100 protein-coding genes and 1 pseudogene are annotated in these 113,816 nt (G+C 67.9%); 67 read left to right on the plus strand and 34 right to left on the minus strand.

The features are described from left to right. Positions 1-73: 73 nt before the first annotated feature. Together SSKA14_RS11815 and SSKA14_RS11820 are read right to left on the minus strand one after the other, a co-directional pair. On the minus strand, positions 74-1,594 hold the full coding sequence (locus tag SSKA14_RS11815; RefSeq protein ID WP_008265903.1) for a thioredoxin family protein: 1,521 nt from the start codon (positions 1,592-1,594) through the stop codon (positions 74-76). A 129-nt stretch (positions 1,595-1,723) separates the two neighbouring features. Beyond that, positions 1,724-2,173 (minus strand): GNAT family N-acetyltransferase, encoded by a 450-nt coding sequence (locus SSKA14_RS11820; RefSeq protein WP_008266650.1) that lies wholly within the window; start codon positions 2,171-2,173, stop codon positions 1,724-1,726. Between the two features lie 66 nt (positions 2,174-2,239). On the opposite strand from SSKA14_RS11820, the gene SSKA14_RS11825 reads away from it, so the two are divergent. The 10 genes and pseudogenes from SSKA14_RS11825 (at position 2,240) to SSKA14_RS11870 (ending at position 13,938) form a co-directional block, all read left to right on the plus strand. Further along, positions 2,240-3,175 (plus strand): TIGR03571 family LLM class oxidoreductase, encoded by a 936-nt coding sequence (locus SSKA14_RS11825; RefSeq protein ID WP_008267134.1) that lies wholly within the window; start codon positions 2,240-2,242, stop codon positions 3,173-3,175. Positions 3,176-3,322: 147 nt separating this feature from the next. Further along, positions 3,323-3,634 (plus strand): DUF3817 domain-containing protein, encoded by a 312-nt coding sequence (locus SSKA14_RS11830; protein ID WP_008267549.1) that lies wholly within the window; start codon positions 3,323-3,325, stop codon positions 3,632-3,634. Positions 3,635-3,787: 153 nt separating this feature from the next. Next, positions 3,788-4,983: pseudogene (locus SSKA14_RS11835) on the plus strand (MFS transporter). Beyond that, on the plus strand, positions 4,980-6,173 hold the full coding sequence (locus SSKA14_RS11840; protein WP_008268615.1) for an isochorismate synthase: 1,194 nt from the start codon (positions 4,980-4,982) through the stop codon (positions 6,171-6,173). The pseudogene SSKA14_RS11835 and the gene SSKA14_RS11840 overlap by 4 nt, the downstream one beginning before the upstream one ends. Further along, complete coding sequence (locus tag SSKA14_RS11845; RefSeq protein WP_008268476.1) at positions 6,170-7,822, plus strand: AMP-binding protein; 1,653 nt, start codon at positions 6,170-6,172, stop codon at positions 7,820-7,822. The genes SSKA14_RS11840 and SSKA14_RS11845 overlap by 4 nt, the downstream gene beginning before the upstream one ends. Then, positions 7,822-8,454, plus strand: coding sequence for an isochorismatase family protein (locus tag SSKA14_RS11850; protein WP_040007567.1), 633 nt, complete (start codon positions 7,822-7,824; stop codon positions 8,452-8,454). The genes SSKA14_RS11845 and SSKA14_RS11850 overlap by 1 nt, the downstream gene beginning before the upstream one ends. Further along, on the plus strand, positions 8,454-8,711 hold the full coding sequence (locus SSKA14_RS11855) for a phosphopantetheine-binding protein (protein WP_008266045.1): 258 nt from the start codon (positions 8,454-8,456) through the stop codon (positions 8,709-8,711). The genes SSKA14_RS11850 and SSKA14_RS11855 overlap by 1 nt, the downstream gene beginning before the upstream one ends. Then, positions 8,708-12,598 (plus strand): enterobactin synthase subunit F, encoded by a 3,891-nt coding sequence (locus tag SSKA14_RS11860; RefSeq protein WP_008267102.1) that lies wholly within the window; start codon positions 8,708-8,710, stop codon positions 12,596-12,598. Before SSKA14_RS11855 ends, SSKA14_RS11860 begins: the two co-directional genes overlap by 4 nt. After that, positions 12,589-13,347, plus strand: a complete 759-nt coding sequence (locus tag SSKA14_RS11865) for a 2,3-dihydro-2,3-dihydroxybenzoate dehydrogenase (protein ID WP_008266556.1) — start codon at positions 12,589-12,591, stop codon at positions 13,345-13,347. Before SSKA14_RS11860 ends, SSKA14_RS11865 begins: the two co-directional genes overlap by 10 nt. Before the next feature lie 144 nt (positions 13,348-13,491). Beyond that, complete coding sequence (locus tag SSKA14_RS11870) at positions 13,492-13,938, plus strand: transposase (protein WP_040007570.1); 447 nt, start codon at positions 13,492-13,494, stop codon at positions 13,936-13,938. A 73-nt stretch (positions 13,939-14,011) separates the two neighbouring features. On the opposite strand, the gene SSKA14_RS11875 is transcribed toward SSKA14_RS11870, so the two are convergent. The 6 genes from SSKA14_RS11875 to SSKA14_RS11900 all read right to left on the minus strand — a co-directional run bounded on the left by SSKA14_RS11875 (position 14,012) and on the right by SSKA14_RS11900 (position 22,001). Then, on the minus strand, positions 14,012-15,472 hold the full coding sequence (locus tag SSKA14_RS11875) for an esterase-like activity of phytase family protein (protein ID WP_008267643.1): 1,461 nt from the start codon (positions 15,470-15,472) through the stop codon (positions 14,012-14,014). A gap of 21 nt (positions 15,473-15,493) precedes the next feature. Then, complete coding sequence (locus SSKA14_RS11880) at positions 15,494-17,812, minus strand: TonB-dependent receptor (protein ID WP_008266346.1); 2,319 nt, start codon at positions 17,810-17,812, stop codon at positions 15,494-15,496. Between the two features lie 267 nt (positions 17,813-18,079). After that, the gene (locus tag SSKA14_RS11885; RefSeq protein ID WP_040007572.1) at positions 18,080-18,448 is read right to left on the minus strand and encodes a DUF2894 domain-containing protein; all 369 of its coding nucleotides are present in this window, start codon (positions 18,446-18,448) and stop codon (positions 18,080-18,082) included. Next, entirely contained in the window at positions 18,438-19,076 is a 639-nt protein-coding gene (locus tag SSKA14_RS11890) for an OmpA family protein (RefSeq protein ID WP_008268482.1), read from the minus strand. The genes SSKA14_RS11885 and SSKA14_RS11890 overlap by 11 nt, the downstream gene beginning before the upstream one ends. Next, positions 19,073-21,337, minus strand: coding sequence for a DUF802 domain-containing protein (locus tag SSKA14_RS11895; RefSeq protein WP_008264840.1), 2,265 nt, complete (start codon positions 21,335-21,337; stop codon positions 19,073-19,075). The genes SSKA14_RS11890 and SSKA14_RS11895 overlap by 4 nt, the downstream gene beginning before the upstream one ends. Positions 21,338-21,347: 10 nt before the next feature. Then, complete coding sequence (locus tag SSKA14_RS11900; protein WP_008268786.1) at positions 21,348-22,001, minus strand: DUF3348 family protein; 654 nt, start codon at positions 21,999-22,001, stop codon at positions 21,348-21,350. A 144-nt stretch (positions 22,002-22,145) separates the two neighbouring features. Here SSKA14_RS11900 and SSKA14_RS11905 point away from each other — a divergent pair, with 144 nt between their 5' ends. Next, a complete protein-coding gene (locus SSKA14_RS11905; protein WP_008267545.1) occupies positions 22,146-23,069 on the plus strand; it encodes a M14 family metallocarboxypeptidase in 924 nt (307 codons plus the stop codon). A gap of 47 nt (positions 23,070-23,116) precedes the next feature. On the opposite strand, the gene SSKA14_RS11910 is transcribed toward SSKA14_RS11905, so the two are convergent. The 3 genes from SSKA14_RS11910 to SSKA14_RS11920 all read right to left on the minus strand — a co-directional run bounded on the left by SSKA14_RS11910 (position 23,117) and on the right by SSKA14_RS11920 (position 25,133). Then, positions 23,117-23,509 (minus strand): diacylglycerol kinase, encoded by a 393-nt coding sequence (locus SSKA14_RS11910; RefSeq protein WP_008265627.1) that lies wholly within the window; start codon positions 23,507-23,509, stop codon positions 23,117-23,119. Between the two features lie 155 nt (positions 23,510-23,664). Further along, positions 23,665-24,192 carry a nuclear transport factor 2 family protein gene (locus tag SSKA14_RS11915; RefSeq protein WP_040007574.1) on the minus strand — a complete coding sequence of 176 codons (528 nt, stop codon included), beginning with the start codon at positions 24,190-24,192 and terminating at the stop codon, positions 23,665-23,667. 62 nt (positions 24,193-24,254) lie between these two features. Next, positions 24,255-25,133 carry a DUF2971 domain-containing protein gene (locus SSKA14_RS11920; protein ID WP_040007577.1) on the minus strand — a complete coding sequence of 293 codons (879 nt, stop codon included), beginning with the start codon at positions 25,131-25,133 and terminating at the stop codon, positions 24,255-24,257. 271 nt (positions 25,134-25,404) lie between these two features. Between SSKA14_RS11920 and SSKA14_RS11925 the strand changes: the two genes are divergently transcribed. Continuing rightward, complete coding sequence (locus tag SSKA14_RS11925; protein WP_008264732.1) at positions 25,405-25,734, plus strand: hypothetical protein; 330 nt, start codon at positions 25,405-25,407, stop codon at positions 25,732-25,734. Here SSKA14_RS11925 and SSKA14_RS11930 read toward each other — a convergent pair. Further along, positions 25,728-26,132: a hypothetical protein gene (locus tag SSKA14_RS11930; protein WP_040007579.1), complete on the minus strand. Its 405-nt coding sequence runs from the start codon at positions 26,130-26,132 to the stop codon at positions 25,728-25,730. The two genes, SSKA14_RS11925 and SSKA14_RS11930, sit on opposite strands and share 7 nt — an antisense overlap. A 194-nt stretch (positions 26,133-26,326) precedes the next feature. Here SSKA14_RS11930 and moaA point away from each other — a divergent pair, with 194 nt between their 5' ends. From moaA to SSKA14_RS12025, 19 genes are all read left to right on the plus strand, one after another. Next, entirely contained in the window at positions 26,327-27,307 is a 981-nt protein-coding gene (moaA, locus tag SSKA14_RS11935) for a GTP 3',8-cyclase MoaA (protein ID WP_008265266.1), read from the plus strand. Between the two features lie 8 nt (positions 27,308-27,315). Next, positions 27,316-28,311 carry a bifunctional molybdenum cofactor biosynthesis protein MoaC/MoaB gene (gene moaCB, locus SSKA14_RS11940; RefSeq protein ID WP_040007581.1) on the plus strand — a complete coding sequence of 332 codons (996 nt, stop codon included), beginning with the start codon at positions 27,316-27,318 and terminating at the stop codon, positions 28,309-28,311. Next, positions 28,311-29,561, plus strand: a complete 1,251-nt coding sequence (gene glp, locus SSKA14_RS11945; RefSeq protein ID WP_008266253.1) for a gephyrin-like molybdotransferase Glp — start codon at positions 28,311-28,313, stop codon at positions 29,559-29,561. The genes moaCB and glp overlap by 1 nt, the downstream gene beginning before the upstream one ends. A 2-nt stretch (positions 29,562-29,563) precedes the next feature. Further along, positions 29,564-29,824 (plus strand): MoaD/ThiS family protein, encoded by a 261-nt coding sequence (locus SSKA14_RS11950; protein WP_017354494.1) that lies wholly within the window; start codon positions 29,564-29,566, stop codon positions 29,822-29,824. Between the two features lie 3 nt (positions 29,825-29,827). Continuing rightward, positions 29,828-30,316 carry a molybdenum cofactor biosynthesis protein MoaE gene (locus SSKA14_RS11955; protein WP_008265152.1) on the plus strand — a complete coding sequence of 163 codons (489 nt, stop codon included), beginning with the start codon at positions 29,828-29,830 and terminating at the stop codon, positions 30,314-30,316. 84 nt (positions 30,317-30,400) lie between these two features. Continuing rightward, positions 30,401-30,949 carry a molybdenum cofactor guanylyltransferase gene (locus SSKA14_RS11960; RefSeq protein ID WP_040007585.1) on the plus strand — a complete coding sequence of 183 codons (549 nt, stop codon included), beginning with the start codon at positions 30,401-30,403 and terminating at the stop codon, positions 30,947-30,949. Then, complete coding sequence (locus tag SSKA14_RS11965; protein WP_040007587.1) at positions 30,946-31,311, plus strand: hypothetical protein; 366 nt, start codon at positions 30,946-30,948, stop codon at positions 31,309-31,311. The genes SSKA14_RS11960 and SSKA14_RS11965 overlap by 4 nt, the downstream gene beginning before the upstream one ends. A gap of 145 nt (positions 31,312-31,456) precedes the next feature. Beyond that, positions 31,457-32,875 carry a NarK family nitrate/nitrite MFS transporter gene (locus SSKA14_RS11970; protein ID WP_008267010.1) on the plus strand — a complete coding sequence of 473 codons (1,419 nt, stop codon included), beginning with the start codon at positions 31,457-31,459 and terminating at the stop codon, positions 32,873-32,875. Positions 32,876-32,946: 71 nt separating this feature from the next. Beyond that, on the plus strand, positions 32,947-36,690 hold the full coding sequence (locus SSKA14_RS11975; RefSeq protein WP_008266756.1) for a nitrate reductase subunit alpha: 3,744 nt from the start codon (positions 32,947-32,949) through the stop codon (positions 36,688-36,690). Beyond that, complete coding sequence (gene narH, locus SSKA14_RS11980) at positions 36,690-38,234, plus strand: nitrate reductase subunit beta (RefSeq protein WP_008268109.1); 1,545 nt, start codon at positions 36,690-36,692, stop codon at positions 38,232-38,234. The genes SSKA14_RS11975 and narH overlap by 1 nt, the downstream gene beginning before the upstream one ends. Continuing rightward, a complete protein-coding gene (narJ, locus tag SSKA14_RS11985) occupies positions 38,234-38,914 on the plus strand; it encodes a nitrate reductase molybdenum cofactor assembly chaperone (protein ID WP_040007589.1) in 681 nt (226 codons plus the stop codon). Before narH ends, narJ begins: the two co-directional genes overlap by 1 nt. Further along, the gene (narI, locus tag SSKA14_RS11990; protein WP_008264651.1) at positions 38,911-39,618 is read left to right on the plus strand and encodes a respiratory nitrate reductase subunit gamma; all 708 of its coding nucleotides are present in this window, start codon (positions 38,911-38,913) and stop codon (positions 39,616-39,618) included. The genes narJ and narI overlap by 4 nt, the downstream gene beginning before the upstream one ends. A 3-nt stretch (positions 39,619-39,621) precedes the next feature. Beyond that, entirely contained in the window at positions 39,622-40,521 is a 900-nt protein-coding gene (locus SSKA14_RS11995) for a peptidylprolyl isomerase (protein ID WP_008266210.1), read from the plus strand. 23 nt (positions 40,522-40,544) lie between these two features. After that, on the plus strand, positions 40,545-41,876 hold the full coding sequence (locus SSKA14_RS12000; RefSeq protein WP_008268613.1) for a nitrate/nitrite transporter: 1,332 nt from the start codon (positions 40,545-40,547) through the stop codon (positions 41,874-41,876). A 139-nt stretch (positions 41,877-42,015) separates the two neighbouring features. Then, positions 42,016-43,230, plus strand: a complete 1,215-nt coding sequence (locus SSKA14_RS12005; RefSeq protein WP_008268558.1) for a coproporphyrinogen III oxidase — start codon at positions 42,016-42,018, stop codon at positions 43,228-43,230. An 11-nt stretch (positions 43,231-43,241) separates the two neighbouring features. After that, entirely contained in the window at positions 43,242-44,018 is a 777-nt protein-coding gene (locus tag SSKA14_RS12010; protein WP_008265167.1) for a helix-turn-helix domain-containing protein, read from the plus strand. 19 nt (positions 44,019-44,037) lie between these two features. Continuing rightward, complete coding sequence (gene modA, locus SSKA14_RS12015; RefSeq protein ID WP_040007591.1) at positions 44,038-44,781, plus strand: molybdate ABC transporter substrate-binding protein; 744 nt, start codon at positions 44,038-44,040, stop codon at positions 44,779-44,781. 3 nt (positions 44,782-44,784) lie between these two features. Beyond that, positions 44,785-45,468, plus strand: coding sequence for a molybdate ABC transporter permease subunit (modB, locus tag SSKA14_RS12020; RefSeq protein ID WP_008267264.1), 684 nt, complete (start codon positions 44,785-44,787; stop codon positions 45,466-45,468). Continuing rightward, the gene (locus SSKA14_RS12025) at positions 45,458-46,126 is read left to right on the plus strand and encodes an ATP-binding cassette domain-containing protein (protein WP_008265513.1); all 669 of its coding nucleotides are present in this window, start codon (positions 45,458-45,460) and stop codon (positions 46,124-46,126) included. Before modB ends, SSKA14_RS12025 begins: the two co-directional genes overlap by 11 nt. Positions 46,127-46,416: 290 nt before the next feature. Here SSKA14_RS12025 and SSKA14_RS12030 read toward each other — a convergent pair whose 3' ends face one another. From SSKA14_RS12030 to SSKA14_RS12055, 6 genes are read right to left on the minus strand one after another with little or no spacing between them, the layout of a single operon-like run. Continuing rightward, on the minus strand, positions 46,417-47,217 hold the full coding sequence (locus SSKA14_RS12030; protein ID WP_008265002.1) for a class I SAM-dependent methyltransferase: 801 nt from the start codon (positions 47,215-47,217) through the stop codon (positions 46,417-46,419). Next, a complete protein-coding gene (locus SSKA14_RS12035) occupies positions 47,214-47,990 on the minus strand; it encodes an ABC transporter ATP-binding protein (RefSeq protein ID WP_008265057.1) in 777 nt (258 codons plus the stop codon). The genes SSKA14_RS12030 and SSKA14_RS12035 overlap by 4 nt, the downstream gene beginning before the upstream one ends. After that, a complete protein-coding gene (locus tag SSKA14_RS12040; protein WP_008265206.1) occupies positions 47,987-49,000 on the minus strand; it encodes an iron ABC transporter permease in 1,014 nt (337 codons plus the stop codon). Before SSKA14_RS12040 ends, SSKA14_RS12035 begins: the two co-directional genes overlap by 4 nt. A gap of 2 nt (positions 49,001-49,002) precedes the next feature. Further along, on the minus strand, positions 49,003-50,040 hold the full coding sequence (locus tag SSKA14_RS12045) for an ABC transporter substrate-binding protein (protein ID WP_008265493.1): 1,038 nt from the start codon (positions 50,038-50,040) through the stop codon (positions 49,003-49,005). Then, positions 50,037-50,579, minus strand: coding sequence for a DUF2478 domain-containing protein (locus SSKA14_RS12050; RefSeq protein WP_040007593.1), 543 nt, complete (start codon positions 50,577-50,579; stop codon positions 50,037-50,039). Before SSKA14_RS12050 ends, SSKA14_RS12045 begins: the two co-directional genes overlap by 4 nt. A gap of 2 nt (positions 50,580-50,581) precedes the next feature. Further along, a complete protein-coding gene (locus SSKA14_RS12055; protein ID WP_008267205.1) occupies positions 50,582-52,567 on the minus strand; it encodes a TonB-dependent receptor in 1,986 nt (661 codons plus the stop codon). Positions 52,568-52,750: 183 nt separating this feature from the next. Between SSKA14_RS12055 and SSKA14_RS12060 the strand changes: the two genes are divergently transcribed. Then, positions 52,751-53,554, plus strand: coding sequence for a TOBE domain-containing protein (locus tag SSKA14_RS12060; protein WP_008267841.1), 804 nt, complete (start codon positions 52,751-52,753; stop codon positions 53,552-53,554). Between the two features lie 200 nt (positions 53,555-53,754). On the opposite strand, the gene SSKA14_RS12065 is transcribed toward SSKA14_RS12060, so the two are convergent. The 4 genes from SSKA14_RS12065 to SSKA14_RS12080 all read right to left on the minus strand — a co-directional run bounded on the left by SSKA14_RS12065 (position 53,755) and on the right by SSKA14_RS12080 (position 56,937). After that, the gene (locus tag SSKA14_RS12065; RefSeq protein ID WP_008268211.1) at positions 53,755-55,284 is read right to left on the minus strand and encodes a sulfite reductase flavoprotein subunit alpha; all 1,530 of its coding nucleotides are present in this window, start codon (positions 55,282-55,284) and stop codon (positions 53,755-53,757) included. Next, positions 55,281-55,709, minus strand: coding sequence for a PAS sensor domain-containing protein (locus SSKA14_RS12070; RefSeq protein ID WP_032128130.1), 429 nt, complete (start codon positions 55,707-55,709; stop codon positions 55,281-55,283). The genes SSKA14_RS12065 and SSKA14_RS12070 overlap by 4 nt, the downstream gene beginning before the upstream one ends. A 182-nt stretch (positions 55,710-55,891) precedes the next feature. Continuing rightward, a complete protein-coding gene (locus tag SSKA14_RS12075; protein ID WP_005409898.1) occupies positions 55,892-56,206 on the minus strand; it encodes an AzlD family protein in 315 nt (104 codons plus the stop codon). Beyond that, complete coding sequence (locus SSKA14_RS12080; RefSeq protein ID WP_008268082.1) at positions 56,203-56,937, minus strand: AzlC family ABC transporter permease; 735 nt, start codon at positions 56,935-56,937, stop codon at positions 56,203-56,205. Before SSKA14_RS12080 ends, SSKA14_RS12075 begins: the two co-directional genes overlap by 4 nt. A gap of 126 nt (positions 56,938-57,063) precedes the next feature. On the opposite strand from SSKA14_RS12080, the gene SSKA14_RS12085 reads away from it, so the two are divergent. The 15 genes from SSKA14_RS12085 (at position 57,064) to SSKA14_RS12155 (ending at position 83,805) form a co-directional block, all read left to right on the plus strand. Continuing rightward, a complete protein-coding gene (locus tag SSKA14_RS12085) occupies positions 57,064-57,528 on the plus strand; it encodes an Lrp/AsnC family transcriptional regulator (RefSeq protein WP_008265929.1) in 465 nt (154 codons plus the stop codon). Positions 57,529-58,115: 587 nt separating this feature from the next. Then, entirely contained in the window at positions 58,116-58,796 is a 681-nt protein-coding gene (locus SSKA14_RS12090) for an STN domain-containing protein (protein ID WP_040007597.1), read from the plus strand. A 16-nt stretch (positions 58,797-58,812) separates the two neighbouring features. Further along, on the plus strand, positions 58,813-59,343 hold the full coding sequence (locus SSKA14_RS12095; protein WP_006449274.1) for a sigma-70 family RNA polymerase sigma factor: 531 nt from the start codon (positions 58,813-58,815) through the stop codon (positions 59,341-59,343). Positions 59,344-59,412: 69 nt separating this feature from the next. Further along, complete coding sequence (locus SSKA14_RS12100; protein ID WP_008265779.1) at positions 59,413-60,393, plus strand: DUF4880 domain-containing protein; 981 nt, start codon at positions 59,413-59,415, stop codon at positions 60,391-60,393. Between the two features lie 58 nt (positions 60,394-60,451). Further along, entirely contained in the window at positions 60,452-61,003 is a 552-nt protein-coding gene (locus SSKA14_RS12105; protein ID WP_008265451.1) for a hypothetical protein, read from the plus strand. 119 nt (positions 61,004-61,122) lie between these two features. After that, positions 61,123-61,707: a hypothetical protein gene (locus tag SSKA14_RS12110; RefSeq protein ID WP_040009610.1), complete on the plus strand. Its 585-nt coding sequence runs from the start codon at positions 61,123-61,125 to the stop codon at positions 61,705-61,707. Between the two features lie 57 nt (positions 61,708-61,764). Then, positions 61,765-62,202, plus strand: a complete 438-nt coding sequence (gspG, locus tag SSKA14_RS12115) for a type II secretion system major pseudopilin GspG (RefSeq protein WP_008268276.1) — start codon at positions 61,765-61,767, stop codon at positions 62,200-62,202. 9 nt (positions 62,203-62,211) lie between these two features. Then, positions 62,212-63,117 (plus strand): type II secretion system minor pseudopilin GspK, encoded by a 906-nt coding sequence (gene gspK / locus SSKA14_RS12120; protein WP_008265620.1) that lies wholly within the window; start codon positions 62,212-62,214, stop codon positions 63,115-63,117. Further along, positions 63,114-64,277, plus strand: coding sequence for a type II secretion system protein GspL (gspL, locus tag SSKA14_RS12125; RefSeq protein ID WP_008267924.1), 1,164 nt, complete (start codon positions 63,114-63,116; stop codon positions 64,275-64,277). The genes gspK and gspL overlap by 4 nt, the downstream gene beginning before the upstream one ends. Further along, positions 64,274-64,801, plus strand: coding sequence for a type II secretion system protein GspM (gspM, locus tag SSKA14_RS12130; protein WP_008264897.1), 528 nt, complete (start codon positions 64,274-64,276; stop codon positions 64,799-64,801). The genes gspL and gspM overlap by 4 nt, the downstream gene beginning before the upstream one ends. Then, positions 64,798-67,185 (plus strand): type II secretion system secretin GspD, encoded by a 2,388-nt coding sequence (gspD, locus tag SSKA14_RS12135; protein WP_040007602.1) that lies wholly within the window; start codon positions 64,798-64,800, stop codon positions 67,183-67,185. The genes gspM and gspD overlap by 4 nt, the downstream gene beginning before the upstream one ends. Next, entirely contained in the window at positions 67,182-68,615 is a 1,434-nt protein-coding gene (gene gspE, locus SSKA14_RS12140) for a type II secretion system ATPase GspE (RefSeq protein ID WP_008267653.1), read from the plus strand. The genes gspD and gspE overlap by 4 nt, the downstream gene beginning before the upstream one ends. Positions 68,616-68,622: 7 nt before the next feature. Beyond that, positions 68,623-69,822 carry a type II secretion system inner membrane protein GspF gene (gene gspF / locus SSKA14_RS12145; protein WP_008267769.1) on the plus strand — a complete coding sequence of 400 codons (1,200 nt, stop codon included), beginning with the start codon at positions 68,623-68,625 and terminating at the stop codon, positions 69,820-69,822. Between the two features lie 217 nt (positions 69,823-70,039). Beyond that, positions 70,040-71,176, plus strand: coding sequence for a substrate-binding domain-containing protein (locus SSKA14_RS12150; RefSeq protein WP_008265280.1), 1,137 nt, complete (start codon positions 70,040-70,042; stop codon positions 71,174-71,176). A gap of 233 nt (positions 71,177-71,409) precedes the next feature. Continuing rightward, a complete protein-coding gene (locus tag SSKA14_RS12155; RefSeq protein ID WP_008268345.1) occupies positions 71,410-83,805 on the plus strand; it encodes a filamentous haemagglutinin family protein in 12,396 nt (4,131 codons plus the stop codon). A 219-nt stretch (positions 83,806-84,024) separates the two neighbouring features. Here the strand turns inward: SSKA14_RS12155 and SSKA14_RS12160 are convergent, their stop codons facing one another. From SSKA14_RS12160 to gspH, 3 genes are read right to left on the minus strand one after another with little or no spacing between them, the layout of a single operon-like run. Further along, positions 84,025-84,639 carry a prepilin-type N-terminal cleavage/methylation domain-containing protein gene (locus SSKA14_RS12160; RefSeq protein ID WP_008267878.1) on the minus strand — a complete coding sequence of 205 codons (615 nt, stop codon included), beginning with the start codon at positions 84,637-84,639 and terminating at the stop codon, positions 84,025-84,027. Then, the gene (gspI, locus tag SSKA14_RS12165; RefSeq protein ID WP_040007604.1) at positions 84,636-84,998 is read right to left on the minus strand and encodes a type II secretion system minor pseudopilin GspI; all 363 of its coding nucleotides are present in this window, start codon (positions 84,996-84,998) and stop codon (positions 84,636-84,638) included. The genes SSKA14_RS12160 and gspI overlap by 4 nt, the downstream gene beginning before the upstream one ends. Beyond that, a complete protein-coding gene (gspH, locus tag SSKA14_RS12170; RefSeq protein ID WP_008265554.1) occupies positions 84,995-85,441 on the minus strand; it encodes a type II secretion system minor pseudopilin GspH in 447 nt (148 codons plus the stop codon). The genes gspI and gspH overlap by 4 nt, the downstream gene beginning before the upstream one ends. Positions 85,442-85,544: 103 nt before the next feature. Here gspH and SSKA14_RS12175 point away from each other — a divergent pair, with 103 nt between their 5' ends. Continuing rightward, positions 85,545-86,018, plus strand: coding sequence for a general secretion pathway protein (locus SSKA14_RS12175; RefSeq protein ID WP_198283630.1), 474 nt, complete (start codon positions 85,545-85,547; stop codon positions 86,016-86,018). A 34-nt stretch (positions 86,019-86,052) separates the two neighbouring features. Here the strand turns inward: SSKA14_RS12175 and SSKA14_RS12180 are convergent, their stop codons facing one another. Next, complete coding sequence (locus SSKA14_RS12180) at positions 86,053-86,388, minus strand: hypothetical protein (RefSeq protein ID WP_008268519.1); 336 nt, start codon at positions 86,386-86,388, stop codon at positions 86,053-86,055. 201 nt (positions 86,389-86,589) lie between these two features. Between SSKA14_RS12180 and SSKA14_RS12185 the strand changes: the two genes are divergently transcribed. The 6 genes from SSKA14_RS12185 to SSKA14_RS12210 all read left to right on the plus strand — a co-directional run bounded on the left by SSKA14_RS12185 (position 86,590) and on the right by SSKA14_RS12210 (position 93,368). Beyond that, a complete protein-coding gene (locus SSKA14_RS12185; protein ID WP_040007606.1) occupies positions 86,590-88,203 on the plus strand; it encodes a ShlB/FhaC/HecB family hemolysin secretion/activation protein in 1,614 nt (537 codons plus the stop codon). Between the two features lie 38 nt (positions 88,204-88,241). Beyond that, positions 88,242-90,026: a MotA/TolQ/ExbB proton channel family protein gene (locus SSKA14_RS12190; RefSeq protein WP_008268190.1), complete on the plus strand. Its 1,785-nt coding sequence runs from the start codon at positions 88,242-88,244 to the stop codon at positions 90,024-90,026. A gap of 10 nt (positions 90,027-90,036) precedes the next feature. Beyond that, entirely contained in the window at positions 90,037-90,450 is a 414-nt protein-coding gene (locus tag SSKA14_RS12195) for a biopolymer transporter ExbD (RefSeq protein WP_005409874.1), read from the plus strand. Between the two features lie 39 nt (positions 90,451-90,489). Further along, on the plus strand, positions 90,490-91,152 hold the full coding sequence (locus tag SSKA14_RS12200; protein WP_008264999.1) for a cell envelope integrity protein TolA: 663 nt from the start codon (positions 90,490-90,492) through the stop codon (positions 91,150-91,152). A gap of 42 nt (positions 91,153-91,194) precedes the next feature. Then, on the plus strand, positions 91,195-92,940 hold the full coding sequence (locus SSKA14_RS12205) for a putative porin (RefSeq protein ID WP_040007611.1): 1,746 nt from the start codon (positions 91,195-91,197) through the stop codon (positions 92,938-92,940). 98 nt (positions 92,941-93,038) lie between these two features. After that, entirely contained in the window at positions 93,039-93,368 is a 330-nt protein-coding gene (locus tag SSKA14_RS12210; RefSeq protein ID WP_008264586.1) for a hypothetical protein, read from the plus strand. A 63-nt stretch (positions 93,369-93,431) separates the two neighbouring features. On the opposite strand, the gene SSKA14_RS12215 is transcribed toward SSKA14_RS12210, so the two are convergent. The 3 genes from SSKA14_RS12215 to SSKA14_RS12225 all read right to left on the minus strand — a co-directional run bounded on the left by SSKA14_RS12215 (position 93,432) and on the right by SSKA14_RS12225 (position 95,516). Continuing rightward, on the minus strand, positions 93,432-93,830 hold the full coding sequence (locus SSKA14_RS12215) for an OsmC family protein (protein ID WP_008268560.1): 399 nt from the start codon (positions 93,828-93,830) through the stop codon (positions 93,432-93,434). A 61-nt stretch (positions 93,831-93,891) separates the two neighbouring features. Beyond that, positions 93,892-94,572 carry a hydrolase gene (locus tag SSKA14_RS12220; RefSeq protein ID WP_008266816.1) on the minus strand — a complete coding sequence of 227 codons (681 nt, stop codon included), beginning with the start codon at positions 94,570-94,572 and terminating at the stop codon, positions 93,892-93,894. Positions 94,573-94,649: 77 nt separating this feature from the next. Next, positions 94,650-95,516 carry a pirin family protein gene (locus SSKA14_RS12225; protein ID WP_008268562.1) on the minus strand — a complete coding sequence of 289 codons (867 nt, stop codon included), beginning with the start codon at positions 95,514-95,516 and terminating at the stop codon, positions 94,650-94,652. A 150-nt stretch (positions 95,517-95,666) separates the two neighbouring features. Between SSKA14_RS12225 and SSKA14_RS12230 the strand changes: the two genes are divergently transcribed. The 10 genes from SSKA14_RS12230 to SSKA14_RS12275 all read left to right on the plus strand — a co-directional run bounded on the left by SSKA14_RS12230 (position 95,667) and on the right by SSKA14_RS12275 (position 107,101). Continuing rightward, the gene (locus SSKA14_RS12230) at positions 95,667-96,593 is read left to right on the plus strand and encodes a LysR family transcriptional regulator (protein ID WP_008266129.1); all 927 of its coding nucleotides are present in this window, start codon (positions 95,667-95,669) and stop codon (positions 96,591-96,593) included. Positions 96,594-96,731: 138 nt separating this feature from the next. Continuing rightward, positions 96,732-97,235, plus strand: a complete 504-nt coding sequence (locus tag SSKA14_RS12235; protein WP_008266486.1) for an RNA polymerase sigma factor — start codon at positions 96,732-96,734, stop codon at positions 97,233-97,235. 82 nt (positions 97,236-97,317) lie between these two features. Further along, positions 97,318-98,274 carry a FecR domain-containing protein gene (locus tag SSKA14_RS12240; protein WP_040007614.1) on the plus strand — a complete coding sequence of 319 codons (957 nt, stop codon included), beginning with the start codon at positions 97,318-97,320 and terminating at the stop codon, positions 98,272-98,274. A gap of 182 nt (positions 98,275-98,456) precedes the next feature. Next, entirely contained in the window at positions 98,457-101,579 is a 3,123-nt protein-coding gene (locus SSKA14_RS12245) for a TonB-dependent receptor (RefSeq protein WP_008266464.1), read from the plus strand. A gap of 54 nt (positions 101,580-101,633) precedes the next feature. Next, positions 101,634-102,398: a Slam-dependent surface lipoprotein gene (locus SSKA14_RS12250; protein ID WP_005416749.1), complete on the plus strand. Its 765-nt coding sequence runs from the start codon at positions 101,634-101,636 to the stop codon at positions 102,396-102,398. A 90-nt stretch (positions 102,399-102,488) separates the two neighbouring features. After that, positions 102,489-103,943 (plus strand): porin family protein, encoded by a 1,455-nt coding sequence (locus tag SSKA14_RS12255; protein ID WP_008266966.1) that lies wholly within the window; start codon positions 102,489-102,491, stop codon positions 103,941-103,943. A gap of 117 nt (positions 103,944-104,060) precedes the next feature. Beyond that, positions 104,061-104,465 (plus strand): response regulator, encoded by a 405-nt coding sequence (locus SSKA14_RS12260; RefSeq protein WP_040007618.1) that lies wholly within the window; start codon positions 104,061-104,063, stop codon positions 104,463-104,465. A gap of 9 nt (positions 104,466-104,474) precedes the next feature. Beyond that, positions 104,475-106,061, plus strand: a complete 1,587-nt coding sequence (locus tag SSKA14_RS12265; protein WP_008265419.1) for a PAS domain-containing protein — start codon at positions 104,475-104,477, stop codon at positions 106,059-106,061. Between the two features lie 71 nt (positions 106,062-106,132). Next, positions 106,133-106,474, plus strand: coding sequence for a type II toxin-antitoxin system prevent-host-death family antitoxin (locus SSKA14_RS12270; protein ID WP_008267874.1), 342 nt, complete (start codon positions 106,133-106,135; stop codon positions 106,472-106,474). Between the two features lie 3 nt (positions 106,475-106,477). Next, on the plus strand, positions 106,478-107,101 hold the full coding sequence (locus tag SSKA14_RS12275; RefSeq protein ID WP_008264590.1) for an AAA family ATPase: 624 nt from the start codon (positions 106,478-106,480) through the stop codon (positions 107,099-107,101). Positions 107,102-107,141: 40 nt separating this feature from the next. Here SSKA14_RS12275 and proP read toward each other — a convergent pair whose 3' ends face one another. Next, positions 107,142-108,629, minus strand: a complete 1,488-nt coding sequence (gene proP / locus SSKA14_RS12280; protein ID WP_008266462.1) for a glycine betaine/L-proline transporter ProP — start codon at positions 108,627-108,629, stop codon at positions 107,142-107,144. Between the two features lie 195 nt (positions 108,630-108,824). Then, positions 108,825-108,953: a hypothetical protein gene (locus SSKA14_RS24265; RefSeq protein ID WP_008265219.1), complete on the minus strand. Its 129-nt coding sequence runs from the start codon at positions 108,951-108,953 to the stop codon at positions 108,825-108,827. Positions 108,954-109,135: 182 nt separating this feature from the next. Between SSKA14_RS24265 and SSKA14_RS12285 the strand changes: the two genes are divergently transcribed. Both SSKA14_RS12285 and SSKA14_RS12290 read left to right on the plus strand, forming a co-directional pair. Then, positions 109,136-109,552, plus strand: a complete 417-nt coding sequence (locus SSKA14_RS12285; RefSeq protein ID WP_008267365.1) for a host attachment family protein — start codon at positions 109,136-109,138, stop codon at positions 109,550-109,552. A 5-nt stretch (positions 109,553-109,557) separates the two neighbouring features. Beyond that, complete coding sequence (locus SSKA14_RS12290; protein WP_008268354.1) at positions 109,558-109,881, plus strand: thioredoxin family protein; 324 nt, start codon at positions 109,558-109,560, stop codon at positions 109,879-109,881. An 18-nt stretch (positions 109,882-109,899) separates the two neighbouring features. On the opposite strand, the gene SSKA14_RS12295 is transcribed toward SSKA14_RS12290, so the two are convergent. The 3 genes from SSKA14_RS12295 to SSKA14_RS12305 all read right to left on the minus strand — a co-directional run bounded on the left by SSKA14_RS12295 (position 109,900) and on the right by SSKA14_RS12305 (position 113,119). Then, on the minus strand, positions 109,900-110,496 hold the full coding sequence (locus tag SSKA14_RS12295) for an NUDIX hydrolase (protein WP_008264844.1): 597 nt from the start codon (positions 110,494-110,496) through the stop codon (positions 109,900-109,902). Between the two features lie 75 nt (positions 110,497-110,571). Beyond that, the gene (locus tag SSKA14_RS12300; RefSeq protein WP_008267939.1) at positions 110,572-110,817 is read right to left on the minus strand and encodes a hypothetical protein; all 246 of its coding nucleotides are present in this window, start codon (positions 110,815-110,817) and stop codon (positions 110,572-110,574) included. Between the two features lie 415 nt (positions 110,818-111,232). After that, on the minus strand, positions 111,233-113,119 hold the full coding sequence (locus tag SSKA14_RS12305) for an autotransporter outer membrane beta-barrel domain-containing protein (RefSeq protein ID WP_157635938.1): 1,887 nt from the start codon (positions 113,117-113,119) through the stop codon (positions 111,233-111,235). 225 nt (positions 113,120-113,344) lie between these two features. Here SSKA14_RS12305 and SSKA14_RS23815 point away from each other — a divergent pair, with 225 nt between their 5' ends. Continuing rightward, on the plus strand, positions 113,345-113,629 hold the full coding sequence (locus SSKA14_RS23815; protein WP_157635939.1) for a hypothetical protein: 285 nt from the start codon (positions 113,345-113,347) through the stop codon (positions 113,627-113,629). Positions 113,630-113,816 lie beyond the last annotated feature (187 nt).

Genomic DNA, 113,816 nt, shown 5'->3' on the forward strand with positions numbered 1-113,816 from the left:
AGTCCTCCCCCCGCCACAACCGATATCAACAGAAGCGCCGGAAGGCGAGCCAGCCGCCAGCGGTTTCATCAACTCAGCTCAGCCAGTCCCTGCAAGCGCTGTCGACCTGCTCGCCACACGCCTGCTGCATCCGCTGCTGCAACCGCGCCAGCGTCTCTGCGCCCTGGTGCTTGCCACTCCACGCCTTCAGCTGCCCGGCCAGGCGCTCGAAACGCTGGCGCGTGCGCTGGTGGTAGCCGGACGGCTGTGCGTCCAGTTCGGCGATCAGCGAGGTGGTGGCCTGCTCGATGCGCGGTGCATCGTCCGGCGCCAGCTTCAGCAACCCTTCTACGTACAGCACGCCCCATTGCACGCGGGTGGCCGGGCCCTGCGCACCGTCGTAGGCACGCTTCAGCCACTCCAGCGCACCGGCGGTGTCGCCGCGCTGCTCGGCCAGTTCGGCCAGCTCGGGCATGTAGTAGTACGGTTGCTCGCTGCGCTTCAGTTCCGCCAGCAACAGCGCTTCCGCAGCTGCGTCGTCACCCACCTCGCGCAGGGCGTACACCGCGCTGCTGATCGTCGCCTGGCGCGCATGGGCATCGGTGGCGGCAGCATCGGCCGCAGCCACGCGTTGCTTGACCCGCGCCACCAGCGCCGCCGGCAGCGCGCCCTTCGGTTGCTGCTGGCGGGCCAGCGACACCTCTGTCAGGGCCCGCGACAGCGCGTCGTCGGCGCGGTCGCCGCGTTCTGCGTCGGCGCGCTCCAGCGCGACCAGCAGCTGCTGGCCCAGCGTATTGCGGGTGGCCGGGCCGGCACTGGCCTGCTTGACCAGCGTGGCGCCGGCATAGCCCAGCAGTTCGCGGTTGCGGCGTACCTCGGCCGGTTGTGCCAGTACCGCCTGCAGCAGCTCACGTACTTCGGTGGGCGAGGCGCTCGGTTTCTCTGCGGTGGCCAGCGCCAGCAGCGCGAAACGACGCTGCAGGGCGGTCTCCGGCGCTGCCTTGGACAGCTGCCGAAGCACGTCCTCGCTCCTGCGTTCGCCGGCCAGGCGGTTGGCATCCACTTCCCAGCCGTAGTCGCCCAGCACCTGCCAGTCCTCGGCGGCCAGTCTGTCCGGCGTCGCCAGCGCGGTGGCCAGTGTGGCAGCGACCGCGCTGCGGCGGCCGGCTGCCACGGTCAGTGCGCGGGTCAGTTCGGCCGCGTCGTTGCCACCGGCCACGCGGGTGATTTCGTTGCGCTGCGGGTCGAGCACGATCAGGGTCGGGTAGCCGCGCACGCCGAAGCGCTCGCCCCACGCCTGTGCCCCTTCCTCGTCGCCATCCAGGTAGACCGGCACGAACTTGCCGGTCAGCGCGATGAAGGCCGGGTCCTTGAACAGGCCGGCCTTGAGCTGGTTGCAGGGCGGGCACCAGACCGCGCCCCAGTACAGCAGCACCGGCTTGCCGCTGTCGGCGGCCTCGGCGAACGCATCGTCGACGTCGCCCTGGCGCCAGGCGATGGCTGTGGCCGGTGCAGAGGCTTCGGCGGAGTTGGCGGTGGGCACCGGGGCTGGCGTGCAGGCGCTCAGCGCCGAAGCCAGCAGCAACACGGAAAGCGCGACGCGCATCGGCAGCATCTCGAAGGGCAGGGTGACAGGCCATTGTAGGAACGGCCGGGGAACGTGCTGATTCAGTTTGCTTATGACGGGCGCGCTGCAGGGCATGACGCCCGTCGGGCATTGCCGGTCAATGCCAGGAGGATGCCTTCAGGCCGCTGCCCGCACCATCTTCTGATACACCAACCCATTGAACTCGCCAACCTCGCCATCCAGCACGAAGCCATAGCGCAGGTAGGTCGGCACTGCATTGAGCGAGGCGCGGACGGTCAGCATCGGCCCGCGCACCTGCGGCAGCACCGCTTCGAACAAGGCATGGCCGATGCCCTGGCCCTGGCAGGTGGGATCGACGAACAGCATCGCCAGGTGCCGGCCCTCCTTCAGTTCGACCATGCCGACCACGCGCGCATCCTGCTCGGCCACTAGGATGTGGTTGTCACCCTGCAGGCGTGCGCCGAACGCATCGGCGGCCGCGACGCTACCGAAGGTGGCGATGCCGGTTGCGCTGAGCGTCGGCGCTACTGCCTCGTTGAACGCGGCCAGGCACACGCCACTGATCGCAGGCAGGTCATCGACATGGGCGGGGCGGATCTTCGGCATGCAGCGTTCTTCCAGTGGTGTGTGGCGCGTCATCGTCGCCGGGTAGCTGCACGCTAAGCTGGCGGCATGAGTGAATTCAATCCCGCCTACGCTTCGTTGTTTCCGCAACAAGGGCTGAGCCTGGGCCTGATGACGCCCGTTGCGGCGCATGGGCTGGCCGATCCACGCGAGGCGCGGCGCATCGCGCGGCTGGCCGACGATCTGGGCTTCGCCGCGCTGTGGACCCGCGACGTGCCGCTGATGGTGCCGCAAGGGCCGGATGCCACGGCCAGCGCATTGGACGACCCGTTTCTATGGCTGGGCATGCTGGCTGCCGCGACCGAGCGCATCGCGGTCGGCAGTGCGGCCATCGTGCTGCCGCTGCGGCAACCGTTGCAGGTGGCGAAGTCGGCATTGAGCCTGGATCGGATCAGCGATGGACGCTTCGTGCTGGGGCTGGGTTCGGGCGATCGGCCTGAAGAATTCGCCGCGTTCGGCGAAGATCTGGAGGGCAGGGCGGCGACGTTCCGTGAGCGTTGGTCGCTGCTGCGCGCGGCACTGTCACCTGATGCCGATCAGCGGACCGCGGTGCTGCGGGCGACCGGCGGCTTCGATGTGCTGCGGGCGCCGGCCACGCGCATTCCGATGCTGGTGGTGGGTACGGCGCGGCAGAGCCTGCAGTGGATCGCGCGCGAGGCCGAAGGCTGGGCCACCTATCACCGCGAGGAGGCTGCACAGGAAGGACGCATCGGCTTGTGGCAGCAAGCGCTCGTGCAGGGCGGCGGGGCAGGCAAACCGTTCGTGCAGTCGATGCTGCTGGACCTGCAGGCAGACCCGCAGGCACCGCCCGAGCCGCTGCCGCTGGGCCTGAAGGTCGGCCGCGACGGTCTGCGCGACTATCTGCTGCGCGTGCATGCGCAGGGCGTGGCGCACGTGATGTTCAACCTGGTCGACAACGGGCGGCCGCCGGATGAAGTGCTGCGCGAGATCGGCGAGCAGGTTCTGCCGCACATGCTCCGGTAGGTATCCACCTTGGTGGACAGGTTTTTTGCCACCACGCCCATCAGGCATGGACCAGCGCTATCCAGCGGTGTCAGGTTTGCGTGCATCTGCGTATCATTCGCATTTGATATTCCAATGCCGGAGCCGCGCGTGACCCAACATTCCCCCATGCACCCGACCGGACGCGTGTTCGCAGTGGTCGCCTTCATCGAGGCCGTGACCTGGGCCGGCCTGCTCATCGGCATGTGGATGAAGTACGGCCCGATGGCCAACGTGGCGCTGGTGAAACTGTTTGGCCCGCTGCATGGCGTGGCGTTCCTGGTCTACGTGGCGGTCACCCTGTTCGCGGCCGTGCGCCTGCGCTGGCCATGGTGGGCCAGTGCGCTGGCGCTGCTGGCGGCCATCCCGCCGCTGGTGACGTTGCCACTGGAATGGTGGTTCAAGCGGCGTGGTCTGCTGGGTCTGCGCGCAACGCGCTGAATCCACTGTTGCATGCCCGTTCAAGAGAATGGGTATCAAATGCAAATACGAGCCGTTATCATTTGAGGATGGCGTCCGGTCCTGAACAGGGCAGATGCCGGGCGGGGCGCACAGGCGTACCCGGCGATCCTTTCTTGTAACGGCTGGTGTTCCATGCACGCACGTCCCGTCGTCCCCGGCTTGCCGGCGCTGGTCCTGGCTGCCCTGATCGGCACCATGGCGATGATGTCCTTCGTCGCCGTGATCGGTCCGGTGGTCCGCATGCTCGGCCTGTCCGAGTGGCACGCTGGACTATCCGTCACGGCGGCGGGCGTGTTGTGGATGCTGGCCGCGCGCCCATGGGGGCAGCTCAGCGACCGCATTGGCCGCAAGCGCGTGCTGATGCTGGCGATGAGTGCCTACACCGTGGTTTACATCGCGCTGGCGGTGTTCATCGACGTGGCTCTGCAGGCAGTGCCGCCAGTACTGGTGTCGGTGCTGGTGCTGGTGGGTGCGCGCGGCTGATCGGGCTGTTCTATGCGGCGGTCCCGCCCACGGCCGCCGCGCTGATTGCTGACAAGGCCCCGGCCGGACAGCGCGCCAGCTTCCTCGCCCGGCTCGGCAGTGCCAACGCGTTGGGCATGGTGCTGGGTCCGGCGGCCGCGGGTTGGCTGGCCTACACGAATCTGTCGCTGGCGCTGTATGTGGCCGCCGTGCTGCCACTACTGGCGCTGGCATTGCTGGCCTGGCGGCTGCCGGCCACGCCGCCGGTGGCGGGAGGCGGCGCGCAGCGCCGCGCGCCGATGCGCAGGCTCGACCCGCGCCTGCGCCTGCCGCAGTTGGCGGCGTTCATCGCGATGGTGTCGGTCACCATTGCGCAGGTCACGGTCGGCTTCTTCGCGATCGATCGATTGGGCCTGGATGCTGCAGCCGGCGCGCGCATGGCCGGCATCGCGCTCACCGCGGTCGGCGTCGGTCTGATCCTGGCGCAGGCGTTGGTGATGAAGCTGGACGTGCACCCGCGGCGCTGGATCACCCTCGGTGCACTGATCTCCGGTATTGGTTTCGCCTCCGTGGCGGGCGTACAGCACGCCTGGCAGTTGCCGGCGGCCTACGCACTGGCGGCGTTCGGCATGGGTTTCGTGTTCCCCTCGTTCCAGGCGCTGGCCGCCGATGCAGTGGAGGCGCACGAGCAGGGCGCCGCCGCCGGCACCGTGGCCGCCGCGCAGGGCCTGGGCATGGTGGCCGGGCCGATGCTCGGCACGCTGTTGTATCGCGGCGGGCCAAGCCTGCCTTACCTGCTGGTCGGCGCGCTGCTGCTGTTGCTGTGCGCGCTGGCCGCAGCGCACCGGATGAAGGAGACCCCATGAACGATTCCGTGATGCAGGGCGCGTGGCCAGAGGCTGCGCCGGCGCTGTTGGAGAACACCGACGACGCGTCGCTGTTCCTGCTGCAGCATGCTGGCCAGCACGTGCACGCACGTGGCTGCCGGGCGACGCTGCCGAATGGCGCGCTGGCCAGCTTGGCCGGGCGTGTTGCCGAGTTCTTCGCGCAGCAGCGCGGTGGACCGGGCCTGCTGGTCGGGGCGGTGCCGTTCGAGCCACGTGCCGATGACGCGCTGTACCAGCCCGAGCGCCTGCTGCCGGCGTTGCCGCTGCAGCCACAGGCGGCACCCGCGCTGCAGGGCGCACTGCAGGCCGAGCCCGCAGCGCAGGACTATGCAGCCGCCGTTGCCGCTGCGGTGCAGGCGCTGCGCGCACCCGAACAGGACCTGCACAAGGTGGTGCTGGCGCGCAGCCTGTTGGCGCGTACCCGCAACGCGCTGTCGCCGGAGGTGTTGCTGGCGCGCCTGGGCGCCGATCCTTCGGTGGCCACCTACGCGGTTCCGCTTCCGGTCGAACTGGGGGAGGCGCCCGCCTGGCTGGTCGGCGCAACGCCCGAGTTGCTGCTGCGCAAGCGTGGCGCGCAGCTGTTGTCGCATCCATTGGCCGGATCGGCACGCCGCAGTGCCGATGCCGCCGAGGACGAGCGCGCCGCGCAGGCATTGCTGGCCTCGACCAAGGACCATGACGAACACCGTCATGTGGTGGACGCGATCGTCGATGGCCTGGCGCCGTACTGCAGCCACATCGATGCGCAGCCGCGTCCGGCGCTGCATGCCACCGCCAGCATGTGGCACCTCGCCACGCGCATCCATGCCACCCTGAAGGACCCGCAGACCTCGGCCGCCGAACTGTTGGCGCAGCTGCACCCCACCCCGGCAGTCTGCGGAACGCCACGAGCGGCCGCACTGCAGCGCATCCGTGAGCTGGAGCAGGTGCCGCGTGGCTTCTATGCGGGCGCGGTCGGCTGGCTGGACGCACAGGGCGACGGCGACTGGTACGTGGCGATCCGCTGCGCGCGATTGCAGGGCACGCAGCTGCGCCTGTACGCAGGTGCCGGCATCGTCGCCGAGTCGCAGCCCGAGGCCGAAGTGGCCGAGACCGCAGCGAAATTCGCTGCCCTGTTGAATGCGCTGGGCGTCCACGACGCCGCGCCCGTGATCGAGCCTGCGGCATGAACATCCCCGACACTTCTTCCCGCATGCCACTGCGGCAGGTTTGGCCGGACGATCTGGTGGCGCGCTATCGCGAGGCCGGTCACTGGCGTGGCGAAACCTTCCCGGCCTTCCTGCGCGAGCGCGCGGAATGCTATGCCGATGACATTGCCGTGGTCGCTGGCGACGTGCGCCTGAGCTATGCGCAGCTGTGGCACGAAGCCGGCCGTATCGGTGCCGGGCTGCTGGCACGGGGCCTGCAGCCCGGCGAGCGGGTGCTGGTGCAGCTGGGCAATACGGCCGGTTTCATCACAACGGTCTGTGGCCTGTTCCGCGCTGGCCTGGTGCCGGTGTATGCGTTGCCCGCGCATCGCATCACCGAGCTGGCGCACTTCGCCAACAAGGCCGAAGCCAGTGCCTACATCACCACCGATCTGCACGACGGCTTCGATCATCGCGGGCTTGCGCGGGCGTTGCAGGCCGACGTGCCGGCGATACGCACGGTGGTGATCGACGGCGACGCGCAGGAGTTCATCGCGCTGGACGGACTGCAGGGCGACCGCGCGCAGCTGCCGGCCGACCCGGACCCGCAGTCGGTGGCGTTCCTGCAGATCTCCGGTGGCAGCACCGGCTTGTCCAAGCTGATTCCGCGCACGCACGACGACTACATCTATTCGTTCCGCGCCAGCAACGCGATCTGCGGCATCGACCGCGACAGCGTGTACCTGGTCGCGCTGCCGGCCGCGCACAACTTCCCGATGAGCTCGCCGGGGTTCTTCGGTGCGCTGTATGCCGGTGCCCGCGTGGTGCTCAGTCCCGGCCCCGGCCCGGACGCGGCGTTCCCGCTGATCGCCCGCGAACAGGTGACCTGCTGTGGCCTGGTGCCGCCGCTGGCGTTGCTGTGGGCGCAGGCGGCGGCGACCACCCCGCACGACCTGTCCAGCCTGCAGGTGCTGCAGGTGGGGGGCGCCAAGCTCGTGCCCGAGGCCGCGCGACGGGTGATCGACGGCCTGGGCTGCACGTTGCAGCAGGTGTTCGGCATGGCCGAAGGCCTGGTCAATTACACCCGGTTGGATGATCCGGAAGACCTGATCGTCGCCTGCCAGGGGCGGCCGATCAGCGCGGACGACGAAGTGCGCGTGGTCGACGACCGCGATCAGCCAGTCGCCGAAGGCGAGGTGGGCCATCTGCTGACCCGCGGCCCGTATACGATCCGCGGCTATCACAACGATGCGGTGGCCAATGCACGCTCGTTCACCGACGATGGCTTCTACCGCACCGGCGACCGCGTGCAGCAGCTGCCCGGGGGCTACCTGGTGGTGCAGGGGCGCGCGGGTGACCACATCAATCGTGCAGGCGAAAAGATCTCCGCCGAGGAGATCGAGGACCACCTGCTGGCCCACCCCGCAGTGTTCGACGCGGCAGTGGTCTCCATTCCCGACGCGTATCTCGGTGAGCGCAGCTGCGCGTTCGTGATCCAGCAGGGTGAGCCGATCAAGGCGCCGGCACTGAAAGCCTGGATGCGCACGCGCGGCCTGGCTGCGTTCAAGGTGCCGGACCAGGTCGTGTTCGTCGACAGTTTCGATACCACTGCGGTCGGCAAGATCAGCCGCCGCGAACTGCGTGCGCAGCTGCGCGCGCGTCATCTGCAACAGACAGGAGAAACGCGCTGATGGCGCTGCCCCGCATCACCCCCTATTCCCTGCCGACCGCCGCGGAACTACCGCAGGCGCGCGGGCCGTGGCACCCGCAGCGCGATCGCATCGCGCTGCTGGTACACGATATGCAGCGCTACTTCCTGGCCGCGTTCGATGCCGGCAACGCGCCGCTGCGACCGGCCGTGGACAACATCGCGCGGCTGCTGGCGCATTGCCGTGCCCACGGCATTCCGGTGTTCTACACCGGCCAGCACGGTGACCAGGACCGTCGTGATCGCGGCCTGCAGGCCGACCTGTGGGGGCCGGGCATGCGCCGCAGTGCCGACCATGAGCCGATCATCGAAGCCGTCGCACCGCAGCCGGGCGAGCATGTGCTGGTGAAGCACCGCTACAGCGCGTTTCAGCGCAGCAACCTGGAAACGCTGATGCGGGTGCGAGGACGCGACCAGCTGCTGGTGACCGGTGTGTATGCGCATATCGGTTGTGCGGCGACGGTGGTGGAAGCGTTCCAGCGCGACATCGAAGCCTTCATCGCCGCCGATGCCGTGGCGGATTTCTCGCGCGCCGACCACGATCAGGCGCTGCACTGGATCGCGCGTACCAGCGGTGTGCCGATGACGACCGATCAGCTGCTGGAGGCGCTGTAATGACCGCTACGGGTGAGGTGCTGGACCTGGAACGCATGCGTGCCGATGTGGCGCGGGTGCTGGACTGTGCGCCGGCCGAGATCGGTGACGACGACAACCTGATCGACCTGGACCTGGATTCGATGCGCATGCTCGGCCTGGTGCTGGCCTGGGGCAACACCGGGTTGCCGCTGGAGTTCTCGCAGCTGGCCGAACACACCACGCTGCGCCAGTGGTGGGGTGTGGTGCAGACGCTGCAGGCTGCGCAGCGCGCATGAACGCCACCGCGTTGGCCACGCCGCTGGCACTGACCGAGGCGCAGGCCGGGCTATGGTTTGCGCAGCGGCTTGCACCGGACAATCCGTCGTTCAATACCGCCCATGCGGTGTGGATCGACGGTCTGCTGGATGTGCCCGCGTTCGTGGCGGCGGCCAATCAGGCAGCGGTTGAATCCGAGGCCTTCGCGCTGCGCTTTGCCGAAGGCGCGGAGGGTCAGCCGTTGCAGTGGCACGACCCGGCGCATGTGCCGCTGCTGTCGGTGCGCGATCTGTCCGGCGAGGCCGACCCGGTGTCGGAGGCGCGTGCGCTGATGCAGGCTGACCGGCTCAGCGCGGTCGATCCGACCCGCGACCGGATCAGCCAGCAGGTGCTGTTCGACCTGGGCGGGCAGCGCTGGGCCTGGTACCTGCGTGTGCATCACCTGGCCGCCGATGGTTATGGCATGGCACTGTTCAGCGACCGTATCTGCGCGCTGTATGCCGGCCGCGCGGGTGAGCCCCTGCCGGGCTTGGCCGGGGTGCTGGCCGACGATGCGGCGTATCGCGTAGATGCACGCCGTGAACTGGCCGGCCAGTGGTGGCGCGAGCAGCTGCACGGGGCGCCTGCGGGCGTGGGCCTGGCAGGCACCGAGCCGGCCAGCGATGATGCGCTGCGCTGGGTGCAGCCCCTCGATGCTGCGTTCCGGGAGCAGCTGCTGCAGGCTTCGGCGCGCTGGCTGCAACCCTGGCCGGATGTGCTGGCCGCGCTGTCGGCCGAGTACCTGCGGCGGATGAGCGCGGCCGACGAAGTGGTGTTGGGCGTGCCCTTCATGGGGCGGCTCGGCAACGCGTCGGCGCGGGTGCCGGCAATGGTGATGAACGTGCTGCCGCTGCGCGTCGCGGCGGGCGAGGGCAGTGTCGAGGCGTTTACCCGGGCACTGGGCCGGCAACTCAGCCAGGGCCGCAAGCACGGCCGCTATCGTGGCGAGCAGTTGCGCCGTGACCTGGGCCTGGTGGGCGCGCAGCAGCGTCTGCACGGCCCGCTGGTGAATGTGCAGCCGTTCTACGCGCCGCTGGCACTGCCCGGCGTGCAGGCGACGCTGGAGGTGTTGTGCACCGGGCCTGTGGACGACCTGACGCTGGGCTTCCGTGGCGATGGCCAGCGCCTGCTGGACCTGGAGATCGAGGCCAATCCCGCGCTGTACCGCCGCGAAGACGTGCAGGCCCATGCCACGCGCTTGCTGCATTTCGTGTCGGCGGCGCTGGACGCTGACGACATTGCGGCGGTGCCACTGGCCACGGCCGACGAAGCCCGGCAGCTGGTGCACGGCTTCAATGCCACCGCACATGCGCTTCCGCAGACCACGCTGGTCGAGCTGCTGCAGCAGGGCATGGACCGCGATCCGCAGGCGACCGCGTTGGTGTTCGGTGATACCGGGCTGGACCACGCCACGCTGGAGGCGCGCAGCTTTGCGCTGGCCGCCCAGCTGCGTGGACTGGGCGTCGGCCCAGGCAGCGTGGTGGCGGTGGCGCTGCCACGCTCGCTGGAACTGGTGATTGCGCTGGTGGCCGTGTTGCGTGCGGGAGCCGCGTACCTGCCGCTGGACCTGGCCCATCCTGACGAACGCCTGGCGCGCATCCTGGCCTCGGCGCAGCCGGCCTGCGTGCTGGCGGCGGAGGACGTGTCGGCGCGGATGTCCAGGGTGCCGGTGCTCGCACCGGAACAGTGGACCGCGCTGAGCTTCGCCGCGCCGTGGGCCGATCCGGCACCGGACGATGCGGCCTACGTGATCTACACCTCCGGTTCCACCGGCGAGCCCAAGGGCGTGGTCATCGAGCACCGCGCCATCGTCAACCGCCTGCTGTGGATGCGCGAACATTACGGCATCCGCGCCAACGACCGCGTGCTGCAGAAGACCCCGGCCACCTTCGATGTCTCGGTCTGGGAGTTCTTCCTGCCGCTGCTGTGCGGGGCCACGCTGGTGGTTGCCGGCCCGGACGCGCACCGTGATCCCACCGAGCTGGCGCGGTTGATCCTGGCGCATGACATCACCACGGCGCACTTCGTGCCGTCGATGCTCGATGCCTTCCTCGCCGCACCGGCCTCAGAAGGCCTGCAGCTGCGTCGCGTGTTCACCAGCGGCGAGGCGCTGGATGCTTCGCTGCGGGATCGCTTCCATGCACGCGTGCACGCTGAACTGCACAACCTATATGGCCCGACCGAAGCGGCCGTGGACGTGAGCTACTGGCCCGCGTCGGCGCAGGACCGTTCACGGGCGGTGCCGATCGGCTTCCCGGTCTGGAATACCCGCATGTACGTGCTGGACGCGCAGATGCAGCCGCTGCCGGTTGGCGTGCCAGGTGATCTCTACCTCGGTGGCGTGCAGCTGGCACGTGGGTACCTGGGCCGGGATGATCTGACCGCCGAGCGCTTCCTCGCCGATCCGTTCCTGCCGGGCGAACGCATCTATCGCACCGGCGATGTGGCGCGCTGGCGCGACGATGGTGCGGTCGAGTACCTCGGCCGCAGCGACCACCAGGTGAAGCTGCGCGGCCTGCGCATCGAGCTGGGCGAGATCGAGGCGGCGCTGCGCGAGCTGCCGGGCATGGGGCGCGTGGAAGTGCTGCTGCGCCAGGACGCGCCCGGCGATGCCCGGCTGGTGGCCTACCTGGCGTCCGCCCGGGCGGACGCCAGCGCGCTGCGCAGCCATCTGGCCACGCGGGTGCCAGACTACATGGTGCCGTCGGCGTTCGTTGGCATCGATCACTGGCCGGTGACCGCCAACGGCAAGCTGGACCGCAATGCGTTGCCGAAGCCGCCGCAGCAGGACGTGGGCGGGTTGGCGCCGCGCACGCCGCTGGAGCAGGAACTGGCCGGCTTGTTCGCGCAGGCGCTGGGCTGCGAGGCACCGGTAGCGGTGGATGCCGACTTCTTCAGCCTCGGCGGCGATTCGCTGTCGGCGGTGCACCTGCTGCTGGCCATCGAACAACGCTGGCGCTGCGATCTTGGCCTGGGTGCCTTGTTCGCCCAGCCAACCGTGGCCGCTTTGGCGACGCGCATTGCTGAACCACCGGCACTGGCCGACCATGCGTTGGGGCCGGTCATTGCGTTGGCCGCCACCGATGCCACCGGGCCTGTACCGCTGTTCGTGCTGCACCCGGCCGGTGGCATTGCATGGAACTACCGGGCCCTGGCCAGGGCACTGCAGCCGGCACGTGCGGTGTACGGCCTGCAGTCGCCCGCGCTGGATGCACGCGAACCGATGCCGTCCAGCATCGATGCGATGGCCAACGACTACGTGCGGCGCATCGTGACATTGCAGCCGCAGGGTCCAGTGCATCTGCTGGGCTGGTCGGTGGGCGGCATCCTCGCCCAGGCGATGGCGGTGCGCCTGCACGAGATCGGCCGTGAGGTGGGTGAGCTGGTACTGCTGGATGCCTACCCCAGCGAGTGCTGGCGCGCCGAACCGGAGCCTGATCCGATTGCCGCGCTGCGCGCCCTGCTGGCGATCGCCGGCCATGACCCGGAGGCACATCCGGAGTTGGACAACCGCGAACGCATCCTTGCATTCCTGCGGCGAGGCGGCAGTGCGCTCGGCAGCCTGCCGGATGTGGTGCTGGACGGTGTGGTACGCGCGGTGACCGGTACCAATCGATTGATCCGCGAACACATCCACCGGCCGTTCGACGGCACCCTGGTGCATGTGCGCGCCGGTCGTGACCATCAGGCACGCCCGCAGCTGCAGTCGGCGCTGTGGCGGGCACATGCACGCAAGGTGCAGGCGCTGGAACTGCCGTTCCTGCACGCCGAACTGACCGGACGCGACGCGGTGGCGCAGCTGGCGCCGTGGCTGTCGGCGCGGCTGCGCCACTGGGATGAGCAACAGGAGATCGCAACATGCAGTTGACCGGCTTTGAAGGCCGCGTGGCCCTGGTGACCGGCGCGGCCGGTGGCATCGGCGAAGCGCTGGTGCGCCTGCTGGCCGAGGCCGGCTGCACGGTGGTGGCTACCGATCGCGAGGCGCCACGTGTGGAGGAGGCGCGCGTGCACGCGTTTTCGCTCGATGTGACCGACAGTGTGGCAGTGGACGCACTGGTGGATCGGGTGGAAGCCAGCCTCGGGCCGATCGGCCTGGCCGCAAGCGTGGCCGGGGTGCTGCACGTGGGTGAGGTCGTTGGCACCACCGATGCCGACTGGCGCCGGGTATTCGCGGTAAACGCCGATGGCGTATTCCACGTCGGGCGCGCACTGGCGCGGGTGATGTCGCCGCGCCGGCAGGGCGCGATTGTCACTGTCAGCTCGAACGCGGCGGGGGTGCCGCGGCATGGCATGGCCGCCTATGCGGCGTCCAAGGCTGCCGCCACCATGTTCACCCGTTGCCTCGGGTTGGAACTGGCGCCGCTTGGCATCCGCTGCAACATCGTCGCCCCGGGTTCAACGCTGACCCCGATGCAGACCGGCATGTGGCAGGACGAGCACGGCGCCGAGCGGGTGATCGCCGGCAGCCCGGAGACCTACAAGGCGGGTATTCCACTGCGCAAGCTGGCCACGCCCGACGACATCGCCCATGCGGTGATGTTCCTGCTGTCCGAACAGGCCGGCCACGTGGCGATGAGCGACCTGTACGTGGACGGCGGCGCCACCCTGCGCGGCTGAGCCCCGACGGCGCAGGGCCGGCAACCCATAGACCCCGGTAGTGCCGGCCGCTGGCCGGCAACCTCATTCAACTTCGGAAATCTCCGAATCCCCTTCGAGGCATGGTCTGACGTTCAACGCTCGATAGTCGCTCCACCATGTGGCATGAGCAGCCATCGCCTCCGCCTGGGCCGGCGTTCCATCATCGGCCAGGTCTACGTTCTGACAACGACCACACACCTGCGCCTCCGGCTCTTTGAAAGCGAAGCTGCAGCAGCATGTGTAATCGACCAGTTCCATTACATCGAACAGCGCGGGCTGGTGCGGTCACTCGCATGGGTCGTCATGCCGGATCACGTCCACTGGATGTTCGAGCTGCGCGCAGCTCACCTTCCAGAGATTGCACGTCGAATGAAGTCGTCGAGTGCGCTTGCGCTGAATCGCCTGGCGGGTCGTCGAAGTACGGTCTGGCAGCCTGGCTACTTCGATCACGCGGTGAGGGCTGAGGAGTCGCTGGCGCGGCAAGCTCTGTACATCCTCGGGAATCCGGTGCGCGCTGGTCTTGCTGGGCAGATTGGCGAGTACCCACATGCGTGGTCGGTCTGGGCGTGATGCCGGCCAGCGGCCGGCACTACCAGGATTTCGCCCATGGCAGTTGCCCGCCAGTGGCTTGCACCCCCTGTTTTCAGGGCAGGGTAAGGCGGTAGACCAGTGCGCGGTTGTCGTTGTCGTAGGGGCTGTCACAGGCCTCGCCCTGCATGCGGCAGTGGCGGGCGATGAAGTCGTTGTCGTTGCCGATCAACAGCAGCACGTCGTTCGGGTGCTGCGGGTCCAGTGCCGGCAGCACGTCCATGGCTTCCCACTTCTCTGACAGCAGGCCAGCATGCGGGCCGCGCTTCGTGTCCAGGTCCAGCCCCGCACGTGCAAGCTGCGGGCGGTCGAGCAGGTTCAGCAGTTCGTCGCTGCGCGCGGGCACGATGCCGGCCCTCAACGTGGTGTCCGCCGCGTCGGCCAGTACCGAGGTCGTGCCGGTTTCGTAGGCGCTGCCGGCCAGGTTGCTGGCAGCGGCCACATCCACCAGCAGCACCGACTTGTAGACGATCGGGTCGTTGCCGTCCTTGCCCAGGCCGTTGCCATCACGGGCCAGCAGAAGGAAGCGGTGGGCGTCCAGTACGCGCAGTTCGCTCTGCGCAGCGGTGCGGTCGAGCTTGCCCTTGCCGTCGTGCGCGTAGGCGGGCAGGGCCATCACGTAATGGCCGATCGGCTGCTGTGGCGTCGGCGAGGCCGTCACGTCATAGACCAGTACGCGGGTGTTGATGCGTCCTGCGGCATTGCCCAGCGCGCTGTCCTGCAGCGTCGCGCTCTGCAGCGCCACGAACAGGCGGCTGCCATCGGGCGACAGGCCCATGCCTTCCACCCCCTGGTTGTTGCGCCGACCGGTCTGCGGCGGCACCAGAGAACCAAAGGCCGGCTTGCCATCGCGCTGCGGCCGGATCGCGGGCGGCGCCACGATCACGCCCTGCAGCTGGCCCTTGGCATCGAAGTAGTAGACGTTGGCGGTGTACTCATCGCCGATGTAGAAATGACCGTCGGCGGTGAACTGCAGCGATTCCGCATCCAGCGAGACCTTGCCCGCACCGGCGCCGCTGGCCGGCGAGGGCAGCACCACGTCGCGCTGGGTGATGGTGTGGTCGCCCGGGTCGGCACCGGTGAAGGGGTGCCCGTTGAAGTCCATCAGCACCACTCCCTTGCCCGGCACCATGCTCAGCGTGCCCAGCGCACCGGTCTTGCCCGGCGTGGTGTCGATGCGCAGCTGCATGCGCTCCACGCGTCCAGCGTAGTCGTAGAACAGGCCGGCCTCGGGATCGTTGCGGCCACGGTCGGGCAGGGTCCACAGCACGCCTTCGTAGCCGTTGGCGGTGCGCTTCCAGGTGCCGGGCTGCACCGCCAGCGACGAGAACGAGCCCAGCGTATCGCCCAGGAAGTCCACCGTGTCCGCTGGCAGCCGCCCGGCGGCGACCAGGCCTTTGTCCACGTAAGTACGACCGCCCAACTGCAGGGTGCGTGGCGGCGCACCACTGGCCTCGTGTGGGGCGGAGTATCCGCTGGCGGAGAGGGTGGCCAGCAGCAGGGCGGTCGCGAGCATCGGTGGACTCCGGGCGGTCGATCAGAAGCGAAGGTCGATCGTACCGAACACCTGGCGCGGTGCCGAGGCATGGAACACGTACAGCTTGCCGGCCGGATCGCTGGGCGCGAACACGCTCGAATCCAGGTTGCTGGCGTAACGCTTGTTGGTCAGGTTGGTCACGTTGAATGACAGGCGCATGCCCTTGGCGAAACCGATCTGGCCGAAGTCATAGCCACCGGCCAGGTCGAACACGGTGAAGCCACCGAAGCCCTGGTCGTTGGTGTAGGTGTAGAAGCGCTCGCCGGTGTACTTGCCACGCAGGCTGGCAAACCAGCCGTTGTCACGCCAGGTGATCTCGGTGGCCAGCAGCTGCTTCGGCGTATCGGTCTGGATCTTGCCCTTGATCTGCTGCTCGACGCCGGCCTGCACGTAGTTGGAGGCATAGGTCGAGCGGTTCAGCGAGGCCGAGGTGTACCAGCTGAAGTGTGCATTCGGGGTCCACAGCACGGTCAGCTCGGCACCACGGCTGTCGACGCCGCCGACGTTGTAGAAGCGGTTGCCGCAGGTCGGGCCGACCGGCTGCCGCGAATCACAGGGGTTGTACTGCAGCAGGCGGTTGTCGAAGCGCACGCTGTAGGCCGCGACCGAGGCCTGCAGGGTGTCGGTGACGAAACGGTAGCCGGCTTCCACGGAGCGCGACTCTTCCGGCTTCAGGTTGCCCTGCGCGTTCCAGGTCGCCTGGCTGACCGCCTGCGGACCGAGCTTGAAGCCACCCTGGAACATGGCGATGTTCTCGGCATAGCTGGCGAAGATCTCGTGGTGCTCGGCCAGGCGGAAGTTGGCACCGATGCTGGGCAGGAAATTCTTGCTGGCCTTCAACGAACCGGTGGCGAACTGGTTGTTCGAGGTCGGCGAGATCGGCGTCTTCGCGTCGCCGGGCAGTGCCTGCGCATCGGAGGTGGCGTGTGGGCTCTTGGCGCCGAACTCCAGGGTCAGGCGGTCGTCGAGCAGGCGCCAGGTGTCCTTCAGGAAGAACTGATGGGTCTTCCAGCGGGTGCGTTGGGCGAACACGCCGACATCGGAGGGCAGGGTGTTCATGCCGCTCAGGTCACGCGGACCGTCCACCGCGGTCTGGTAGCGCTCGGCGCTGCTGGTGTTGCGCTCGTACCAGACGCCGCCTTCGATGCGGTGCGCGCCCAGCTCCCAGTCGAAGGACAGCGTGCCGCCGTCGCGGTCGATGGTGTAGATGGTATTGCGGAAGATGATCGGAATCTCCTGCGCGGTGCCCTTGTTCGACCACGCACCGCTGTTCCAGTTGTGGCCTTCGCCGCGGTCATCATGGTGGTAGGCCAGGGCGCGCAGGCTGAAGCCATCGGCGAGGAAGAAGTCACCGGCGAGGTAGTACAGGTTGTCGTCACGCAGGATCTGCCCGGCGGTGAAGGCACCGTCGGCGTCCTTGTCCGGGCCGCTGCTGTCGCACTTCTTCGCGTTGAAACTGGCCGTGTTGCAGTAGGCCTTGGCCACGGCCTTGTTCCAGTCCGGCGCGTAGCCGCCCCAGTCCCAACCGAGGCCACGCGACATCTCGTCCTTGGACAGGTAGAAGTAGTCGGCCTGGGTGGTGCGCGAGGTATCGACGAAACCGGTGATCTGGCCGCGGCCGAAGTTCCACACGCCCTTGGCATTGAACTGCTTGGTGGTGGATTTGTTGTAGGCGGTCTGGTCGTTCCATAGATCGGAGACGGCATTCATCCCGGAGACGTAGCCGGAGAAACCGTTGTACTCGCCGCTGTCCACGCGCACGAAGGTGCGGCGGTTGGCATCGCTGCCGAAGGTCTGCACCACGCGGCCGCCGAGTTCCTGGGCCGGGCGGTCGGAGGTATAGGAAATCGTGCCGCCGAGGTTGCTGGTGGACGGCGTACCGAGGCTGCCGATACCCACCGCCAGTTCCGCACCGGCCATGTTCTCGCTGATCAGCGCACGGTTGATGGTCAGGCCGTTGTAGTTGTTGTACGCGCCATCGCCCAGCGGCACGCCATCGAGCGTGTAGCCGAGGCGGGTGGAGTTGAAGCCGCGAAGGCTCAGTGTCATCGACTGCTCGTTGGTGCCCAGCGCATCGGCCGACTGGGCGTTGACGCCCGGCAGCAGGTTCAGGGTCTTCTGCAGGCTGGTGCCCGGCGGCAGGATGTCGAGGTTCTCGCGGGTGATGCGCTGCACCTGGCGGGCTTCACCGCTGCCGATCACCGAGACCGCATCGAGGTTGGTGGCGGAAGGCGTGCTGGAGGTCGGGGCAGCATCCTGCGCCCAGGCCGCGGGAGCGAGCGCGATCGACAGCGCAGCGGCCAACAAAGTCTTTGTCATGTTGCGGACACTCAGGCAGGCACGAGCCGCCGCACGGGCGCGGAGCTCATGGAGTTCAAAAGGGGAGACAACCGATGCGACCGGTGGCGCTGCAGGCGCCGTGGGTCAACGTGAAAATGGTGCGCTAGACAGATGACTGTCTGGTGACATGTTCAGTTGTTGTGAGGTGCTCTGCGGGGTGGGTAGTGCCGGCCGCTGGCCGGCAGCCCGATGAACCTGCGGCTATCAATCAATTGCCGGCCAGCGGCCGGCACTACCAATGGGTGTTCAGCGCGGCTTGCGCGTGCGCTTCGGCTTTGCCGTTTCGCTGCCGCTGGCGGCACCATCCTGCAGCGCCTGCAGCCACGACAACGTATCCACATAATCGATGAAATGGCGCAGGTAGACGGGGCTGGTCGACTGCATCGTGTCCAGCATGCGTTGCACCAGTACCGCCGAGTTCAGCGGGCCGCCGTCGGCCGGGGCCTCGGTGCGCAGCGAGCGACGCACCTGCAGTTCGCTGCGCAGTTCCGACCACTCGCGCTGCACCTGCGCCAGCATCGGGACCTGCGGGTAATGCGGCAGCGAGCGCGACCCCGCATCGAGGTCGCGCACCAGTGCGCGCAGTCCCTCCAGTGCGGGCGGCTTACTTGGCATCCGGGGCCTTGGGCTTGGGAATCGGCGCGATTTCCACGCGCCGGTTGCGCGCACGGCCGTCCTCGCTGGCATTGGAGCTGACCGGCTGCTCGCTGCCGAACGCGGCGGCGAACACGGCATCGGCGGGCACGCCGTCGGCAATCAGGGTGCGGGTCACGGTCAACGAACGCTGTGCGGACAGCTCCCAGTTGTCGGCGAAACGACGGTTGCCCTCACGCACCGGCGCGTCATCGGTGAAGCCGCTGACCATCAGGATTTCTTCGCGGCTGCCCAGATAGGCGGCCAGCGGCGCAGCGAGGCTGCGCAGCAGCTCCTGGCCTTCTGGCTGCAACTGGTCCGAGTTCAGGGCGAACAGCACGCTGCCACTGATGCCAATGCGGCCATCGATCAGAGTCACGCGGCCGGCCGCCAACGGGCCGGCCAGCGCCTGTTCCAGCGTCTGCAGGCGCTTGGCTTCGGCCTGGCGCTGCTTCACTTCCTGGTCCAGCCGTTGCGACAGCTCCAACTGCACCGCCACCACGCCGACCAGGATCAGCACGAACGCGCCCAGCAGTACCGACATCAGGTCACCGAAGGCGGCCCAGATCGGGGCGTGCGAACCGCCGTCGACCTCCAGTTCGTCACTCATGCGCTGCCGGCCTTGCCGCGGCGCGTGGCCAGCTGTTGCAGTTCTTCCATCACCTGCTTCTGCGACAGCAGGCTGAGGTCGACCACCTCGCGCGCCTGCGCCACGTAGTAGGCCAGCTGCTCGTCGCTACGTGCCAGCGAGGCATCCAGTGCACCGCCAATCTGTTCCAGCCGGCCGGACAACTCGCTGGAGGCACTGCCGAACTGCGCGACGGCCTCACCGAAGCTGCCAGCCAACTGGCCAACGTCACCCGCGCTGCCGCTGAGGGCTGCTGCAATGCCATCCAGCTTGCCGGTCTCGGCGGCGATATGGTCGGTGAAGCGGTTGCCGACGCGTTCCAGCAGCTCGGCCGAGCCGCCCACCAGTGCGTCCACTGCGGTGCGCTGCTCGTGAGAAGCATGGTTGATCGCATCCAGCAGGGTCTGCACGGTGGCCAGCAGGCGGCCGCGTTCTTCCAGCATCGCGTTGTCGCGCACCAGGCTCTCGGAGAGCGTGCTGCGCAACTCGTTGATGACGTCGGCCGCGGCCTTGGGCGCGGCGGCGGCGGTCTGCAGCAGGGTGGAGACTTCGGCGAGCGTGGCGCTGGCCTGGGCGCGACCGTTCTCGCCGATCTGCTGCGCGGTCTCGGCCAGCGTGTCACAGACCTGCTGCTGCTGCGCGGCCAGGCGTTCGCCGTTGGCCTGCAGGCGCTCGGCCAGATCCGTGGAGACGTGCTGCAGGGCATCGCTCCAGCGCTGCAGGCGCTGTTCGTCACCGGCCTGCAATTGCGCTTGCAGCGTGGTGTGCGCCTGCCGCAGTTCGGCACTGGCCGCATCCCAACGCGCCTGCCGCTGCTGCTCGCGGCTGTCCAGGCTGGCCTGCAGTTCGGCGTGCGCGGTGGCGGTGGTGGCCTGCGCGGCCTGCCAATCCTGCGAACGCTGGTTTTCGTGCTCCTGCAGCAAGGACTGGCTGGCAGCATGGCGCTGTTCCAGTGCCTGCAGCAGTGCCTCGGCGCGCGCATCCAGTTGCTCGCTGGCGGCCAGCAACGCCTGCTGCTGGCGTTCGACCAGCGCGGTATTCAGTGCCTGCTGCTGTTCGGCAGCGGCACGCCAGGCGTCGGTATTGCTGCTGGCATCGGCCTGCAAGCGTTCGCCGATACGCGTGACCACCGCTTCCGCCTGTGCGCTTTGGCCCTCACTGAAGGCCTGCAGGTGCTGGCGCAGATCGCTCACCAGCGCCTGTTGTGCCTGGGTCTGCTCGCTGACCACCTTGGCCCAGCTGGCTTCGGTAGCGACGCGGCTGCGCTCGAAACCGTCGCTGAGACCGGCCAGCTGCTGCTGCACCGCCTGCTCGACACGGGCATGCAGCGCCTGGCCATGCTGGGCCAGGCCGGCCAGGGTGGTCTCGGCCATCGGCTGCAGCGCGCCACCGATGGCGGCGGCGCTGGCTTCGGCGCCTTCGCGCAGCGACTGCTGCAGCGAGACGGCCAGGCGTTCCTGCAGGGCCTGGCTCTGGGTCAGGAACTCGGCCTGGCCGGCCAGCAGGCGCTCATTGGCGGCGGTGCTGTGCTGCTCAAAGCTGTTGGTCATCGCCTGCAGGCGGTCGACCAGTGCCGGCAACGCAGCGGACTGCGCCTGCAGCAGGCGCAGCGATTCGGCGCGCTGCCAGGCCTGCGAGTACGGGTGCAGGTCACCGGCAATGGCACGGTCCAGCTGCTGCACGGCCTGCAGGCGGTCACGACGCAGCAGGGCAGCCAGCAGGCCAAGCATGGCCGAACTGGCAACACCGGCGATCGAGGTGCCGAACGCCACCGCCAGGCCCTGCACCGGCGAGGCCAGCGAGCCACGGATGGCGGCCATGTCGGTCGCGCTCTGCAGCGCAAGGCCGGTGCCGCGCAGGGTATCCATCATGCCCAGCAGGGTGCCGAGCATGCCCAGCAGCACCAGCAGGCCGACCAGGTACGGGGTCAGCACCGGCGCAGGCAGGGCGGTGCGCTCGCCTTCCACGCGCAGGCGCACCGCGTTGCGCAGGCCCACCGGCACGCGCTCCAGCCACGGGGCCAGGCTTCCCTTCGCGCTGGACAGGTCGTTCAGCGCAGTGCGCAGGCCGTTGCTGGCCTGGCGGTAGCGGTACAGCTCCACGCCACCGGCGATGTAGCAGGCGGCGATGATCGCGGCCACCGCTGCCCCCAACGGATGCACCGAAACGTAGCCAATGCCGATCCAGCACACGGCCAGCAGGCCGACAAGGAAAACAACGACATGGAAAGCAGTTCTGGACATGGTGTTCCGGTCAGTGGGAGCGCAGGGCGTCTTGCAGCCCTTCGATCGGGTGGAAGCGCAGCTGCAGCTCGGCGAGCAGCAGGGTGCGCATGTCATGGCGGAAGGCTGCGCGCCAGCCCGGCTGGCCGTGCACGCGCTCAAAACGGGCGCCGAGCACCGCCGGCGCGGTGGCCAGCAGGCTGTGCTCGCGCGGGGTGAGGGTCTGTTCCATCACCGCATCGACCTCGGCCAGCCGTGCCAGTGCCGGCGAAACCTGTACCAGCTGGTCGCGCAGACGGCCGCGCAGGCGCCCGGTGGCGGTCTGGATGGCCTGCTGCAGCACCCGGTAACGCTGGCGCAGCGAGGCGAAGTTGGGCGCGGCTGCGGCTTCGGCCAGGTCGAGCAGGCGCTCGGCCTCGGCATCCTCGCGGATCGAGGCCAGCAGGCTGGCGTGGGCGTGGGCGCAGTCGGCCAGTACGTCCTCGGCCGCTTCGGCGGCCTCACCCGGCTCGGGCAGGCGTCCGCCGAGCGCCCCGGACAGGGCCACGGCACGGCTCCAGTCCACCCACTGGCCGAGGCGGTCGGTCAGGGCGGGACTGCTGGCCGGCATCGCGCCGTCGCTGAGACGGGCGAGCAGGCGGAGGAATTCCGGTCCACCCAGGACCGGCTGCGCTGCGTTCGCCATCAAGGGGTGAGGGGCCAAAAACCGTTGATTTTACAACCAGATGACCCCGGCTGGATGAAGGCGGGGCCGGGGAAGGGGGCCCGCAGGCGCGACAAGGCTTAGAATGTCCGGCTGCACCCACCCGTTCGACCCTGGAGTTACCCAATGACTGTTGCGCAGTTCTACCCGATCGGCACCCCCGGACAGCCCTGGGGCGACGCCGAACGCGCACAGTGGCGGGCCCGCCAGCAGCGCCAGCGCAGCTACCACGACGACGTGGTGGCCGCCCTCGAGCGGCTGGATGACAGCATCTTCGATGTGATCCAGTACGGCCAGCTGGACTACGCTCCGGACCACTATCCGCTGTTCGCGGTGGTCAACCATGACTGGAACCCGGCACTGCCGACCGCGCTGATCACCGGCGGCGTGCATGGCTACGAGACCAGCGGCGTGCATGGTGCCCTGCAGTTCCTGGAGCAGCAGGCCGAGCGTTACCTGGGCCGGCTGAACCTGATCGTGGCGCCATGCGTCAGCCCGTGGGGCTACGAGCGCATCCAGCGCTGGAACCCTGATGCGATCGATCCGAACCGCAGCTTCCGTGACGGTGGCCTGATCGAAGAAGCCGCCGCGCTGATGCGCTGGGTGGCCGAGCGCAAGCCGAACCTGCTGGTGCACCTGGACCTGCACGAGACCACGGACAGCGACCTGCAGGAGTTCGATCCGGCCCGCTGCGCCCGCGACGGCAAGCCGTTCGAGCGCGACACCATTCCGGACGGCTTCTACGTGATCGGCAACAGTGAAGATCCGCAGGCCGAGTTCCAGAAGGCATTGATCACCGCGGTTGCGCCGGTCACCCATATCGCCCCGGCCGATGCCGAAGGCAACCTGGTCGGCCTGCCGCTGCAGTCGCCGGGCGTGGTCTGGGGCGAGTCGCGCTCGATCGGCGCCTGCGCCGGCTTCACCGATGCGCGCTTTGCCACCACCACCGAGGTCTACCCTGACAGCCCGCGTACCAACCCGCAGGAATGCAACGACGCCCAGGTGGCGGCGGTGTGTGCGGGCCTGGATTTCGCCCTGGCCACGCAGTAACGCATCAGCGCGGGGCGGCGCCGGGTCATGCCCGGCGGATTGGAAGGCTAACCCAGCAGGATCACGCCCCACACCGTGCCAACCATCAGCAGCGCGGTGGTCTGGGCAGCGCTGCCCATGTCCTTGGCGTTCTTGGACAGCGGGTGGTGGTCAAGTGAGATGCGGTCGACCACCGCTTCGATGGCCGAGTTGAGCAGCTCCACCAGCAGGCTGATGAAGCAGACGGCCAGCACCACGGCCCGTTCGATCGTGCTGATGTCCAGCACGAACGCCGCGACCATCAGCAGCGCATGCAACAGCAGCAACTGCCGGAAGGCGGCTTCGCCCCGGAAGGTGGCGATGAAGCCGTCGCGTGAATGGATCAGCGTGTGGAAGATGCGGCGGAGGCCGGTCTTGCCATGTGGATACTTGCCGCTGTCCCTGGGGTGAGGTGGCTGCATGCCGGTCCTGCCATGAATTGACCTCACGACAGGATGTGCAGGCCAGCGTCGGGAAAGCGTCGGACCCTCGTTAGCATTGCGCTCAGCCGGCGTAGTACTGCGAAGGGCCGAGCCACCCAGCTACGCTGGAATAGCCGGGCGCGGCTGCCGGCGATTCACTCCGCCGGGCTGCGTGAATCGCGGATCGAATAGATCACCGAGAAGATCTTCCAGCCCTGTTCGGTGCGGATCAGCTGCCACGTCTCCTTGCCCCAGTTGGTCTTCTCCCCGTCGTCGTGGAAGCTGTAGTCAAACGACACTGAGGCCACATCGCCATCGGTATCGATCTTCGTGTTGGAGAACGTCTCCTCCTTCGGCTTCGACGACGCAACGACTCCATCGATCAGTGCGATGAAATTATTGGCGGGAATCTTCCGCGCCTTGATCGCATCGGGCTTGGCCTTGCGGATGTCCTGCAGGCGCACGTCTTCCGACACGTACTGCCAACCGATGTCTTCCGCTTTGTCCGAAAAGAACAGGCTCATGTAGGTCGGCTTGTCCTTGTTGATCAGCGAAATGCGGAACGATTCGACGACCTGTTCGATGGCCTTGATGTCGGCCGCTGCGTTCTGCGCGGCGTGGGCTGGCAAAACAACTGAAAGCAGGAGGGCGAGGGCAGTGGCGGATGTTGCTTTGCTGGGCATGTCCGGATCCTGAGGCTGGAGGGTTCAGCGCCGCGTCTTGCCGATTGAGGGCCGTCCCGTCATCAGATGTCGCCCTCCATCGGAAGGCAGGCGAGTGCTTCCGGTGCTGCATCTCCAAAATGGTGCTCGCGATGAAGCAGTGCCCAACCATGCGCCTCCAAGGTGGATGCCCGCAGTTGGAATCTGTGGGGGGAGACGGCAACCTTGAGAAACTGTATGTGTCCGCCATCCTGCTCATCGCAGAGCCTCCTGATTTCAGGCAGGAGATGGGCCTTGAAATTCGCTCCCAGATGAATGGACTTGATCGCAGACAGATCGAAATCAACGACATGCACGTTGCCCTGGACCTTGCGCGTGAGGTTGAGAGTACGGATCAGACGCCACTCACGTTCATAGCTCCAATGCGGCGATTTGGTGGAGAGAACCTTGATGATCGTGTCCGGGTCCGGGCGCCCGCAAACCTTGTCTTCTCTGTAATCGACCTTGACCAGATCCGAGTAGGTGGATCCGCCCGTTGAACCCGGTCTGAGATCGGTGTGGGTCCAGTCAAGCTCGATGGCCGCGCCACGGTGCTCATCCCCGTAGTGCGACCACATCAGAAGATTCAGCGGGTCCTCCGAAAGCGAAACGACCCCAAGGTTGTTCCTGAAGTCGCGATACCGAAGAAGTTCATCGGACAGACGCTCGGCCTCCATCGCCTGCATGCGCACGTCCAGTTCGGCATCTTCCATCGCTGGATTGCACACTCTCCAGTACGCTCGGAAGTCCCGCATGACCTCCTTCTTGTCCAATGTCAGATGGCACTCATAAGGATCATTGAGTAGCGGGGGTTGGGTGAATCGAAGCGAGGGATTCTTCAGAATCGAAACAAGTCGCTCTGCACCCACAAATTTGTAGAGCGGAGGCACCGTAATGCCGTGCTGGATGGAGGCTTCTTCCATGATCGAGTGGATTCCTGTTTGCACGAGAAGAGAAGTATGCGCCCTGCATATGCGCGCTGCAGCAGTGTAGTACCCGGATGCTCAAGGTGTTCCGGGGCGTGGCAGCGGTCGTGTTGCGGTCCAGCTCGCGCACTGGTCGCAGTCGGCCAGCGCCGGCTAGGTCCGTACCATTCCGCCATCAGACGCCAAAGCGTGATGCACGACACGGGTTGACGTTCCCATCCGCCAAGCGCAGGCTGCCCCAGCACGTTTCCTAACCAGAAGGAGACTTATGACCGCCACCGCTTCCCTGCACCCGGCGCCCGACACCCCGGGCCGTTCCCGCCTCTGGAGCGTGTTCTGGCTGCAGGGCGTCATTCCCAGCAACATTCTGTGGGCCGTGGCCCTCTGGGCGTTGGCCAACGGGCGCACGCCGCTGCTGCTGGGGGTTTTTGCCGCCCTGCTGCTCTATACCGGCTGGATCATCCCGGCGGTCTGGCGGGCGGCGCCCAGCGCGCACAATCCCAACCTGGGCGTGGCCGCGCGCGGGTTGACCGTGGCCTGGGGCCTGAACACCGTACTGGTGATCTTCTTCCTGACCCTGCAGCTGGTGGGTCAATAGAACTGAACAGGCTCGCCGCCCCGGTCGAAGGCGGCGAAGCGGCCGATCTGACCGTCATGGATGGCATTGACCATCAGTTTCAGTGGGCGCGCGGCCTCATCACTGTTGGGGGCGAACCCGGCGCGGCCGTCCAGCGCGGCCACGAACACCAGGTCCCAGCCGATGCCGGTGGTGGTCGATTCAGCCGCCAGCGCCTGGAAGCTGGGTACTTCGGTGGGCAGCTTGTCCACGCACAGCACCGGCGACAGGGTGCCGCCCTCGCGGCGGTCATGCCGGTCGCGCTGGTCGTCGGTGGGCGACTCGGGCAGCTCGGCGCGCACGAATACGAACAGCAAGCGTTGCGGTTCAGCCTGCTGGCCTGCGGCGTGCAGCAGCTGCTGGAAATCGTTCATCATCATGAGGGTTGTCACACGCCCGCTGCACGGAAAGCCGCATGCTGCCACAACGCCTGCCGCGCGGGGCCGAAGACGATTGATTTAAGTCATGCCCATGGAACTGATGGCCGCGTACTCTGGCAATCGTTCCAGCAGACGAGGGTTTCCGGGCCGTTCCGGGCACAGGCAAGACGGTGGAGCAACAAGGTGGACCAGCCATGAGCCAACTCACCGACGGTTTCGGACGCAGCTTTCCGTACCTGCGCCTGTCGTTGACCGAAGCCTGCAACTTCCGTTGCAGCTATTGCCTGCCCGATGGTTACCAGGCCGATGGCCGCCCGCGCTTCCTGCAGGTGGATGAAATCGCGCGGCTGGTACGCGCGTTCGCCGCGCTGGGCATGAGCAAGATCCGCCTGACCGGCGGCGAGCCCAGCCTGCGCAAGGACCTGGACGAGATCATCGCCACCGTGGCGGCGGTGCCGGGTATCCGCAAGGTCGCCATCACCACCAACGGCACGCTGCTGCCGCGGCGCCTGCCGGGCTGGCACCGGGCGGGGCTGACCGCGCTGAACGTAAGCATGGACAGCCTGCAGCGCGAGCGCTTCAGGACCATTACCGGGCACGACCGCCTGCCGGAGATCGAGCAGGGCCTGGCCCTGGCGCAGGCACTGGGCCTGCCGGCAATCAAGCTCAATGCGGTGCTGCTGCGCGGCCTGAACGACGACGAGCTGCCGCAGTGGATGGACTACCTGCGTGACCGCCCCTTCAGCGTGCGCTTCATCGAACTGATGCGCACCGGCGACAACGAAGCCTATTTCCAGCGCCACCACCTGCGTGCCGACGTGGTGATCGAGCAGCTGCTGGCCGCTGGCTGGCATGAGCGCCCGCGCGCGGCCGATGCCGGTCCGGCGCGCGAGTTCGGCCACCCCGACCATCGCGGCAGCATCGGCATCATCGCGCCGTATTCGCGTGACTTCTGCAAGGGCTGCAACCGCCTGCGGGTGACCGCCAAGGGCGACCTGCGGCTGTGCCTGTTCGGCGAGTTCGGCGTGCCGCTGCGCCCGCTGCTGCAGAGCGACGATGACCATGACGCGCTGCTGGCGCGCATCACCACCCAGCTTGGCCTGAAAGCGGCCGGGCATGGCCTGCACCAGGGCCAGACCGGGTTGACCCCGCACCTGGCCTCCATCGGAGGATGAGCAACACGATGAGTGGGGAATTGAATGCGGCCTTCCATATGGCCGATGTCCGCGACAAGCGCATCACCCGCCGCCGTGCGGTGGCGGTGGGCGAGCTGCATGCCGGCCCGGTGGCCTATCCGCTGATTGTCGAGCGCCGCCTGCCCAAGGGCGATGCGCTGGTGATGGCCGAGATTGCCGGCCTGCAGGGCGCCAAGATGGCCTCGATGCTGATGCCGCTGTGCCACCCGTTGCCGCTGGAGCTGGTGCAGGTGTTCTGCGCGCCGGTACCGGAACGGCAGGCGATCCGCGTGTGGTGCGAGTGTGCCAGCGAGGCGCGCACCGGCGTGGAGATGGAGGCACTGGCCGGCGTCAACGCGGCGCTGTTGACCCTGTACGACCTGAGCAAGCCGGTGGAACCGGCGCTGCGCATCGAAGGCATCCGCCTGTTGTTCAAGGAAGGCGGCAAGCGCGGTGTATGGCTGCATCCCGATGGCATGGACGAGGCCGAGCGCGCGCGCTTCAAGCCGCGTGCACCGAAGGGCCTGGAGGGTGCGACCTGCGCGGTGATCACGCTGAGTGATCGCGCCAGCGACGGCACCTATGAAGACATTTCTGGTCCGACCCTGGTGACCGGCGTGAAAAAGCTGGGCGGCGAGGTTGTGGCAGCCGAGGTGCTGCCCGATGGTATCGAGCCGTTGGCCGGCCGGCTGCAGGCGCTGGCCGCCGACGGTGTGCGCCTGTGCCTGTGCACTGGCGGTACCGGGCTTGGCCCGCGTGACCTGACCCCGGAGGCGCTGCGCTCCTTGAATGCGCGGCCGGTGCATGGCCTGGCACAGATGGTGCGGGCGCTGAGCGCGCAGCACACGCCGATGGCGTGGCTGAGCCGGGCCGAGGTGGTGCAGCTGGGCGGCATGCTGGTGTTCGCGCTGCCGGGCAGCCCGAAGGCGGCGGCACAGTGCCTGGACATCCTGGCGCCGGTGCTGGGCCACGCGCTGGCGATGATCGACGGCGGTGGCCACTGATGATTGCCTACAGCGAAGCCTTGCAGCACCTGCTGGACGCGGCCATGCCGCTGCCGGCCGAGCGCCTGCCACTGCATGAGGCCGGCGGTCGTACCCTGGCCAGCGATATTCACAGCGGGCAGTCGTTGCCGCCGTTCGACAACTCGGCGATGGACGGCTTCGCGCTGCGCGCCAACGGTGCTGCGTTCGACGCGGGTACTGAATTCGCGATACAGGGCTGGCAGGCCGCCGGTGATGCCGGTGCCGAGGGCGGCGAGGGCGCCTGGGAAATCATGACCGGCGCGCGCATGCCGTCCGGGCTGGACACAGTGGTACCGGTCGAGAGCGTGGACATCCTTGCCAGCGAGGAAGGACGCCCGACCCGCATCGCCCTCAAGGCACCAGTGAAGCCGGGCCAGCACGTGCGCCTGCGCGGCCAGGATGTGCGCGACGGCGAGCGCGTACTGCAGGCCGGGCAGGTGCTGGATATCAACGCCTGCACCCTGCTGCACGCCATCGGCGTGGGCGAGGTGGCGGTGGTGGCACGGCCGAAGGCCGCTGTGATCGCCACCGGCAAGGAGCTGGTGACCGAGGCGGCGCAGACGCTGGAGTCGGGCCAGATCCGTGACAGCAACCGGCCGTATCTGGTGGGTCGCCTGCAGGCGGCCGGCGCCGAGGTGGTCTGGCAGGGCACGGTGGGCGATGACGTGGCCGCGTTCAATGCGGTGCTGGATCGAGCGCTGGCTGCGGGTGCACAACTGCTGATCAGTACCGGTGCGGTGTCGGCCGGCCGCTACGATTTCGTTCCCGATGCGCTGCGTGGCCGCGGTGCGCGCATCGTGTTCCACAAAGTAGCGATCCGCCCGGGCAAGCCGCTGCTGTTCGCGGTGCTGCCCAATGGCGCGCTGTACTTCGGCCTGCCCGGCAACCCGGTCTCGGCCGCCGTCGGCCAACGCTTCTTCGTGGAGCCGGTGCTGCGCCGCCTGCTGGGGCTGGCACCGGAGACCGTATTGCAGCTGCCGTTGCAGGCCGACGTGCGCAAGCCGCCAGGCCTGCGCTTCCACGCGCGTGCGCGGGTGGAAGTGGACGGGCAGGGGCGCCTGAGTGCGCGCGTGCTGTCCGGGCAGGAATCGTTCCGTTTGATGTCGATGCTGCAGGCCAACGCCTGGGTGGTGCTGGAGGCCGAGGGAGACCTGGCCAACGCAGGCACCTACGTGCGCGTGCAGGGCTGGGGTCACCACGAACCGGTGCAGCTGGTGAGCCAGGAGTGATGATGAAACAGGTGAATCTGCAGTTGTTCGGTGCCTTTTCCGATCTGGATGCCAGCCGCGAAATCGCGGTCGACGTGGCCGGTGGCACCGTGGCCGACCTGCGCCAGGCACTGCGCGAACTGTTGCCGGTGCGTTGGCCGGGGTTCCGCGCTGGCCTGCTGGATTACTCGGCATTCGCCGACCAGCAACGCGTGCTGCGTGACCACGAGGCACTGCCCGACGATGGCCGGGTGGCGATCCTGCCGCCGGTAAGCGGGGGCTGAGCCATGAGCGAGAAGATCATCGTCAAGGTGATGGACCGCGCGCAGGCGGCGATCGATCCGGCAGAGGGCATCGCCGCAGTATCCGATCCGGGTTTCGGCGGCATTGATGTGTTCATCGGCAAGGTGCGCGACGTCAATATCGGCCGGCCGGTGACCGGCATCACCTATGACCTGTTCGAGCCGCTGGTGCTGAACGAATTCAAGCGCCTGGCCGCGGACGTGGAGGCGGCGTTCGGGCCGAAACTGAAGCTGTACGTGGCGCACGCCAGGGGTCGCCTGGGGATCGGCGATGTCGCGGTGGTGGTGGCTGCCGGCAGCCCGCACCGTGACGAGGCCTTCCGTGCCTGCCGGCAGCTGATCGAAGCGGTCAAGCACCAGTGCCCGATCTGGAAGCAGGAACATTACGAGGACGGCGACAGCGCGTGGAGCGAGGGCTGCAGCCTCTGTCATGCGGACAGCGAGCCGGCACATGCGCACAGCCACAGCCCCTGACGCCAGTAGATCCACGCCATGCGTGGATGGGGCTTTCCCGGCCCACCCGGCCGATGCAGCCACGCATGGCGTGGCTCTACCGCAATGAGCGGAACGATCAACGGCATCGTGCTGGCCGGCGGCCTGTCCACCCGCATGGGCCGCGACAAGGCGTTGCTGCCATGGCAGGGGCGCACGCTGCTGGAGCACATGCGGGGCCTGTTGTTGCAGGCCGGTGCCGAGCGGGTCTGGGTGAGTGGCAACTATCCGGCTTTCGGCGGCATCCCCGACCAGGTGGCGCGCTGTGGCCCGCTGGGCGGGCTCCATGGTGTGGCCACGCACATGCCCGATGGCCCGGCCTGGGTGGTGCCGGTGGATACGCCGCTGCTGCCCCCGCGCCTGCTACATCAATTGCGTGACGGCCATCACGGTCCGTGCACGATCTTTACGGGCCACCCCCTGCCCATGTTGCTGAATATGGACGATGCTTGCCGGGCCGCGCTGGGATCGATGCTGGATGACCCCGACGGCCCGCGCTCGCTGCAGGCGCTGCAGCGCCGCCTGGGCGTGAACACCGTCATCCTGGCCCCCGTTGACGAGGCCGGACTGGTCAACTGCAATACCCCCGAACAATGGGAGGATGTTGCGTCATGAAAGTGCAGTTGCAGGACCAGTCGGTACGGCTTCGTCTGGACGAGGCCGAGCTGGCGCGCCTGCTGGCCGGTGAATCGGTCGAGAACACGACCCGCTTTGGCGGCATCGAAGGCTGGGGCATGGCGGTCTCGCTGCATGCCGGTGAGCAGCCCGTGCTGCTGGACGGCGGCACCTTCTGCCGCCTGGTGCTGCCGCGCAATGCGGTGGAGGCACTGGCGGCACGTCTGCCGTGCCGTGATGGCCTGCCGTTCGACATCGCCCTGGACGAGGGCGGCCAGCTTCAACTCCAGTTCGATGTGGATGTACGCGACAGCGTGCGCCAGCGCGGGGTAACCCGTCGCAGCACGGCTTCATCGGTTTGACATTTGTCAGGGGCAGGGTGGAAACCCGTTCCTGATTGATCCAGATCAACCCCGTCGTCCGTGCTGCACGGCCTAATGGCTGCATGACGACGGGTCACAACTTGAAACGCAGTACCCACGTCATTCCACAGCCTTGGAGCCATGTATGACCGTCGGTAGCGATCCTGTTGTCCGCAGCACCTCCCGTCCGGGTCGCGTCATCAGCGACTGGACGCCGGAAGACCCCGGCTACTGGGAGCGCACCGGCAAGCGGGTCGCCACCCGCAACCTGGTCATCTCGATTCCCTCGCTGCTGCTGGCCTTTTCGGTCTGGGTGCTGTTCTCGGCGGTGTCGATCAGCCTGCCGAAGATCGGCTTCAATTTCAGCACTGACCAGCTGTTCTGGCTGGTGGCACTGCCCAGCCTGTCCGGCGCGACCCTGCGCATCTTCTATTCGTTCGTGATTCCGATCTTCGGTGGTCGCCGTTGGACGGCGCTGTCCACCGCCTCGCTGCTGGCGCCGACGATCTGGCTGGGCTTTGCGGTGCAGGACCCGGCCACGCCGTACTGGGTGTTCGTGGTCATCGCCATCCTGTGCGGATTTGGCGGTGCGAACTTCTCGTCGTCGATGTCCAACATCTCCTTCTTCTACCCCAAGCAGAAGCAGGGCCTGGCGCTGGGCCTGAACGCCGGCCTGGGCAATGTGGGTGTGTCGGTGGCGCAGGCGGTGATTCCGCTGGTGATCACCGTGGGCGTGTTCGGTGCGCTGGGTGGTGCGCCGCAGCCCACGGTGGAGGGCGGGGCGTCGCTGTTCGTGCAGAACGCGGGTTTCATCTGGGTGCCGGCGATCGCGATCTGTGCGGTTGCGGCCTGGTTCGGCATGAATGACCTGACCAGTGCGCGCTCGTCGTTCTCCGAGCAGGCGGTGATCTTCCGCCGCAAGCACAACTGGCTGATGTGCTGGCTGTACATCGGCACCTTCGGTTCCTACATCGGTTTCTCGGCCGGCTTCCCGATGCTGGTGAAGAGCCAGTTCCCGGACGTGAACCCGCTGGCCTACGCCTTCATCGGCCCGCTGCTGGGTGCGTTGATGCGCTCGGTGGGTGGCAGCCTGGCCGACCGCTGGGGCGGCGCGCGCCTGACCTTCTGGGTGTTCGCGCTGATGATCGCCGCCGTGTTCGGGGTGCTGCATTTCCTGCCCAGCCACGGCCAGGGCGGCAACTTCCATGGCTTCCTGCTCAGCTTCATGGCGCTGTTCGTGCTCAGTGGCATCGGCAACGGCACCACCTTCCGCATGATTCCGGTGATCTTCCGCACCCTGCACGAGCGCTGGTCGGCCAACGACAGCGCCGAAGGCAAGGCGGCGGCCGCGCACCAGGCCAGCATCGAGTCGGCCGCGGTGGTCGGCTTCTCCGGTGCGATCGGGGCCTATGGTGGCTTCTTCATCCCCAAGAGCTACGGCTCGTCCATCACCTTGACCGGCAGCCCCGACATGGCGCTGTACGGATTTGTTGTTTTCTACATCACCTGCCTGGCCGTGACCTGGTGGTGGTACTACCGGCGCGGTGCCGAGACACCCTGCTGACAACTTGAAAACGCACCGCAGCCAATGAACACCACAGCCACGTTGCAGATGTCCGCAAAGGGAGACCCCCGATGAGTTATTTCCTTGATCGCTTGCAGTTCTTCAAGCGTGACCCCCAGTCTTTTGCCGATGGCCATGGATTTGCCAAGAGCGAGGGCCGCGACTGGGAAAACAGTTACCGCGCCCGCTGGCAGTACGACAAGGTCGTGCGCTCCACCCACGGCGTGAACTGCACCGGCTCGTGCAGCTGGAAGATCTATGTAAAGAACGGCCTGGTCACCTGGGAAACCCAGCAGACCGACTACCCGCGCACCCGCCCGGACCTGCCCAACCATGAACCGCGTGGCTGCCCGCGTGGCGCCAGCTATTCCTGGTACCTGTACAGCGCCAACCGGCTGAAGTACCCGTTGATCCGCGGCACGCTGCTGCGCCTGTGGCGCGAGGCGCGCAAGAGCAAGGCACCGGTCGATGCCTGGGCCAGTATCGTCGAGGACAAGGAAAAGGCGCGTTCGTACAAGAGCCGCCGTGGCATGGGTGGCTTCGTACGGCTGCAGTGGGAAGAGGCCAACGAGATCATTGCGGCCTCCAACCTGTACACGGTGAAGCAGTACGGCCCGGATCGCGTGGTCGGCTTCTCGCCGATTCCGGCGATGTCGATGGTGTCCTACGCGGCCGGCGCACGCTACCTGTCGCTGCTGGGCGGCGCCTGCCTGTCCTTCTACGACTGGTACTGCGATCTGCCGCCGGCCTCGCCGCAGATCTGGGGCGAGCAGACCGACGTGCCCGAATCGGCCGACTGGTACAACAGCCGCTACATCATCGCCTGGGGCTCGAACGTGCCGCAGACGCGCACGCCTGACGCGCATTTCTTCACCGAGGCGCGCTACAACGGCACCAAGACGGTGGCGATCTGCCCGGACTATTCCGAGCTGGCCAAGCTGACCGACCACTGGCTGCACCCCAAGCAGGGTACCGACGCGGCGCTGGCCTTTGCCTTCGGCCACGTGATCCTGCGCGAGTTCCATGTCGATTCGCCTTCGCAGTACTTCCAGGACTACTGCCGCCAGTACTCGGACATGCCGATGCTGGTGCGCCTGGAGCGTCGCGACGATGGCCGGCTGGTCCCGGGCCGCTTCCTGCGCGCCAGTGAACTGGGCGGGCTGGGCGAAGCCAACAACCCCGACTGGAAGACCCTGGCCTATGACGAAAGCAGCGGCCAGATCGTGGTGCCGAACGGCTCGATCGGCTTCCGCTGGGGCGAGAAGGGCAAGTGGAACATCGAAGAGAAGGCCAGCAACGGCGCCGATACACGCCTGCGCCTGAGCCTGGCCGAGGGCCATGAAGGCATCGAGGCGGTCAGCTTCCCGTACTTTGGCGGCATCGAGACCGACGGTTGGACTGCGGCACCGGCCGAAGAGGTGCTCGAGCGCAACATCCCGGTGCGTCGCCTGGCCCTGGCCGACGGCGGCGACACCCTGGTGGCCACGGTCTACGACCTGCTGCTGGCCCAGTACGGCGTGGACCGTGGCTTCGGCGGCGGCAACGTGGCCACCAGCTTCGACGACATGGTGCCGGGCACTCCGGCCTGGCAGGAACGCATCACCGGCGTGTCGCGTGCGGAGGTGATCGAGATCGCCCGCGAGTTCGCCCGTACCGCCGACAAGACCCACGGTCGTTCGATGATCATCGTCGGCGCGGGCATGAACCACTGGTTCCACAACGACATGAACTACCGCGGCCTGATCAACATGCTGATCATGTGCGGCTGCGTGGGCCAGACCGGTGGCGGCTGGGCGCATTACGTGGGGCAGGAAAAGCTGCGCCCGCAGACCGGCTGGCAACCGCTGGCGTTCGGCCTGGACTGGAGCCGCCCACCGCGGCACATGAACGGCACCTCGTACTTCTACTTCAACACCGGGCAGTGGCGTTACGAGAAGCTGCAGGTGGACGAACTGCTCTCGCCGCTGGCCGATGCCAGCAAGTACAGCGGCAGCCTGGCCGACCTCAACCTGCGCGCCGTGCGCATGGGCTGGTTGCCGTGCGCGCCGCAGCTGGACCGCAATCCATTGCAGCTGGTGCGCGAGGCGGAAGCGGCCGGCGTGGCCCCGACCGACTATGCGCTGGGCAAGTTCAAGGACGGTTCGCTGGACTTCGCCTTCGCCGACCCGGATGCGCAGCAGAACCACCCGCGCATGATGTTCATCTGGCGCTCGAACCTGCTCGGTTCGTCGGGCAAGGGCCACGAGTACATGCTGCGGCATCTGCTCGGTACGCGCCATGGCCTGCAGGGCAAGGACCTGGGCGAGATGGGGGCGATCAAGCCGGAGGAAGTGAAGTGGCGTGACGAGGCACCGGAAGGCAAGCTGGACCTGCTGGTCACGCTCGACTTCCGCATGTGCACCACCGCGCTGTACTCGGACATCGTGCTGCCGACCGCAACCTGGTACGAGAAGGACGACCTCAATACCTCGGACATGCACCCGTTCATCCATCCGCTGTCCAAGGCGGTGGACCCGGCGTGGGAATCGCGCAGTGACTGGGAGATCTTCAAGGAGGTCGCCCGCACCGTGAGCGAGATGGCGCCGGGCGTGCTGGGCGTGGAAAAGGACCTGGTGCTGGTGCCGACCCTGCACGACACCCCCAACGAACTGGGCATGCCGTTCGGCGTGGCCGACTGGAAGAAGGGCGAGTGCGAGGCCATCCCGGGCCAGACCATGCCGTCGATGACGGTGGTGGAGCGCGACTACCCGAACCTGTACCGCAAGTTCACCTCGCTGGGTCCGCTGCTGGACAAGCTGGGCAACGGCGGCAAGGGCATGAGCTGGGACACCAAGCACGAGGTCGAATTCCTCGGCAAGCTCAACCACACCGTGCACGACGAGGGCGTCAGCCACGGCCGCCCGGCCATTTCGACCGCGATCGACGCGGCCGAAGTGATCCTGCACCTGGCGCCGGAAACCAATGGCCACGTGGCAGTGAAGGCCTGGGAGTCGCTGGGTACCTTCACCGGCCGTGAGCATACCCACCTGGCGGTGGGCAAGGAACACGAGGCGATCCGCTTCCGTGACATCCAGGCGCAGCCGCGCAAGATCATCTCCTCGCCGATCTGGTCGGGGCTGGAGGATGACAACGTCAGCTACAACGCCGGCTATACCAACGTGCACGAACTGATTCCGTGGCGCACGGTGACCGGCCGCCAGCAGTTCTACCAGGACCACGAATGGATGATCGACTTCGGCGAAGCCTTCATGGGCTACCGGCCGCCGGTCAACACGCGCACGGTGGAGCCGCTGTTGAACCAGCGCTCGAACGGCAACAAGGAGATCGTGCTGAACTGGATCACCCCGCACCAGAAGTGGGGCATCCACAGCACCTACAGCGACAACCTGATCATGCAGACGCTGTCGCGCGGTGGCCCGATCGTGTGGTTGAGCGAGGATGACGCGCGCAGCGCCGGCATCGTCGACAACGACTGGATCGAACTGTTCAACGTCAACGGTGCGATCGCCGCGCGTGCGGTGGTCAGCCAGCGCGTGATGCCGGGCATGGCGATGATGTACCACGCCCAGGAACGCATCATCAATGTGCCGGGCTCGGAGATTTCCGGTACCCGCGGCGGCATCCACAACTCGGTGACCCGCATCGTGCTCAAGCCGACCCACATGATTGGCGGCTACGCGCAGCTGGCCTATGGCTTCAACTACTACGGTACCTGCGGTACCAACCGCGACGAGTTCGTGATCATACGCAAGATGGACAAGGTCGATTGGCTTGATGGCGAGGCCGTTCCTGCAGCTGCGAAGGAGGTGGTGTGATGAAGGTCCGTGCACAGATCGCGATGGTGCTGAACCTGGACAAGTGCATCGGCTGCCATACCTGCTCGATCACCTGCAAGAACGTCTGGACCTCGCGCGAGGGCGTCGAGTACGCCTGGTTCAACAACGTGGAAACCAAGCCGGGCATCGGCTACCCGAAGGAATGGGAGAACCAGGACAAGTGGAACGGCGGCTGGGTGCGCACCCGCGCCGGCAAGCTGGTGCCGCGTGCCGGTGGCCGCTGGCGGATGCTGGCCAAGATCTTCGCCAACCCGGATCTGCCGCAGATCGACGACTACTATGAGCCGTTCGACTTCGACTACCAGAACCTGCACACCGCCAAGGACAGCCAGCACCAGCCCACCGCGCGGCCACGCTCGCTGATCAGCGGCGAACGCATGCAGAAGATCGAGTGGGGCCCGAACTGGGAGGAAATTCTCGGTTCGGAGTTCAGCAAGCGCTCGCGTGACTACAACTTCGACCAGGTGCAGAAGGAAATCTACGGCGCCTTCGAGAAGACCTTCATGATGTACCTGCCACGCCTGTGCGAGCACTGCCTGAATCCGGCGTGCGTATCGGCGTGCCCGTCGGGCGCGATCTACAAGCGCGAGGAAGACGGCATCGTGCTGATCGACCAGGACAAGTGCCGTGGCTGGCGCATGTGCGTGTCGGCCTGCCCCTACAAGAAGATCTATTACAACTGGAAGAGCGGCAAGTCGGAGAAGTGCATCTTCTGCTACCCGCGCATCGAGATGGGCGAGCCGACCGTGTGCTCGGAAACCTGCGTGGGCCGCATCCGCTACCTGGGCGTGATGCTGTACGACGCCGACCGCATTGCCGAGGCCGCCTCGGTGGCCGCCGAGAAGGACCTGTACCAGGCGCACTTGGACATCTTCCTGGACCCGAACGACCCGGCGGTGATTGCTGCCGCGCGCAAGGAGGGCATCCCGGACAGCTGGCTGGACGCGGCCAAGCAGTCGCCGGTCTACAAGCTGGCCATCGACTGGAAGCTGGCGCTGCCGCTGCACCCGGAATACCGCACGCTGCCGATGGTCTGGTACGTGCCGCCGCTGTCGCCGATCCAGTCGGCCGCCGAGCGTGGCCGGGTGGGAATGAGCGGCGAACTGCCGGACGTGGCCTCGCTGCGCATCCCGATGCGCTACCTGGCCAACCTGCTGACCGCCGGTGACGAGGCGCCGGTGGTGCGCGCGCTGGAGCGGCTGATGGCGATGCGTGCCTGGCGCCGCGCCAAGAACGTGGACGGCGTGGAAGACACCGCGGTGCTGGAGCAGACCGGGTTGAGCATTGCCCAGGTGGAAGAGATGTACCGCTACCTGGCCATCGCCAACTACGAGGACCGTTTCGTGATTCCGACCGGCCACCGCGAATATGCCAACGATGCGTTCGGCGAGCGCGGCGGCTGCGGCTTCACCTTCGGCAACGGCTGCAACGGTGACAGCCCGGCCGATCTGTTCGGCCAGCGCAGCACCAGCACGTTCGTGGTGGACAAGGGGCCGAACCACCGCCGCAAGGAGGTGGTGTGATGAGCGTGCTGAAGCTGGTCGGGGTGCTGTTGGACTACCCCCGTGAGGAACTGTGGCAGCACGGCGAGGAACTGCTCGCCGCCTGCGACGACCCGGCGCTGAACGCCGCCCGCCGCCAGCAGCTGCGCAGCTTCGTGCAGCAGCTGCTGGGCACCGATGCGCTGGATGCGCAGGCCGCCTGGCTGGCCAGTTTCGACCGTGGCCGTTCGATGAGCCTGTTGCTGTTCGAGCACATCCATGGCGAATCGCGCGATCGTGGCCAGGCCATGGTCGATCTGGTCGAAACCTATCGCCGTAACGGCTTCGAGCTGGACGCACGCGAGCTGCCGGACTACCTGCCGCTGTTGCTGGAGTTCCTGGCCCATCGGCCCGGCAGCGAGGCCCGTGAGTGGCTGCACCACATCGGCCACATCGCTGGAATGCTGGCTGCGCGCGCCGCGGAGCGCGAGCTGCCGCATCGGGTGCTGTTCGAGATCCTGGTCGAAGCCGGTGACGGCAAGGCCGATCTGCAGGCGCTGCGCCAGCGAGCCAGTGAAGAAGTCCGCGACGATACCGCCGAAGCCATGGACCGCTTGTGGGAGGAAGAGGCGGTGCGCTTCGGCGCCGAAGCCCCTGCCGAAGACTGCAAGCCGCCCGTGCGTTCGCCGGCCCGTCCTTCGCATCGAGAGGTCCAGCCATGAGTTACTCCCTGCATCAATTCGCCTTCCAGTACTACCCGTACATCGCCGTGGCGGTGCTGTTGATCGGCAGCTGGGCCCGTTATGACAAGGCCATGTACACCTGGCGCACCGGCTCCAGCCAGATGCTGTCGGACAAGGGCATGCGGATCGGCAGCAACTGCTTCCACATCGGCATCCTGGCCATCCTCGGTGGCCATCTGGTCGGCCTGCTGACCCCGCACGCGGTGTACGAGCACTTCATCACCTCCTCGCAGAAGCAGATGTTGGCGATGGTGGTCGGCGGCGTGTTCGGGGCGCTGTGCTTCATCGGCATCAGCATCCTGCTGGTACGCCGCCTGTTCAATGCGCGCGTGCGTGCCACCGGCAGTTTCGGCGACACCCTGGTGCTGGTGCTGCTGTTCGCCCAGCTGTGCCTGGGCCTTTACAGCATCCGCATTTCGGCCGGCCACCTGGACGGCGGGGTGATGGTGCAGCTGGCCGAATGGGCCCAGCACATCGTGACCTTCCGTGCCGGTGCCGCCGACTACATCGAAGGCGTCAGCTGGGTCTACAAGATGCACATCTTCCTGGGCCTGACCCTGTTCCTGATCGCGCCGTTCACCCGCCTGGTGCATGTGTGGAGCATTCCGATCAGCTACCTGTGGCGGCCGTACCAGGTGGTGCGCCGGCGCCAGGCCACGCTGCGCTGCGGGCCGCGGGAGTAAGCCATGGGCAGCCTGCCGAAATTCCTGCCGATCACCGTGATCGACTCCGCCGCACCGGTGCCTGCCGAGGCGCATTCGCACCACCACGATGCGGCGGAGCAGGGGCCGCGTTCGCTTGGTCAGCCGGCACCGTGCCGGCTGTTCGTGGACGAGACCGCCATCAGCGAGGCCGAGATCGCCCGCGAGATGCAGCACCATCGGGCGATGCGCCCGGAACAGTCACGCGCCGAGGCGGCGCGTGCACTTGTGGTGCGTGAGCTATTGAGGCTTGAGGCGCAGCGGCTGGGGCTTCAGGCGCTCGAGGGTGGCCGGGTCAGCGATGAAGAAGTGCTGATCCAGCAACTGCTGGAAGATGCGATCGACGACCGTGTACCCACCGACGAGGACTGCCGCCGCTATTTCGAGCAGAACCCGGAGCGCTTCCGCTCGCCCGATCGCGTGCGCCTGCGCCATATCCTGCTGGCGGCACCGGCCGATGACGTGGCCGGGCGGTTTGCCGCACGCACCGAGGGTGAGCGGCTGGTGGGGCTGCTGAAGGAATCGCCGCACCTGTTCGCCGATTTCGCCCTGCGCCATTCGCGTTGCCCCTCCAGCAGCGAGGGCGGTGACCTCGGCTGGTTGCAGCGGGGCCAGACCACGCCGGAGTTCGATCGCCAGGTGTTCCGCCTGCGCGAAGGCCTGGCCGGCTTCCCGGTGGAATCGCGCTGGGGCTACCACGTGGTCTGCGTTGATGCCCGCGAGGAAGGCCAGCCGCAGCCATTCGAAGCGGTGCTGCCGCAGCTGCGTGATTACCTGGAACTGCAGGTGCGCCAGCGCGAGGTGCAGGCCTACCTGTTGCAGCTGCAGGAACGTTATCCGGTGCGCGGACTGGAAGAGATCGAAGCTGAAGCGGATATCGGCTGACCCATCGTGAACGAGGAGACCCCATGAACCAGGCTCTTGCCCCCGCCAGTGCCGGGCAGCAGCAGCGTGCGCTGTGGCTGAGCACTTTCGCTTTTACCGTGTGTTTCGCCGTGTGGATGATCTTCTCGATCATCGGCATCCAGATCAGCCAGCAGCTCGGGCTGAACGACACCGAGTTCGGCCTGCTGATCGCCACGCCGGTACTGACCGGTTCGGTCAGCCGTGTGTTCCTCGGCATCTGGTCCGACCAGTTCGGTGGCCGCAAGGTGATGGTGCTGGTGATGCTGTGTGGTGCGGTGGCCACCTGGATGCTGACCTATGCGCAGACCTACACCCAGTTCCTGTTCGCTGCGCTGTGCGTGGGCATCGCCGGTGGCAACTTCTCGGTCGGCGTGGCCTACGTGTCGAAGTTCTTCCCGGCCAGCAAGCAGGGCACCGCGCTGGGCATCTTCGGTGCCGGCAACATCGGTTCGGCGGTGACCAAGCTGCTGGCGCCGCTGGTGATGGTGGCCGCCGGCTGGACCATGGTGGCCAAGGTCTGGGCAGTGGCGCTGGCCGTCACTGCCGTGTTGTTCTTCCTCTTCAGCAAGGAAGACCCGTCGCTGGAACAGCGCCGCCGCGAAGGCGTGAAGCCGGTGCCGTTCGCCGAGCAGATGGCGCCGCTGAAGAACCTGCAGGTGTGGAGGTTCTCGCTGTACTACTTCTTCGTGTTCGGCGGCTTCGTGGCGCTGGCATTGTGGCTGCCGCACTACCTGGTGGGCGCCTACGGCATGGACGTGGGCACCGCCGGCATGCTGGCGGCGTGCTACTCGATCCCGGCCAGCCTGTTCCGCGTGGTCGGGGGCTGGATGTCGGACAGGATGGGCGCTCGCCGGGTGATGTACTGGACCTTCGGCGTCTCGGCCATCTGCACCTTCCTGCTGGCCTACCCGGACACCGAGTACGTGGTGAAGGGCATCCACGGACCGATCCACTTCCACCTGGCCATCGGCGTGGTGCTGTTCACCGTGCTGGTGTTCGTGCTGGGCTTCTTCATGTCGCTGGGCAAGGCCGCGGTCTACAAGCACATCCCGGTCTACTACCCGGAGCGGGTCGGGGCGGTCGGTGGCGTGGTCGGCATGATCGGGGGCCTCGGTGGCTTCATCCTGCCGATCGTGTTCGGTGCGCTGAACGATGCGCTGGGCATCTGGAGCAGCTGCTTCATGCTGCTGTTCGTGCTGGTGGCCGCTGCACTGGCCTGGATGCATTTCGCCATCCGCCGCATGGAGCGCCGCCACTTCCCGCAGATCGACCGCGAGACCGATCTGCCTGAAGCCATCGATGCCGCCGCGGCCGATCGTGCGCGCGGCAGGTGAACGGGGTTGCCGGCCAGCGGCCGGCACTACCGTGTGTGTGAAGGGGTAGTGCCGGCCGCTGGCCGGCATGAATCCGCAGATGCGTCGCGCTTGATTTCAATCAGGGCAACGCGAGGAGGGACGCCCGAAGATGTCTGCCATGAGCTTCCACGTCGACCAGAGTGAGGACACCGCGCTGCAGGCGGCATTGCTGCGGCAACCCCGGCATGTGCTGTTCCCGCCGGCTGACCAGTTCAGCACCGGCTTCGGCGAAAGTGGATGGCGCGCCGCGGTGCGCGCCAGCAACGAGCACCTGATCCCGCGCGGCCTGACCCTGGGTTTCCAGGCCGGGCGCAGCGGCCGCGATGTACCGGCGCAGGCCTATCTGGAGACAGTGCTGCTGGCCCTTCGGTTGCAGGCAGCTGCCTTGGCGGAGGATCGCGAAGTGGTGGCCATGGTCCTGCAGCTGGGACTGGCCGAAACGCTGCCGCCGCCGCAACTCGGCCAGCTGCTGGACGCGGTGCCGCAGCACCTGCGCACCGTGGCGCGCCCGCAGGTAGAGGTGCGGCTGGATGCAGGCAGCGCGCTGTCACCGGCACAACTGCGTGCGGTGGGGTGTACCCGCCTGAACGTGATCGACCGGGCCGACGCGCCGGGGCCGACGCTGCTGGCGCAGGCGCGGCAGGTGGGCTTCACCGCGCGCTACTACCAGTTGCGGGTGCCAGCCTGCGAGGATGCAGGCTTCATCGAGCGCCTGCATGAGGTGCTGGCCGAAGCGCCCGAGCGCGTGCTGCTGCCGGCACCGTGCGCATTGCCGCAGCATCCGTCCGCCGCGAACTGGCTGCAGGCCTGGCGCCTGCTGCGTGCAGCGGGTTACGAGGCAATCGGGGGCGATCACTATCAACGCGGCGATCTGCCGAACCCGCACGGGCCGGGCGATGGCCAGCGCCATTGCGACCTGGCCGGGGTGCCGCGCCGTGACCGCAGCGACTTCATCGGCCTTGGCCTGTCCGCCTGCAGCCAGATCGGCGAGGTGTTCTATCGGCTGGAGGACGAATGGGATCAATGGCGGGCGCGGCTGCAGGCCGGGCACATCGGCGTGTCCGCCGGGTTGATCCTGTCCGAGGAGGAGCGGTTGGCGGCCGAGGTGGCACAGAGCATCGCCTGCGACCACGCGCTCGATGCCGCCGCCTTCGAATGGCGCAACGATGAACCATTCGAGGAGTGCTTCGCCGGGCAGCTGCCGGCCCTGTCGCCACTGCTTGCTCGCGGCTGGGCGCAGTGGGACGCACGCGTGCTGCGCCTGGCCGAAGAAGGTCGCCTGCTGTGGCGTATGATGTCTGCATGCTTCCGGCCGGCGGCCGCCATCGCTTGAGTCTTCCCTCGATGTCTCCGAATCCGCCCTCGCATGGCCGCCTTCGCCAGGCGACACCGAATCCCGCAGCTGCCGATGACGGCGATGCACTGCATTTCTGCAGCACCTGCGCGTTCTCCGATGCCTGCATGTCGCAGGGGTATGACAAGACCGCACTGGGTGACCTGCATGTGCTGGTCGACCATGTCGGTCCGTTCCATGCCGGTGACTACATCTTCCGTGCCGGCGAATCGTTCGATTCGATCGCAGCGGTGCGCGCGGGCATGGTCAAGACCTTCGTCGATGACAGCCAGGGCAATGAACAGGTGCTGGGCTTCAGCCTGCCCGGCGAGGTGATCGGCCTGAACGCGATCCATGGTTCGCGCTTCCCCTGCAATGCGGTGGCGCTGGATACCGTGCACCTGTGCCGCATCTCGTTCCCCAAACTGAGCCTGCTGGCCACGCGCATGCCGGGGCTGCAGGCCAAGCTGTTCAGCCTGCTCAGTGCGGAGATCGGCAAGGTCGCCACGCTGGCGGCCAACCACCGCACCGAAGAGCGCATGGCCGCGTTCCTGCTGGACATGTCCGAGCGTTATGCGCGGCGCGGATTCTCCGCCACGCGCTTCAACCTGACCATGGCGCGGACCGAGATCGCCAACTACCTGCGGATGGCGCCGGAAACCGCCAGCCGCGTGCTGCGCCGCCTGAGCGATGATGGGATCATCGCGGTGAAGCAGCGCGAGATCCTGCTGTTGCAGCCCGAGCGCCTGGCGGCGCTGGCGGTGGCTGACGAATCCGATCCGAACTGAACCTGGCCAGGAGCCGACGATGAAACGAGCGGGACTGTTGTTGCTGGGATTGCTGGCCACGGTGCCGGCCTGGGCAGCCGACCTGACGGTGTCGGCGGCATCGAGTTTGACCGAGAGCTTCCGTGAACTGGGCGCCGCCTACGAGAAGGCGCACCCGGGGACCAAGGTCGATTTCAACTTCGCCGCCTCGGGCGTGCTGCTGCAGCAGATCAGCCGCGGCGCGCCGGTGGATGTGTTTGCGTCGGCTGATGAAACCACCATGGACCAGGCGCAGCAGCAGGACCTGCTGGCGGCCGGCACCCGCGAGGTGTTCGCGGTGAATGCGCTGTGGGTGGTGGTGCCGCCGCAGGCCAAGGCCGCGCCGCGCAGTTTGAAGGACCTGGCCGGTGCCGGCGTGCAGCGCATCGCGCTGGGCAACCCGGACAGCGTGCCGGTCGGGCGCTATGCCAAGGGCGCGCTGGAAGCGGCGGGCCTGTGGCCGTCGGTGCAGGGCAAGACCATCACTACGCAGAACGTGCGCCAGTCGCTGGATTACGTGGCGCGTGGTGAAGTGGACGCCGGCTTCGTCTACGCCACCGATGCGCAGGCGATGCCCGACCGGGTGCGCCGTGCCTTCGCGGTGCCGGTGGCGGGTCGCATTGCCTATCCGCTGGCGGTGACCAAGGCCAGCGCGCAGCCGGCCGAAGCCAAGCGCTTCACGGCGTTCGTGCGTTCGGCACAGGGCCAGGCGATCCTGGCCAAACACGGATTCGGCAAGCCCTGAGGCATGGATCTCGATTGGAGCGCACTGGGGTTGTCGCTGAAGGTGGCCGGCTGGGCCACCGCGATCAACCTGGTGCTGGGCGTGGCGCTGGGCGCGCTGCTGGCGCGACGGCGCTTTCCGGGCCGCGAGCTGCTGGATTCGCTGCTGACCCTGCCGATGGTGCTGCCGCCAACGGTGCTGGGCTATTACCTGCTGGTGCTGATCGGCCGCAATGGCCCGATCGGCGCGTGGCTGCAGTCGTGGTTCGGTATCAGTCTGGTGTTCACCTGGCAGGCGGCGGTGATCGCTGCGGCGGTGGCCTCGCTGCCGCTGGTGTTCAAGCCGGCACGCGCGGCGTTCGAGGGCGTGGACGGGCAGCTGGAGCAGGCTGCGCGCACGCTCGGCGTGTCCGAAGCGGCGGTGTTCTTCCGGGTCACGCTGCCGTTGGCCTGGCGCGGCATCCTTGCCGGCCTGCTGCTGGCCTTCGCGCGTGCGATGGGCGAGTTCGGTGCGACGCTGATGGTGGCCGGCAGCATTCCGGGCCGCACGCAGACGCTGTCGATCGCCATCTACGAGGCGGTGCAGGCCGGGCAGGATGGCAAGGCCAATGCGCTGGTGATCCTGACCTCGGTGGTCTGCATCGTGATCCTGCTGCTGGCCGCACGGCTGGTCGGCGGACGCCGCCGGGAGCTGCGTGATGTGGCTTGACCTGCAGGTGCAGCGGCGCCTGCAGGCGGCCGGACAGGATTTCGTGTTGGACGTGTCGCTGCAGTGCTCGCAGCGGCAGGTGGTACTGTTCGGGCCCTCGGGCGCGGGCAAGAGCCTGACATTGAAGGCGGTGGCCGGGCTGCTGCGGCCCGGCCAGGGCCATGTGCGCCTGCAGGGACAGACCCTGTTCGATGCGGCCACCGGCGTGGATCTGCCGCCGCAGCGCCGCCGGCTGGGCTACGTGTTCCAGGACTATGCGCTGTTCCCGCACCTGAGCGTGCGCCAGAACGTCGCGTTCGGGCTGCAGAAGGGCTGGTTGAATCCACGCGGCCGCCAGCGTTTCGATGCGGTGGAGCAGTGGTTGCACGCCTTCCGCATCGACACGGTGAGCGATCTGTTGCCGTCGCAGATATCCGGCGGCCAGCGCCAGCGCACCGCCCTGGCGCGCGCCCTGGTGACCCAGCCGCAGGCACTGCTGCTGGACGAACCGTTTTCCGCGCTGGACCACGACCTGCGCCAGCACCTGCGCCAGGAACTGGAGACGGTGCTGGACAGGACCGGCATCCCGTTGCTGCTGATCAGCCATGACCCACAGGACGTGGCCGTGTTCGGCCAGCAGGTAGCCCGCGTGGTGGATGGCCGCATCGTCAGCGAGTGACCCGTGATGGACGCACTGGCGATGGTGGGTTGCATCTGATGGTAGTGCCGGCCGCTGGCCGGCAACCATGGAATCCGGAGCAGCCGGCCAGCGGCCGGCTCTACCGCGTCGGGGGTTCAGCGGCATCTGATGGTAGTGCCGGCCGCTGGCCGGCAATCATGGAATCCGGAGCAGCCGGCCAGCGGCCGGCGCTACCGCACCGGGGGTTTTGCGGCATCTGATGGTAGTGCCGGCCGCTGGCCGGCAACCACGGAACGCAGAACAGCCGGCCAGCGGCCGGCGCTACCGGTTCAACCGTTGGTCGCCCACTGGATGAACGCCCAGCGTCGTGTCGGTGCCATGCCGAACCGGTGTTGCGGCGAGCGTGCATGCCACGCGCGCACGCGGGCTTCCTCATCCGCATCGAGCGCACCGAACAGCTCCACGGCCTGGCGCACCAGGCCGTCGGCATCTTGGGCGACGTCGCGCACCGATTCGGGCAGGTAATCCACCTGCGGCTCCCGGCCCATGTCCAGCAGCATGTTGATCGGGTAGCGGTGATCGGGCATCGGCACCCACTCGCGGCCGAGCAGCTCGGCCAGCTCGGGCACGCCGGCACGCGGGCCGGTGGCGAAGGTGATGCAGGCGCGCTGGCGGGCGTGCGCGTCCAGCCTGCGCAGCGCTGCCTCGAGGTCCGGCACCATCAGTGAACGCGAGGCAATGGCAAGGTCGCAACGCGGCACGGCGTGCCAGTCATCGGTCCACGACAGCTGCCACGGCGTAACGTTGCTGGCATCTTCGCGTGCGATCGCGGCGCGCAGGCCGTCGAGCATGCCGCTGCTGTAGTCCAGGGCATGCACGTGCTGCACCCGTGCAGCGATGGGCAGGCTCAGCAGGCCGGGCCCGCAGCCGACATCCAACACCGTGGCCACACCCCCCAGATCAAGCCGGGCCAGGAAGGCATCGCTGTAGTCGTCGTGGCGGCGCTTCCAGCTGGTCTGCGCGGCGCGCGCATCCCAGGCACTGGCCGGCTTGGCCTGGAAAGCACAGGCCAGCAGGTGCTGGCGATAGCGCGCGGCATGGTCGATCGGGGTGGGGAGCGGTGTACTCATGTGGAAGATCCAGAAGCGGGCAGGGCGGCAGCGACGCGTGCCGCATCGACGCCATACAGCGTGGCGAGGCGTTCGGGGGTGGCGATCTCCCGCGCAGGGCCCAGTGCCTGCAGGCTGCCCGCCGCCATCAGTGCGATGCGGTCGGCGACCTGCAGCGCGTGCTGCGGTTGATGGGTGGACAGCAGCACCCCGATGCCAGTGTCGGCCAGGCGACGTACCGTATCGAGGATGCGCAGCTGGTTGCCGAAGTCGAGGCTGGCAGTGGGCTCGTCCATCACCAGCAGGTGCGCCTGCTGGGCCAGCGCACGCGCGATCAGCACCAGCTGCCGCTCGCCACCACTGAGCGTGGTCACCGTGCGTTCGGCGAACGCATGCAGCCCCAGTTCGCGCAGGCACTCCCCGGCGATGGCTTCGTCGGCACGACCGGGGGTGGCCAGCAGGCCCAGGTGCGCGGCGCGGCCCATGGCCACCACCTCGCGCACGCGCCAGGCGAAAGGCATGGGTGAGGCCTGCGGGACATAGCCGATGCGGCGAGCAATGGCAGCGCGGTCATGCACGCGCAGCGGCGTTCCCTGCAGGTCCACCTCGCCACGCACGGCGGGCAGCAGGCCGAGCAGGGTGCGGAACAGGGTGGTCTTGCCACAGCCATTCGGACCCAGCAGGCAGAGCACTTCACCGGGGTGTACCGACAACGCGAACGGCGCACCCAGTGCCACGCCGGCATGGCCGATGACCAGTTCGCGCGCTTCCAGCAACGGTGTGTTGCCGCTCATGGTCGACGCTCGCTGCGCGCCAGCACCAGCAGGAAGCAGGGCACGCCGACAAACGCGGTGAGGATGCCGAGCGGCAGCTCGATCGGGGCCAGGGTACGGGCCAGCGTATCGGCCGCGAGCAGGAAGCTGGCGCCGAGCAGCAGGCTGGCCGGCAACAGGCGGCGGAAGTCGGCGCCGACCAGCAACCGCGCGATGTGCGGAACCACCAGTCCCACCCAGCCGATGATGCCGGCCAGCGACACCGCGGCTGCCGTGCACAGCGTGGCGGCGGCGATCAGTGTCCAGCGCAGCGGCGTGACCGCTACGCCCAGCGCGCGGGCCTCCTCGTCGCCGAGGCCGAGCAGGTTCACCCGCCAGCGCAGCAGCAGCAGCGGCAACAGCCCGAGCAACAGCAACGGCGCGGTGACCTTGAGGTCGTCGATGACCACCGCGTTCAATCCGCCCAGCAGCCAGAAGGTGATCGACGGCAACTGCGTGTACGGATCAGCCAGCAGTTTCAACAGCGAGATGCCGGCACCGAGCAGCGCGGACACCGCGACACCGGCCAGCACCAGCACCAGTACCGGGTCATGACGACGCACCAGCGCCGCCACCAGGCAGACCAGGCCGACGGCGCCCAGACCGCCGGCAAAGGCGATGCCCTGCACCAGCAACATCGGCAGGCCGAGGAACAGGCCCAGCGACGCGCCAAGACCCGCGCCCGCGGAAACGCCGAGGATGTCCGGCGACACCAGCGGATTACGGAACATGGCCTGGTACGCCGCGCCAGCGGCGGACAGCACCGCGCCGATCAGGACGGCGGCCAGCACGCGCGGCAGGCGGATGTGCCAGAGCGCCGCCTGCACTGCAGGCGCGGGGGAATCACCGATGCCGAACAGCTGCCAGCCGATGGCGTGCAGCAACGCCGCCGGTCGCACCGGGAACTGGCCGACCGAGAACGCCAGCAGCAGCATCGCCAGCAGCAGGCTCCAGCCACCGGCATGCCAGGCCCAACGTGGAAGCGTGCGCATGCTCAGGCGTTCGCCCCCAGGCTGCGCGCAAGCGCGGCGGGCAATGGTTGGCCCCACAGCAGCTGATGCAGCGCGCTGATGCGGCCGCGCAGAGCGGCGGGTGCCAGCGCGGGCGTCGCGCCGGGATGCAGCCTGGACAACAGCCACGGCAGGCCAGGCAGGCGGTTGATGCCGGGCGGGCCATCCAGCCAGCCGAACGGCAGCACCGGCGCGCAGTACAGGCGCGCCTCACGCACGGCGCGCAGTGCGCGCCAGCGTGGGTCCTGTGCAGCATGTGCAGCGAAGCCGGCATCCTGGGTCAGAATCACGTCCGGGTCCCAGGCCAGCAGTTGTTCGAACGAAACGCGGGCCAGGCCGCCGGCACCGGCACTGGCCGCCACATTGCGGCCGCCACAGAACTCGATCACTTCGGTATTGATCGAGCCGGCCAGGCCACTTTCCAGGCCATCGCTGCCGCGCCCATAGTAGACGCTGGGCCGCGCCGCCTCCGGCCGCGCCGCCAGCACCTCGCGGACCAGCGCCAACTGCGCTTCGGCTGCCTGCGCCAAGGCTTCGCCGCGTGCGGCCACACCAAGCAACCTGCCGAGGTGGCGCAGCTGCGCCGGATGATCAGGCAGGCGCCCGGCAATCAGCTCGAAGGGAATCGCGGTCTGCTTCCAGACCCGCTCGGCCGAGTCGCGGTAACTGGCGTCGAAATCTCCTGCATCCAGCACCAGGTCCGGCTGCATCGCGAGCAGGCGCTCGAGGCTGACCGTACTGCCGCGCCCGGCTAGGCGGCCGACCACCGGCAATGTGCGCACGACCGCCGGCAGCTGCGCCAGCGCGTCGGGCGAGACCTTCATCGGCCACCCCAGCAGGCGCTCGGGCGCCACCGCGGCCAGCAGCACCGCGGCCGGCGGACCGGCCGCGAACACGCGCCTGGGTGTGGCCTTCGGTGCGCCCAGCCGCAGCACACGCTGCGCCGGCATCGCCAGCAGTTCGGCACGGGCGGCCAGCAGGGGCGCCAGCGCGAACGCCTGCAGCAGGGCGCGCCGCCTCATGCGGCCGCCTCGGGTGCGTTGCGGCAGGCATCCCACCAGGCCTGCACGGCTGCGTCATCGGCGGGCAGTTCAATGGCCATGCCGCCGGTGAACTGCCGCCACGCGTCGAGGTAGGGCAGCTTCACCGCGGTCAGCAGCGGGATGCCCGCCAGCATCAGCGCCAGTAGCTCATCGGCCATGCCACCGCCTTCGGATTCCAGCGTGCCGAAGCGGTTGGCGATGGCCAGCTCGGCATGGTCCTGCAGTGCCCGGCGCAGCACCACGCTGGCATCGGCGATGCCGCCCGGGTCGAGGTTGCAGCCACACGAGGCCGGGCCCAGCGCCTGGCTGATCGGGTAGCGTGACGCGGGATCGGTCACGTCCATCAGCGCCATGCGCTTGCCGCCGTTGGCCGCGGGCTGGTGTGGCAGGTGCACCAGCCAGCGCACGCGATGTCCGGCGGCCAGCTGGCGCGCGGCGAAGGCGGCCAGCAGTCCATCGGGCTCGCCGCTGTGGTCATGCACGATCGCCGCGATGCGCGGTGTCGAGGTTGCGGTCATGCTCAGAACCTCCAGTTGGCATTGGCGAACCAGGTGCGCCCCGGCATCGGGTAGCCGTCGGCCAGTTCGTACCATTTGTCACCGATGTTGCGCACGCCGAGGTCGAAATCCCAGGCCTCGCGCGGGCTCCAGCTGGCCTTCAGGCCGGTGATGCCGTAGCCGGGCAGCGCACGTACCGGTCGCGCCGCGTCGGCGTAGCTGACCTTGCGGCCCTGCTCGGCTTCCAGCGTGGCCTGCAGTGTCCACTGCGGCAGCAGCTGCCAGCCCACCGCCATGAACAGCCGCTGGCGCGGGCTGTCGAGCAGGGCCACGTTGCGGTCCTGCAGGTTGGTGCGGCGCAGCCAGGTGTAGCTGGCCTGCAGGTCCCAGTCGTCGCCGATGCGCTGGCGCAGGCCCAGTTCCACACCCTGGTGCCGAGCCTTGCCGATGTTCTGCGCCTGGTTGCAGGTGCTGCCGCCGCACTCGCGCGACGCCACTACCGCGTTCTGGATCAGGTCGTCGATCCGGCTTTGGAAGATCGCCGCCTGCAGCTGGCCGCCTTCCCACCAGCGGCCACGCAGGCCTGCTTCGAAGTGGGTCGCATGCTCGGGCTTCAGGTCCGGGTTCGGCAGTGCCGCGCCCATGCGCGCCGAGTAGCGATCCTTGATGGTCGGGAAGCGCGTGCGCCGCGCCACGCTGGCGTACCACTGCTGGTCCGGCGCCAGCTGCTGCACATACTCCATCACCGCATTGGTGGCATCGGTACTGCCGGTCGGCCAGAAGTACACGCGCTTGGCGTCGCGACGGTCATGGCCGATGCCCACGCGCAGGTGCGAGGTATCGGTCAGTGCGATGCGGTCCTCGATCGCCACGGACGTAGTGACATCACGGAAGTCCTTGGTCGGCGAGTGCGGATTGCGTTCGCTGTGCTGGTCTTCCTTGTAGTGGATCGCGAACTGCAGTTCCTGGCGCGGCAGCGCCGTCGTGGCCAGGGTCACCGAGCCGCCCACGGTGCGGTCATCGTAGATGCTGGGGAAGCTGCTGTTGTCCATCGCCACCTGGTAGCTGCCGTCGGTATAGGCGTCCAGGCCGTTGCCATAGGTATCGCGGTAGACGCGGGTGCGCAGCGTGGTGTGCTCGCCCAGGCGGGTGTTGCCGATGAAGTACAGGCTGTCCTTGTCCCACCACGGCCAGCGCCAGTAGCGGATGCCGCTGCGCGCGGTGCCGGTGTAGACCGGGTTGTCCTTTTCACCATCCTGGCGCGCGTAGCCGATCGCATACTCGTCGCCCTCGCGTGGGGTATAGCCCAGCTTGAACGACAGGCGGCGGTCGTCGCGCGAGGCGTTGCGGCGGTCCTTGCCGGTGTCGGTGGGCACCCGCTTGTAATCGACGAAGCCCTTCGGCAGCGGGAAGTCATCGGCCTTCAGGATCGATGCACCCAGCTGGAAGTACCAGTCGCCGCGGCGGCCGCCAAGATTGACCGCCGCCTTGCGCTCGCCACCGTCGGCGATGCCCAGGCGCACATCACCTTCCAGCGGGCGCTCGGGACGGCGGCTGACCAGATTGATCGCACCGCCCAGGATGTTCGGCCCGTACAGCAGCGAGGCCGCGCCGCTGGCGACCTGGATCTCGGCCAGGTCGAAGGTGGTGAAGCGGCCGAAATCCACGTAGCCGTCATAGGGAACGTAGAGCGGGATGCCGTCGAGGAACACCGGCACCTGGCGCGCATCGAAGCCGCGCAGGTAGACCATGTCCTCGTTGCGCGAGTTGCGCGCCAGGCTCACGCCCGGCAGCACGCTGACCGCGTCACCGACCGTGTTGCGGTCCAGCTGCTGGATGCGCTCGGCGTCGAGGCTGCGTTCGGCCACGGTGGGCGAGGTGCCGCGTTCGGCATGCACGTCGATCGTGCCCAGGGTGAACACCGGTGGCGGCGAGGCGGAGTCGGCGGCGGTGGCGGCCAGCGGCAGCAGCAGGGCAGACAGGGGTAGAACGAAACGACAGGTACGCATCCTCGCGAGTCCTCGGGTTCGTTATATCCAAGATGATATAACGGTTGGCAGGGGTCAACTTGATGACCGACCCGGGGATTCTCGGCGCCGGCCGGCGCGGCCACCTTGATCGATATCAAGCCCGGTGCAGGGGAGCGACGCCGTACACTGGCCGTTCGCGCGCAACGCAGGAAAACGAGCACGATGAGTGAGGCCGGGCCACCGTTGGAACTGCAGGGCAACCTGTGGCTGAGCATTGCCGGGCAGAGCGTGGGGGGCCGCGGGCGCTTCGCGCTGCTGGGACTGATCGATGCCTGTGGCTCGATCAGCCAGGCCGCCAAGCGCATGGGCATGACCTACAAGAACGCCTGGGATGCGGTGGATGCGATGAACACCGCCGCCGGCGAGCCGCTGGTCGTGCGCAGCGTGGGCGGACGTGGAGGAGGCGGTGCGCAGCTGACCGAACGCGGCCACCAGCTGATCGCCCGCTTCGAAGAGGTCGAGCGCGCGCACCGCACCTTCCTGCAGTCGCTGCAGGCCACCCCCGGGCTGGACGAGGATCTGGCCCTGATCCGGAGAATCGGCATGATCACCAGTGCACGCAACCAGTTCCATGGCCGGGTCAGCGCGCTGGCCACCGGTGCGGTCAACGACGAAGTGCAGATCGAAGTGGCGCCGGGGCTGGCGCTGGTGGCCACGATCACCCACGGCAGCGTGGAAGCACTGGGGCTGGCGGTGGGCGTGCCGGCCTATGCGCTGGTGAAGGCCTCGTCGGTGATCGTCGCGCAGGGGGAGGGGCGCTATTCGGCACGCAACCAGTTCAGTGGCACGGTGGAGCGGCTCACCGAGGGCGCGGTGAACGATGAGGTGGTGGTGGACATCGGCCATGGCTGCAGCGTGGTGGCGGTGATCACCCGTGCCAGTACCGCAGCGCTGGCGCTGCGCGAAGGCAGCGCGGCAACGGTGCTGTTCAAGGCCTCAAGCGTGATCGTCGGGGTGCCGATGTAGCACGGTCTGGGTAGTGCCGGCCGCTGGCCGGCAGCTTCATGGATCGAAGCGCAGCCGGCCAGCGGCCGGCTCTACCCATGGTGTCAAGCGTGATCGTCGGGGTGCCGATGTAGCGCGGTCTGGGTAGTGCCGGCCGCTGGACGGCAGCTTCATGGTACGAAGCACAGCCGGCCAGCGGCCGGCTCTACCCGACGGACGGATCAATACAGCTCGCAGTGGGTGCGGCCTTCGCTACGCAGCGTGTCCCAAAGGCCTTCGCCGCCGATGCCATCGATGGCGTCGCGCACCGCGCCTTCCAGGTGGCGCTTGTTGCCGCACAGGTACAGATGCCCGCCACGGGCCAGCACATCACGTACCTCGCTGGCACGCTGCTGCAGTACATGCTGCACATAGACCTTGTCAGCCCCATCGCGCGAGAACGCCGTATGCAGGCCAGCCAGCGCGCCGCGCGCGTACCAGTCCTGCAGCTGCTCGCGATAGAGGTAATCGTGTTCGCGATGCTTCTCGCCGAACACCAGGTGCACTTCACGTTCGCAGGCGGTCGCCTGCAGTTCCAGCATCAGGCCCATCAACGGTGCGATGCCGGTACCGGTGCCGATCAGCAACAGCGGTGCTTCGCCGCTATCGGGCAGATGGAAGCCCGGATTGGAGCGGCAGTACACACGGGCGTGGCCGCCACCATGCAGCAGGCTGCCGGTGGCGGTGCCAAAGCGCTCGCGGCCGCGCAGGGTGTAGCGCACCTCGCGCACGCACAGGCTGAGCTGGTCATCGCAGGGGTGCGAGGCAATCGAATAGGCACGCGGCAGGCGTGGCGACAGCAGCTCGCGCAGGCGCGGCAGCGGAATGCTGTCCGGGGTGGCGTGATCCTGCAGCACATCCAGCAGATCCAGCCCGTACAGGTACGCCTCCAGCTCACGCTTCTGGCTGACCTTCAGCAGGCCCTTCAATGTATCGCTGCCGCCGAGCCGGGCCAGTTCGCGCAGCACGTTCTTGCCCAGCAGGCGCAGCTCGCGGTCGTGCAGGGTGGCCACGGCGGCGCTGTCGCCGTACCAGTTGGCCAGCGCCTGCAACAGTGCAGGGTCGTTCTCCGGCACCACGTGCAGGGTGTCACCAGCCCGGTAGGCCATGCCGCTGCCAGCAATGTCCAGCTGCAGGTGCCAGGCGGCGGGATCGCTGCTGTTCAAGCGGCGGCGTTCAACGATGCGCGCGGCAAAGGCGTTGTCTTCGCCATAGGCGGTCACCTGCAGGCGCAGGTCGTGGCCGGCGGCGGTGTTTCCGTCCAGCACCTGGCTGAGCACCGGCTGCCATTGCTGGAAGAACTGCTCGTAGCCGAGATCGGCATCCACGCGGTGCAGCAGCGGTTGTGCCTGGCGTTCGCTCAGTGCGGCATCCAGGGCTTTGGTGAAGCCACAGAAGCGGGGGTAGCCGGTATCGCCAAGCCCGAACACCGCATAGCGCAGGCCGCTCAGCGTCGGGGTCTGGCGCAGTGTTTCGAAGAACTGCTCGCCGTTGGCCGGCGGTTCGCCGTCACCGAACGAGCTGGAAATCGCCAGCAGCACATCGCCGTGGCCGAGGCTGGCCACGTCGATGTCGTTGAAGGGAAGCACCTGCGGCGCGTGCGGCTGCAGGTCCGCGCCCAGGCGCTGGGCCAGGGCGCGGGCGTTGCCCGACTCGGACGCGAAGCCCACCAGCAGGCGGCTGATGGCGGTGCTGGTCGGCAGGGCGTTCACGCGGCCTCGTAGAAGTCGTCGAACTTTTCCTTGCTGAACTCGACCAGGTCGTAGTTCTGCATCAGGTCGTTCACCACGCGGCGGATGCTGATGTACGAGGTGATGTTGCCTTCGGCGTCGAACAGCGGCTGCACGGTGGTGTCGACCACGTAGAGCACGCCGCCCTTGCCCAGGTTCGGCACGATGCCGGTCCAGGTCTTGCCGGCCTTGATCGTGTCCCACATGTCCTTGTAGACCGCCTTGGGCACGTCGGGGTGGCGCACGATGCTGTGTGGCTGGCCGATCAGTTCTTCGCGGGCGAAGCCGGTAAGCGTGCAGAACAGGTCGTTGGCGTAGGTGATGTTGCCCTGCAGGTCGGTGGTGGAGATCACCATGACGTTCTGCATGGCGTTGAGAAGCTGGGCGTTGTCGGGGGTGTAGCTCATCGCAGGGTCCTTTTGGATGCCGGAAACGCCGGCGTGTTTGGGTCCTGCATAGGAATACGCCCGCGCGGCGGCGGGCGATTTGACATTGATCAAGCGGATGGCGTGATCGGCTGCGACCGGGTGTCGCAGAGAGGTGCTGTAGTGCCGAGCCCGTGCTCGGCTCCAGCGGTAGGGCGAGCGCGTCAGCCCATCAGGTAGCGCAGCACCCCGGCCGAGACCACGCCGATCAGCACCGTAGGCAGCATCGACAACCGCGTGGCGGCCAGCAGGGTGATCGCCAGTGCCGCCAGATCGGCCGGCTTGTCGGCAACGAAGTCGGGCGCGATCACCGAGATCAGCACACAGCCGGGTGCGGCTTCCATCACCGTCACCGCGCGCTTGCTCAGGGTGCGGTTGCGCAGTGCGAGAAAGCCGACGATGCGGGTCAGGTAGGTGGCCGCGGCCATCAGCACGATGGTCAGCACCGAGGTCCAGTGGATCAAGCCATTGAAGATCATGCCGCGTCCTCCGCCAGCAGCCAGGCCGCCGCGAGACCGGCCAGCGCACCACTGGCGACGTACCAGGCACCGGGCACCAGCAGGTAGGTGGTGGCGGCCACCCCCAGGCTGACCAGCCACGGACGCGCGGCCTTCATGCCCTGCCACATGCCGCGCAGCAGCACCAGGAAGACGGCGGGGAAGGCCATGTCGAACCCGTAGGCGTGGATGTCACCCAGCATCGGGCCGATGATCGCACCCAGCGCGGTGCAGGCCACCCAGACCGTGTACAGGCCGGCCGAGACGCCCAGGTAGTAGGCCAGGCTGAAGCCGAGGGCACGGCGGCGTGCGTCGGCCACGCCCATCGCCCAGCTCTCGTCGCACATGAAAAACAGCGCGGGCAGCACCCGGCGGCGCGGAAGGTGCTGCAACAGCGGTGCCAGGCTGGCACCCATCAGCAGGTGGCGGCTGTTGACCAGCGCGGTGATCGCCACGATCAGCGCGATATGCGGCGGCGAGGTCCACAGTTCGACCGCGGCGAATTCCGAGCCGCCGGCAAAGTTGAGGCCGGTCATCAGTGGTACTTCAAGGGCGCTCAGGCCCTTCTGTGCGGCCTGGGCGCCGAGCACCAGGGCGAAGGGAATGAAGCCGATCATTACCGGCACGGCGGCACGCAGGCCGCGCAGGAATTCGGCACGGGGGGCGGTGTCGCAGGCGGCGTCAGGCAGGGGGAGGGTGGTACGGGCGTCCATGGAACGACACAACTGAGTGGGGTGGCCCATCCTAGCGGTCCGATAGCGAAATCGGGTTGCGTTGATGCCACTGGATTGGCGAGGATTGGAATTTCATGCGGCCTGTGTCGCCAAGGGTGGAATTTCATGCAGTACCAGCTCGATAATCTCGATCGGCGCATCCTCGACGCCCTTCAAGGCGACGGACGCCTGCAGAACCTGGAGCTGGCCCGCCAGGTGGGCCTGTCGCCTTCGGCCTGCCTGCGCCGGGTACGGCTGCTGGAGGAAGGCGGCTACATTGATCGCTACGTGGCGCTGCTGAACGAGGCCAAGGTCGGACGGGGGTTCACCGTGTTCGTGCGGGTGTGGCTGCGCGGGCAGGATGAAGACACCACCAATCACTTCATCAACAGCATCAAGTCTTTCCCGGAAGTGCTTGAATGTCATCTGATGGCCGGTGACTGCGATTTCCTGCTGCGGGTGGCGGTGGCCGACCTTGATGCCTACCGGCAGTTCCAGATGCAGCACCTGAACCGGATTGCCGGGGTGCAGAACACCAAGACCGAGATTCCGATGCAGCGGATCAAGCAGACCACCCGCTTGCCGCTTTGAGGGCTGGGGGTTGGCCGGGTTGCACCCGGCACCCGCGGGTAGTGCCGGCCGCTGGCCGGCAACCCAGGAGCAACAGCAACAGCAACAGCGGGCCTGCTTGGGGATGGCGGGGTGGGTCCGGTTGCGGGGGGCGCTGCAAGTACGTCCATGTAAGCTCGGTCGCCGCATCCATGCGGCTCACACCCCCCGCAACCGGACCCACCCCGCCTTCGACAGTTCCCCGCGATGTGCCGGAACGGCACGAGCTGCTCGTGGTGGGTGTCGACCATAGCTGCTCCTGGTGGATGTCGACCTCAGCTGCTCTTGGTGGGTGTCGACCTTGGTCGACACGCTTTGGGTCGGACCCCGTTGCTTCGCAACGGGCTCTGAGACCTGGCGTAGATGAAGTTGATGAACAGGTCTATTCGATTCATTGACGCCTGATGCGTGACTGGCTTCACGGAGCCAGGCTCGCCCTCGGCCGTGGGCGCTGGTCATCGCAATGACATGTGCTGCCGGTACGGTTTGAACCCGCTTGCTGGTCGCGCGGGCCGGGGTTCCGGTCGTGCCGCGCGTGCACTGCAGCTGCTGTCGCTGCCGAGGGTCATGTGTTCTACGTCAGGGGGCTGAATGGACACCATGCGGTCAGAACTTGGAGGGTGGCCATCGCCGCATGGCTGCTGCTGTCCTTCGCGGCTGCCGCACAGGACGGTGTTCATGCCTACGACATCCCGGCGCAGCCGCTGGAGCTGGCCGTCGAGCGCTTCAGCGTCATCAGCGGGTGGTCGGTGATGTACCCGGGTGACCTTGCCGCTGGGCGCAGCAGCCATGCGCTGCGTGCCAGCCTGCCGCCGCTGCCTGCGCTGCAGGCGCTGCTGCAGGACACCGGCATCGAGGCCGAGGTGATCGGCGAGCAGCGCGTGGTGCTGCGCCGGGGCGCGCCATCCGCGGATGAAATGACGAGCGGCAGCGAACCTGCCGACGCCGAGCGGCGCCGTCGCTATGGCGACGTGCAGCAGCGCCTGCGCGAGGCGTTCTGTGACGACCCCCGCATCGCGCCGGGCCGCTATGCAGCAACGCTGCGCTTCCGGGTTGGCAGCGACGGCCAGGTGCACGCGCCCGAGCTGGTGTCCGGCACTGGCAGCGCCGTCCGCGACGCGCGCCTGCTGCAGGCGCTGGCGCAGCTGGTGCTGGCGCCGGATGCCGCCGCGCTGCCGCAGCCGGTGACGCTGCAGATCCGACCTTCCGGCATCGACCACGACTGTGGCCGGCGCTCGCCCCTTCCATGACTTCAAGGATTCGAACATGAGCAACGGTACGGCTGGGGCAGTTGATCTGATGGACCACCTTCTGGGAGCCTACGACGAGCTGAAGCGGCGCCTGGTGCGCAAGCTGGGCTCGGAGGAGCTGGCAGGCGACGCGCTGCAGGATACCTGGATGCGCCTGAGCGCCCGCCGCGATCGGCTGGACGCGGTGCAGAACCCGGCGGCCTACCTGCTGCGCATGGCGATGAACACTGTGATCGACCGCCAACGTGCCGACCATCGACTGCTGAGCCTGGATGAGGTGGATGCGCTGATGGACCTGGCCGATCCGGCGCCGGGCCCGGCGCAGGCCGCGGAACTGGACTTCGCGTTGCAGGACATGGTCGCCCTGCTGCAGCGCATGCCCGAGCGCCGCCGCCGCATCCTGCTGGCCATCCGCGTCGATGGCCTGCAGCAGCGGGACGTGGCCGAGCACCTGGGCGTGTCGCTGCGATTGGTGCAGCGCGAACTGAAGGCGGCCCAGGACTACCTGGCCGAGCGCAGCGGGCAGGGGCGCCAGGTGCGGTTCTGAGCGCCGGCATCCGTCTACACTTTGACGCCGAGCAGAACCCCGCAGCGTGCGGGTCCGGCATGAGCCCCCATGGACGCTGACGATCGCCCGCAACGCCCGCTGGATGCCGTCGAGCGTCAGGCCCATGCGTGGGTGGTGCGGCTGACCTCGGGCGAGGCCACCGCCGCCGATGGGCGCAGGTTCCGCGCGTGGTGCGACGCTGATCCCCGCCATCGAGAGGCGTTCGGCCGTGCACGGCGGCAGTGGGACCAGGTGCGGCTGGCGGGCGAACAGCTGCCCGCCGCGGCACGCCAGCCGGTCGCGCCGGACCGTGCACAGCGCTGGAGCCGGCGTGCCTTTCTTGGCGCTGCGATTGCCGCGCCGGCCAGCCTGGTGGTGGTCGCCGCGATCCGCCCGCCGCTGGGCCTGTGGCCGCCGGTTACGGCAATGGCCGCCGATTTCCACACCGGCACCGGCGAGCGCCTGCAGATCACGCCGTTGCCGCAGCTGAAGATCGAGCTGGATACGCAGAGCAGCCTGCGCCGTCGCGCTGCCGCCGATGGCGAGGGCTTTGAACTGGTGCAGGGCCAGGCCGCGATCGAAACCCGGGCCGGCCTGCGCCTGGCGTTGTTTGCCGGGCCGGGCTGCGTGATCGCCGACGAAGGTGCGGTGCGCCTGGACGTGCGCAACACACATGGCCAGGTGCGGGTCACCTGCCTGCACGGCAGCGCCCGCATCGAGCACCCGCAGGGCCGCCTGCAGCTGCAGGCCGGGCAGCAGACCCGCTACGACGAGCGCCTCAGTGGCGTGGTGGCCGAGGCGGTGGCCTCGGAGGTGAGCGCCTGGACCGAGGGCATGCTGGTATTCCGCCGTGCGCCGCTGCGTGAGGTGGTGGACGAGATCAACCGCTACCGCCGCGGCAGGATCGTGCTGGGTGAATCGGCGCTGGCGCGTGCGCCGGTCAGCGGCCGCTTCCGCATCGATGATCCGGACGCGGCCCTTGAACAGCTGCGACAGTCGATGTCGCTGGATCTGCGTCGCTTTCCGGGTGGCATTGCCGTCCTTGGTTAGATGATGACGCTGGCCCCGCGCTTCACGCAGGGCCGTTGCAAGCAAGGAGAGGCCTGGGGTGCGCAACGAGACCATCGGTGTGCTGGATCTGCGTCGCAATCTGTCGGCGTTGCTGGAGACCACGCAACGACGACCGTTGATGGTGCATCGCTATGGATCACCGTGGGTGTGCGTGGTCTCCGAAGCGCAATGGCAGCAGCAGGCGGTGCTGCTGGAGTTCGATCCGCAATCACATCCGTTGGCGATGCTGCTGCGCCTGCAGCAGCAGGTACTTCCGCTGCCAGAGACGGGTGCGCTGGCGCCTGCGGCGATGGCAAGGGCGCTGCTGCTGATGGGCATGTACGCAATCGATGAACTGGCGCAGCTGCACGACCAGGTGCAGCACCATCGGCTGTGGCACTGGTTCGTCGCTGGCGGGCACGGGGTGATGGAGGGCTGGCAGCTTTCGCCGTTGCGCGTTGCGATGGCGTCATGGCTGGATGACGTGGCGATGACCGATGCGCTGGCGGCCTTCGCGCAACGCAGCGAGGTGGCCGTGCTGGCGCGCCGCTGTGGCGGCGACGCGCCGCGCCTGGAGCGCGAAGCCTGCAGGCGGATGACGCTGCGATGACGCCAATGGGGAAGCGCTACGCGGCGCACAGAGAGGCATTCGCGCTGTCGCTTCATCCGCCCTGCCGACGTCTTCCCTGAGTACGGCGCATCACGCGTCGCAGAGCGCAGGTGATGCCGATGGCAGACAGTCGCAGTGTCACCATGCTGGAACTGGACCGGCACCTGAGCCAGTCGCTGGAGCAGGCACGGCATGCGCCGATGAACGTGCAACGCTATGGACGCTCGTGGGTATGGGTGCTGTCCAGCGATGCGTGGGCGGATGCTGCGCGTTGGGCAGCCCAGGACAGCAGCGCGCATCCGTTGTTGGCCCTGCGCAGGGTGCTTGATGTGCAGTTGCGGCCCTGGCCCGAGACCGCCATGAACCTGCTGCCGTTTGATGCGGGCGATACGCGCGCGCTGCAACGCGCCGCGTTGCTGGTGGTGCTGCGCGATCTGAACAGCGCGCAGCGGGTGTTCGATGACCTGCGCTACCACCAGGTCTATCGCTTGTTCGTTGGCCTTGGTCACGGCACGGCATGGTCGCCGATGCAGTGCGTGCGGCTGCTGCAGGCATGCGCGCAGCCGCTGCTGCGTGCCTGTATCGAAGACACGCTGGGCGAAGTGCCTGCACCACTGCTGGAAGCCGCGTGCGTGCCTGCAATGCGCGCAATGCCACAGCAGGTGCAGGCACTGCGAATAGCAGGCGGATGTTTATCGTACTGACACATGCACCGCTGACCATGGCGCAGCGGTCTCTTCCAGGATGACGGGGGCGGAACAATGGCAAGGCAGGTTCGTGGTCGCTGGGCACGGCAGCAGGGTTTCAGCCTGATCGAGATCATGGTGGTGGTGGTGATCATCGGCATCCTCGCCGCCTTGATCGTGCCGCGCTTGATGGATCGCCCCGACCAGGCGCGCGTGGTGGCGGCGCGGCAGGATATCGCTGCGTTGATGCAGGCGTTGAAGCTGTTCAAGCTGGACAACGGACGCTACCCCACTGCCGAGCAGGGGTTGAAGGCGTTGGTGACGCCACCGCAGGGCGGCGGCGCAATGCCGGTGACCCCCTATCTGGACCGCCTGCCGAATGACCCGTGGGGCCATCCCTACCAGTACCAGATCCCCGGCACCCACGGCGACATCGATGTGTTCTCGCTGGGCGCGGACAGCAAGCCGGGCGGCGAGGCCGGCAACGCGGACATCGGCTCCTGGCAGTTGTGAGGCCCGCCGATGGCAACCCGGGTGCGTTCGGTGTCGTGTGCCGGCCAGCGTGGCATGGCGGTGATCGTGGCGATGCTGGTGGTGGCGCTGGTGGCGGTGATCGCCACCGCGCTGCTGACCCGGCAGTCGGCGCAGCTGCGCATGCTGCGCGGCGACCAGCTGCGCGCGCAGGTGCGCATGGCCGTGGACGCCTCGCTGGAGCGCGCGGCACAGCAGCTGCGTGAAGACGCGCGCGAGCAGGTGACGACGGTGCGCGACGGGCACTGGGCGCGGCCGCTGCGATTGCAGGTGCCGCTTCCGGCTCAGCTGCAACTGGTCGATGCGCAGTCGATGTTCAACCTGCGCAATCTGCTGGCCCAGGGCAGGCCGGACCTGGACGCACGGCGCGCGTTCATCGTCCTGTGCGCCGGGCAAGGGCTTGGGCAGGGCGCCTGCGCCGCTGCGGCCGAGCACATACAGGCGCGCCTGCGCGACGGCGACATCCAGGCGCAGGCACCACTGCCACGCGAATCATTGATCGAGCAGGCCTTTGCGGGGTCGGATCCGCTGGCCGTTCAGGCATTGGCGCGGCGCACCGTGGTGTTGCCGGCGCAGACCCTGGTCAATGCCAACACCTGCGATCTCAGCGTGCTGCAGGCGGTCACCCCTGAGGTCGAGCGGGGGCGCCTGCAGGCGCTGCTCGGAGAGCGTGACGGCGGCCACTGGCTGCTCAATCGCGGTGACATCGCCAATCGACTCCAACTGAGCAGCGCGCAGATGGCCCTGGTGCCCCTTGGCATTCATAGCGAGTGGTTTCTCGCCGTCGGCCAGGTACAGGCCGACGGCCAGGCGGTCGACTTCCGTGCGCTGATCTGGCGCGAGTACCGCGATGATGGTGTGCGCGTGCAGCGCGTGTGGACGAGGGTCGGCGCATGAGCATGCAGCTGAGGATCTGCCTGCCACCGCTGGAGCGCCTGCGCACTGACAGTGAGGTCGATTGGGCGCTGCTGCACAAGGGTGCCGTACAGGCACATGGCCGCGGGACGATGATGGCACTGGGCCAGCGCCATCCACAGGCCGAGGTGCTGGCCTGCCTCGATCCGCACGACCTGATCCTGCTGGAGCTGCAGCTGCCGCCGCTGGCCGGGCGCAGGCTGCAGGCTGCATTGCAGGGCGAAGTGGAAGCGATGCTGCTGGACGACCTGCAGGAGGTGGCCCTGGCGCACGGCGCGCAGGCCGATGACGGCAGTGTGCCGGTCGCCTGGCTGGGCCAGCAGGCGATGGTGCAGGCACAGCAGCTGCTGGCGTCGTGTGGCCTGCGGCTGCGGGCACTGTACCCGACGCCGCTGCTGCTGCCGTGGAACAGCGGGGAAGCGACGCTGCGTGCCTGCGGTGAGCACCTGCTGGTGCGCAGCGGGCGTGACCGGGGGGGCGTGCAGTGGTGCGGCGGGCGTGACGCGGGCGCGGTGCTGCAGGCGCTTGCGGCGCGCCTGCAGCAGTCCGGCGTACAGGCCGTGCAGTGGATTGGCAGCGTTCCGGCAGGATGGCCGGAAAGCCTGCCTGCAACGGCGGTCGCGCACGAACTGCAGGCCTGCGGACCGCTGCCGGGATGGTCTCTGCCCCTGCCCAGTGCGGCCCGGAAGCGGCCGCGGCTGGCGATCGGGCTGGCATTGGCCGCGGTGCTGCTGGCGGCACTCGGCCTGCAGCTGCAGGTTTCGCGTTGGCGCAGCGAGGGCGAGGCGCTGCAGCAGGACATGGCGCGGCAGTTCGGCGCGCGCTTCCCAGAGATCACCGATGTAGTGGACCCGGTGCTGCAGGCGCGGCGGGCGCTGGCCGCACCGGCGCCGCTGCCATCGTTGCCAGCGGTGCAGCGACAGGTGGCCAGTACGCTGCAGGCGATTCCGGAACTGGGCGGCCAGGTTCGCGGCCTGCGTTACCAACCGGGCCAGCTGGAGCTTGAACTGGACGCAGATGCGCAGGCGCTGGCCGACGATGCACAACGCCTGCAGCAATGGCAGCAGGCGGCCCAGGCACAGGGCCTGGAGCTTGCACGCGCGAGCGATGGGCGCCTGCGCGTGAGCGGGGGCGAGCGGTGACCACACCGACCCTGCGCCGGGGTGCGGGCCTGGCAGGCCTGCAGCAGCGCTGGCAGCGCCTGCCACCTCGCGACCGGTTGATGCTGGGCGTGATGATGGGTGCGCTGCTGGTGGCGGGCCTGTGGTCGTTCTGGCTGGAGCCGCTGCTGAAGCAGCGCACGCACTGGCAGGCAGAGCTGCCGCGCCTGCAGGCACAGGCCAACGCGCTGGCGCCGCTGCTGCGCGCCCGCGAGCGCCAGCAGCAGGCCCGGGATCAACGCCCGACGCTGGCCGGGCTGCGCGAACGGATCAGGTCCGCCGGGCTCGCCGAAGGACTGCATATCGAAGCACGCGACGGGCGCTGGCACCTGCGGGTGCAGGGCGTGCCCGCCGACGCGCTGTGGAACTGGCTGCTGCCGGTGCTGGCCGATCCGGCCATCGAACTGCAGCAGCTGCAACTGACACGTACAGGGGATGCGAACATGCCGGCGGCACGGATTTCCGGAAACATCGTGATGGCACCCGCTGCGGGTGATCATTCATGAGAGCGATGCGCAGTCTCGCCTGCAGCAGCGCGCTGGCCCTGATCGTGGGCATGGCGCATGTTCCGGCTGTGGTGCTGGCGCAGGACGCCCGCGATGAACCGGTGCAGTTGAACCTGGTGGACACCGATATCGGTGGCGTGCTGCGCATGGCAGCGCGCTTCACCGGCCGCCAGTTCCTGGTCGATCCGCGGGTGACCGGCAAGATGACCGTGGTCTCCGAGGGTCCGGTCAGCCGTGCCCAGGCCTACCAGCTGCTGCTGGGCGCGTTGCGCATGCGTGGCTTCGCCGTGGTCGAGAACGGTGGGGTGAGCCGGGTGGTGCCACAGGCCGACGCCAAGCTGCTCGGCGGACGCGTCGGTGCGGGTGGCGCCGGCGGCGAGGTGACCACGCGAACCTTTGCGCTGCGCTACGAGAACGCGGGCGCACTGGTGGCGGTGCTGCGGCCGATGATCAGCCCGGACAACCCGATCACGGCCAACCCGGGCAACAACACTCTGGTGATCACCGACTATGCCGACAACCTGGAGCGCATTGCGCGGGTGATCGCCAGCGTGGACACGCCGGCCGGCATGGACACCGATGTGGTCAAGCTGCAGCAGGGCATTGCGGTGGACGTGGCGGCGATGGTGGCGCCGCTGCTGGATGCACAAGGCGCCGAGCCGAGCCAGAAGGTGGTGGTGATGGCCGATCCGCGCAGCAACAGTGTCCTGCTGCGCTCCAGCAGCCCCGGTCGCACGCGCCTGGCGCGGCAGCTGGTGGAGAAGCTGGACAAGGCCCAGGACGAGTCCGGCAACCTGCACGTGGTGTATCTGCGCAACGCCCAGGCCAACCAGCTGGCCGGGGTGCTGCGCGGCGTGGTGGCCGGGCAGAGTGATGCACCGGCGATGGGCAGCAACGAGGGCATCACGCCGCTGCCCGGCGATGCCAGCCGCAGCACCCCGTCACAACCGTCGCAGACGCAGACGCAACAGGCAAAGACCGGCGGCAATGCGCTGGAATCACAGCGGCTTGATCCGAACCGCCGCGACCCGATCGAGGCCGGCAGCACCGGCTTCAGCCAGAACGGCATCTCGGTGCAGGCCGACGTGGCGACCAACACGCTGCTGATCTCGGCCCCCGAGCCGGTGTACCGCAACCTGCGGCGGGTGATCGACCAGCTTGACCAGCGCCGTGCGCAGGTGCTGGTGGAAAGCCTGATCGTGGAGGTCAACCAGACCGACGCGGCCGAACTGGGCGTGCAATGGATGCTGGGCAATGGCCGCACCTTCGGCGGCACCCACTTCGGGGGAACCACCGGTGGCAGCGGGCTGAACACCGGCGCGCGCACCACCCTGGACGTGCTGCCCAAGGATGGCCTGAAGATCGGTGTCATCGACGGCACCATCAACCTGCCGGGGGTCGGCCAGATCCTCAACATGAAGGCGCTGGCCAATGCACTGCAGAGCCGGGGCGGTGCCAACATCCTGTCCACGCCCAACCTGATGACCCTGGACAACGAGGCGGCCAGCATCATGGTCGGCCAGACCGTGCCGTTTGTCAGTGGTCGTTACGTGACCGATGGCGGGGGCGGCAGCAACAACCCGTTCCAGACCATCGTGCGCGAGGACGTCGGCCTGAAGCTACGCGTGCGGCCACAGATCTCCGAAGGCGGCACGGTCAAGCTGGACATCTATCAGGAAGTCAGCAGCATCGACGCGCAGAGCGCGAGCAGCACGGCCGGCATCATCACCAACAAGCGTGCACTGGACACCAGCGTGCTGCTGGACGATGGCCAGATCATGGTGCTCGGTGGGCTGCTGGAAGACAGCGTCAGCCATGGTCGCGATGCGGTGCCGGGGCTGGGAAAGATCCCGGTGCTGGGGGCGCTGTTCCGCAGCGATACGCGCAAGCGCGCCAAGACCAACCTGATGGTGTTCCTGCGCCCCCACGTGGTGCGCGATCCGGCCGCCGGACAACGTCTGACCCGCGACCGCTACGACTACATGCGCAACGCCCAGGCCGGTGCGCAGCCGGCACAGAGCTGGGCACTGCCCGCGCTTTCCGCGCCGCAGCTACCGCCGCAGGATCTGTCCGTGCTGGGCCAGGGCAATGCGCGCGATGGCCAGGGCCAGCCGTTGCAGAACAGCAGCCTGGCGGCGTTGTATCCGGCCGGCGAGGGTGATGCACAGCTGGTGCAGTTCGCGCAGGGGCTGGACGTGGCACGCGCCAGCCAGGGCGTGGCGCAGGCGCGGGCACTGGGATTGCAGGCCTATGCCGAGGCCACGCCGGGCGGGAGTGGACAGCGCCTGCGGGTACGCCTGCCACGCGATCCGTCGAAGCTGGACCCGGCGCTGCAGCAGTTGCGTGGGCTGGGCTACACGCCCGAACTGGTGATCGGCCCGTGAGCGCGACCGCGCCGCTGCCGTATGCCTGGGTGCGCAGCCATGGCGTGATGCTGGCCGAGGCCGGCGGCGAGCCGGTACTGCTGGGCACCGCTGAAACCGCCGCCTGGGCAGTGGCCGAATTGCGCCGCCGGCATGGCCCACTGCCGTTCCAGGCACTGGATGCCGCGGCATGGCAGCAACGGCTGGGTGAGCAGTATCGCGACGGCGGCGATGCCGCAGCGGTGGTCGGTGCCGCTGAAAGCGAAGTGGATCTGGACCGCCTGATGCAGGACATGCCCGAGGTCACCGATCTGCTGGACGCGCAGGACGACGCGCCGGTGATCCGGATGATCAACGCCCTGCTGGCGCAGGCCGCACGCGATGGCGCCAGCGACCTGCACATCGAACCGTTCGAGACCCATTCGGTGGTGCGCTACCGGGTGGACGGCACCCTGCGTGACATGGTCCAGCCACGCCGTGCACTGCATGCGGCGCTGGTGTCGCGCATCAAGATCATGGCGCACCTGGATATCGCCGAGAAGCGCCTGCCGCAGGACGGCCGCATCGCGATCCGTGTCGGCGGCCGGCCACTGGACATCCGCGTGTCCACGGTGCCGACCGGACATGGCGAGCGCGCCGTGCTGCGCCTACTGGAAAAGGATGCCGGCCGCCTGCAGCTGCAGCGGCTCGGCATGGCCGACGACACCCTGGCGACCTTCACCGGGTTGATCCGGCAACCGCACGGCATCGTGCTGGTGACCGGCCCGACCGGCAGCGGCAAGACTACTTCGCTGTACGCCGCGCTGGGCCAGCTCGACAGCAGCACCAGCAACATCCTGACCGTGGAAGATCCGGTGGAGTACGACTTCGCCGGTATCGGCCAGATCCAGGTCAATGCGCGTATCGGCATGAGTTTCGGCACCGCGCTGCGCGCGATCCTGCGCCAAGACCCGGATACGATCATGATCGGCGAAATCCGCGACCTGGAAACCGCGCAGATTGCGGTGCAGTCCTCGCTGACCGGGCATGGCGTTCTGGCCTCGCTGCACACCAACGACGCGATCTCGGCGGTGACCCGTTTGGCCGACATGGGCGTGGAGCCGTTCCTTCTGGCCTCGTCGCTGCGCGGCGTACTGGCGCAGCGGCTGGTGCGGCGCCTGTGCACCCAGTGCCGGCGGGCAGAGGTGGATGGCGAGGGCCGTACCGTGTGGCGCGCGGTGGGCTGCGCGGCGTGCGCGAACAGCGGCTATCGCGGGCGCACCGGTATCCATGAACTGTTCGTGGTCGATGAGCGCGTGCGCGCCCTGATCCACGAAGGGCAGGGCGAGCCTGCGCTGCGGGAGGCGGCGCGGCGTGCCGGCATGCGCAACCTGCGCGAGGATGGCCAGCGCTGGGTCGACAGTGGCGTGACCACGTTGGAAGAGATCCTGCGCGTCACCGGCGACGCTTGAGGCGACGATGGCACTGTTCGACTACCAGGCCGCCAATGCGCAGGGCCGCATCGAGAAAGGACAGCTGGATGCCGACAGCCCGCGCAGCGCGCGCCAGCTGCTGCGCGGACGCGGGCTGACACCGGTACAGGTGAGTGTGGCGCGCGCTGCAGGCAGTGGCTGGGGCGCACGCCGGCTGTCGGCCAGCGAGCTGGCCTGGGCCACGCGCCAGTTGGCCAGCCTGCTGGCCGCAAGCCTGCCGCTGGAAAGCGCGCTGAGTGCGGTGATCGAGCAGGCCGAGCGTCCCCATGTCGCGCAGGCGCTTACCGCGGTGCGTGCCGACGTGCGCGCCGGCCAGCGCCTGACCGTGGCACTGGCCGCGCGGCCGCGTGATTTCCCGCCGATCTATCGTGCGCTGGTCGGTGCGGGCGAAGACTCCGGTGATCTGGCCCGGGTGATGGAGCGCCTGGCCGACTACATCGAGGAGCGCAATGCACTGCAGGCCAAGGTGCTGACGGCCTTCATCTACCCGGCGGCGATCAGCCTGGTATCGGTGGCGATCGTGATCTTCCTGCTCAGCTACGTCGTGCCGCAGGTGGTGACCGCGTTCGTGCAGGCGCGGCAGACGCTGCCGATGCTGACCCAGGTGATGCTGGCTGCCAGCGCGTTCGTGCGCAGCTGGGGCGTATGGGTGGCGCTGGGCGGTGGCGCGCTGGTGGTGGCGTGGCGGCTTGCACTGCGCCGGCCAGAGCTGCGCCTGCGCTGGGATGCGATGCTGCTGAGGCTGCCGATGGTCGGGCGTTTTGTCCTGGGCGTGAACAGTGCGCGCTTTGCCTCGACGCTGGCGATCCTGCTCGATGCCGGCGTGCCGCTGCTGCGTGCCCTGGAGGCGGCGCGGCAGACGTTGGGCAATGCACTGCTGGCACGCTGCGCCGACGATGTATCCGCGCGGGTACGCGAAGGTGCTGCGCTGGGTGCTGCGCTGAAGGTGCAGAAAGTCTATCCGCCGATCCTGGTGCACCTGGTGGCCAGTGGCGAGAAAACCGGTTCGCTGGCGCCACTGCTGGATCGCGCTGCGCAGACCATCTCTCGCGAGATCGAACGCCGGGCGATGGCGCTGACCGCACTGCTGGAACCGACCATGATCCTGGTGATGGGCGGCGTGGTACTGACCATCGTACTGGCGGTGCTGATGCCGATCATGGAGATGAACCAGCTGGTGCAGTAGATCCACGCGCCGCGCGGATGGATCGCTCGATTCTCCACACAATCCTCCACACCTTTTCCCGATCTTCCACAGGTTTCTTAAGCGGCCTGTCATCGGCGCGGACCAGCATGGACACGTCGCCGCAGAGTGGGCTGGGAGGCCCTCGGCGGCAGCAGGCGTGAAGTGACCGTTCCTCCCTTGGTGTTTCCCTTCGCAGTAAACCCTTCAGGAGAAGATCATGAACAAGTACAAGACCCTGGCCGCGCTGGTTGCCACCGCGCTGCTGGCTACCGCAGGTGCCGCCTCGGCGCAGTCGCTCGTGCAGGGCGGTGGCGCTTCGCTGCCGGCCAAGCTGTACAAGGGTTCGGCCGACAGCATCCTGCCGGCCAACTTCAGCTATGAAGTGACCGGCTCGGGCACCGGCAAGCAGGCCTTCCTGGAAAACCGTGCCGACCTGTTCAAGACCACCGGCACCGTGCATTTCGCCGGCAGCGATTCGGTGCTGACCGACGCTGAGATCGCCGCCTACGCCGCCAACTTCGCCCCGACCTACGGCCCGCTGATCCAGATTCCGTCGGTCGGCACCTCGGTCACCGTTCCGTTCAACAGCGCCGGTGGCAATCTTGACCTGAGCGTCACCCAGCTGTGCGGCGTGTTCGCCGGCACGATCACCAACTGGAGCACGCTGGACGCGAATCGTTCGGGCCCGATCACTGTCGTGTACCGCAACGAGAAGAGCGGCACCACCGAACTGCTGACCCGCTTCCTGGCCAGCGCCTGCTCGGCCAGCGACACCGCTGGCAGCACCCTGATCGGCGGCAAGTTCAGCACCACCCAGGAGTTCTGGAAGCAGTTCTCGTCGCTGCCGGCGAACTTCACCACCGCTTCGGCGCTGGGCAGCCAGCCGCTGTATGACAAGGTCTACGCCACCACCGGTGCGATCGGTTACATCGGTCCGGACGTGGTGCCGAACCTGAGCGACGCCACCAAGATCGCCAAGGTGCGTGGCTTCTCGCCGAACGACCCGAGCGTGCAGGCCACCCTGGACACGGTGCTGCCGCCGACCGGCGCTGCTGCCAATGACGTGCGCAACTGGGCCCCGGTGTTCACCAACCCGCCGTCCGTCGGTTACCCGATCGTGGGTTACACCACCTTCGAGCTGGGCCAGTGCTACAAGGCCGGCAATGTTGCGCTCGCCCTGCGCGGCTTCCTGCTGGGCCACTACAACGGCAACAACGATGCCGCTTCGCGTGCCCACGGCTTCGTTCCGCTCACCCCGGCCTGGCGTGACGCCATCCGCAACCGCTTCGTGCTCGCCAGCAGCGTCAACGGCGTGAACAACGCCAGCGCCTGCGCCGGCCTCGGCCGCCCGTAATCGCGTCGAACGCAGTGCTTTGACCGAGCGCCGGCCGTGAGGCCGGCGCTCTCTTGCGTGTGGCCGCCGGCCCCGGACCGGACAGGTATCCGGTCCATTCCTGCATCGGCGGCGCTGTCTTTTGATGTCGGCTTCACGCAGCCGCCCCCGTCTTACAGAAGCAGGGCGCGTGCCGCCCGATCCTTCAGAGCGCGCCGTGATCGCGGCCGCCCAACCAGGTTGACGAGGTTCAGATGTCGCATCCGCTCACGACCGCTTCGCGCCCGTCCACGCTGCGCCGCAGCCACCCGATGGCCTGGGCCGTCGCCGTTGCGCTTGGTACGGTGGTGGCGCCGGCCAGCCAGGCCCAGCAGGCCTTCAGCCCGGCCTGGTTTGCCGACCGCGGTGCCGCCCAGGGCGCGGCCGCGCAGAGTGGACGCATGCCCAGCGGGGTGCCGATCCAGTTCCAGCTGCCCGCGCAGCAGCAGGATGCGGCCCGCCAGCAGCTGCAGCAGTCCATCGACAACCTGGGGACCGCCGCACAGGCCATCGCGCTGCAGCAACGGCTGCAGCAGGAAGCCAGGCAGGCACGGCGTGACGCGGGATTCGTGGTGGCCGACGGGCTGGGCAAGGACGGCCTGAAGGTGGATGAGAACCCGCTGACGCGAGGCTGGACCAACGCACGCGAGGCCATCCAGGGGCAGGGCGCCGATGGCCGCGTGCAGGTCAGCATCGAACAGACCGCGGACAAGGCGATCCTGAACTGGGAGACCTTCAACATTGGTGCCAACACCACGTTGAACTTCCTCCAGAACGCGGACTGGGCGGTGTTGAACCGGGTCAACGATCCCAACGCACGGCCCAGCCAGATCCTCGGCCAGCTGAAGGCCGACGGCAGCGTGTTCGTGGTCAATCGCAATGGTGTGATCTTCGGCAACAACGGCCAGGTGAATGTACGCAACCTGGTGGCGGCGGCCGCGCGGATCAGCGACACTCAGTTCCGTGATGAAGGCCTGTACAGCGTCAACGCCAGTTCGGATGCGCTGACCGAGGCGTTCGGCAAGGTGATGGTGGAGCGAGGTGCACGCATTGCCACCCATGAGCCCACCACGGCCACGCGTGGGGGCGGCTATGTCCTGTTGGCAGGGCGCAGCGTGGAGAATGCCGGCCAGATCGACACCCGCAAGGGCCAGACCCAGCTCGCCGCCGGCGACAGCTTCGTGATCCGGCGCGGCGTGGGCACGGCGCAGAACACGTCCTCCACCACCGCTGGCAACGAGATCGCGCCGCGCTTCGTGGCGGGCAGCACGGCAGGCGACGTGCGCAACAGCGGTCTGATCCAGGCACGCGAAGGCGACGTCACGCTGGCCGGACGTCATGTCGAGCAGGCCGGCGTCGCAGTCGCCACCAGCACCCTGAACCAGCGCGGCACCGTCCACCTGCTCACCTCCGCCAGCGATGGCAAGGCCAGCGTGACCCTCGGCCGCGAGGCCACCACGGCCATCCTGCTTGAGGACGATGGCAAGACCACCGCGCTCGACAGCCAGCGACAGGCGCTGCTGAACGAGTCGGCCACCCAGGACAAGGTGCGCAGCACCGCCGCACAGGGCGCGTTCGACAACCTGTCGCGGCTGCAGGATCGGCGCGACCAGTCGCGCGTGGAAATCGTCTCCGGTGGCACGGTCGAGGCCCAGGCCGGGTCGCTGACCCTGGCGACCGGCGGCCAGATCGTGGTCGACGCACGCCAACGCACGCTGCTGGGCGATGGCGCACGCGTGGATGTATCCGGCGCCACCGGAGTGAAGGTGGCGATGGAGAGCAACCAGCTGGAAATCAACGTGCAGGGCAACGAACTGCGCGATGCCCCGGACGTGCGCGATGCCGGCACGCTCAACAGCAGCCGGGTCTGGGTCGACCGGCGCGGTCTGATCTACGTGCCGGCCGGGACCGGCGGTCATGAAGGCGAGCGCTGGTATGCCGGTGGAGGACTGCTGGAAGTGAGCGGCTACCTGGGCAACCAGCGCCACTCCATCGGCGAATGGGCCGCGCAGGGCGGCACCGTGCAGCTTGCCGGCAGCGAAGTGGTCAGCGCCGCAGGTTCGCGGATCAACCTGTCAGGCGGCAGCCTCGATGTGGCCAGCGGCATGCTCAAGGAGAGCTGGCTGCGCGGCAACGATGGACAGCTGTATCGCCTGGACGACGCGCCGGTGGATCGTGGATTCGCCGGCCTGTATCGCGGTTTTGAAGTGGAACAGGCGCGCTGGGGCATCACCGAGGCCTGGCGCAATCCGTTGATCGGCAATGAATCGCGTTACGAGAATGGCTACACGGTGGGGCGCGATGCCGGGCGGCTGCTGGTTTCGGCGCCGACCGCGGTGCTGGAGGGGCAGATCGAGACTGCCGTGTTCAATGGCGTGCGGCAGACGCGGGCACCGGGCAGCAGCACCGATGGCTACGTGCAATCGCAGACGGCGGTGGCACGCGGCGCGCAGCTGTCGCTGGGGCGCTACGACGGTACCGGCCGCAATGCGGTATTCGACTCGCAGGTGCGTATCGGCACGCCCCCGGCGGCCACCGCACGCTGGAGCCTGCAGAGCGCGCTGGATGAAAGCCGGCGCAACACCGTCTGGCTCGATGGCGCACAGTTGAGCGCCCAGCAGTGGGGCCGGCTGGACCTGGCGACGGCAGGCGGCATCCGCATCGACGGTGAGCTGGCCCTTGCCGATGGCGGGCAGCTGAATCTGGTCGGTGGCCGCGTCGACATCAACGGCCAGGTCCGGATTGCCGGGGGCGGCCTGACCGCCAGCAATCTTCTGGCCGACGCCACCGGCCGGATGCAGGTGGTGCAGGCCAACGGTCGTGGTGTGGTCGCGTTGGGCGAAGCGGCGGTGATCGACCTCGATGGCCGCTGGGCAAATCAGCGCCTGGACGGCGGCGCCGGCAGCGCGCAGGCGTGGATCAACGGCGGTCGCGTGCAGCTGGAAAGCAGCCATGATGTGTCGTTGGCCGCGGGCAGTCGCATCAGTGTCGATGCGGGTGGACGCGTCGACCTGCAGGGCAAGGCCGGCGCAGGCAAGGGCGGTGACATCGCCCTGCTGGCCGACAGCAGCCAGGTGACCACCGATGGCAGTGGGCGCTTGCAGCTGGACGGGCAGATCAGTGGCCTGGGCAGCAGCGGTGCAGGCACCCTGCAGCTGGCAACCGGGGGCAAGGTGAGGTTGGCTGACCGGGCCAGCGACGATGGCAGCCTGTGGCTTTCACCGACGCTGCTGCACAGCGGATTCGGCCAGTACGACATCAACGGCCACGCCGGGCTTGAGGTGGCCGATGGCACCCGGCTGGACGTGCGCGCACCGACGCTGCGCGTGCGCCAGGCCGCTGCCGATGCAGCGACCGCAGGCGAAGGCCTGGAGGCCTGGACTGCACCGCTGTATGCCTTCAACCCGGGTAGCGGTTCGGTTACCCAGCGGCAGGGCGCAAGCGTGCTGCTGCGCTCGCAGCGCAATACGCTGGGCGGAGATGTAAGGATCGGCAGCAACGCGGTCGTGCAGGTCGATGCCGGGCAGTCGATCGAGCTGCGCGGCGGTGGCAACATCGACGTGGCCGGTGCACTGATCGCGAAGGCGGGCAGCATCCGCCTCGACGATGTCCGCGACAACCAGCAGCGCTACCAGATCGGCGGCACCCCGTTGCGCTATCGCATCGGCAGCAACGCGCTGCTGGATGTGTCCGGCGACAGCTTCGCCGCGGAGGACGCCGCGGGTCGTCACCAGGGCGTGCTGCATTCGGGCGGCAGCATCGGGATCGGCGGTACGCTGGACTGGGAGTCGCGCGATGCGCTGGAGAACCGCCCGCCGGATGCCTTCGTAGTGGTCGAGCGCGGCGCGGTTCTGGATGCGTCCGGTACCCGCGAGACGCTGACCGTGGATGGCAGTGGCACCCGTTCCGTGGCCAGCGACGGCGGCACGATCGTGTTGCGCTCGGCCAATGGCCTGTACCTGGATGGCACGCTGCGGGCGGCGGCCGGTGGCGTGGGCGCGCAGGGCGGCACGCTGGGCGTGGCCTTCGGCGGCGGGGTGTACGAGCGCCGGGCGGGCGCTGCGGAGCTTGGCCCGCGTGCAATCACCCTGGTGCAGCAGTCCAGCGATGCCGCCCCTGGCGCGTCCACGCCATTGCAGCACGGGCACGCCGAGCTGTCGGCAGCGCAGGTGCAGGCCGGTGGCTTCGATCATCTTTCGGTGTTCGGCGATCTTCGCGCGCAGGGGGATGTCGACCTGCGCGTGGGGCAGAGCCTGCGCCTGTACGGGCTGAGCGATGCCGCGATGGGCATGGCCACCGGCAGCGCGGCGGGATCGGCCTTGCACGTGCAGGCGCCCTATGTACGCCTTGCGCAGGCACGCTGGTTCCGTGACACCTCGGACAATCCCTTTGTGGCGCCGGTGGCGGCCCGTGCCGATGCCGGCAACCACAGTTTCAGCGCCTCGGCACAGGTGCTGGACGTACGCGATACGGTCGACCTGGCCGGCTTCGGCAGCGCCCACCTTGCCAGCAGCCGCGACCTGCGGCTGCTGGCGAAAGTCAGTGGCAACAGCAACTTCTTCGATACCCAGCTGCTGGCGCCGTCGAGCCTGGACATCACGGCCGCACAGATCTATCCGGTTGCCGGGACCAAGGGCCGCATCGCGGTATCGATCTACGATGTGCTGGGTGGACAGAACAACTGGACCGATGCCAAGGGCGTGCTTCGCATCCATGGCACCGGCGCCACGCCTCCTGCGGCCGACTCGGTGTTCGGCTCGCTGGCGTTGGTTGCCGCCACGGTCGAGCAGGGCGGCGTGGTGCGCGCGCCGCTGGGGCAGCTGGTGATCGGCGGCCTGGGCCCAGGCAATGTCGCGTCGCGTATCACGCTGTTGCCCGGCAGTGTGACCTCAAGCAGCGCGGCCGGCCTCAGCGTTCCCTTCGGTGGCACCGTGGATGGCCAGCGCTGGCGCCTGAACGGCAAGGATGTCAGCCCCAGCCTGGTGGGCATGATCAACACCGTGGACACGGTGGGTGTCGACCTGCATGCCAACAGTGTCGACATCCAGGCCGGTGCGCTGCTGGACCTGTCCGGTGGCGGCACGCTGACCGGCGCAGGGTTCGTCAGTGGCCGCAGCGGCTCGGTGGACGTGCGCAGCCACGCACTGCGTGACGCCAATCCGGCCTACACCTTCAGCGCCAGCAGCAACGCGGTGTATGCCATCGTCCCGTCCTACCGCAACGGCATCGCGCCGCTGGGCCTGGCCGACGGCAGCGCCGACCCGGGCATCGGCCAGCGCATCACCGTGCCTGAAGGGGTGCCGGGCCTGGCGGCGGGCACCTATACGTTGCTGCCGGCGTCCTACGCGCTGCAGCCGGGCGCCTTCCGGGTGGAAGTGGGGGCTCAGGGCACGCAGCAGGCGCTGGCCACCGCCACCGGAACCGGCTCGTGGAAAGTCAGCGGCCAGCAGGCGCAGGGGCTTGCGCCTTCCGCATCGCCGTTGTGGACGGACCTGGTGCTGACCCCGGCCGACGTGGTGCGCCGCCACTCCGGCTACAACGAAACCGGCTACAACGCGTTCGTGCAGGAAGATGCAGCGCGCCGCGGCATCGCGCGTGGCATGCAGTCGGTGGACGCCGGCACGCTGCGGCTCACGCTGGGCGCCGGTGCGGGCCTGGGCACCACAGACGCCCTGCGCATGCAGGGCATGACACGTTTCGCGGCCGAGGCCGGCAGCAAGGGCTTCGGCGGCACGGTGTCGGTGGTCGGCAGTGGTGGCCCGAGCACCCTGGAAGTGCTGGGCGCAGGCCAGCGCGCCAGCGCGGGCAGCATGGCGGCCATTTTCGCCGACGCGCTCACTGCGTTGCAGCCCTCGCGCCTGATGGTCGGTGTGACCCTGCGTCCGGACGCCACTCTGCCCGGCACGCTGAATGTGAGATCGGAAGGCGGCGGAGTACTGGTTCGTTCCGGTGCAACGCTGAGCGCGCCCGAGGTGATCCTGGGCGCCGCGGCCGGTGGTGCGGGCGTGGTGGTCGAGCAGGGCGCCGTGATCAGTACGGTCGGGCGTGGAAAGCCCGGCTACGACGCCACCGATGGCTACCTGATGAAGCTCGATGCGACCACGGGCGTGCTGGCCGTGTCCAACGGCCAGACCAACCTGCTGTCGGGAGGCGCGGCCGCCCGGGTGGCGATCGATGTGGGCGCCTGCCGCAGCGACAGCTGCACCGGGCAGACCCGCTTGCTGTCCGAGGGCAGCATCAATGTCAGTACCGAGGGCGGGTTCCAGCTGCGCGACAACGTCAGCTATGGCACGCGCCGCCTGGGCCTGTCGATGACTGCCATCAACCTTGGTGATGCCGCATCGCTGCAGGCGATGGCTGCACAGGGTGCCCTGCCGCAGGGGCTGGCGCTGAACCAGCAGAGCCTGCAGCAGCTGCTGCGGGGCAATACCGCGCTTGGCACGCCCGCGCTGGAGACACTGAGCCTGTCCGCACGCGACGCGATCAACGTATTCGGCAGCGTGGACCTGGACACCCGCAATCCGGCCACCGGCAACAGCAGCCTGCGCGAGCTGGTGCTGGGGGCACCGGCGATCCATGGCTACGGCAAGGCCGGTGACCAGGCCCGCATCTATGCCGACACGCTGGTATGGGATGGCACACAGGCGGTGTCGACGGTGCTGACCGACGGTACCCCGCAGGCGCCGGGCGCGGCGATGGTCGATCGGCTCGGCCATGGGCAGCTCGAGCTCAACACGCGCTCGCTGATCCTCGGCCGCGCGCCCTATACACGCCCCAGTTCGGAAGTGCCGGCCAACCGCCAGGTGCTCGGTTTCGACGGCGTCTCGCTGCGGGCCACGCAGCAGGTGCAGTTCGCCGGCAAGGGCACGCTGGATGTCTACCAGGCCCAGGGCGCCTACCAGGCCGGCACGGGCTGGCAGTACAGCGGCGGCGCACTGGACATCCAGGCACCGCTGCTGACCGGCGCGGCAGGAAGTGCCCTGCAGGTGCGGAGCGGGGGTGATCTGCGCATCAGCGGCGCCGGCCAGACCCAGGGGCACGATGCGCTGGGCGCTGAACTTGGGCTGCAGGCACGCAACATCCTGATCGACTCCGCCGTGGCGCTGGCTTCGGGCCGCCTGCAGGCCAGGGCGGAGGGCGACGTGGTGCTGGGCAGCAACGCCCGCATCGACCTGGCCGGGCGCCGCATCCGCATGGACGATCTGGACAAGTACAGCTGGGGCGGCGACGTTGAACTGACCGCGCGCCAGGGCAACGTGCTGGCCGCCGCTGGCTCGAGCATCGACGTCTCGGCATCGAACAACCGCGCAGGCCGGATCACCGCCAATGCGCTGGGCGAGAACGCGGGCCGCATCGAGCTGGCCGGGACCCTGCGTGGCAGCGGGAGCGGACGCCAGGCCACCGGGGGCAGCACGGTGCCCTATGACAGCGGCGAACTGGTGCTGCGCGCGCAGCAGCTTTCCGACTTCGCCGGCTTGAACCGCCAGCTGGATGCGGGTGGCTTCTTCGGTACCCGCAGCTTCCAGCTCAAGCAGGGCGACCTGACCGTGACCGACACGCTGAAGGCGCGCAACGTTGCGCTCAGCATCGACGGCGGCAGCCTGCATGTGCTCGGCACCATCGACGCCAGCGGAGAGCAGGTGGGAAGCATCCGCCTGGCCGCGCGTGACCGCCTGCAGGTGGATGGGCTGCTGGATGCACACGGCAGCGGGCTGCGGGTGGACAGCTACGGCAAGATCATCGACAGCAGCAACCGTGCGCTGGTGGAGCTGGGCAGCCGCGACGGCGAGGTGGTGCTGGGCAGTGCCGCGCGCGTTGACCTGCGCAGTGGCACCGCGGTTGCACAGGGCACCGCGCCCGGCCAGAACGATGGCGTGGCACGAGGCACCTTCACCCTCAATGTGCCACGACGGGGTACTGACGATGCAGCAGTGCGCGCCGAGTCCGGTGCGTCGGTCACCGGCGCGCGGGATGTGCTGGTCAATGCTTTCCGGCGCTATACCGACGCGCCGCTGGCAGCAACGCCGGACGTCAATGGCCATCGGCCGCAGCTGGTTACCCAGCAATGGCTGGACACGGTGATCGATCCGCACAACCAGGCATGGATGAACGCCGCCCTCGGCAATGCCGATCTGGCCGCGCGCACTGCGGCATTGGGCAAGGTGCGCCTGCGGCCCGGCGTGGAGATCGTGGGCCAGGTGTCGGCCGACAATCCCACCGGCAACCTGACCGTGCGCGGCGACCTGGATCTGTCCGGCTACCGCTATGGCCCGCAGGCCAATCGCAATGACCCCCTGCGTCGTGGATTCGGCGAGTCGGCTGCGCTGGTGCTGCGCGCAGCGGGCGATCTCAGTATCTACGGCAGCATCAATGATGGTTTCGCGCCGCCCCCGGCCAATCCCGATGAGTCGGGCTGGATGCTCGGAGAGACGGCCGATGCCAATACGCTGCGCATCACGCCGCTTGGCGGCGACATCGTGGTGCCCATCGATGGCGTGACGCTGCAGGCCGCGACACGGTTCCCGAAGGGCGCGGTGCTGAACTACGCGATCCCGGTCACGCAGACCGATGTGCCCGCCGGCACCGTGCTGCCGGCGGAGATGCGGCTGGGCGCACGCCTGCTGCTGGCGGCGGGTACGGTGCTGCCGGCAGCAGTCACCCTCGCCGACGGTACCGTGCTGGCCGCGGGCAGCCTGCTGCAGCAGCCGTTGCAGCTGGCGGCCGGTGATCGGCTGGGCGCCGGCTTCCGGCTCGCTTCGAAAGCAACGCTGGCGGCGCAGCTCTGGCCGGCAGGTGCGGCGTTGCCGGAGGCCATGGAATTGTCCGGCGCGGTTGCGCTGGCTCCGGGCTCGCTGATTCCGTCGATGACCGCGGTGAAGCTGCCCGGCGGCAAGCCGGTCAACCTGCGGCCGGCCGATGCCAACGGCAGGCAGGGCCGCAACTGGGCGTTGGCGGCGATGTTGCCGGAAGGCACCACGTCGTGGGATGTCACTGCCGTGGCCGGTGCCGATACCTCGGCCGCCGATCCGCGCCTGCGCCGGCTGGATGCCAAGGGCGACCTGATTCTGGCCGACAGCCACTATGGAACGATCGGCACCGTACAGAAGACCAGCGAGTGGATCGGCGAGCGGGTCCTCACCCTGGATGGCGCGCTTGCGCTGATCGGTGATCCCTCCTACGCCAATCGCCCGTTGAAGGAAGTGGCCGAAGAACTGGGCGTCGACGAGCAGACGCTGTGCGACGCCGGCGAAGGCTTCTGCGGCCTGGCCCCGCGCCTGGTGGCCAAGCAGGCCTCGCTAGACCTGGTGGGCGATGAGTCGGCGGTGGGCATGTCGGCGAAGGAGTTCGCCGAGATCTTCGGCATGACCGAAGAGAGCTTCTGCGCGATCACCGACTACTGCTATGGCGGTGGCGAACTGATCGAGAAGACGATCTATGGCTCGAAGCTGGGCACCCCGCTGTGGAGCGTGCTGCGCACCGGCAAGGGCGACCTGCAGCTGCTGGCCGGCCGCGACGTGCGGATGATGTCGGGCTTCGGTGTGTACACCGCCGGTGCCCCGACATCGCTGGGCAACGGGCGCGATGCAGCGTTCAATCCGGGCCGGGCGCCAGCGCCGGGGCTGGCCACCGTGCTTGGGCCGACCGATGCGGACGGGCGCTATGGGGCCGCTTTGGGGGCATGGCAGGCCTGGTATCCGGACCACGGCGGAAACCTGACCGTTTCCGCGGGCCGCGACATCCGTGGCGACCTGTGGGACAGCGCCGGCCAGGTCGGATTCGACGTCACGCCGCGCAGCCAGAGCGAAGGCGCGGGCTTTGCCCCCAGCGCGGTGGGCAACTGGCTGTGGCGCCAGGGCAGCCCGGGCGTGGCCGGGGCGTCGTCCACAGCGACCAGCTGGTGGGTGAACTTCGGCAGCTACACCAGCCTGCCGACGCTTACCGGTGCGCGCATGGTGGGCTTCATGGGCTTCGGCACGCTGGGCGGCGGCAACCTCACCCTCGAAGCTGGCCGTGACGCGGGCGTGGCCAGCGGAACCGTGGTCAATTCACTGGCACGCCATTCGTCCGGCGTGGTGGCAGCGGTGGGCTCGACCGGGCGCGTCGAGGCCGACGGTACGCTGCACCTGACCGGTGGCGGCGATCTGGCGGTGCGGCTGGGCGGCGCGCTGAATCCGAACCTTGCACTGGCAACCAGCGATCCGTCGTTGAACCAGCCCAACCTGCCGCTCAGTGGTGCGCTGGTCAACCTGCGTGGGCGCATGCAGCTGGACGCGGCACGCATCGGTGGCATGGTCACCAATGTGGCGCACTACGTGGCGCCTTACAGCGGCCTGCGGCAGGAAGATCCGTTCCGCGCGCAGCTGGGCGATGCCATGGGTGGGCCGGTGCTGGTGCTGGGCGACGCGGTGGCGACCCTGCAGTCGCGCGGCGACCTGGTGCTGGCCGGCGTGGCCGACGCCGGCCGGGTACCGGTGCCCAGCTACAACGCACTGGCGCTGGGCGATGGCCGCATCGCCGCTTCCAGCAGCTGGTTCTCGCTGTGGACCGCCAATACCGCGGTTGACCTGATCTCGGCCGGTGGCGACCTCGCGCCCGGCCAGCAGAGGGGAACCGTGATGGCCACCGCCGAGTCCGGCGAATTGTTCGCCGAGGCGGTGAAGCAACGTGGCGGTGCCGATCTTCGCTACTGGCTGTATCCCTCGCAGCTGCGGATGCTGGCCGCCAGCGGCAGCATCCGCCTTGCGGAAACATCGACCACGGGCAGTGATGCACGCGATGTGCTGCTGACCGCGCCCTCGGCACGCGGTTCGCTGGAAGTGCTGGCGATGGACTCGATCCTGGTGCCGATGCGCGGTGCCGACATCAGCAGCTCCGGCGCCGATGTGCGCTTGCCGTCGCCGTTCGCGCCGGCCTTCACCGCCGAAGTGGGCGCGACAGTGATCGGCAACGCCTCGGTGGATGGCGTGGCAGGCAATCCGCGCGCCTCGCTGCCGCTGTTCGCGTTCGGCCCGAATGCGCCGCTAGCGCGGGAACTGCGCGAAGGCGCGAGCGCGCCGAATCGATTCTATGCAGTGCAGGGTGACATCGTCGGCCTGAGGACCGGTGGCCAGTGGACGCTGGATAACGCCATGGGCACGCGCAGCCTGCTCAACTGGAGCGATCTTTCCGCCCCGGTCCAGGTGCGCGCCGGCGGCGACATCCTGGTGTCCAGCATCGGCGCGATGAACACCACTGCCACCGACATCACCGTGGTGCAGGCGGGGCGCGATGTGGTGCGCAGCACGGTGCACGTGGCCGGACCGGGCAACGTTGATGTCAGCGCGGGTCGCCAGCTCCGCTTCGAGGACGCGGGCAGCGTGACCACCACCGGCGGCCTGATCCAGGGCGACACCCGGCCGGGTGCCAGCGTGTCCTTGACTGCAGGCGACCAGCACATCGCCTTCGATGCGGTGCGCGCCCGCTACCTGGGGGCTGCCAATCTTGCCGATCCTGCGCAGCCGCTGGCATCGCAGCCGGGGAAGGTGGCCAAGGTCTACGACACGGAACTGAAGCAGTGGCTGTCGCAGCGATTCGGCATGCGCGTGGACGACGGCTCCGCGCTGGCCGCCTTCGATGCGCTGCCGAAGGAGCAGCAGCACATCTTCCTGCGCCAGGTCTTCTATGCCGAGCTGCGCGAGGGTGGCCGCGAGTACAACGATGCCGAGGGACCGCGCTTCGGCTCCTATCTGCGCGGGCGCGAAGCCATCGCCACCCTGATGCCGGACAAGGATGCCAACGGTGCCGCCCTCGACCGGACCGGCGACATCGTGATGTTCGGTGGCTCCGGCGTGCGTACCGAGGCCGGTGGCAACATCGAGCTGCTGGCGCCGGGCGGCCAGATCGTACTGGGCGTGGCAGGCGAGGTTCCGCCGGCCAGTTCCGGCCTGATCACCCAGGGCCGCGGAGATATCCGGCTGTTCAGCCAGGACAGCGTGCTGCTGGGGCTGTCGCGGGTGATGACCACCTTCGGCGGTGACATCCTGGGCTGGTCGGAGCATGGGAACATCAACGCCGGGCGCGGCTCGCGCACCACGCTGCTGTATACCCCGCCGCGCCGCGTCTACGACCGCTGGGGCAACGTCGTGCTGTCACCGCTGGCGCCTGCGACCGGCGCGGGCTTTGCCACGCTGAATCCGATTCCGGAAGTGCCGGCCGGCGACGTCGACCTGATCGCGCCCCTGGGCACCATCGACGCGGGCGAAGCGGGCATCCGCGTCTCGGGCAACATCAACCTGGCTGCGCTGCAGGTGCTCAATGCCGCCAACATCCAGGTGCAGGGAGAGAGCAAGGGCCTGCCGGTACTGGCCACGGTGAACGTCAACGCACTGGCGGCAGCCAGTGCAGCGGCAAACAGTGCCAGCCAGGCCGCACAGGACGTGATGCGCAAGAGCCAGGACGACGCACGGCGCAACCAGCCGTCGGTGATCAGCGTGCAGATCCTCGGCTTCGGCAGCGGCACCAGCAGCATCCAGCCGCCGACGCGCGGCAACACCGCCAGCAGTGGCTACGACGACAACAGCGCCTTCCAGTTCCCGCAGGCCAGGCGTGACGAAGGCAAGCAGCGCCGCTGAGCATCGAACGGCGCTGTAGTCGGCAGCATCGGGCCAGCCGCCATGGAGGGGTGGCGGCCCCAGCCAGGACGGCACGGAGGGCAGGGAGCGGCCATCAGCGGTGAGGACCACCGACACGGCGCCGCCGGGTGCAGGAGTGCGCCCGGCGGCAGAAGGGCAGCGCATCGTTGCCCGCCGGTAGCTCCACGCCATGCGTGGATGGATCGGCCGCGTGGCGCCCTAGAACCCCACCACCCGCCGATAGCTCAACGCACCGCGCCCGTCGCGCAGCTCCAGCCGCAGCTCCAGGCCGGTGGCCGGAAACACATCGCCTTCGCCCGGCAACGACGCCCAGCCTGCCCCCGGCTGCCACGCGCGCACCTCGAAGCGCTGCACGGCGCGTGCGACCACAATGCCCTTCGACGGCTCGGGTGCAGGCAGCGGGTAACGATCAGTGGCAGCGCCGCTGGCCCGCCACACCGTGTCCCCCTGCCGCCACCAGCGCACGCGCTGCCAGCGCAGCCCGTCGCTGCCCACGCTGCGGGTGATTTCCAGTGCGAAACTACCGTCCGGATGTCGCTCACTGGTCAGCGAGGGCGGCAGCAATCGTTGCGGCTGATCCGCCGGACGCACCGCGCCGTTCATCAGCGCATCATCGGCACGCATCTCGACATCGCGTTGGAACTGCTGCAGCGCGCGCAATGCATGGGTGGTCTCCGCATCGGCCTGGCGCAGGCGCTGGTTGCTGCTGGCCACACTGTCAATGGCCCGCCAGCAGATCAGTGCCAGCACGCCCATGATGGTGATCGCGATCATCACTTCAATCAGGGTGAAGCCGTGCGCCGGGCGTTTCATGGCGTGGCTGTCCAGGGCAGCTGCATCCGCGCCAGCGACTGCCGCGGGGCCTGTTCGGCCACCACGTTCAGTTCCAGCTGCGGCTGCCCATCCGCCCCAGTGCCCAGATGCTGCAGCACCAGGAACGGACTGCGCCCCTGCAGGCAGCGCTGGCGTCCATCCTGCGGTAGCTGCCCGGCCAGGCGCAGTTCCTGCCATCGATCCTGCGCACACATCAGGGCCAGCCGGCGGTCGCGCAGGCGCGACTGATCATCGGTGGCGACCGCGACCGATCGCATCACCGCGGCCAGGGCAATCGACACGATCGCCAGTGCGATCAGCACTTCGATCAGGGTGAATCCGCGCGTGTTCCGTTTCACTGCACGACCTGCAACTGTCCGCTGCCATCATCACGAAGACGCAGTTGACGACCGTCCAGCGACAGCCGTACTTCCCAGGCAACGCCGATCCATTCCGGGCTCAATTCGATGGCGGTGGCCGGCTGCACCGAAATGCCGGCGGCCTGCCACCTCTGTGGCCGCAGCACGTCGTCGCGTTCCATGCTCAACCAGCGGCTGCCTTCGCGGCGGCTGAAATGGTAACCGTCGGCGTCGGCCTGCCAGCGCACGGTGTTGCCATCGATGCGGGCCTCGTCGCGCGCGACCTGCAGGCGTTGTGCCAGCCGCTCGGCCTCCTGCCGCAGCTGCCGCGCGGGGTCGAGCAGGCTGCCCAGGCCCAGGCCGATGCCGGCCGTGCAGATGCCGATGATCACCAGCACCACCATCAGTTCCAGCAGAGTGAAGCCACGCGGAATGTGCAGCATCGACATTGCCTCCGGTCCTTGCCGATGCCTGCCAGCGTATGCGCGCATGATGAAACAAAAGCGTCAGCGCCAGCTGCTAGCGTGGGCGGACACGAACGTGGCGATGGTGCAGGACATGGACAGGCGCTGGGATCGCAATCGGCTGTTGACTGTGCTGGCAGCGACGCTGCTGCTGGCCGTGGTGGCCTACTGGACGGTGACCCTGTCTGCGGTAGCGCCAGCGGCGGTGGCCAGCGAGGCGCCTGCCGAGGCTGCCGCGCGGCCGGTGTTCGCGGCGGCAGCCAGCCTGCCGCTGGTGCGGCTGCTTTCGCCTGGCGCCGTCCAGACCGAAGTGGTGGTGCTGGGCGTGATGGCCGGCGACCACTCGCCGCTGGCCCTGCTCTCGGTCGATGGCCGTCCTGCGGAAGCGTACGCCCCCGGCCAGCGGCTGGGGCCCTGCACGGTACTGGCCAGCATCAGCGCCAGCACGGTGGAACTGAACCAGGCCGGGCAGTCGCGCAGCCTGCCGGTGCCAGAGCTGCCACCGGTGCCGACCGACGGCATCGTGCCGGCCGCTGCGCAGCGCGGCGCCCTGTAGCGCCTAGCCCACGCTCGGCTGCAGATGCACGGGCTCAGCGCGCCGGACGCTGCGGCACCACCGAACGACCAAAGGCATCGCCCATGCGCTGTCGCGTGCCTTCCAGGTTGTACTGCATCAGCTGGTTGCCAGGCTGCCGCATCAGGCGTTCGGCTTCGGGCAGCGCCGGTGACCCCGCCGCTTTCCGCGCCGGTGCCAGCTTGCGCTGCAGGCAGTCCCAGGCAGGGATGCGCTCGCCGTTGACCTGCACTTCGATGCATGGTGCGGCATCGTCCTGCTTCTTCGCTTCCCCGGCGTGGAGCGGTGGCGCCACCAGCAGCAATGCCAGGGCGAGGGCAGGGTGGAGGCCCGTCTTCAATGAACTGCTCATCTCGAATCTCCTGCGGCAACCCGTGTTCTTCACCGAAGACGTATGGCGAAGGCAGTGTCCGCCCGCGAGGGTTCCGGCGCTGTCAAAAGATGACAGGGCTGTCACAAAACTGTTGGCGGCTTTGACGCGACGTGCACGTCCTGTTGGTAGATCCACGCGCCGCTCCATGGCCATTCCCTTCGATACGACGCGATGCCTTCGATGACTCCTGTTCCGTCCCGAGCCGTCTGCCTTCCGCTGCGCCTGCATCCGTCGGTGCTGGCCCTGGCCATGATGCCGCTGCCGTTGTTCGCACAGCAGGCGCCCGCGCCCAGCGTGAACATCAACGAATACATCGTGCGCGGCAACACCGTGCTCGATCCGCGCCAGATCGAACGTGCAGTGGAGCCGTTCCTCGGCCCGGGCAAGACCCTGGCCGATGTGGAGAAGGCGCGTGATGCGGTCAATGCGCTGTACCAGCAGGCCGGTTACCAGTCGGTCTACGTTGAACTGCCGGAACAGCAGGTCAGTGGCGGCGTGGTACTGCTGAAGGTGCAGCAGACGCCGATCGGCCAGCTGCGCGTGGTCGGCACCAGGCACGAGTCGCCCGAACGCATCCGCGAGCGGGTGCCGGCGCTGGCCGAAGGCAAGGTGCCTGATTTCGAGCAGGCGCAGAGGGAACTGACCGCGCTCAACGAAGGCGGGCGCCGGCAGGTGATGCCACTGGTGCGCGAAGGCCAGGTGCCCGGCACGATGGACGTGGACCTGCAGGTTGAAGAGAAGTCGCCGTGGCGGGTCAGCGCGGCACTGAACAACGATCGCAGCGCCGATACCGAGAAGCTGCGCCTGAGCACCTCGCTGGCCTACGACAACCTGTGGCAGCGCGGGCACAGCGTCAACGTCGGCGTGTACCTGGCGCCGCAGGACACCCAGCAGGCCAAGGTGTTCTCGGCGTCGTACATGATGCCGTTCGAAGGCACGCCCTGGAGCCTGGAAGCCTCCGGCTACAAATCCGACAGCCGGGTGTTGAATGCCGGCGCGCAGGTCGGCACCGGGTCAGGCACCAACGTGATCGGCAATGGCCATTCGATCGGCGTCAAGCTCAACTATCGCCTGGCCGGCAGCCGCCAGTGGTGGCGCCAGCTCAGCCTCGGTGTGGACTTCAAGGACACCGAGGAAGACACGCAGATGGAAAAGGGCAGCCTGAAGACGCCGCTGAAGTATGCGCCGATCACCCTCGCGTTCGTGGGCGTGCGCCAGGGCGAGCAGGACCAGTTGAGCATCAATACCCAGCTGGTGGCCGGCACCCGCCGTCTGCTGGGCTACGGCAGCGATGCCACCGCATTCGGGCAGAAGCGATTCTGGGCCGATCCGAGTTTCGTGGCCTTCAAGGCCGACGTGGCCAACACCCATACCTTCGGCAGCGACTGGCAGTGGTATGCGCGCGGCTCGCTGCAGGTGACCGACGCGCCGCTGGTGTCGGCCGAACAGTTCGCCGCCGGCGGCATGTATACGGTACGCGGCTATCTGTCGGCCGAAGCGATCGGCGACTACGGCGGCCTGGCCAGCCTGGAATGGCGTACGCCGGCGTGGTCGCTGTGGAGCGGCACCGACCTGCGCGTCTACAGCTTCGCAGACGCAGCCTACCTGCGCCTGCGCCAGCCGCTGCCCGATCAGCGTGACAAGTACAACCTGGCCTCGGTCGGCGTGGGTGCGCAGCTGCGCCTGGGCGAACACCTGCAACTGCGCCTGGACTACGCCTGGCCCTACGCCGACGGCCCGGTCACGCGCAAGGACGACCCGCGCCTGCATTTCAACATCAGCACCAGTTACTGACCCTTTCCTTGAACATGCGTTCCCCGGAGACCCTTCGCATGGACCGTTTGCTTTCCCGAGTGTTGTTGCTGCTGGCCGCGCTGGTGGCGCTGCCCGCCGCTGCGGCCGATGCCAATTGGTGGCAGGCCGAATGGAAGTACCGCAAGCCGATCACCGTCGACGCCGGCCCGCAGGGCGCCGGCCTGGCCGGTGACCCGGGCCGCACGCCGTTGCTGCTGCGCCTGCATACCGGCAACTTCGGCTTCGATGGTACCCAGGATGCGGGCAGCGACCTGCGTTTCGTCTCGGGCGATGGCCGCACCGTGCTGGCCCACCAGATCGAACAGTTCGATCCCAAGCTCGGCCTGGCACTGGTCTGGGTTGATGTGCCGGCAGTCAGCGCCGCGGCACCACAGACGATCTGGATGTACTACGGCAACGACAAGGCCCCGGCCAGCGGCAATGGCCAGCAGGTGTTCGACCCGGACTACACGCTGGTCTACCACTTCGCCGAAGCCAATGCCCCCGCCCGCGACACCACCGCCTATGGCAACAATGCCGGGGCCGTGGTTCCGCCGTCCGAAGGCTCAGTGATCGGCCGCGGCGTGCAGCTGGGGGCGGGCCCGCTGCCGTTGCCGGCCAGCGCCTCGCTGGCGCAGCAGGCCGGCGCACCATTGACGGTTTCCGCGTGGATCAAGCCGGGCAACAACAGTGCCGCGCAGGCCATCTATGCCCGTCGCGACGGCGCGGGCGAGCTGGTGCTCGGCATCGAGAACCGGGTGCCGTTCGTGCAGCTCAACGGCCAGCGCAGCACGCCTGCGCAGCCGATTCCGGAAGGGCAGTGGGCGCATGTCGCGCTGACTGCAGAGAAGGGGGCACTGCAGCTGTACCTCAATGGGCGCGTGGTCGCCCAGCTCAGTGGCGATCTGCCGGCCCTGAACACCGCCGCCGTGGTGGGCGCCGACGCCGCGGGTGCGACGCAGCCACTGGCCAACTTCGAAGGTGCGCTGGATGAGCTGCGCATCTCGCGGGTGGCGCGCCCGGCGGCGCTGCTGCTGGCCGATGCCACCGCGCAGGGCGCCGATTCGCGCCTCATCAGCTACGGTGCCGACGAGCAGTCGGCCGGGCAGAGCCACTTCGGTTTCATCCTCAAGGCGATGCCGTTCGACGCCTGGGTGGTGGTGGCCATCCTTGGCCTGATGATGCTGCTGTCGTGGGCGATCATGATCGCCAAGAGCCGCCACTTTGGCCGCACCAGCAAGGCCAATGCCGTGTTCACCGAGAGCTTCGGCAAGCTGTCCGGCGTGCCGCTGCGCACCCTGTCCGACATGGACCGCCAGGGCAAGGCGCCGACCGCGATGCACGACGGTTCGCTGTGGCGCATCTACCAGGTCGCCATCGATGAGATGCAGCAGCGCCACCAGCGTGATGGCAACAGCGGCTACCTCAGCGCGGCCACCATCGCCGCCATCCGCGCCTCGATGGATGCGGTGATGGTGCGCGAGCAGGAAGGCATGGCGCGGCGCATGAACTGGCTGTCCACCACCATTGAAGGCGCACCGTATGTGGGCCTGTTCGGCACCGTCATCGGCATCATGCTGGTGTTCGTGGTGGCAGCGATGGCCGGGGCGGTGGACATCAACTCGGTGGCGCCGGGCATGGCCGCCGCGCTGCTGTGTACGGCCGCTGGCCTCGGCGTCGCGATCCCGGCCCTGTTCGGCTACAACTACCTGGGTGCGCGTGCGGAAGCCATCGGCGCGGACATGGCGGTGTTCATCGACGAGTTCGCCGCGCGCCTGGCCGAAGAGCAGGACGGGCGCGGCCCGGCCGCGGTCCAGGGCTGAGGGGCGCGCCATGGGCCAGAAGGCGAAGTTCGGCATCAAGAAGCGCGAGAAGGGCATCAACGTGACGCCCTTCGTCGACGTGCTGCTGGTGGTGCTGGTGATCTTCATCCTGACCAGCAACGCCTCCATCCCCGGCATCGAGGTCAACCTGCCGAAGGCCAGCAACAGCGTGGCGCTGGAGAAGCCGAAAACCAAGGCGATCACCATCGATCCCAGCGGCCAGGTGTTCCTCGATGCCTACCCGGTGACGATGGCTGAACTGGAAGACCGCCTGCGCACCGAACGTGCGACCACGCCGGACTTCCCGGTGATCGTGCGCGGCGATGCGCAGGTGCAATACGCGCGCGTGGTCGAGGTGCTTGACCTGCTGCGGCGGCTGGAGCTGGCCCAGGTCGGGCTGGTCACCGGCAAGGCACAGGGCTGAGGCATGACGGCCCATCAACCCCCTCGGCCGGAGCCCGGCATGCGCGGTCGCCAGCTGCTGGTGACCGTGGCGCTGGTGCTGGCCGCGCTGTTGGTGCTCGGCATCGTGGTGTGGTGGCTGCTGTTCAAGGACACCGCCAGTACCCGCAGGCCGGTGGTGCAGCCGCCGATGCTGGCGTTGCCGCCCCCTCCGCCACCGCCCCCGCCGCCTCCGGAAAAGCCGCCTGAGCCGGAAACGCCGGAAGAGACCGTACCCGAGCCCGAGCCGCTGGATCAGCCGACGCCGGCGGAAGAGCCGACGCCGACCCCGGACAACGCCGAACCGGTAACGATGAATGCCGACGCACAGGCCGGCGGTGACAACTTCGGTATCCAGTCCGGTACAGGCGGCGGCACCTCCGGCGTCGGCCGCGGCGGTGCCGGCAATGCCACCTACGGGCGCTACCTCGGCTACCTGATGCAGCAGGCGATCGCGCGCGACGACAAGGTCAAGCGCCTGGCGTTCCAGCTGCAGGTGAATGTGTGGCTGGCCGCCGATGGCCGCCTGGAAAAGGTCGAGCTGGTGCGCGGCAGTGGCAACGAGGAGGCCGATGCGGCCGTGCTCGATGCGCTGCGTCGCATCGGCAAGGTTGACCAGGCACCGCCGCCGTCGCTCGATTTCCCCGCCCGCGTCCTGATCCAGGGCCGCCGGCCCGGGGCCTGATTCCCGACTTCCGTGATTTCCACTCTTCCGATGAGAACCGTGATGAACGACCACGACCGCGCACGAACCGACTCCCGCCGCCCGCGGCCGGCCCGACGGGCGCTGCTGTGCTGCGCCGTGCTGCTCAGCCTGGCGGCCCCGGCCGGTGCGATGGCCGCAGAAACCACCATGGTCAAGCTGATCAAGGGCCTGATCGCCAGCGGCGCGTTGAAACCCGAAGACGGCCAGGCGCTGCTGGTGCAGGCCGAAGCCGAAGCGGCCGCCGCCCAACGCACTGCAGCCAGCGGTAGTGCGGCTGCCAGCGGCGGCGTGGCCCTGGAAGCCGGCGACGTGCGCGTGCCTTACGTGCCGCAGAGCGTGCGCGATGGCATCCGCGATGAAGTGCGCCAGGACGTGATGGCGCAGGCGAAGTCGGAAGGCTGGGCGGCGCCGAACGAAGTGGCCGAATGGACCAAGCGCATCAAGGTCACCGGTGACATGCGCGTGCGCAGCGAATCGCGCTTCTATTCCGAGCGCAACAGCGACATCGTGAGCAACTGGCCGGCGATCAATTCCGGCAATGGCTTCGATACAAACACCAACACCAACCTGCAGCTGCCGCCGCTGTTGAACAGCCGCCAGGACCGCCGCAACCTGTGGCGCATCCGTGCCCGCCTGGGCATCGAAGCGACCATCGGCCAGCACACCACCGCCGGCGTGCGTCTGGCCAGCGGCAGCAGCAATGGCCCGGTGTCGACCACCGAACAGCTCGGCGGTGGCCTGAGCAAGAAGGATGTGTGGCTGGACCAGGCCTGGCTGGCCTACAGTCCGGCGGACTGGGTGACGGTGCGCGGTGGCCGCTTCGGCAATCCGTTCTGGACCAGCGACACGCTGTTCTCCAACGACCTGAACTTCGACGGTCTGGCCGCCAACCTGAAGTACGACTTCGACGGCGGTGACCTCGACCTGTTCGGCAACCTGGCGGTGGTGCCGCTGGAGTACACCTCCGACAGTTCACCCAGCCAGAGCCGGGTCAAGACCCCGAACGAGAACAAGTGGCTGTCCGGTGCGCAGGTGGGCGTGAACTGGCGCTTCAACGATGACAATGCGCTGCGCGCGGCGCTGGGCTACTACGACTTCAAGAACATCAGCGGTCGCCTGTCTTCGCCGTGCGCACTGTATGCAGGTGCGGTGGGCTGCGATACCGACTGGTCGCGCCCGGCCTTCATGCAGAAGGGCAACACCCTGATGCTGATCCGCGACATCGCGCGCAATCCGCTGGACCCGGCCAACACGCCCACCCCGCAGTACGTCGGCCTGGCCTCGGCGTTCCGCCTGGCCACGCTGAACCTGCGTTGGGATACGCAGCTGGCGCAGGGTATCGGGCTGCGCCTGGACGGTGACTACATCCGCAACCTGGCCTACGACAAGCAGGCGATGTTCAGCCGTGCCAACAATGGCATCGTCAACAACTACGACGCGGGCGGCACCGCCAGCATCAACACCTTCCGCAGCGGCGATACCGCGTGGATGGTGCAGGCCACCTTCGGTGCCACCGAGCTGAGGGAGAAGGGCCAGTGGCAGGCACTGCTGGGTTACAAGCACATCGAGGCCGATGCGCTGCCGGATGCCTACAACGACCCCAACTTCCACCTGGGCGGCACCAATGCCCGCGGCTACTACGTGGGCGGTGCCTACGCACTGGATGCGCGCAGCTGGATCAGCGGCAAGTGGATGGCGGCCAAGGAAGTGTCGGGCGCGCCACTGTCGATCGACGTGTTCCAGCTTGAGTTCAATACCGGCTTCTAGCCGGGTCGCGTGATGCAGATCATGCCGGGCGTGGCGGGGGCGCAGCGATGCGCCCGTCTAAGGAAAGGAGACCACGCGTTGCACGAAAGGAGGAGTGGATGAGCCGTCGCAAGCTGTTTGAAAGTCCTGAACCGTCCAGCCAGGTGCTGGGTATCGGGCCGGCCTATGTATCGGTGGAGGGTCTGCGCCAGCATCTGGCGGAGTTCCTGCTGTATGCCGGCCGGCCGGTGGTGATCATGCGCGGGCGCAGCGAAGTGGGCTATTTCCTGCCAGCGCGCTGCTGGCGCCAGCGCGATGACGATCCGCTGGCGGCGGCGGCGGCCGACCAGCTGCTGGATGCAGCCGGTTTCCAGGCCGAGGACATCCAGCAGGTGGAGCAGGAGTTCAACGCCATGCGCCAGCGCACCGTACTGCATTCACGGCGCTGAGCTGTCTGTGGAGCCGGGCCCATGCTCGGCTCCACGGTAGATCCACGCCATGCGTGGATGGGGTTACGCCGCACCCCCGCGCTCACTGGTGATGCGCGCACCGTCACGCATCACCAGGGTCACCGGGGTCTTCTCTACTACCTCCAGCAACCGCTGCCACTGTGCATCGCTCAGCTCGGCGCTGGCATGCAGTACGCGGTGCACGTGGAAGCGTCCATCCTCGTCACGCTCGGAGCGTAGTTCGGCATGGAACTCACCCAGTTCCCAGCCCTTGCGCTGCGCGTACATGCGCAGGGTGATGGCGGTGCAGGCCGCCAGCGAGGCCAGGTACAGGTCGAACGGGGCGAAGCCCTTGCCCTGGCCGCCAAGCGTTGCGGGCTCGTCCGCATCGACATCGAAGCTGCCATTGCTGATGTGGTGCAGGTAGTTGTCGCCGGTCGAAACAATGCGTGCGTAGGCCATGCGGATCTCCTCTGTAGCGTCGGGCCATGCCCGACGCGTTGGACTCTACCGCCTTGCGCGCTCAGCTGCGCTGCGAATCCAGCGGCTCGTGGTTTTTCTGCACGTCCTGCGCCTTCAGGTAACTCTCGATCAGCAGCTGGTAGTTCGGGAAGATCCTGGTGTAGACCTCGGCCCACTGCTGCGCATCGTCGCGGTTCCAGCTGCGCTGGATCTCCGAGGCCACCGCGGCGGTATCCATCGGCACCACGCCGGCCTGCACCACGCGCGCCAGGGTGATCTCTTCGGCCATCTTCGAATAGGTGCCCGAGGCATCGATCACCGCGAACACCTGGTAGCCGTCGGCGACGGCGGCGATCGACGGGAAGGCCATGCACACGCTGGTGATGGTGCCGGCGATGATCAGCTGTTTGCGGCCAGTGGCCTTCACTGCGGCAACGAATTCGGGATTGTCCCAGGCATTGATCTCACCCTTGCGCGCCACGTACTGCGCATGCGGGGCCGCGTCGTGGATCTCCGGGATCAGCGGGCCATTCGGGCCCTGCGGCACCGAGGCCGTGGTGATCACCGGCATCCGGGCCAGCGTGGCCATCTTCGCCAGTGCAGTGGCGTGGGCGCGCACGGTGCTGAACGGCATGTCTGCGATGGTCTGGAACAGGCCGCTCTGGTGGTCGATCAGCAGCATCGCGGCGTTGTCCGGATCGATGACCGGGCGTGCGCCGTTGAAGTTGGCGGGGGTACTCATGATCAGTCTCCTGTGGGGGGAAGAGCCGGTGGTGGCCCGATGATGGCGGCGGGCCGGGGCCCGCCGCGTTGAAGCGCTCAGTGCGCGATCTGGCCGAAGCGGCCGCTGTTGAAGTCGTTGACCGCCTGCGCGATCTCGGCCTGGCTGTTCATCACGAACGGGCCATAGCCCACCACCGGCTCGTCGATCGGCTCACCGCTGAGCAGCAACACGGTGGCGTCGCTGTCGGCGTCGACGAACACGTCCGTGCCAGCGCGGTCGAAGGTGACCAGCTGTGCCTCGCCGACCGGCGGGCCGCCGTTGATCCGCACAGAACCCTTCAGCACGACCAGCGCCAGCGTGCGGCCATCGGCCACCGGCAGTTCGGCGTGGTGCCCCTGCTGCAGGCGGATGTCCCAGACATCCATCGGCGTGTGGGTGCGGGCCGGGCCGGCACGGCCGTCGAAGCGACCGGCGATGACCCGCACGCGGCCAGCGCCCTCAGGCAGATCCACCGAGGGAATGTCTGCATCGAGCAGGGTCTGGTAGCCCGGCGCACCCATCTTGTCCCGCGCCGGCAGGTTCACCCACAGCTGGACCATGTCCAGCGTGCCGCCGCGCCGGCTGAATTCCGGCGTATGGAATTCCTCGTGGAGGATGCCCGAGGCAGCGGTCATCCACTGCACGTCGCCCGGGCCGATGGTGCCGCCGGCCCCGGTTGAATCGCGATGGGCGACTTCGCCCTCATAGACGATGGTGACCGTCTCGAAACCACGATGCGGGTGCTGGCCGACGCCACGCGGGGTGTCGCTGGGCGCAAAGCTGTACGGGCCAGCGTAGTCCAGCAGCAGGAACGGGCTCAGGTGCTGGCCGTGGGTGTTGTACGAAAACAGCGAGCGGGCGGGGAATCCGTCGCCCACCCAATGCGGGCGGGGGGCGCTGTAGGTACCGGTGACACGCTTCATGGCGATCTCCTGGCCGGGGCTGCCGGCCGTTGCTCTTCGTTGCGGAGACGATATCGCTGCAACAATTAGCCCGGTAGACGCCACAATTTGCCGTCATAGTCCTATCTGGTGAACAATGGGTGCAGACCTTGCGCCGCAGGCATTCGCCCCGTGTTCACTGCCGATATCCGCCGCTGCGACCTCAACGACCTGTTCTACTTCGCCATGGTGGTGGAACACGGCGGCTTCTCGCAGGCCGGCCGGGCGCTGGCCATGCCCAAGTCGAAACTGAGCCGGCGCATCGCACTGCTGGAGGAACGGCTGGGGGTGCGCCTGATCCAGCGCTCGACGCGGCGCTTCTCGGTCACCGAGGTCGGCCAGGACTACTACCGCCACTGCAAGGCGATGCTGGTCGAGGCCGAGGCCGCTGAAGAGGCGATCGCACTGTCACGTGCCGAGCCGCGCGGCACGGTGCGCCTGGCGTGCCCGATCGCGATCCTGCACGCGCGCATCGGCCCGATGCTGGCCGACTTCCTGGCTCACCACCCGAAGGTAACGGTGCAGCTGGAGGCCACCAATCGCCGCGTGGACGTGGTGGGCGAGGGCGTGGACGTAGCGATACGGGTGCGGCCGCCGCCGCTGGAAGACAGCGACCTGGTGGTGCGCGTGCTGGCGCGCCGCGCCTGGTGCACCAGTGCCAGCCCGGCGCTGCTGGATCAGCTGGGCACGCCGCAGGTGCCGGCCGACCTGGCGACAATGCCGAGCGTCGATCTGGCATCGCCCAGCCAGCTGCACGTCTGGGAGTACACCGGGCCGGACGGCGTGCAGGCCAGCGTGCACCATCGCCCGCGCCTGGTCAGCGATGACATGATCGCGCTGCGCGCGGCCGCGGTTGCCGGGGTCGGGGTGTTGATGCTGCCGCGGATGATGATCAGCGAGGAGCTGGCCCGTGGTGCGCTGGTGCCGGTGTTGCCCGAGTGGGTGCCGAAGCACGGCATCGTGCACGCCGTGTTCCCATCGCGGCGCGGACTGCTGCCAGCCGTGCGGGCGTTGATCGATTACCTCGCCGAGCGTTTTGAGGCGCTGGACGAGCCATAGCCCCCGCATCCACGCATGGCGTGGATCTACTGAATGTGTCGACTCGACTGTGCTTGCCGCCCGTGGCCATGCAGCCCACAATTCACCTCCGGACCGTCGCCATCACGCCCATCATTCCCCGGTCCGGCCTTGGTACCTATGTCTCCCAATGCCCTGGCGCTGGTCGAGCTGCTGATCCGCGAGCGCCGTGCGTTGTCTCGCTTCATCGCGCGCTACCTCGACCCGGCCAGTACCGAGGACACCCTGCAGAACCTGTACCTGAAGGCCAGCAGCGTGCCCGGCGACCCGCCCATCCTAGAGCCGCGTGGCTATCTGTACCGGATGGCCTACCACCACGCGCTCAACCGCAGCCAGGCCGACGCCCGCGAGCGGCGCGCGATGGCCGAGTACGCCGCCGACATGGCCGGGGCTGGCCACGATGGCGAGGCGCAGGCGCTGGACCAGGCACAGCTGCGTGAGATCACCCAGACCATTCTAGCGCTGCCCGGGCAGGTGCGCGAGTGTTTCGTGCTCAACCGTTACCTGGGCCTGAGCGAGCGCGAGATCGCCACGCGCCTGGGAATTTCCAAGAGCCTGGTCGGCAAGCACGTACTGCGCGCGGCGCTGCTGATCCAGCAGCACCAGCAGGGAGTGAGGCGATGAACGGCGATTGCCGTGGGCAGATCGCGCCCGCCATTGTCACAACAGGAAAGCGCACCCGTTCGCGGTGCGGCAGGCCACAACCATGACCACGTCCGAACCCTCGCCGCGTCAGGCCAGGCAGGCGTTGCGCTGGGTGATCCGGTGCAGTGCAGGCCCGCTGCCGGAACGCCAGCAACGAGCCCTGCAGCGCTGGCTGCAGGCCGATCCATGCCATGCACTGGCCTGGCGCCAGCAGCAGGCCTTCTGGCAGGGGCTGGATGCCGCCGGGCCCGACGTGCTGGCGGCGCTGCCCGGGCTGACCGCCGATCGCGAAGGGCTGCGGCCGCTGGCGCCGCGCCGCCGCCTGCCGTGGCTGCTGGCCTCGGCCGCTGCCGTGGTATTGATGGTTGCGGCCGCACCGCAGGCGGTGCTGCTGGCACGCAGTGACCTGCGCAGCAGCGATGCGCCGCGCGTGGTGCAGCTGGAAGATGGCAGCACCGCCGTGCTGGATGCCGGTACCGCGCTGGCGATCGAGTTCAATGGCCAGCAACGGCACCTGCGCCTGCTGCGCGGCCAGGCCTGGTTCCAGGTGGCACACGAGGCCCGCCCGTTCCAGGTCGAGGCGGCGGGTGGCCGAGTGCATGACATCGGCACCGCGTTCAGCGTGTCGATGCAGGACAGCACGGTCACCACCCAGGTCAGCGAGGGCGTGGTCGATGTGCGTCCGGGCGATGGCAGCGTGCAGCGCCTGCAGGCCGGACAGGCACGCGCGTTCCGTGACGGGCGCTGGCTGCAACCGCTGCAGCAGGTAGGGCCCGATGACGTAGCGCCGTGGCGGCGCGGTGAAGTGGCGATCGACGATCTGCCGGCCGCACAGGCCATTGCCGATCTGGCGCGCTACCGCCGTGCACCCGTCTGGGTGCTGGGCAGTCAGAGTGCCCGCGTGCGGGTCAGTGGCCTGTTCCACCTGCAGCACCCGGAAACGGGCATCGATGCGGTGGCTGCACAGGCCGGGTTGCGCGTGCAGCGCCTGCCCGGCGGGGCGATGGTGGTCTGGTGAAGACCGGTTGGCGCGGCGCTGGATCGGCCGCATGAAAAAAACATGAAAAAACCGTGGGCAGTCGCCGCATGCGGCTGTCTATAGAGGTATAGCCAGAGCGAAACACCGTTTTTCCTCAAGCCAGACATGCCACCGGCACCGGATGTGCCGGCGGCTCCGCCCCGCTTGAGGAGTTCCTGTCCATGCCGTCCACGGCATCCGCCTGTCACCGTCGCGCCACCGTCCTGGCCCTGGCCATCTCCACCGTATTGTTGCCGTTGGCCGGGGTGCCGACCGCGCAGGCGCAACCGGCGGTCGTCGCGCCGCTGCGCCAGTACGCCATTCCCGAGCAGCCGCTGGCCGATGCCGTGCGTGCGTTCGGCCGTCAGGCCGATGCCCAGGTGGTGTTCCGCAGTGATCTGGTGGAAGGCCGTCGTTCCAGTGCGGTGAGCGGCGAGTTCAGCCAGATGCAGGCGCTGCAGCAGCTGCTGCGCGGCAGCGGGGTGCGCGCGCAACGCGGCATGGACGGCACCTGGAGCCTGCGTGCCGCAGCGGAGGCGGGTGAAGGGGAGGGGGTGCGGGTGACCGAGACACTGGACGTGGCCGGTCGCTTGCAGTCGGAAGGGGGTGAGGCCCGCGATCGGCGCGGCTACGATGATGTGTTCGCGCTGGACCTGACCACGGCGTATTCGGGGCGCGACCGGGTGGAACGCTACCGCGGCTCCAACCCGGCCGACGTGGTCAAGGATCTGGTTGGCGTGTTCAGTGGCGATGCGCGCAACAGTGGCGCACTGGACATCAACATCCGCGGCATCCAGGGGCCGGGGCGGGTGCCGGTCAGCATCGACGGGGGCGAACAGGCGTTGACCGTCTGGCGCGGCTACAACGGCGTCAGCAACCGCAACTACATCGATCCCAACCTGATTGGTGGCATCCAGGTCATCAAGGGGCCAGGGCTGGTGCGCGATGTGCACAGCGGAATCGGTGGCGCGCTGGTGATCAAGACCATCGACGTTGACGACATTGTTGCGGCCGGCGAGCGCTTTGGCGGGGAGCTGAAGATCGAAGGCAGCAGCAACGCAGTGGCACCGCGCCTGCCGCGGCTGCATACCGGCGAGGACTACCGCACGGTGCCCGGCTTCCCGCAGGGCTCGCCGGCTTCCCCCTACGACGACCGCACCCTGGTGGTGCCGGTGAAGTCGCGCAGCGGCAACAACCCCTTCGATGGCGAAGACCAGGCCTGGCGCCTGGCGCTGGGCGTGCGTGGCGACAATGTCGACCTGATGGCCGCCTACGCCTGGCGCAAGCGTGGCAACTACTTCTCCGGCAGCAAGGGCAGCGGCTACTACGACCAGGACCCGCGCGAGAAGTACGAATACCAGGGCATCGACTACATCACCACGCTGGCGCGCTACTTCAAGCCGGGCGATGAAGTGCCCAACACCTCCAGCGAGCAGGAATCGTGGCTGGTGAAGGGAACCTGGCAGATCAACGACGACCAGCAGTTGAAGGCCACCTGGCGGCGCACGCTGTCGCACTACGGCGAGATCATGCCGTCGCGGATCCTGTCCGCGCCGGACTATGGGCGCATCCAGTGGCCGCTCAGTCGCGTCGATTCGGACGCCTGGAACCTGGAGTACCGCTTCCAGCCGGCCGGCAGTCGTTGGCTGGACCTGTACGCCAACCTGTGGCGCACGGAAACAGAAAGCGACACCTACACCGCCGGTGGCTTTCCCAATTTCGCACCGGGTAATCCGGCGTGGAATCCCGGGGTCAGCCCGATCCTGCGCAACACCGCACTGGCCAATGCGCGCAATGATCGTACCGGCCTGACCCTGAGCAACCGCTTCGCGCTGCATTCCACGCTGGACCTGACCGTGGGCGGCAACTGGCAGTACGAGAAGCTGGGTTCGCGCGACCCGTACTTCGGCACCACCGATGGCTGGCGCATGTTTCCGCGTGCCGGCCGGCGCCAGGAGGGCGAAGGCTATCTCAACCTCGAATGGCGCCCGGTCGACTTCCTTACGTTCAATGCCGGCGTGCGCTACAGCCGTTACTGGGCCTTCGATGATTTCCTGCAGGCGCACCCGGAGCTGCTGACCAAGGGCGTGGGCAGCAAGGAGGCGACCTACCGGACCAATGAGCTTCCCGAGCGGCCGGCCAGCCTGCAGGCAGAGATCGATGCACTGGAGGCCGAACGCGAGTTCTGGGAGAGCATCGGCATGGGTTCGGTGATCGACGATGCACTGCGTGGCCTGCTGGCGTACTACGAGACGCCGCAGGCGGTGGAACATCGGCTTCCGTGGTTGCCCGATGCCAACGGCAACTATGCCCGTGCGACCAACCCCTGCCTCAACGGCAAGGTGGCGGCCATACCCGGCGTTCTGCCGATCTACCCCGGCAGCGACCTGGTCTGCACTATCGGCAACACCATGCAGTCGCGGCCGGTGGACGGGCGCAGTGACCGCCACCGCGATCACGCGTGGTTGCCTACTTTCTCGGCCACGGTGAACCTGTCCAAGGCCGCGCGCGTCTACCTGCGCTACAGCGAAGCAGTGCGCTTCCCCAGCATGTTCGAAAGCACCATCGCGTTCTCCAGCAGCCTCAACCCGCTGTACACGCTCAAGCCCGAGCATGCCTACAACTACGAGCTGGGCTACGTGCACAACCTGTCGGGCCTGTTCGGCAACACCGCCGATGCCGACGTCAAGCTGGCCTATTACGTGCACAAGACCCGCAACGTGATCGAGCGTGACGCCTACTTCCTGTTCGACAACATCGACAAGCAGACCATCCGCGGCATCGAGCTGCAGGCACGCTTCGACAACCGGCGCTTCTTCACCGACCTGGGTATTTCGCGCACGCTGGAAAACGAGGTGTGTGACGAAAGCACGGCCGTGCTGCTGGATGCCAACCGTGGCCTGGTGCCAAACTGCGTGCAGGACGGTTTCGTCAGTGGCTACCTGCTGACCCAGGCGATTCCGAAGTTGTCGGTGAACCTGTCGCTCGGTACGCGCCTGTTCGATGAACGGTTGGAACTGGGCAGCCGCATCGTGCACTACCAGCGCCACGAGAACCCTGATCTGCAGGCCTACCGCGACCGGTTGCTGGCCGGTGGCAGCAGCCTGCTCTGGCAGAACGTGCCGTTCACCTGGGGCAACATCACCACCGTTGATGCCTATGCACGCTGGCGCTTCAACGAGCACGCCAGCGTCGAGCTGGTCGGCAGCAACCTCGGAAACCGCTACTACGTCGACCCGGCCACGCGCTCCACGCTGCCGGCGCCGGGCCGCACCCTCAAGCTCGGCATCACCGCGCGCTTCTGACCTCCCGCTTTCAAGCGTTGTACCCGTAGTTCCCACAACCCAAGGAGCAATACCATGAAGATGATCTCCCGTTCGGTGCTCGCCGTTGCTGCCACCTTTGCCCTGGCCGGCGCCGCACATGCCGCTGACATCGTCGGTGCGGCCAGCCCGGTGACCGACGCCGAGCTGTACGTCGCTGTTGGCGAATCGCAGGTCAACGGTGGCCCGCACCAGGCAGGCAAGGCCGGTATCGGCGTCGGCACCGTCTCCAACGCCAAGCCGGTCGATTTCCAGGGCCTGAGCCTGTACTCGGGCACCACCACCGTCAATGGCACCGCCGTGCGCACGCTGGCCATGCCGATCACTGGCGCACCGGGCAGCCACGCCGGCATGGGCCACTTCAACTTCGTCAAGGTTGGCAGTGGTGACGTGTGGTTCGGCGAATGGTCCAAGGATGGCGCCGCCGGTGGCTTCAACAACCGCCAGGTGTACTTCGTCGGTGACCGTACCGGCACCACGCTGCCGGCCGGCGTGGCCACCTACAGTGTGGCGGGCCTGAACAAGTTCAACGGCAGCAACCTGCTGTCGGGCACCTTCCGCGCCAACTTCGGCAGCGGCACGCTGCAGGGCGGCCTGACCGGTGGTGGCCTGTCGGTCAACGTCAACGCCTCGATCAACAGCGCCAACGCGTCGTTCGCCGGTTCGGCCACCGCCAACGGCACGGTTGCCGGCACCACCCAGGGCCAGTTCTTCGGCGCCAACGCCGCCACCCTGGCCGGTATCGCCACCTTCGCCGGCAACAGCCAGTACGACACCGCCTTCGGCGGCAGCAAGAACTGATCGCCACGCCCCTGACGGGGCAGGGCAGGGACAAGCCGCGATCCGCCAGTCCCTGCTTCGGCCCGCTGCATGCACCACCACGGATCGACCATGCGCACTCCCATCCTTCTCGCCGTCCTGTTGCTGGCTGCTGCCGATGTGCGCGCCCAGCAGGATGATCTTCGCCGTGTGCTTGAACAGGGCAGCGAACTGCGCCACCAGCAGCAGGACCAGCAGCGCCTGCGGCAGGCCGAGTCGGAGCGGCCGACCATCACCATCGACGGCCAGACCCTGCGCGTGGAGCGCACCGTGGATGACCTCGGCCAGGCCCTTTACCTGTCGCTGCAGCATCAGCAATGGCAGGCAGCAGCGGCCTTCCTCGACGAGTACATCGAACTGCCGGGGCATGATCCATTGCTGCGCCACTATGCACAGGGCGCGCTGGCGCGGGTCAGTGGCGATCATCGGCGCGCGGCGAAGGAGTACGAAGCGCTGCTGGCCGTGCAGCCGGATTTCCTGCCGGCCCGCCTCGAACTGGCGCGTGTCTACGCCGAAGACCAGCGCGATCGCGATGCCGTCGCGTTGTTCACGGCCATCGCCGCCGGCATCAATAGCGACGAACCGGCCACGGCCGGTGTCCGCGCCCGCGTGGACGGCTACCTGAGCGCGCTGCAGGCCCGCCAGCGCTGGAAGGGCGCCCTGGCCGCCGGTCCGGCGTGGAGTGACAACATCAACCGCAGCTCGGCCAGCCGCACCTGCCTGTTCGGCGTGGGCGAGACCTGCCTGATTGAACGCACGCTGCCCGATGCGCAACGCGCCACCGGCCTGGACTACGACGGCAACCTCGAACGGCGCTGGGCGTTGGCAGGGCACCATGGCCTGTACGTGCGCGGGCTGGCCTTCGGCCAGGCATGGCGCGGATACAGTGCCTATAACGAACTCAATGCCAGCCTGCAGGCGGGCTACAGCTGGCGCAGTGCACGGCACACCGTGCTGCTGGCGCCCAGCTACGATTACCAGGCGTTGGGCAACCATGCGCTGCAGGGCGGCAGTGGCGTGCACGGCGAATGGCAGTACGCCTTGGATGCGCGCAGCCTGCTCAAGCTGGAGGCTGACTGGAAGCGCCAGCGCTACCGCCAGCCGGGTCTGGCCAGCAACTACGACGGTGAACTGGCTGCGCTGTATGCCACCTGGTTCCGCGCGCTCAATCCGCGCTGGACGGTTTTCGCCGGGCTGGACGTCACTACCAGCCGTGCCGACGATCAGGCCAACGGCTACCGCCAGCGTGGTCTGCGCCTGGGGGCCGCGCGCCAGTGGCCGGGTACCACCGCCACCGTGTTCGTTTCATTGCGCGAGCGTGACTACGATGCCTGGAGCCCGCTGCTGGAGGCGCGGCGCGAGGACAGCGAACAGAACCTCATCGCCATCGTGCGCAGCGAACGGCTGGCGGTCGCGGGGCTGGTACCCAGCCTGAGCCTGCGTTACGCCCGCATCGACAGCAATGTCGGCTGGCTGTACAGCCACGACCGCAGCCTGCTCAGCCTGAAGTGGGAGCGCGCGTTCTGAGGTAGAGGCCGGCACCGCACGGTCCTCATTGATCGTCACGCGCTCTTGTAGGCCGGATCGCGCATCCTGCCCTCGTTGCGACCGCAGGCGGGTCGCGTGCATCGAGGAGTGCAGGGCGTGCTGGAAGCCGGTAACAAACCAGAGGGCCTGAAAGGGCTGCGCGTGCTGGTGGCGGAAGATGAATTCGCCATCGCGATGTTCCTGGTCGACTACCTGGAGATGAAGGGCGCACAGGTGATCGGCCCTGCCGGTGACCTGCAGGCATTGGGGCAGCTGGTCGACACCCATCCGATCGACGTCGCATTGCTCGACATCAATCTCGGCGGCGAACAGGTCTATCCATTGGCCGATCGCCTGGCGGAGGCAGGGACGCCGTTCCTGCTCACCTCCGGCTACGACGACAACCTGCCGAGCCGTTTCGCCGCGGCCCCGCGCTGCACCAAGCCCTATCACATCGAGGCCCTGGTCCAGCAGCTGGCCGGGCTTGTCGCTGCACCGCAGGCCTCTGCGGGCATCGCCTGACCGGGCCGTATGGGGCGCCGTATCGAAGGTTTCCACGCCGCCGACCGGCAGGCCGGCATGCCGCCGGCGCTGCGGCTGCACGCCCGCCACGACGGGATGGCTGCGCGCATTGCCCGCCATGACTGGGCATCCACGCCGCTCGGCGGGATGGGCCGCTGGCCGCCCCACCTGCGTGCCACGGTGGACCTGATGCTGGCCCACGGCTTCCCGATGATCGTGCTGTGGGGCGATCAGCTGGTGCAGCTCTACAACGACGGCTATGCCGAGATCCTCGCCGACAGGCATCCGGCCGGGCTCGGCCAGCCGACCCGCGAGTGCTGGCCCGAGGTCTGGCACATCAATGGGCCGCTCTATACCCGGGTCTGGCAGGGCGAAACCCTCACCTTCGAGGACAAGCTGTATCCGTTGGCCAGGCACGGTCGCCTGGAGGATGTCTGGTTCACCATCACCTACAGCCCGATCCGCGGCGAGGAAGGGCGCATCAACGGCGTGCTGGTGACGATGTTCGATACCACTGCCGCGCATCTGGCGCAGGCCGCGCGCGAGCGTGAAGAAGGGCGGCGGCGCGAGAGCGAGCGTCGCCTCGAGCTGGCCTTCAGGATGCTGCCGGTAGGACTGTGCATTGTTGATCTGAACGGTCGCATGCTGTTGTCCAACGACCAGATGCGCGCCTATCTGCCCACCGGCAAGGTGCCGTCCGCCGATGCGGACAACCAGCATCGCTGGCGTGGCTGGCACGCCGACGGCAGCGCGATCGGGCCCAATGATTTCGCCATTGCCAGGGCGATGCGCGGTGAAACCGTGGTGCCGGGGCTGGAGTTCCAGTACCTGCATGACGATGGCCGCGCGCGCTGGACGCGGGTTGCCGCAGCGCCGTTGCGCGATACCGATGGCGAGGTCAGCGGCGTGTTCGCCATTGCGGTGGACATCGACGACCTGAAGCGCGCCACCGAGCGCCAGTCGGTGCTGCTGGCCGAGCTGCAGCACCGGGTGCGCAACATCATGTCGACCATCCATGCCCTTGCCTGGCGCACCCGCGCGTCGGTCGGCAGCGTGGACGAATATGCCGAGCGGCTGTGCGGGCGCCTGATGTCGCTGGCGCGCACGCAGAGCCTGCTGACCCGCGGCGCCAACGCCGGGGTCTGCCTGCGCGGCATGCTCAACGAGGAAATCGCGGCGGAGACGCCTTCGATGGACGCCTACCGCCTGCAGGGCGAGGATGTGCTGCTGCCGCCCAAGGCCGCCGAAGTGCTGTCGCTGGCCATCCATGAGCTGGCCACCAATGCGCTCCGTTACGGTGCACTGAGCCATGACAGCGGCCGTGTTGACGTGTCCTGGCATCTGCAGGTACAGGATGAACACCCCTGGCTGGGCCTGCACTGGTGCGAGCGCCATGCCGAAGTGGAGGGCTGGGCGCTGCCCCAGCAGCGCGGCCTCGGCCGCACCCTGATCGAGCAGCGCGTACCGTATGAACTGGCCGGCAGTGGCGAGCTGCGCTTCAGCCCGCAGGGGCTGGACGCCTGGATCCGGTTCCCGCTGCGCGAGCGCGGCAGCCTGCTGCAGACCGATGCGCCGCAGGCGGGACCGGGCCGGTGAAGCCCGGTTTATCCCCAATTTGGCCAAATTGGGTATAGTGGCCATAGTCCACCTCTGCCCGGAGCTGTGCCATGACCCTGCCGCTGGATCTGCCCGGCCTTGAAAAGGCCCCGGCCTCGTCGGTGAAGACCCGCGGTTGGCCAAGCCTGATGCGCACCGTGCGCGAGAAGCAGGCGCTGGTCATCACCAACCACAACCACCCCGAAGCGGTGATCGTGGACATCCGCACCTATCAGGAACTGCTGGCCAAGGCGTCCGGCGGTGATGCCGGTGAGCGCAGCGAGGAGCTGATGCGCCTGCGCAGCGAGTTTGACCAGACCCTGGCCGGCCTGCAGCGTGGCCAGGGGCTGGGCAAGGTGCTGGGCCAGCCGATCCGTCGCGGCCGCAAGGTCACCCTCGGCCGTCCGCTCTGACCGATGGGGCGGATCCTGGTGCTGGCCGGCGTCAATGGCGCCGGCAAGAGTTCGCTGCTGGGCACCTGGCTGGAAGCCGAAGGGCTGAGCTGGTTCAACCCCGATGCGTTCACCCGGCGCCTGGTGGAGGCCGGCTGGCCGCTGCCCGAGGCCAACGCCGAGGCGTGGCAGGAAGGCACCCGCCGCCTGCGCCAGGCGATGGCCGACGGCACCGACTTTGCCTTCGAGACCACGCTGGGCGGCAACACCATTCCGCGCCTGCTGCGCGAGGCCTGCGAACGGCACCACGTCGCGATCTGGTTCTGTGGCCTGGCCGATGTCGAACTGCACATCGCCCGCGTCGCCGCGCGGGTGGCAGCCGGTGGCCACGACATTCCGGTCGAGAAGATCCACGCGCGCTTCGATTCCGCGCGCGAGAATCTGCTGGACCTGCTGCCGCACCTGGCCGAACTGCATGTCTACGACAATAGCGCCCCGGCCGATGCCGAGGGCTGTGTCGAACCACTGCCGGTGCTGGCGATGGCGCAGGGCCAACTGCAGTACCCGGTGTCAGTGGCCGAACTGCTGCACACCCCGGACTGGGCCAAGCCCATCGTCATGCGCGCGATGGCATTGAACGCCACATAGTAGATCCACGCCATGCATGGATGCCGTTTCGCGCCGGGCCTCAGGCCGGCTTCACCTGCTCGGGCTCTGCAACGTCGGGCAACGGCGGCAAGCTCGGGTCCACCGTCACCGGCACGTCGCTCTTCAACAACGCGGCCGCTTCCTTGTCGCTGCCCACGGCCGGCGGTGAACCGCGCAGCGGCAGGCCGGCGGTTTCCTTCACGAACAGCATGGTCACCAGGCCGATCACCGCCGCGCCCATCAGGTAGTAGGCCGGCACCAGCGGATCGCCGGTACGCTCCACCAGCCACGCGGTCACCAGCGGCGTGGTGCCACCGAACAGCGACACCGACACGTTGAAGGCGATCGACAGCGCGCTGTAGCGCACCGGGGTATAGAACAGCGCCGGCAGCGTGGACGGCATCGAACTGGTGAAGCACACCAGGGCCAGGCCCAGCAGCATCAGGCCGAGGAAGATCATCCAGTCGTTGCCGCTGCCAACCAGCAGCAGGCACGGCACCGCCAGCACCAGCAGCGCGATGCACGCACCGATGATCATCGGGCGGCGGCCCAGCTTGTCACTGAACAATCCGCCGACGATGTTCAACGGCATCATCACCAGCATCACGATGATGATCAGCAGCAGGCCCTTGCTCTCGGCGTAGCCCATGGTGACGCTGAGGTAGCTGGGCATGTAGGTCAGCAGCATGTAGTCGGTGACGTTGAACACCAGCACCAGGCCCATGCACACCAGCAGCTGGCGGCCGTGCACCTGGAGCAGCGCGCCCAGCCCCGGCCGGTCATGTTCGCGCTTCTCCGCTTCCTCGGCGAAGGCGCGGAACGCCGGGGTTTCCTCAAGCTTCATGCGCATGTACAGGCCGAGCAGGCCCAGCGGGCCGGCCACCAGGAACGGAATGCGCCAGCCCCAGTCCAGCATCTGCTCGCTGCTCAACAGCATGTGCAGCGCGGTGACGGTGCCGGCACCGGCGATGTAGCCGCCCAGCGTGCCGAACTCCAGCCAGCTGCCCATCAGGCCGCGGTTGCGGTCGGTGGAGTACTCGGCGATGAAGGTGGCTGCCCCGCCATACTCGCCGCCGGTGGAAAAGCCCTGCACCACGCGCGCCAGCAGCAACAGCACCGGCGCCCAGATGCCGATGCGTTCGTAGGAGGGAATCAGGCCGATGGCAAAGGTACCCAGCGCCATCAGGATCATGGTGAATGCCAGCACTTTCTGGCGGCCGTAACGGTCGCCCAGCGGGCCGAACACTAGGCCGCCCAGCGGCCGCACCAGGAATGCCACGGTGAAGGTGGCGAAGGCGGCGATTACCTGTGCGGTGGGATTGCTTGAGGGGAAGAACACCTGACCGATGGTGACGGCCAGATAGCCGTATACACCGAAGTCGAACCACTCCATGGCATTGCCCAGCGCAGCGGCGCCGACGGCGCGCTTGAGCATGGGCTTGTCGACAACGGTGATCTCATCGACCTTCAGGTGGCGGCGGCGTTTGAACCAGCCGAAATGAGCATGTGAATCGGGGGTGTCCTGCATGGAGGCTCCCTGTCAGGTGGGGGAATGAGCGATGGGGTGTGTTCCGGGAACAGGCGCAGGCGCGATGCCACGCGCACGGCACGGCACGGTACGGCCGCAGGGACGGAAACACGGAAACGGGATCACGGCGGCAGCGCAGTCAGCGGCCGGGTGTCACATCAGCGTAGGGAATGCAGGCAGAAGGGCCTGCGGGCGTCAGCCGCCAGGATCCAGCGCGAGGCGATGGAAATGCAGGGCGGGAACATGCGTGGCAAGCGAAGCGCCGGTCGGCAGTGCTTCCCACGTAACAGGTGCGCCCGTCACGTAGTGGGTCGTGTCGATCATCCGTTCATCATAACGACATCGGCGTGAGCGTGCAGCGAAGCAGGCTGAGCTGCACGCTGTGTTCCATCGCGCCTGTTCATCTGCAGCGCGTGTGTGATGACATGCGTTGAACGAACTGTGGCCGCGCCGCTCACGCACGGCTGGCTACGGTGCGGGTGAACGCACTCCACAAGGAACATCGCATGACCCGTCGCATTCCCGAAGGCACCCTCATCATCGTCGCCGATGGCGGCTCTGCCCGCGTGTTCACCAACGTCGGCAGCGAGCATCAACTCACCTTGAAGCAGGAAGGTGAGCTGCGCCTGCAGGACATCAGCGAGCAGGGTGTCTCGGGGCAGGGGCCGGCCGGCGCGGTGCCCAAGGACATGTCGATCTCGCAGCTCAATGAAGCCACCTTCGCCAAGCAGGTCGCCGAGCAGCTCAACGACGATGCCCTCAACAACCGCTACGCGCATCTGGTGCTGGTGGCCGACCCGACCACGCTGGGCCGCATCCGTCCGCTGCTGCACAAGGAAGTGCAGTCGCGCCTGCTGGGTGATATCGCCAAGGACCTGACCAACGCACCGTTGGCTGATATCCAGAAGGCGCTGGCGGCGTAACGCACATGCCGTTCATGCGTGATCACCTCTCGGCAGAGCCGGCCCATGCGGATGTGGAAGCACAGCCGGGCTGGCAACTGCTGGAATTTGGCGCACCGTGGTGCGGCCACTGCCAGGCCGCACAGGCGGCGTTGCAGGCCTTCGTCGATGCCAACGATCTGGTGCATTGGAAAATCGAGGACGGCAAGGGCAAGCCGCTGGGCCGTGCGTTCAAAGTGAAGCTGTGGCCGACCGCCGTGCTGCTGCATGACGGCCACGAGGTGGCACGGGTGGTGCGGCCGCTGCACAGTGCCGACCTTGCAACCCTGCAGGCGGCACTGCCGGATTGAGTGCGGTTACGCGCGTGGTCAGCGCAACGGGTAGAACGGCTCGATCAGCTCGGTGCCGGTGGCCTCATCGCCCTTGAACGACAACTCGAAGGCGCCACCCCATAGCGTTTCGGGGTGGTCGAGCACCTGCAGGGTTTCCATGCGCAATGCCTGCATTCCAATCAGATGCGCGGCTTCGTCGCGGCTCACCCAGCGGTACTGCTTGTCCGCGGTGGTGGCGGGCGGCTGCCCACTGCGTAGCGTGGCGCGATAGTGCTGCCGGAACGACACCGCGTCATGCGTGGGGTCGGGCGGGTCCTCGTTGAAACGATAGCTGTAGAGGGCCGCCAGCGTGAACGGTGACACCTGCAGGCCAAGCTCCGTTGCCAGCTGCCGCAGCGCTTCCTGCACGCTCTGCTTGCGGTTGGCGCGCACGGCAGGCGTCATCCAGCCACTGCGGTTGTGTTCGAGCAACAGGCGGCCCTGATCGTCGGTCACCAGCAGGCGCAGGATGGTATAGTCGTCCTGCGCGGTGCGGGCAACGGCGGGTGGCGGTGGGGGCGGATCGGCATGGACAGCAGAGGCGGTGGCGATCATTCCTGCAATCGCGATCCATCGTGCAGCGCGGCGGGCCATGCGGGTTCTCCCTGGTCTGGGCGCAGGGTAGGGCGACCCAGAGCGTCGGGCAAGTGCCGGCTCACCCCATCCGGCTCAGTGAAGCGTCACCTTCTCCGCCTCCTCGCGCAGCGCCTGCAGCAGGCAGCGCCCGTGCTGGCTCAGCATGATCATTGCGGTGGCGATCTGCTTCGGGTTGTAGCCCATCGGCGCGGGCGGCTTCGGCTCGGGGCCGTACTGCTCGCCGATAAGGATGGCCATGCCCTCGGCGCTGTTGAAGGCCTGTTCGATGCGATGGAGCAGCGATTCCATGGCCGGGCTGAGCGGACGTTCGTGGATCATGCGGGAACTCCCTGGGTGTGATGGCCACCGCGAGGGTGGCGGGCGATGCGAGGTTGGAACTTCGGCTGAGCTACGAGAAAAGCCGGAGGGCCATGCGGCCGCCGCGCACCGCCCGCCGTAGTTACGGCAAGCAGTTCTCGTAGCTCATTCCGGGGTTCCAATCCCGGCAGCGGTATGTCCGCTGCGGCGCCATCCTGCACACATCACGGTGCGAACGCCCATTGATTGTCTCTGCCGAACCGGCAGGATCGAAAGATCACATCATTCACCACATCAGGTTCCTACAAAAACTTGTCAGGCGCGACCCTCCCTGTCGCGCCTTCCATGCAGCGGCCGAGAACTCCTGTTGAACGGCCACACCTCTCGCCCCGTTGTCAGCCCGCGATCGAACTGGCTGCGGGCCGAAGACGTCTTGTTACCAGCTGTAACTGACACCCACCTGCGCACTGGTCTGGTGGTAGCCACTGGCTCGCTGCAGCGACAGGCCGCCCCAGGCGCCGATGCCATTGCTGAACTTCACCGAGGCGCCGCCGCTGAATTCGCCACGACTACGCGGGATGCGTGCATCCACCAGCTCGTCATCCATGCGGATCTGCGATTCGGCACGGGTATGCAGCCAGTTGGCGGCAAGGTAGGGCTGTACTTCGGCGGCACCGTTGCCCCAGCGGGTCACGCCGGAAAGACGCAGGCCCGCACGGCCGAACATGCCGTTGGCATTCTCGGCGCCCACCACCGTGCCGTTGGCCTCGGTGTGGCGGTTGCTGTCCCAGCGGCTGTAGCCCACCTGCAGCTGCGGCTCCAGATAGATGCCGCCGTTGCTGGCGCCGCCCACACGGAACGCGTAGCCGGTTTCCACCGCGCCCTGCCAGGCACGGCTGTCATAGCGCTCGGCAGCCAGGCCGATGCCTTCCACGCGGTTGCGGAACTGCGCACGCTGCAGCGAGCCATCCACATAGAAGCCCGCATACGGGTCGGCACCATTGCCACCGCGCCAGGTGCCGTAGATGCCCAGCGCTTCGCCCTTCACCTTGCCGCGCGCGTAGTAGCCGGTCAGTTCATTGGTGGAGGTGCTGGTGGCGTTGCCACTGGACAGCATCACACCCGCGCTGCTGCCCGATTCGTGACGCCACAGATCGGCACCGACGGTCAGCGCCTGGCTGTTGCCGTGGATGTCGAGCTGGCGGCTGATGGCATCGAAGCCATTGCGCGAGCCATCCACGCGCGCCCAGGCGCGGCCGCTGTTCTGGCCGGCATGACGGTCGTGGTAGCCGAGGCGGAACATGTTCTGCGCGGCCTGCAGGTTGGCCAGGTAGGCACCCGGTTCCGGGCGCAGCACTGGGTCCGGGATTTCCGGGTTGCATTCGGGCAGGGTCGGGTCTACCTCGCACGGGTCGGGCTGGGTCGGCAGCTGCGAACGCAGGTACCAGTTGCCATCGGCACCAGTGCCCTTGAACAGGAAGTACTCGTACTGGCCACCGACGGCACGGCCGGCCAGGTTGAACTGGCCATTGGACGCGCCGCCGACCTGGATCAGCTGGATGCCCTGGGTGGTCTGCGCACCGGCACCGCCCACGTTGTTGACGCGCACGTTGGCCGTGCCGCTGGTGTCGCCGCCGATGATCAGCTTGTCGGTGGCCGCATCATCGCCGGCCAGCACGGTGTTGAAGGCGAGGGTGCCGCCATTTCCAGTGAAGTTGCCGGCCACGTTGAGGGTGTGGAAGGCGGAGCCGTCGCCGAGGGCGATTTCACCGCCATTGCCCAGCGACAGCGTGCCGGTGCTGCTGTTGCCGCTCAGCTGCCAGCGTGCATTGTCCACCGCCATCGAGGTGATGTTCTGGGTGGCGCCGAGCAGGGTGGCGCTGTTGTTCAGTGCCACGTTCACGGTGCTGCCACCGGTGTTGATGATGTTGCCGGTGAGCTGGGAGTTGTCGACGGTGAAGCCGACCGTGGCGGCGGCTGCGTTGACTTCGAGCAGGTTGCCGTTGCCACCCACGAGCTGGGCGCCGTTGCGGGCGGTGAACTGAATGTCCAAATCCGGGGTGCTGGATCCTCGCGGCACACCGACAAGCAACGCGGCGCCCGCCTTGCCTTCCACCTTGGATGCATCGATCACAACAGTCGAAGTTCCGGCGAAATTGGCACTGCCTACTGCGTAGATACCATTCAGCTCACCGGTGACAACACTGCCATTACCCACCAGAATGTCGCTGTTCTCGAGCGCCAGGATGCCGTTTCCTTCGAGTGCCGGATTGAAGGAGCTGGTCAGTCTCCCGGTTACCTGAGTGCGATCAAGATTCAGCACGGCGCGTCCAGTCCTTGAAAACACGCTAATGCCCACCCCCAGGCCTGTGAGCTGACTATCGCTGATATTTGCGGTGGAGCCACCAGGAAGGGCGCCGCTGGATAGCGTAAGAGCTCGTCCGGCACTATTGGTGACGGCGGAGTTGGACATCGTCATTGTGCTGGTCTGAAGCTCTATTCCGCCTGAAGTGCTTGTCGCGGAAATCTGTGCACCGCTGATCTTCAGTTGCGATTGCTGCCCAGCAACGATGCCGAGCGTGCCGCCACCCGGATTCACGATCAGTTCGGCATTGTTGAGCGTCCAGGCCTCGGGCACATCACCCGGTTGGACAGTGGCGGTCTGGCCCGGCGTAAGGGTTCCAGCGTAGACAGGAACGCTCAGGACAAGAGAGCTGGCTACGGCCAGCGCAAGGGAACGACGAACTGCGATCTGCATGACGGAACTCCTGTGGGTGTGGAACTTCAGGAAAGAAACCGCATTCACTTCGTCGGCGTGAATGGAACGCCCTGATGGCGTGAAGACAAAGTGATTCGGGTGCCTTTTCCTGCCCGAGCGCTACAAAATGCGACGACGGTCTCGTTGCGACCGCGAATTTCGTCGGGACTGTGTTACGCCGTTTTGGGCTCGAACCCAGTCTGGTGACCCGCAGGAGCCCAGACCATGCAATTAGTTGCATAGGAAATCGGACAACTTCTGT

Origin of the sequence: Stenotrophomonas sp. SKA14 (genome assembly GCF_000158575.1) — a bacterium.
Taxonomy (GTDB): domain Bacteria; phylum Pseudomonadota; class Gammaproteobacteria; order Xanthomonadales; family Xanthomonadaceae; genus Stenotrophomonas; species Stenotrophomonas forensis.

Excerpts from the sequence above, each read along its gene's own strand:
- SSKA14_RS11815 (WP_008265903.1), bottom strand. The coding sequence starts at position 1,594 with ATGCTGCCGATGCGCGTCGCGCTTTCCGTGTTGCTGCTGGCTTCGGCG.
- SSKA14_RS11820 (WP_008266650.1), bottom strand. The coding sequence starts at position 2,173 with ATGCCGAAGATCCGCCCCGCCCATGTCGATGACCTGCCTGCGATCAGT.
- SSKA14_RS11825 (WP_008267134.1), top strand. The coding sequence starts at position 2,240 with ATGAGTGAATTCAATCCCGCCTACGCTTCGTTGTTTCCGCAACAAGGG.
- SSKA14_RS11830 (WP_008267549.1), top strand. The coding sequence starts at position 3,323 with ATGCACCCGACCGGACGCGTGTTCGCAGTGGTCGCCTTCATCGAGGCC.
- SSKA14_RS11840 (WP_008268615.1), top strand. The coding sequence starts at position 4,980 with ATGAACGATTCCGTGATGCAGGGCGCGTGGCCAGAGGCTGCGCCGGCG.
- SSKA14_RS11845 (WP_008268476.1), top strand. The coding sequence starts at position 6,170 with ATGAACATCCCCGACACTTCTTCCCGCATGCCACTGCGGCAGGTTTGG.
- SSKA14_RS11850 (WP_040007567.1), top strand. The coding sequence starts at position 7,822 with ATGGCGCTGCCCCGCATCACCCCCTATTCCCTGCCGACCGCCGCGGAA.
- SSKA14_RS11855 (WP_008266045.1), top strand. The coding sequence starts at position 8,454 with ATGACCGCTACGGGTGAGGTGCTGGACCTGGAACGCATGCGTGCCGAT.
- SSKA14_RS11860 (WP_008267102.1), top strand. The coding sequence starts at position 8,708 with ATGAACGCCACCGCGTTGGCCACGCCGCTGGCACTGACCGAGGCGCAG.
- SSKA14_RS11865 (WP_008266556.1), top strand. The coding sequence starts at position 12,589 with ATGCAGTTGACCGGCTTTGAAGGCCGCGTGGCCCTGGTGACCGGCGCG.
- SSKA14_RS11870 (WP_040007570.1), top strand. The coding sequence starts at position 13,492 with ATGAGCAGCCATCGCCTCCGCCTGGGCCGGCGTTCCATCATCGGCCAG.
- SSKA14_RS11875 (WP_008267643.1), bottom strand. The coding sequence starts at position 15,472 with ATGCTCGCGACCGCCCTGCTGCTGGCCACCCTCTCCGCCAGCGGATAC.
- SSKA14_RS11880 (WP_008266346.1), bottom strand. The coding sequence starts at position 17,812 with ATGACAAAGACTTTGTTGGCCGCTGCGCTGTCGATCGCGCTCGCTCCC.
- SSKA14_RS11885 (WP_040007572.1), bottom strand. The coding sequence starts at position 18,448 with ATGCCAAGTAAGCCGCCCGCACTGGAGGGACTGCGCGCACTGGTGCGC.
- SSKA14_RS11890 (WP_008268482.1), bottom strand. The coding sequence starts at position 19,076 with ATGAGTGACGAACTGGAGGTCGACGGCGGTTCGCACGCCCCGATCTGG.
- SSKA14_RS11895 (WP_008264840.1), bottom strand. The coding sequence starts at position 21,337 with ATGTCCAGAACTGCTTTCCATGTCGTTGTTTTCCTTGTCGGCCTGCTG.
- SSKA14_RS11900 (WP_008268786.1), bottom strand. The coding sequence starts at position 22,001 with ATGGCGAACGCAGCGCAGCCGGTCCTGGGTGGACCGGAATTCCTCCGC.
- SSKA14_RS11905 (WP_008267545.1), top strand. The coding sequence starts at position 22,146 with ATGACTGTTGCGCAGTTCTACCCGATCGGCACCCCCGGACAGCCCTGG.
- SSKA14_RS11910 (WP_008265627.1), bottom strand. The coding sequence starts at position 23,509 with ATGCAGCCACCTCACCCCAGGGACAGCGGCAAGTATCCACATGGCAAG.
- SSKA14_RS11915 (WP_040007574.1), bottom strand. The coding sequence starts at position 24,192 with ATGCCCAGCAAAGCAACATCCGCCACTGCCCTCGCCCTCCTGCTTTCA.
- SSKA14_RS11920 (WP_040007577.1), bottom strand. The coding sequence starts at position 25,133 with ATGGAAGAAGCCTCCATCCAGCACGGCATTACGGTGCCTCCGCTCTAC.
- SSKA14_RS11925 (WP_008264732.1), top strand. The coding sequence starts at position 25,405 with ATGACCGCCACCGCTTCCCTGCACCCGGCGCCCGACACCCCGGGCCGT.
- SSKA14_RS11930 (WP_040007579.1), bottom strand. The coding sequence starts at position 26,132 with ATGATGATGAACGATTTCCAGCAGCTGCTGCACGCCGCAGGCCAGCAG.
- moaA (WP_008265266.1), top strand. The coding sequence starts at position 26,327 with ATGAGCCAACTCACCGACGGTTTCGGACGCAGCTTTCCGTACCTGCGC.
- moaCB (WP_040007581.1), top strand. The coding sequence starts at position 27,316 with ATGAGTGGGGAATTGAATGCGGCCTTCCATATGGCCGATGTCCGCGAC.
- glp (WP_008266253.1), top strand. The coding sequence starts at position 28,311 with ATGATTGCCTACAGCGAAGCCTTGCAGCACCTGCTGGACGCGGCCATG.
- SSKA14_RS11950 (WP_017354494.1), top strand. The coding sequence starts at position 29,564 with ATGAAACAGGTGAATCTGCAGTTGTTCGGTGCCTTTTCCGATCTGGAT.
- SSKA14_RS11955 (WP_008265152.1), top strand. The coding sequence starts at position 29,828 with ATGAGCGAGAAGATCATCGTCAAGGTGATGGACCGCGCGCAGGCGGCG.
- SSKA14_RS11960 (WP_040007585.1), top strand. The coding sequence starts at position 30,401 with ATGAGCGGAACGATCAACGGCATCGTGCTGGCCGGCGGCCTGTCCACC.
- SSKA14_RS11965 (WP_040007587.1), top strand. The coding sequence starts at position 30,946 with ATGAAAGTGCAGTTGCAGGACCAGTCGGTACGGCTTCGTCTGGACGAG.
- SSKA14_RS11970 (WP_008267010.1), top strand. The coding sequence starts at position 31,457 with ATGACCGTCGGTAGCGATCCTGTTGTCCGCAGCACCTCCCGTCCGGGT.
- SSKA14_RS11975 (WP_008266756.1), top strand. The coding sequence starts at position 32,947 with ATGAGTTATTTCCTTGATCGCTTGCAGTTCTTCAAGCGTGACCCCCAG.
- narH (WP_008268109.1), top strand. The coding sequence starts at position 36,690 with ATGAAGGTCCGTGCACAGATCGCGATGGTGCTGAACCTGGACAAGTGC.
- narJ (WP_040007589.1), top strand. The coding sequence starts at position 38,234 with ATGAGCGTGCTGAAGCTGGTCGGGGTGCTGTTGGACTACCCCCGTGAG.
- narI (WP_008264651.1), top strand. The coding sequence starts at position 38,911 with ATGAGTTACTCCCTGCATCAATTCGCCTTCCAGTACTACCCGTACATC.
- SSKA14_RS11995 (WP_008266210.1), top strand. The coding sequence starts at position 39,622 with ATGGGCAGCCTGCCGAAATTCCTGCCGATCACCGTGATCGACTCCGCC.
- SSKA14_RS12000 (WP_008268613.1), top strand. The coding sequence starts at position 40,545 with ATGAACCAGGCTCTTGCCCCCGCCAGTGCCGGGCAGCAGCAGCGTGCG.
- SSKA14_RS12005 (WP_008268558.1), top strand. The coding sequence starts at position 42,016 with ATGAGCTTCCACGTCGACCAGAGTGAGGACACCGCGCTGCAGGCGGCA.
- SSKA14_RS12010 (WP_008265167.1), top strand. The coding sequence starts at position 43,242 with ATGTCTCCGAATCCGCCCTCGCATGGCCGCCTTCGCCAGGCGACACCG.
- modA (WP_040007591.1), top strand. The coding sequence starts at position 44,038 with ATGAAACGAGCGGGACTGTTGTTGCTGGGATTGCTGGCCACGGTGCCG.
- modB (WP_008267264.1), top strand. The coding sequence starts at position 44,785 with ATGGATCTCGATTGGAGCGCACTGGGGTTGTCGCTGAAGGTGGCCGGC.
- SSKA14_RS12025 (WP_008265513.1), top strand. The coding sequence starts at position 45,458 with ATGTGGCTTGACCTGCAGGTGCAGCGGCGCCTGCAGGCGGCCGGACAG.
- SSKA14_RS12030 (WP_008265002.1), bottom strand. The coding sequence starts at position 47,217 with ATGAGTACACCGCTCCCCACCCCGATCGACCATGCCGCGCGCTATCGC.
- SSKA14_RS12035 (WP_008265057.1), bottom strand. The coding sequence starts at position 47,990 with ATGAGCGGCAACACACCGTTGCTGGAAGCGCGCGAACTGGTCATCGGC.
- SSKA14_RS12040 (WP_008265206.1), bottom strand. The coding sequence starts at position 49,000 with ATGCGCACGCTTCCACGTTGGGCCTGGCATGCCGGTGGCTGGAGCCTG.
- SSKA14_RS12045 (WP_008265493.1), bottom strand. The coding sequence starts at position 50,040 with ATGAGGCGGCGCGCCCTGCTGCAGGCGTTCGCGCTGGCGCCCCTGCTG.
- SSKA14_RS12050 (WP_040007593.1), bottom strand. The coding sequence starts at position 50,579 with ATGACCGCAACCTCGACACCGCGCATCGCGGCGATCGTGCATGACCAC.
- SSKA14_RS12055 (WP_008267205.1), bottom strand. The coding sequence starts at position 52,567 with ATGCGTACCTGTCGTTTCGTTCTACCCCTGTCTGCCCTGCTGCTGCCG.
- SSKA14_RS12060 (WP_008267841.1), top strand. The coding sequence starts at position 52,751 with ATGAGTGAGGCCGGGCCACCGTTGGAACTGCAGGGCAACCTGTGGCTG.
- SSKA14_RS12070 (WP_032128130.1), bottom strand. The coding sequence starts at position 55,709 with ATGAGCTACACCCCCGACAACGCCCAGCTTCTCAACGCCATGCAGAAC.
- SSKA14_RS12075 (WP_005409898.1), bottom strand. The coding sequence starts at position 56,206 with ATGATCTTCAATGGCTTGATCCACTGGACCTCGGTGCTGACCATCGTG.
- SSKA14_RS12080 (WP_008268082.1), bottom strand. The coding sequence starts at position 56,937 with ATGGACGCCCGTACCACCCTCCCCCTGCCTGACGCCGCCTGCGACACC.
- SSKA14_RS12085 (WP_008265929.1), top strand. The coding sequence starts at position 57,064 with ATGCAGTACCAGCTCGATAATCTCGATCGGCGCATCCTCGACGCCCTT.
- SSKA14_RS12095 (WP_006449274.1), top strand. The coding sequence starts at position 58,813 with ATGAGCAACGGTACGGCTGGGGCAGTTGATCTGATGGACCACCTTCTG.
- SSKA14_RS12100 (WP_008265779.1), top strand. The coding sequence starts at position 59,413 with ATGGACGCTGACGATCGCCCGCAACGCCCGCTGGATGCCGTCGAGCGT.
- SSKA14_RS12110 (WP_040009610.1), top strand. The coding sequence starts at position 61,123 with ATGGCAGACAGTCGCAGTGTCACCATGCTGGAACTGGACCGGCACCTG.
- gspG (WP_008268276.1), top strand. The coding sequence starts at position 61,765 with ATGGCAAGGCAGGTTCGTGGTCGCTGGGCACGGCAGCAGGGTTTCAGC.
- gspK (WP_008265620.1), top strand. The coding sequence starts at position 62,212 with ATGGCAACCCGGGTGCGTTCGGTGTCGTGTGCCGGCCAGCGTGGCATG.
- gspL (WP_008267924.1), top strand. The coding sequence starts at position 63,114 with ATGAGCATGCAGCTGAGGATCTGCCTGCCACCGCTGGAGCGCCTGCGC.
- gspD (WP_040007602.1), top strand. The coding sequence starts at position 64,798 with ATGAGAGCGATGCGCAGTCTCGCCTGCAGCAGCGCGCTGGCCCTGATC.
- gspF (WP_008267769.1), top strand. The coding sequence starts at position 68,623 with ATGGCACTGTTCGACTACCAGGCCGCCAATGCGCAGGGCCGCATCGAG.
- SSKA14_RS12150 (WP_008265280.1), top strand. The coding sequence starts at position 70,040 with ATGAACAAGTACAAGACCCTGGCCGCGCTGGTTGCCACCGCGCTGCTG.
- SSKA14_RS12155 (WP_008268345.1), top strand. The coding sequence starts at position 71,410 with ATGTCGCATCCGCTCACGACCGCTTCGCGCCCGTCCACGCTGCGCCGC.
- SSKA14_RS12160 (WP_008267878.1), bottom strand. The coding sequence starts at position 84,639 with ATGAAACGCCCGGCGCACGGCTTCACCCTGATTGAAGTGATGATCGCG.
- gspH (WP_008265554.1), bottom strand. The coding sequence starts at position 85,441 with ATGCTGCACATTCCGCGTGGCTTCACTCTGCTGGAACTGATGGTGGTG.
- SSKA14_RS12175 (WP_198283630.1), top strand. The coding sequence starts at position 85,545 with ATGGTGCAGGACATGGACAGGCGCTGGGATCGCAATCGGCTGTTGACT.
- SSKA14_RS12180 (WP_008268519.1), bottom strand. The coding sequence starts at position 86,388 with ATGAGCAGTTCATTGAAGACGGGCCTCCACCCTGCCCTCGCCCTGGCA.
- SSKA14_RS12185 (WP_040007606.1), top strand. The coding sequence starts at position 86,590 with ATGACTCCTGTTCCGTCCCGAGCCGTCTGCCTTCCGCTGCGCCTGCAT.
- SSKA14_RS12190 (WP_008268190.1), top strand. The coding sequence starts at position 88,242 with ATGGACCGTTTGCTTTCCCGAGTGTTGTTGCTGCTGGCCGCGCTGGTG.
- SSKA14_RS12195 (WP_005409874.1), top strand. The coding sequence starts at position 90,037 with ATGGGCCAGAAGGCGAAGTTCGGCATCAAGAAGCGCGAGAAGGGCATC.
- SSKA14_RS12200 (WP_008264999.1), top strand. The coding sequence starts at position 90,490 with ATGCGCGGTCGCCAGCTGCTGGTGACCGTGGCGCTGGTGCTGGCCGCG.
- SSKA14_RS12205 (WP_040007611.1), top strand. The coding sequence starts at position 91,195 with ATGAACGACCACGACCGCGCACGAACCGACTCCCGCCGCCCGCGGCCG.
- SSKA14_RS12210 (WP_008264586.1), top strand. The coding sequence starts at position 93,039 with ATGAGCCGTCGCAAGCTGTTTGAAAGTCCTGAACCGTCCAGCCAGGTG.
- SSKA14_RS12215 (WP_008268560.1), bottom strand. The coding sequence starts at position 93,830 with ATGGCCTACGCACGCATTGTTTCGACCGGCGACAACTACCTGCACCAC.
- SSKA14_RS12220 (WP_008266816.1), bottom strand. The coding sequence starts at position 94,572 with ATGAGTACCCCCGCCAACTTCAACGGCGCACGCCCGGTCATCGATCCG.
- SSKA14_RS12225 (WP_008268562.1), bottom strand. The coding sequence starts at position 95,516 with ATGAAGCGTGTCACCGGTACCTACAGCGCCCCCCGCCCGCATTGGGTG.
- SSKA14_RS12235 (WP_008266486.1), top strand. The coding sequence starts at position 96,732 with ATGTCTCCCAATGCCCTGGCGCTGGTCGAGCTGCTGATCCGCGAGCGC.
- SSKA14_RS12240 (WP_040007614.1), top strand. The coding sequence starts at position 97,318 with ATGACCACGTCCGAACCCTCGCCGCGTCAGGCCAGGCAGGCGTTGCGC.
- SSKA14_RS12245 (WP_008266464.1), top strand. The coding sequence starts at position 98,457 with ATGCCGTCCACGGCATCCGCCTGTCACCGTCGCGCCACCGTCCTGGCC.
- SSKA14_RS12250 (WP_005416749.1), top strand. The coding sequence starts at position 101,634 with ATGAAGATGATCTCCCGTTCGGTGCTCGCCGTTGCTGCCACCTTTGCC.
- SSKA14_RS12255 (WP_008266966.1), top strand. The coding sequence starts at position 102,489 with ATGCGCACTCCCATCCTTCTCGCCGTCCTGTTGCTGGCTGCTGCCGAT.
- SSKA14_RS12265 (WP_008265419.1), top strand. The coding sequence starts at position 104,475 with ATGGGGCGCCGTATCGAAGGTTTCCACGCCGCCGACCGGCAGGCCGGC.
- SSKA14_RS12270 (WP_008267874.1), top strand. The coding sequence starts at position 106,133 with ATGACCCTGCCGCTGGATCTGCCCGGCCTTGAAAAGGCCCCGGCCTCG.
- SSKA14_RS12275 (WP_008264590.1), top strand. The coding sequence starts at position 106,478 with ATGGGGCGGATCCTGGTGCTGGCCGGCGTCAATGGCGCCGGCAAGAGT.
- proP (WP_008266462.1), bottom strand. The coding sequence starts at position 108,629 with ATGCAGGACACCCCCGATTCACATGCTCATTTCGGCTGGTTCAAACGC.
- SSKA14_RS24265 (WP_008265219.1), bottom strand. The coding sequence starts at position 108,953 with ATGATCGACACGACCCACTACGTGACGGGCGCACCTGTTACGTGGGAA.
- SSKA14_RS12285 (WP_008267365.1), top strand. The coding sequence starts at position 109,136 with ATGACCCGTCGCATTCCCGAAGGCACCCTCATCATCGTCGCCGATGGC.
- SSKA14_RS12290 (WP_008268354.1), top strand. The coding sequence starts at position 109,558 with ATGCCGTTCATGCGTGATCACCTCTCGGCAGAGCCGGCCCATGCGGAT.
- SSKA14_RS12295 (WP_008264844.1), bottom strand. The coding sequence starts at position 110,496 with ATGGCCCGCCGCGCTGCACGATGGATCGCGATTGCAGGAATGATCGCC.
- SSKA14_RS12300 (WP_008267939.1), bottom strand. The coding sequence starts at position 110,817 with ATGATCCACGAACGTCCGCTCAGCCCGGCCATGGAATCGCTGCTCCAT.